Source organism: Phyllobacterium sp. LjRoot231, assembly GCF_964253365.1.
Taxonomy (GTDB): Bacteria; Pseudomonadota; Alphaproteobacteria; order Rhizobiales; family Rhizobiaceae; genus Phyllobacterium.
Genome location: NZ_CAXUQT020000001.1, coordinates 284,773 through 398,601, shown reverse-complemented (window position 1 = coordinate 398,601; position 113,829 = coordinate 284,773). Strand labels below are relative to the sequence as shown.

105 protein-coding genes, 1 tRNA gene and 1 pseudogene (2 of these 107 cut by a window edge) are annotated in these 113,829 nt (G+C 57.3%); 64 read left to right on the top strand and 43 right to left on the bottom strand.

The window, feature by feature from the left end; translation table 11 throughout:
• The 8 genes from ACSQ3H_RS01895 to ACSQ3H_RS01860 all read left to right on the top strand — a co-directional run.
• Positions 1-1,502: the 3' portion of an ABC transporter substrate-binding protein gene (locus ACSQ3H_RS01895; RefSeq protein ID WP_436115474.1), read on the top strand. Its footprint begins 103 nt before the window's first position; the window shows 1,502 of its 1,605 coding nt (coding positions 104-1,605); the start codon falls outside the window, past its left edge; it ends in the stop codon at positions 1,500-1,502.
• 25 nt (positions 1,503-1,527) lie between these two features.
• The gene (locus ACSQ3H_RS01890; protein WP_436115473.1) at positions 1,528-2,589 is read left to right on the top strand and encodes an ABC transporter permease; all 1,062 of its coding nucleotides are present in this window, start codon (positions 1,528-1,530) and stop codon (positions 2,587-2,589) included.
• Positions 2,586-3,494 (top strand): ABC transporter permease, encoded by a 909-nt coding sequence (locus ACSQ3H_RS01885; protein ID WP_436115472.1) that lies wholly within the window; start codon positions 2,586-2,588, stop codon positions 3,492-3,494. The genes ACSQ3H_RS01890 and ACSQ3H_RS01885 overlap by 4 nt, the downstream gene beginning before the upstream one ends.
• 5 nt (positions 3,495-3,499) lie before the next feature.
• On the top strand, positions 3,500-4,330 hold the full coding sequence (locus ACSQ3H_RS01880) for an ABC transporter ATP-binding protein (RefSeq protein WP_436115471.1): 831 nt from the start codon (positions 3,500-3,502) through the stop codon (positions 4,328-4,330).
• The gene (locus tag ACSQ3H_RS01875) at positions 4,324-5,139 is read left to right on the top strand and encodes an ABC transporter ATP-binding protein (protein ID WP_436115470.1); all 816 of its coding nucleotides are present in this window, start codon (positions 4,324-4,326) and stop codon (positions 5,137-5,139) included. The genes ACSQ3H_RS01880 and ACSQ3H_RS01875 overlap by 7 nt, the downstream gene beginning before the upstream one ends.
• Before the next feature lie 13 nt (positions 5,140-5,152).
• Positions 5,153-6,133 carry a mannonate dehydratase gene (locus tag ACSQ3H_RS01870; protein ID WP_436115469.1) on the top strand — a complete coding sequence of 327 codons (981 nt, stop codon included), beginning with the start codon at positions 5,153-5,155 and terminating at the stop codon, positions 6,131-6,133.
• A 2-nt stretch (positions 6,134-6,135) separates the two neighbouring features.
• A complete protein-coding gene (locus ACSQ3H_RS01865) occupies positions 6,136-6,969 on the top strand; it encodes a 5-deoxy-glucuronate isomerase (protein ID WP_436115468.1) in 834 nt (277 codons plus the stop codon).
• Between the two features lie 75 nt (positions 6,970-7,044).
• On the top strand, positions 7,045-7,386 hold the full coding sequence (locus ACSQ3H_RS01860; protein ID WP_436115467.1) for a cupin domain-containing protein: 342 nt from the start codon (positions 7,045-7,047) through the stop codon (positions 7,384-7,386).
• 21 nt (positions 7,387-7,407) lie between these two features.
• Here ACSQ3H_RS01860 and ACSQ3H_RS01855 read toward each other — a convergent pair whose 3' ends face one another.
• The gene (locus tag ACSQ3H_RS01855; protein WP_436115466.1) at positions 7,408-9,255 is read right to left on the bottom strand and encodes a putative bifunctional diguanylate cyclase/phosphodiesterase; all 1,848 of its coding nucleotides are present in this window, start codon (positions 9,253-9,255) and stop codon (positions 7,408-7,410) included.
• 333 nt (positions 9,256-9,588) lie between these two features.
• On the bottom strand, positions 9,589-10,026 hold the full coding sequence (locus ACSQ3H_RS01850) for an SRPBCC family protein (protein ID WP_436115465.1): 438 nt from the start codon (positions 10,024-10,026) through the stop codon (positions 9,589-9,591).
• 138 nt (positions 10,027-10,164) lie between these two features.
• Between ACSQ3H_RS01850 and ACSQ3H_RS01845 the strand changes: the two genes are divergently transcribed.
• Positions 10,165-11,235 (top strand): adenylate/guanylate cyclase domain-containing protein, encoded by a 1,071-nt coding sequence (locus ACSQ3H_RS01845; protein WP_436115464.1) that lies wholly within the window; start codon positions 10,165-10,167, stop codon positions 11,233-11,235.
• A gap of 37 nt (positions 11,236-11,272) precedes the next feature.
• Here the strand turns inward: ACSQ3H_RS01845 and ACSQ3H_RS01840 are convergent, their stop codons facing one another.
• Positions 11,273-11,566 carry a hypothetical protein gene (locus ACSQ3H_RS01840; RefSeq protein ID WP_436115463.1) on the bottom strand — a complete coding sequence of 98 codons (294 nt, stop codon included), beginning with the start codon at positions 11,564-11,566 and terminating at the stop codon, positions 11,273-11,275.
• Positions 11,567-11,700: 134 nt separating this feature from the next.
• On the bottom strand, positions 11,701-12,465 hold the full coding sequence (locus ACSQ3H_RS01835; RefSeq protein WP_436115462.1) for a DUF899 domain-containing protein: 765 nt from the start codon (positions 12,463-12,465) through the stop codon (positions 11,701-11,703).
• Positions 12,466-12,587: 122 nt separating this feature from the next.
• Between ACSQ3H_RS01835 and ACSQ3H_RS01830 the strand changes: the two genes are divergently transcribed.
• The 3 genes from ACSQ3H_RS01830 (at position 12,588) to ACSQ3H_RS01820 (ending at position 15,465) form a co-directional block, all read left to right on the top strand.
• A complete protein-coding gene (locus ACSQ3H_RS01830; protein WP_436115461.1) occupies positions 12,588-13,808 on the top strand; it encodes a helix-turn-helix domain-containing protein in 1,221 nt (406 codons plus the stop codon).
• Positions 13,809-13,817: 9 nt separating this feature from the next.
• Positions 13,818-14,471 carry a Vgb family protein gene (locus ACSQ3H_RS01825; RefSeq protein WP_436115460.1) on the top strand — a complete coding sequence of 218 codons (654 nt, stop codon included), beginning with the start codon at positions 13,818-13,820 and terminating at the stop codon, positions 14,469-14,471.
• A 193-nt stretch (positions 14,472-14,664) separates the two neighbouring features.
• Entirely contained in the window at positions 14,665-15,465 is an 801-nt protein-coding gene (locus ACSQ3H_RS01820; RefSeq protein WP_436115459.1) for a class I SAM-dependent methyltransferase, read from the top strand.
• 44 nt (positions 15,466-15,509) lie between these two features.
• Here ACSQ3H_RS01820 and ACSQ3H_RS01815 read toward each other — a convergent pair whose 3' ends face one another.
• On the bottom strand, positions 15,510-16,172 hold the full coding sequence (locus ACSQ3H_RS01815) for a dihydrofolate reductase family protein (protein WP_436115458.1): 663 nt from the start codon (positions 16,170-16,172) through the stop codon (positions 15,510-15,512).
• A 180-nt stretch (positions 16,173-16,352) separates the two neighbouring features.
• On the opposite strand from ACSQ3H_RS01815, the gene ACSQ3H_RS01810 reads away from it, so the two are divergent.
• On the top strand, positions 16,353-16,466 hold the full coding sequence (locus tag ACSQ3H_RS01810) for a recombinase family protein (protein WP_436119318.1): 114 nt from the start codon (positions 16,353-16,355) through the stop codon (positions 16,464-16,466).
• A gap of 44 nt (positions 16,467-16,510) precedes the next feature.
• On the opposite strand, the gene ACSQ3H_RS01805 is transcribed toward ACSQ3H_RS01810, so the two are convergent.
• Positions 16,511-16,601 (bottom strand) — tRNA-Ser (locus tag ACSQ3H_RS01805).
• Positions 16,602-16,975: 374 nt separating this feature from the next.
• Here ACSQ3H_RS01805 and ACSQ3H_RS01800 point away from each other — a divergent pair.
• From ACSQ3H_RS01800 to ACSQ3H_RS01785, 4 genes are all read left to right on the top strand, one after another.
• Complete coding sequence (locus ACSQ3H_RS01800) at positions 16,976-17,299, top strand: hypothetical protein (protein ID WP_436115457.1); 324 nt, start codon at positions 16,976-16,978, stop codon at positions 17,297-17,299.
• 44 nt (positions 17,300-17,343) lie between these two features.
• Complete coding sequence (msrA, locus tag ACSQ3H_RS01795) at positions 17,344-18,006, top strand: peptide-methionine (S)-S-oxide reductase MsrA (RefSeq protein WP_436115456.1); 663 nt, start codon at positions 17,344-17,346, stop codon at positions 18,004-18,006.
• A 177-nt stretch (positions 18,007-18,183) separates the two neighbouring features.
• Positions 18,184-19,176 carry a BMP family lipoprotein gene (locus ACSQ3H_RS01790; protein WP_436115455.1) on the top strand — a complete coding sequence of 331 codons (993 nt, stop codon included), beginning with the start codon at positions 18,184-18,186 and terminating at the stop codon, positions 19,174-19,176.
• A gap of 93 nt (positions 19,177-19,269) precedes the next feature.
• Positions 19,270-19,911 carry a LysE family translocator gene (locus ACSQ3H_RS01785; RefSeq protein ID WP_436115454.1) on the top strand — a complete coding sequence of 214 codons (642 nt, stop codon included), beginning with the start codon at positions 19,270-19,272 and terminating at the stop codon, positions 19,909-19,911.
• A 24-nt stretch (positions 19,912-19,935) separates the two neighbouring features.
• Here the strand turns inward: ACSQ3H_RS01785 and ACSQ3H_RS01780 are convergent, their stop codons facing one another.
• Positions 19,936-20,148: a SlyX family protein gene (locus tag ACSQ3H_RS01780; RefSeq protein WP_436115453.1), complete on the bottom strand. Its 213-nt coding sequence runs from the start codon at positions 20,146-20,148 to the stop codon at positions 19,936-19,938.
• Positions 20,149-20,325: 177 nt separating this feature from the next.
• Here ACSQ3H_RS01780 and ACSQ3H_RS01775 point away from each other — a divergent pair, with 177 nt between their 5' ends.
• Genes ACSQ3H_RS01775 through deoA form a run of 7 tightly spaced genes read left to right on the top strand, consistent with a single transcriptional unit; the run spans position 20,326 to position 27,039 of the window.
• On the top strand, positions 20,326-21,858 hold the full coding sequence (locus ACSQ3H_RS01775) for an ABC transporter ATP-binding protein (protein ID WP_436115452.1): 1,533 nt from the start codon (positions 20,326-20,328) through the stop codon (positions 21,856-21,858).
• A complete protein-coding gene (locus ACSQ3H_RS01770) occupies positions 21,855-22,406 on the top strand; it encodes a cysteine hydrolase family protein (protein ID WP_436115451.1) in 552 nt (183 codons plus the stop codon). The genes ACSQ3H_RS01775 and ACSQ3H_RS01770 overlap by 4 nt, the downstream gene beginning before the upstream one ends.
• Positions 22,403-23,548: an ABC transporter permease gene (locus tag ACSQ3H_RS01765; RefSeq protein ID WP_436115450.1), complete on the top strand. Its 1,146-nt coding sequence runs from the start codon at positions 22,403-22,405 to the stop codon at positions 23,546-23,548. The genes ACSQ3H_RS01770 and ACSQ3H_RS01765 overlap by 4 nt, the downstream gene beginning before the upstream one ends.
• A complete protein-coding gene (locus tag ACSQ3H_RS01760; protein ID WP_436115449.1) occupies positions 23,548-24,519 on the top strand; it encodes an ABC transporter permease in 972 nt (323 codons plus the stop codon). Before ACSQ3H_RS01765 ends, ACSQ3H_RS01760 begins: the two co-directional genes overlap by 1 nt.
• Before the next feature lies 1 nt (position 24,520).
• The gene (locus tag ACSQ3H_RS01755; protein ID WP_436115448.1) at positions 24,521-24,922 is read left to right on the top strand and encodes a cytidine deaminase; all 402 of its coding nucleotides are present in this window, start codon (positions 24,521-24,523) and stop codon (positions 24,920-24,922) included.
• Positions 24,919-25,719 (top strand): purine-nucleoside phosphorylase, encoded by an 801-nt coding sequence (locus ACSQ3H_RS01750; protein ID WP_436115447.1) that lies wholly within the window; start codon positions 24,919-24,921, stop codon positions 25,717-25,719. Before ACSQ3H_RS01755 ends, ACSQ3H_RS01750 begins: the two co-directional genes overlap by 4 nt.
• 6 nt (positions 25,720-25,725) lie before the next feature.
• Positions 25,726-27,039 (top strand): thymidine phosphorylase, encoded by a 1,314-nt coding sequence (deoA, locus tag ACSQ3H_RS01745; RefSeq protein WP_436119317.1) that lies wholly within the window; start codon positions 25,726-25,728, stop codon positions 27,037-27,039.
• Here the strand turns inward: deoA and upp are convergent, their stop codons facing one another.
• Both upp and ACSQ3H_RS01735 read right to left on the bottom strand, forming a co-directional pair.
• Positions 27,040-27,666, bottom strand: a complete 627-nt coding sequence (upp, locus tag ACSQ3H_RS01740) for a uracil phosphoribosyltransferase (protein ID WP_436115446.1) — start codon at positions 27,664-27,666, stop codon at positions 27,040-27,042.
• Positions 27,667-27,700: 34 nt separating this feature from the next.
• Positions 27,701-28,720, bottom strand: a complete 1,020-nt coding sequence (locus ACSQ3H_RS01735) for an adenosine deaminase (protein ID WP_436115445.1) — start codon at positions 28,718-28,720, stop codon at positions 27,701-27,703.
• 111 nt (positions 28,721-28,831) lie between these two features.
• On the opposite strand from ACSQ3H_RS01735, the gene ubiE reads away from it, so the two are divergent.
• From ubiE to ACSQ3H_RS01710, 5 genes are all read left to right on the top strand, one after another.
• On the top strand, positions 28,832-29,608 hold the full coding sequence (gene ubiE, locus ACSQ3H_RS01730; RefSeq protein WP_436115444.1) for a bifunctional demethylmenaquinone methyltransferase/2-methoxy-6-polyprenyl-1,4-benzoquinol methylase UbiE: 777 nt from the start codon (positions 28,832-28,834) through the stop codon (positions 29,606-29,608).
• Between the two features lie 7 nt (positions 29,609-29,615).
• The gene (ubiB, locus tag ACSQ3H_RS01725) at positions 29,616-31,193 is read left to right on the top strand and encodes a 2-polyprenylphenol 6-hydroxylase (RefSeq protein WP_436115443.1); all 1,578 of its coding nucleotides are present in this window, start codon (positions 29,616-29,618) and stop codon (positions 31,191-31,193) included.
• A 68-nt stretch (positions 31,194-31,261) separates the two neighbouring features.
• On the top strand, positions 31,262-32,650 hold the full coding sequence (gene coaBC, locus ACSQ3H_RS01720; protein ID WP_436115442.1) for a bifunctional phosphopantothenoylcysteine decarboxylase/phosphopantothenate--cysteine ligase CoaBC: 1,389 nt from the start codon (positions 31,262-31,264) through the stop codon (positions 32,648-32,650).
• Complete coding sequence (locus ACSQ3H_RS01715; protein WP_436115441.1) at positions 32,647-33,159, top strand: N-acetyltransferase family protein; 513 nt, start codon at positions 32,647-32,649, stop codon at positions 33,157-33,159. The genes coaBC and ACSQ3H_RS01715 overlap by 4 nt, the downstream gene beginning before the upstream one ends.
• Before the next feature lie 23 nt (positions 33,160-33,182).
• A complete protein-coding gene (locus ACSQ3H_RS01710) occupies positions 33,183-33,719 on the top strand; it encodes a GNAT family N-acetyltransferase (protein WP_436115440.1) in 537 nt (178 codons plus the stop codon).
• A gap of 31 nt (positions 33,720-33,750) precedes the next feature.
• On the opposite strand, the gene ACSQ3H_RS01705 is transcribed toward ACSQ3H_RS01710, so the two are convergent.
• From ACSQ3H_RS01705 to dut, 4 genes are read right to left on the bottom strand one after another with little or no spacing between them, the layout of a single operon-like run.
• Positions 33,751-34,755 carry a proline racemase family protein gene (locus tag ACSQ3H_RS01705; protein WP_436115439.1) on the bottom strand — a complete coding sequence of 335 codons (1,005 nt, stop codon included), beginning with the start codon at positions 34,753-34,755 and terminating at the stop codon, positions 33,751-33,753.
• A complete protein-coding gene (locus ACSQ3H_RS01700; protein WP_436115438.1) occupies positions 34,755-35,411 on the bottom strand; it encodes an HAD family hydrolase in 657 nt (218 codons plus the stop codon). Before ACSQ3H_RS01700 ends, ACSQ3H_RS01705 begins: the two co-directional genes overlap by 1 nt.
• 4 nt (positions 35,412-35,415) lie before the next feature.
• On the bottom strand, positions 35,416-36,234 hold the full coding sequence (locus ACSQ3H_RS01695) for an isocitrate lyase/PEP mutase family protein (protein WP_436115437.1): 819 nt from the start codon (positions 36,232-36,234) through the stop codon (positions 35,416-35,418).
• 30 nt (positions 36,235-36,264) lie between these two features.
• Entirely contained in the window at positions 36,265-36,750 is a 486-nt protein-coding gene (gene dut, locus ACSQ3H_RS01690) for a dUTP diphosphatase (RefSeq protein ID WP_436115436.1), read from the bottom strand.
• Positions 36,751-36,948: 198 nt separating this feature from the next.
• Here dut and ACSQ3H_RS01685 point away from each other — a divergent pair, with 198 nt between their 5' ends.
• The 3 genes from ACSQ3H_RS01685 to ACSQ3H_RS01675 all read left to right on the top strand — a co-directional run bounded on the left by ACSQ3H_RS01685 (position 36,949) and on the right by ACSQ3H_RS01675 (position 39,287).
• Positions 36,949-37,320 (top strand): type II toxin-antitoxin system RelE/ParE family toxin, encoded by a 372-nt coding sequence (locus ACSQ3H_RS01685; protein ID WP_436115435.1) that lies wholly within the window; start codon positions 36,949-36,951, stop codon positions 37,318-37,320.
• Positions 37,317-37,598 (top strand): Fis family transcriptional regulator, encoded by a 282-nt coding sequence (locus ACSQ3H_RS01680; RefSeq protein WP_436115434.1) that lies wholly within the window; start codon positions 37,317-37,319, stop codon positions 37,596-37,598. The genes ACSQ3H_RS01685 and ACSQ3H_RS01680 overlap by 4 nt, the downstream gene beginning before the upstream one ends.
• A 99-nt stretch (positions 37,599-37,697) precedes the next feature.
• Positions 37,698-39,287 carry a peptide chain release factor 3 gene (locus tag ACSQ3H_RS01675; protein WP_436115433.1) on the top strand — a complete coding sequence of 530 codons (1,590 nt, stop codon included), beginning with the start codon at positions 37,698-37,700 and terminating at the stop codon, positions 39,285-39,287.
• 6 nt (positions 39,288-39,293) lie between these two features.
• Here the strand turns inward: ACSQ3H_RS01675 and ACSQ3H_RS01670 are convergent, their stop codons facing one another.
• On the bottom strand, positions 39,294-41,306 hold the full coding sequence (locus tag ACSQ3H_RS01670; RefSeq protein ID WP_436119316.1) for a long-chain fatty acid--CoA ligase: 2,013 nt from the start codon (positions 41,304-41,306) through the stop codon (positions 39,294-39,296).
• Between the two features lie 225 nt (positions 41,307-41,531).
• On the opposite strand from ACSQ3H_RS01670, the gene ACSQ3H_RS01665 reads away from it, so the two are divergent.
• Positions 41,532-43,166, top strand: a complete 1,635-nt coding sequence (locus ACSQ3H_RS01665; protein ID WP_436115432.1) for a Na+/H+ antiporter — start codon at positions 41,532-41,534, stop codon at positions 43,164-43,166.
• A 175-nt stretch (positions 43,167-43,341) separates the two neighbouring features.
• On the opposite strand, the gene ACSQ3H_RS01660 is transcribed toward ACSQ3H_RS01665, so the two are convergent.
• Together ACSQ3H_RS01660 and ACSQ3H_RS01655 are read right to left on the bottom strand one after the other, a co-directional pair.
• Positions 43,342-44,955: a GMC family oxidoreductase gene (locus ACSQ3H_RS01660; RefSeq protein WP_436115431.1), complete on the bottom strand. Its 1,614-nt coding sequence runs from the start codon at positions 44,953-44,955 to the stop codon at positions 43,342-43,344.
• A 116-nt stretch (positions 44,956-45,071) separates the two neighbouring features.
• A complete protein-coding gene (locus ACSQ3H_RS01655) occupies positions 45,072-45,515 on the bottom strand; it encodes a CoxG family protein (protein ID WP_436115430.1) in 444 nt (147 codons plus the stop codon).
• A 149-nt stretch (positions 45,516-45,664) separates the two neighbouring features.
• Here ACSQ3H_RS01655 and pgi point away from each other — a divergent pair, with 149 nt between their 5' ends.
• The 7 genes from pgi (at position 45,665) to ACSQ3H_RS01620 (ending at position 53,488) form a co-directional block, all read left to right on the top strand.
• Entirely contained in the window at positions 45,665-47,317 is a 1,653-nt protein-coding gene (gene pgi, locus ACSQ3H_RS01650; protein WP_436115429.1) for a glucose-6-phosphate isomerase, read from the top strand.
• Positions 47,318-47,483: 166 nt separating this feature from the next.
• Entirely contained in the window at positions 47,484-48,536 is a 1,053-nt protein-coding gene (locus ACSQ3H_RS01645) for a peptidase M14 (RefSeq protein WP_436115428.1), read from the top strand.
• Complete coding sequence (locus tag ACSQ3H_RS01640; RefSeq protein WP_436115427.1) at positions 48,536-49,276, top strand: HAD family hydrolase; 741 nt, start codon at positions 48,536-48,538, stop codon at positions 49,274-49,276. Before ACSQ3H_RS01645 ends, ACSQ3H_RS01640 begins: the two co-directional genes overlap by 1 nt.
• Positions 49,277-49,375: 99 nt before the next feature.
• On the top strand, positions 49,376-50,365 hold the full coding sequence (locus tag ACSQ3H_RS01635; protein WP_436115426.1) for a threonine/serine dehydratase: 990 nt from the start codon (positions 49,376-49,378) through the stop codon (positions 50,363-50,365).
• A gap of 118 nt (positions 50,366-50,483) precedes the next feature.
• Positions 50,484-52,481, top strand: coding sequence for a PhoX family protein (locus ACSQ3H_RS01630; RefSeq protein ID WP_436115425.1), 1,998 nt, complete (start codon positions 50,484-50,486; stop codon positions 52,479-52,481).
• Positions 52,482-52,848: 367 nt separating this feature from the next.
• Entirely contained in the window at positions 52,849-53,079 is a 231-nt protein-coding gene (locus ACSQ3H_RS01625) for an AbrB/MazE/SpoVT family DNA-binding domain-containing protein (RefSeq protein ID WP_436115424.1), read from the top strand.
• Between the two features lies 1 nt (position 53,080).
• Positions 53,081-53,488 (top strand): type II toxin-antitoxin system VapC family toxin, encoded by a 408-nt coding sequence (locus tag ACSQ3H_RS01620; RefSeq protein WP_436115423.1) that lies wholly within the window; start codon positions 53,081-53,083, stop codon positions 53,486-53,488.
• A gap of 138 nt (positions 53,489-53,626) precedes the next feature.
• Here ACSQ3H_RS01620 and ACSQ3H_RS01615 read toward each other — a convergent pair whose 3' ends face one another.
• The 3 genes from ACSQ3H_RS01615 to ACSQ3H_RS01605 form a co-directional block, all read right to left on the bottom strand.
• Entirely contained in the window at positions 53,627-56,002 is a 2,376-nt protein-coding gene (locus tag ACSQ3H_RS01615; RefSeq protein WP_436115422.1) for a hypothetical protein, read from the bottom strand.
• A 145-nt stretch (positions 56,003-56,147) separates the two neighbouring features.
• Positions 56,148-56,717 (bottom strand): DUF2239 family protein, encoded by a 570-nt coding sequence (locus ACSQ3H_RS01610; protein ID WP_436115421.1) that lies wholly within the window; start codon positions 56,715-56,717, stop codon positions 56,148-56,150.
• Positions 56,718-56,802: 85 nt separating this feature from the next.
• Positions 56,803-58,560, bottom strand: coding sequence for a phospholipase D-like domain-containing protein (locus ACSQ3H_RS01605; protein ID WP_436115420.1), 1,758 nt, complete (start codon positions 58,558-58,560; stop codon positions 56,803-56,805).
• 127 nt (positions 58,561-58,687) lie between these two features.
• On the opposite strand from ACSQ3H_RS01605, the gene lepA reads away from it, so the two are divergent.
• The 4 genes from lepA (at position 58,688) to ACSQ3H_RS01585 (ending at position 63,087) form a co-directional block, all read left to right on the top strand.
• Positions 58,688-60,496 carry a translation elongation factor 4 gene (gene lepA / locus ACSQ3H_RS01600; protein WP_436119315.1) on the top strand — a complete coding sequence of 603 codons (1,809 nt, stop codon included), beginning with the start codon at positions 58,688-58,690 and terminating at the stop codon, positions 60,494-60,496.
• Positions 60,493-60,723 carry a hypothetical protein gene (locus tag ACSQ3H_RS01595; RefSeq protein ID WP_436115419.1) on the top strand — a complete coding sequence of 77 codons (231 nt, stop codon included), beginning with the start codon at positions 60,493-60,495 and terminating at the stop codon, positions 60,721-60,723. The genes lepA and ACSQ3H_RS01595 overlap by 4 nt, the downstream gene beginning before the upstream one ends.
• Before the next feature lie 176 nt (positions 60,724-60,899).
• The gene (locus ACSQ3H_RS01590; protein WP_436115418.1) at positions 60,900-62,810 is read left to right on the top strand and encodes a hypothetical protein; all 1,911 of its coding nucleotides are present in this window, start codon (positions 60,900-60,902) and stop codon (positions 62,808-62,810) included.
• 112 nt (positions 62,811-62,922) lie between these two features.
• Positions 62,923-63,087, top strand: a complete 165-nt coding sequence (locus tag ACSQ3H_RS01585) for a hypothetical protein (RefSeq protein ID WP_436115417.1) — start codon at positions 62,923-62,925, stop codon at positions 63,085-63,087.
• A 141-nt stretch (positions 63,088-63,228) separates the two neighbouring features.
• Here ACSQ3H_RS01585 and ACSQ3H_RS01580 read toward each other — a convergent pair whose 3' ends face one another.
• Complete coding sequence (locus ACSQ3H_RS01580) at positions 63,229-63,714, bottom strand: hypothetical protein (RefSeq protein WP_436115416.1); 486 nt, start codon at positions 63,712-63,714, stop codon at positions 63,229-63,231.
• 1,234 nt (positions 63,715-64,948) lie between these two features.
• Between ACSQ3H_RS01580 and ACSQ3H_RS01575 the strand changes: the two genes are divergently transcribed.
• Positions 64,949-65,212, top strand: coding sequence for a hypothetical protein (locus tag ACSQ3H_RS01575; RefSeq protein WP_436115415.1), 264 nt, complete (start codon positions 64,949-64,951; stop codon positions 65,210-65,212).
• A gap of 139 nt (positions 65,213-65,351) precedes the next feature.
• Here the strand turns inward: ACSQ3H_RS01575 and ACSQ3H_RS01570 are convergent, their stop codons facing one another.
• From ACSQ3H_RS01570 to ACSQ3H_RS01530, 9 genes are all read right to left on the bottom strand, one after another.
• Entirely contained in the window at positions 65,352-65,750 is a 399-nt protein-coding gene (locus tag ACSQ3H_RS01570; protein ID WP_436115414.1) for a hypothetical protein, read from the bottom strand.
• Between the two features lie 143 nt (positions 65,751-65,893).
• Positions 65,894-66,478: a hypothetical protein gene (locus ACSQ3H_RS01565; protein WP_436115413.1), complete on the bottom strand. Its 585-nt coding sequence runs from the start codon at positions 66,476-66,478 to the stop codon at positions 65,894-65,896.
• A 64-nt stretch (positions 66,479-66,542) separates the two neighbouring features.
• Positions 66,543-68,891: a hypothetical protein gene (locus ACSQ3H_RS01560; RefSeq protein ID WP_436115412.1), complete on the bottom strand. Its 2,349-nt coding sequence runs from the start codon at positions 68,889-68,891 to the stop codon at positions 66,543-66,545.
• Between the two features lie 179 nt (positions 68,892-69,070).
• Positions 69,071-69,460, bottom strand: a complete 390-nt coding sequence (locus ACSQ3H_RS01555) for a hypothetical protein (protein ID WP_436115411.1) — start codon at positions 69,458-69,460, stop codon at positions 69,071-69,073.
• Positions 69,457-69,735, bottom strand: a complete 279-nt coding sequence (locus ACSQ3H_RS01550; protein WP_436115410.1) for a hypothetical protein — start codon at positions 69,733-69,735, stop codon at positions 69,457-69,459. Before ACSQ3H_RS01550 ends, ACSQ3H_RS01555 begins: the two co-directional genes overlap by 4 nt.
• Positions 69,736-70,096: 361 nt before the next feature.
• Positions 70,097-70,918, bottom strand: a complete 822-nt coding sequence (locus tag ACSQ3H_RS01545; RefSeq protein ID WP_436115409.1) for a helix-turn-helix domain-containing protein — start codon at positions 70,916-70,918, stop codon at positions 70,097-70,099.
• A 243-nt stretch (positions 70,919-71,161) separates the two neighbouring features.
• Entirely contained in the window at positions 71,162-71,494 is a 333-nt protein-coding gene (locus ACSQ3H_RS01540) for a hypothetical protein (RefSeq protein ID WP_436115408.1), read from the bottom strand.
• Between the two features lie 71 nt (positions 71,495-71,565).
• Positions 71,566-71,823 carry a helix-turn-helix transcriptional regulator gene (locus ACSQ3H_RS01535; protein WP_436115407.1) on the bottom strand — a complete coding sequence of 86 codons (258 nt, stop codon included), beginning with the start codon at positions 71,821-71,823 and terminating at the stop codon, positions 71,566-71,568.
• Positions 71,824-72,094: 271 nt separating this feature from the next.
• Complete coding sequence (locus ACSQ3H_RS01530; protein WP_436115406.1) at positions 72,095-73,315, bottom strand: tyrosine-type recombinase/integrase; 1,221 nt, start codon at positions 73,313-73,315, stop codon at positions 72,095-72,097.
• A gap of 651 nt (positions 73,316-73,966) precedes the next feature.
• Here ACSQ3H_RS01530 and ACSQ3H_RS01525 point away from each other — a divergent pair.
• The 12 genes and pseudogenes from ACSQ3H_RS01525 (at position 73,967) to ACSQ3H_RS01470 (ending at position 84,894) form a co-directional block, all read left to right on the top strand.
• Positions 73,967-74,374 carry a hypothetical protein gene (locus ACSQ3H_RS01525; protein ID WP_436115405.1) on the top strand — a complete coding sequence of 136 codons (408 nt, stop codon included), beginning with the start codon at positions 73,967-73,969 and terminating at the stop codon, positions 74,372-74,374.
• Positions 74,371-74,643 (top strand): annotated as a pseudogene (locus tag ACSQ3H_RS01520) (SelT/SelW/SelH family protein); the annotation flags it as partial. The gene ACSQ3H_RS01525 and the pseudogene ACSQ3H_RS01520, both read left to right, overlap by 4 nt.
• Positions 74,644-74,812: 169 nt before the next feature.
• On the top strand, positions 74,813-75,772 hold the full coding sequence (locus ACSQ3H_RS01515; protein ID WP_436115404.1) for a sugar-binding transcriptional regulator: 960 nt from the start codon (positions 74,813-74,815) through the stop codon (positions 75,770-75,772).
• 112 nt (positions 75,773-75,884) lie between these two features.
• Complete coding sequence (locus tag ACSQ3H_RS01510; protein WP_436115403.1) at positions 75,885-77,195, top strand: ABC transporter substrate-binding protein; 1,311 nt, start codon at positions 75,885-75,887, stop codon at positions 77,193-77,195.
• A gap of 102 nt (positions 77,196-77,297) precedes the next feature.
• Entirely contained in the window at positions 77,298-78,170 is an 873-nt protein-coding gene (locus ACSQ3H_RS01505) for a carbohydrate ABC transporter permease (protein WP_436115402.1), read from the top strand.
• Between the two features lie 44 nt (positions 78,171-78,214).
• On the top strand, positions 78,215-78,442 hold the full coding sequence (locus ACSQ3H_RS01500) for a hypothetical protein (RefSeq protein WP_436115401.1): 228 nt from the start codon (positions 78,215-78,217) through the stop codon (positions 78,440-78,442).
• 3 nt (positions 78,443-78,445) lie between these two features.
• Entirely contained in the window at positions 78,446-79,276 is an 831-nt protein-coding gene (locus ACSQ3H_RS01495; RefSeq protein WP_436115400.1) for a carbohydrate ABC transporter permease, read from the top strand.
• Between the two features lie 13 nt (positions 79,277-79,289).
• Entirely contained in the window at positions 79,290-80,288 is a 999-nt protein-coding gene (locus ACSQ3H_RS01490; protein ID WP_436115399.1) for an ABC transporter ATP-binding protein, read from the top strand.
• 20 nt (positions 80,289-80,308) lie between these two features.
• Entirely contained in the window at positions 80,309-81,085 is a 777-nt protein-coding gene (locus ACSQ3H_RS01485) for an L-iditol 2-dehydrogenase (protein WP_436115398.1), read from the top strand.
• 62 nt (positions 81,086-81,147) lie between these two features.
• On the top strand, positions 81,148-82,626 hold the full coding sequence (locus ACSQ3H_RS01480) for a mannitol dehydrogenase family protein (protein ID WP_436115397.1): 1,479 nt from the start codon (positions 81,148-81,150) through the stop codon (positions 82,624-82,626).
• Position 82,627: 1 nt separating this feature from the next.
• Positions 82,628-83,314 (top strand): HAD family hydrolase, encoded by a 687-nt coding sequence (locus tag ACSQ3H_RS01475; protein ID WP_436115396.1) that lies wholly within the window; start codon positions 82,628-82,630, stop codon positions 83,312-83,314.
• Complete coding sequence (locus ACSQ3H_RS01470) at positions 83,314-84,894, top strand: FGGY-family carbohydrate kinase (protein ID WP_436115395.1); 1,581 nt, start codon at positions 83,314-83,316, stop codon at positions 84,892-84,894. Before ACSQ3H_RS01475 ends, ACSQ3H_RS01470 begins: the two co-directional genes overlap by 1 nt.
• 186 nt (positions 84,895-85,080) lie before the next feature.
• On the opposite strand, the gene polA is transcribed toward ACSQ3H_RS01470, so the two are convergent.
• Positions 85,081-88,032, bottom strand: coding sequence for a DNA polymerase I (gene polA, locus ACSQ3H_RS01465; protein ID WP_436115394.1), 2,952 nt, complete (start codon positions 88,030-88,032; stop codon positions 85,081-85,083).
• Positions 88,033-88,453: 421 nt separating this feature from the next.
• On the opposite strand from polA, the gene ACSQ3H_RS01460 reads away from it, so the two are divergent.
• Both ACSQ3H_RS01460 and ACSQ3H_RS01455 read left to right on the top strand, forming a co-directional pair.
• The gene (locus ACSQ3H_RS01460; RefSeq protein WP_436115393.1) at positions 88,454-89,842 is read left to right on the top strand and encodes a M20/M25/M40 family metallo-hydrolase; all 1,389 of its coding nucleotides are present in this window, start codon (positions 88,454-88,456) and stop codon (positions 89,840-89,842) included.
• A 12-nt stretch (positions 89,843-89,854) separates the two neighbouring features.
• Positions 89,855-90,472 (top strand): ribonuclease D, encoded by a 618-nt coding sequence (locus ACSQ3H_RS01455; RefSeq protein WP_436115392.1) that lies wholly within the window; start codon positions 89,855-89,857, stop codon positions 90,470-90,472.
• A 270-nt stretch (positions 90,473-90,742) separates the two neighbouring features.
• Here ACSQ3H_RS01455 and ACSQ3H_RS01450 read toward each other — a convergent pair whose 3' ends face one another.
• Entirely contained in the window at positions 90,743-91,864 is a 1,122-nt protein-coding gene (locus tag ACSQ3H_RS01450; protein ID WP_436115391.1) for an acyltransferase family protein, read from the bottom strand.
• A 289-nt stretch (positions 91,865-92,153) separates the two neighbouring features.
• Positions 92,154-92,339, bottom strand: coding sequence for a hypothetical protein (locus ACSQ3H_RS01445; RefSeq protein ID WP_436115390.1), 186 nt, complete (start codon positions 92,337-92,339; stop codon positions 92,154-92,156).
• A 180-nt stretch (positions 92,340-92,519) separates the two neighbouring features.
• Between ACSQ3H_RS01445 and ACSQ3H_RS01440 the strand changes: the two genes are divergently transcribed.
• On the top strand, positions 92,520-94,703 hold the full coding sequence (locus tag ACSQ3H_RS01440) for a transglycosylase domain-containing protein (RefSeq protein WP_436115389.1): 2,184 nt from the start codon (positions 92,520-92,522) through the stop codon (positions 94,701-94,703).
• 210 nt (positions 94,704-94,913) lie between these two features.
• On the opposite strand, the gene glpK is transcribed toward ACSQ3H_RS01440, so the two are convergent.
• A complete protein-coding gene (glpK, locus tag ACSQ3H_RS01435; protein WP_436115388.1) occupies positions 94,914-96,404 on the bottom strand; it encodes a glycerol kinase GlpK in 1,491 nt (496 codons plus the stop codon).
• A 120-nt stretch (positions 96,405-96,524) separates the two neighbouring features.
• Here glpK and ACSQ3H_RS01430 point away from each other — a divergent pair, with 120 nt between their 5' ends.
• A complete protein-coding gene (locus tag ACSQ3H_RS01430; protein ID WP_436115387.1) occupies positions 96,525-97,274 on the top strand; it encodes an SDR family NAD(P)-dependent oxidoreductase in 750 nt (249 codons plus the stop codon).
• Between the two features lie 238 nt (positions 97,275-97,512).
• On the opposite strand, the gene xylA is transcribed toward ACSQ3H_RS01430, so the two are convergent.
• The 3 genes from xylA to ACSQ3H_RS01415 are packed head-to-tail and all read right to left on the bottom strand — an operon-like array spanning position 97,513 to position 101,544.
• Positions 97,513-98,823, bottom strand: a complete 1,311-nt coding sequence (gene xylA / locus ACSQ3H_RS01425; protein WP_436115386.1) for a xylose isomerase — start codon at positions 98,821-98,823, stop codon at positions 97,513-97,515.
• Positions 98,820-100,274, bottom strand: a complete 1,455-nt coding sequence (xylB, locus tag ACSQ3H_RS01420) for a xylulokinase (RefSeq protein WP_436115385.1) — start codon at positions 100,272-100,274, stop codon at positions 98,820-98,822. The genes xylA and xylB overlap by 4 nt, the downstream gene beginning before the upstream one ends.
• Positions 100,275-100,296: 22 nt before the next feature.
• On the bottom strand, positions 100,297-101,544 hold the full coding sequence (locus ACSQ3H_RS01415) for an ROK family protein (RefSeq protein WP_436115384.1): 1,248 nt from the start codon (positions 101,542-101,544) through the stop codon (positions 100,297-100,299).
• Between the two features lie 205 nt (positions 101,545-101,749).
• Between ACSQ3H_RS01415 and xylF the strand changes: the two genes are divergently transcribed.
• From xylF to ACSQ3H_RS01400, 3 genes are all read left to right on the top strand, one after another.
• On the top strand, positions 101,750-102,793 hold the full coding sequence (gene xylF / locus ACSQ3H_RS01410; RefSeq protein ID WP_436115383.1) for a D-xylose ABC transporter substrate-binding protein: 1,044 nt from the start codon (positions 101,750-101,752) through the stop codon (positions 102,791-102,793).
• A gap of 85 nt (positions 102,794-102,878) precedes the next feature.
• Positions 102,879-104,186: a sugar ABC transporter permease gene (locus ACSQ3H_RS01405; protein ID WP_436115382.1), complete on the top strand. Its 1,308-nt coding sequence runs from the start codon at positions 102,879-102,881 to the stop codon at positions 104,184-104,186.
• 13 nt (positions 104,187-104,199) lie between these two features.
• Positions 104,200-104,979 carry an ATP-binding cassette domain-containing protein gene (locus tag ACSQ3H_RS01400; protein ID WP_436115381.1) on the top strand — a complete coding sequence of 260 codons (780 nt, stop codon included), beginning with the start codon at positions 104,200-104,202 and terminating at the stop codon, positions 104,977-104,979.
• 54 nt (positions 104,980-105,033) lie between these two features.
• Here ACSQ3H_RS01400 and ACSQ3H_RS01395 read toward each other — a convergent pair whose 3' ends face one another.
• The 7 genes from ACSQ3H_RS01395 to mutS form a co-directional block, all read right to left on the bottom strand.
• Entirely contained in the window at positions 105,034-105,612 is a 579-nt protein-coding gene (locus ACSQ3H_RS01395; protein ID WP_436115380.1) for a NifU family protein, read from the bottom strand.
• Positions 105,613-105,712: 100 nt separating this feature from the next.
• Positions 105,713-106,201 (bottom strand): universal stress protein, encoded by a 489-nt coding sequence (locus ACSQ3H_RS01390; protein WP_436115379.1) that lies wholly within the window; start codon positions 106,199-106,201, stop codon positions 105,713-105,715.
• 53 nt (positions 106,202-106,254) lie between these two features.
• Positions 106,255-107,334 carry a tryptophan--tRNA ligase gene (gene trpS, locus ACSQ3H_RS01385; protein WP_436115378.1) on the bottom strand — a complete coding sequence of 360 codons (1,080 nt, stop codon included), beginning with the start codon at positions 107,332-107,334 and terminating at the stop codon, positions 106,255-106,257.
• A gap of 108 nt (positions 107,335-107,442) precedes the next feature.
• Positions 107,443-107,829 (bottom strand): VOC family protein, encoded by a 387-nt coding sequence (locus ACSQ3H_RS01380; RefSeq protein ID WP_436115377.1) that lies wholly within the window; start codon positions 107,827-107,829, stop codon positions 107,443-107,445.
• Entirely contained in the window at positions 107,826-109,412 is a 1,587-nt protein-coding gene (murJ, locus tag ACSQ3H_RS01375; protein ID WP_436115376.1) for a murein biosynthesis integral membrane protein MurJ, read from the bottom strand. The genes ACSQ3H_RS01380 and murJ overlap by 4 nt, the downstream gene beginning before the upstream one ends.
• A gap of 1 nt (position 109,413) precedes the next feature.
• Positions 109,414-112,227, bottom strand: coding sequence for a [protein-PII] uridylyltransferase (locus tag ACSQ3H_RS01370; RefSeq protein WP_436115375.1), 2,814 nt, complete (start codon positions 112,225-112,227; stop codon positions 109,414-109,416).
• A gap of 92 nt (positions 112,228-112,319) precedes the next feature.
• Positions 112,320-113,829, bottom strand: partial view of a DNA mismatch repair protein MutS gene (gene mutS, locus ACSQ3H_RS01365; protein ID WP_436115374.1) — the 3' portion only. The gene runs 1,220 nt beyond the window's last position; only the last 1,510 of its 2,730 coding nucleotides appear in the window; its start codon lies off the right edge, out of view; it ends in the stop codon at positions 112,320-112,322.

Genomic DNA, 113,829 nt, shown 5'->3' with positions numbered 1-113,829 from the left:
GCATGAACATGGTCAACCTCACCAGCCTTGATCCGCACAATGTCAATTCCTACGAATCCTACCATGTTATCGCCAACCTCTATGATACGCTGGTTCGTACTGATCCGCAGACGCCGGGCAAGGTTCTGCCCATGCTGGCGAAATCCTGGAAGGTATTGCCGGACGGCACGATCGAGTTCACCCTCGACGACAAGGCGACTTTCCAGAGCGGCCGCAAAATCACGGCGTCCGATGTTGCTTACTCCTTGCAGCGCGCAGTCAAGCTTGGCCTCCTGGCCAAGGCCTACTATGCAAATTGGGGCTATACCGCGGACAATGTAGACCAGAAATTCCACGCGAAGGATGACAAGACCTTCGTGATGGACGTGGCGACACCGGTTGCGCCATCACTAAAGCTCAACGCGCTCACCCGCGCCTATGGCGCGGTTCTCGATAAGGAAGTCCTCGCCAAGCACGAGAAAGATGGCGATATGGGCAGAGGCTGGCTCGGATCGAATGCTGCAGGGTCCGGCCCGTTCACCCTCAATCGCTGGAACCCAAATGACATCGTCGTGCTCAATCGCTTCGACGATTATTGGGGCGGCGAACCGAAGATGAAACGCGTGCTGGTGCGCCACCTTCCGGAGTCGCAGACAGAGCGTCTGCAACTGGAGAAGGGCGATCTCGATGTCGGCTTCCAGCTCGTCTCCGCCGACATTGATGGTCTCGCCAAAAATCCCGATATCGTCATTGACCGACTCGTGGGTTCCGGTTTCTATTATCTGATCATGAGCACGAAAGATCCGGAATTTGCCAAGCCGGAAGTACGCGAGGCGCTGCGCTATTGCATCAATTACAGGGATATCAATGATGTCGTAATGAAGAATTACGGCAAGAGCGCAACCACATTTATTCCGGCCGACATTCCCGGCTACATCCCGGACATCGGCAACAAGTACGATCCGGAAAAGTGCAAACAGGATCTGGCCGCCGCCGGTTATCCCGAAGGCTTCAACAAACAGTTGCTCTCGCTCAACTCGACGCCCTATGCCGATCTTGCGACAGCCATTCAGCAAAATCTCGCTGTTGCCGGCGTCAAGGTCGACATCCAGACCGGCAATGGCGATCAGACCTATGGACCCATGCGTGACCGTAAGTTCGAGCTTGGTGTGGGCCGCACGGCTTCCTCGGCTCAGACCGACGCAGACGGCTGGATCCGTACCCATGCCTATAATCCCGACAACAATGACGGCGCCAACCTCGCCAATTTGCAGGCGTGGCGTGCCTCTTTCCAATTGCCTGAGGTCAACAAACTGATCGACGAAGCTGCGGCCATCACCGACAATGAAGAAAAGCGTGTCGAACTTTACAAGCAGGCGTTGAAACTGTTTGAAGAGTCCGGTCCACCGGTGATCCCGATTTCACAGCGTGTCGATCCCTATGCCAAGAGCGCTCGGCTTAAGAATTATGTGGGAGATATCGGCTGGATGACCCGCTGGGATGAGGTCGAGAAGCAGGACTAAGAAAGCAGAGTCAGGTCGCCGGCGCATGGTCAATCAGGTTGAAACAGCAATCCGGACGTCAAGGCGGCGTTCGGGTTTGCGAAAATATCGCCGTTTCGGCGGCTCGCTGCTCAGTGTCCTGACGACACTTTTCCTGCTGGTGCTCCTGACATTCGTGATCGGTCGGCTGATGCCGGTCGATCCCGTCATTGCTGTAGTCGGTCCCGATGCCGACCGCGCCACCTATCTCAAGGTCAAGCAGGAGCTCGGCCTTGATCTGCCTGTGCTGCAGCAGTTCTCGATATTCTTCAAGAATCTGTTGCATGGTGATTTTGGCACGACCTTGCTTACTGGCCGCCCGGTCATGGAAGACATCGCCCGCGTTCTGCCGGCGACAATCGAGCTCGCCACGGTGACGATCATTCTCGGCGCCGGCATCGGTATTCCCCTCGGTGTCTATGCGGCCGTGAATCGCGGGCGTTTCGCCGATCATGCGGTGCGGCTCATCGCGCTGCTCGGTCATTCAACGCCAATCTTCTGGATCGGCATGGTTGGGCTGATGCTGTTCTACGCAAAACTTGGCTGGGTTGGCGGCTCCGGACGAATCGATCTCTTCTACGAGGACATTGTCCCGAACGTCACGGGTTTCCTGCTGATCGATGCGCTGCTTGCTTGGGATATGGATGTTTTCTGGAGCGCGGTGTCGCACATCATCCTGCCGGCCTCTGTGCTCGCCTATGCGTCGATTGCCTATATTAGCCGTATCACGCGTAGCTTCATGCTGGAACAACTGAGCCAGGAATATGTGATCACGGCGCGCGCCAAGGGCGTGCCGCGCAACAGCGTCATCTGGCACCATGCCTTCAAGAATATTCGTGTTCAACTGGTGACCGTCGTCGCCCTTTCCTATGGCGGCATGCTGGAAGGCGCAGTGCTGATCGAGACTGTGTTCGGCTGGCCCGGCTTCGGCCAGTATCTGACCAACGCGCTGGTCATTGGCGACATGAACGTGGTGGTGGCCTGCACCCTGATCATCGGCTGTGTGTTCATTGCCCTCAACGTGATCTCCGACCTGCTCTACAAGTTTTTCGACCCGAGGATTCAATGAGTACCGATAGCAAGGGGCTGACGGCCTGGTTGACAACGCAAGAGCCGTCAAGCGCGACGCACGCAGCATTCCAGAATGTTAGGCATGTCTGGGGCCGGTTTGCTGCCAATCCCCTCGGCATCGCCGGTCTCGCCATCATACTGGTGCTGGTGCTCATCGCGATCTTCGTACCATGGCTTGCACCTTATTCGCCGTTCGAACAGAACCTGCGAGAAACGCTGCTGGCGCCCAATACCCAGCATCTGTTCGGCACCGACGAACTTGGCCGGGATATCTTGAGTCGTATCCTGTGGGGTAGTCGCATCACGCTCTCCATCGTCATGATCGTCAGTGTCATCGTTGCGCCCATTGGCCTCATCGTCGGCTGCCTTGCCGGTTATTTTGGCGGCTGGCTCGATACGATACTGATGCGTATCACCGAATTGTTCCTGTCCTTCCCGAGCCTCATTCTGGCGTTGGCTTTTGTGGCGGCGCTTGGCCCGAGCTTGAACAACGCCATCATCGCGATTGCCTTGACGCAGTGGCCGCCTATCGCCCGTCTCGCGCGCGCCGAATCGCTCAGCCTGCGTGGGCGGGATCATATTTCGGCAGTCCGGCTTATGGGCGCATCGAGCCTGCGTATCGTGTTCGGCCATATCGCACCCTTGTGCATTCCGTCGGTGATCGTGCGGATCACTCTCAACATGGCAGGCATCATTCTTACGGCGGCGGGTCTCGGCTTCCTCGGCCTGGGTGCGCAGCCGCCAAGCCCGGAATGGGGTGCGATGGTTTCCACCGGGCGGCGCTTCATGCTCGACAGCTGGTGGGTCGGCACTATGCCGGGCCTTTCCATTCTCGTCGTTAGCCTGGCTTTCAATCTGGTTGGTGACGCATTGCGCGATGCGCTCGATCCGAGGCAGGAGTGAGCGAGATGGATAATCCTCTTCTTTCTGTCCGCGATCTCCGGATCAGCTTTCACGGCGCTTCGGGCATTTTTGATGCGGTGCGTGGCGTGTCTTTCGACCTCGGGCGGGAGAAACTCGGTATCGTCGGCGAATCCGGTTCCGGCAAGAGTATGACCGGCCGCGCTATCATGCGTCTGACGCCGCCTGCGGCACAGGTGAAAGCCGAACGCATACAACTCGGCGAAATCGATCTTCTCCTTGCATCGGAGAAGACAATGAACAGTATCCGTGGTCGCCGTATTGGGCTGATCATGCAGGATCCGAAGTATTCGCTCAATCCCGTCGTCACCGTAGGCGAGCAGATCGCTGAAGCCTATCGCATCCACGCTCGCTCTTCATCATCGGAGGCGCGCCGGAAGGCTGTTGCAATGCTTGGTGCGGTGCAGATCCGCGATCCTGAGCGGGTCTACCGCATGTATCCGCATGAAATGTCCGGGGGCATGGGACAACGTATCATGATTGCCATGATGCTGGTTTCGGAACCGGAAATCCTTATCGCCGACGAAGCAACCTCGGCGTTGGATGTAACCGTTCGCCTGGAAATCCTAAACGTTCTCAATGATCTCGTACAAAAGCGCGGCCTCGGACTGATCTTCATTAGCCATGACCTCAATCTGGTGCGACGCTTCTGCGACCGCGTGCTGATTATGTACCAGGGAAGGGTGGTCGAAACCTTGAAGGCGAATCAACTCGACGAGGCCACCCATCCCTATACTCGAGGCTTGCTCGATGCGATGCCCCGCATCCACACACCGCGCAGGCGACTGCCGGTCCTCAAGCGTGATGCAGCATGGTAGACGACATGAACAGCGCCACGCCGATCATCGAGATCGAGAACCTTGTCGTTGCCTTCGGTGAGGGTGCCGACGAACGGCGCGCGGTCGACGGCGCCAGCTTTTCCGTCTATCGCGGCGAAACGTTTGGCCTCGTTGGTGAGTCCGGCTCAGGCAAATCGACAATCCTGCGGGCGATCACCGGGCTTGTGGCCAATGAAGCCGATGTCATGCGCGTTGCGGGCGAAGATGTCCGCAACAAGCGCGACAAGAAGTTTTACCGCAAGGTGCAGATGGTTTTTCAGGATCCCTATGGGGCCCTGCATCCGCGCCATACTGTCTGGCGACAGTTGATGGAACCTGCGCGCATCCAGAGTCTTCCGGGTGCCGAGGCCCGTGGTCACGCGGCGCTCGATTCCGTTGGCCTGAGCCGCGCACTGTTGTGGCGCTATCCGCACCAGCTTTCCGGTGGGCAGAGGCAACGCGTTGCCATTGCACGGGCGCTGATGTCAGAGCCAGACATATTGTTGCTCGATGAGCCCACGTCAGCACTTGACGTTTCGGTGCAGGCGGAAATTCTCAATCTTCTATCTGACCTGCAGGACGAGCGAGGCTTGACCTATGTCATGGTCAGCCATGATCTCGGAGTCGTCGCTCATATGTGCAAGCGCACCGCGGTTATGCAAGCCGGGATCATGGTCGAGACACTGGATGTCGATGCGCTCGTCAATGGCGGCGCGAGAGAAAATTACACGAAACAACTGATCGCAGCGAGCGAAGCCTACGGGGAACATCCGCTCGAGATTACTCAGGCGCAAGTTTCCAGCTTATAAACAGGAGGACGGCATGTTTCTTGGCACGCAATTTCGTGCACGCGACGATGATGATTACCGGGTCATGGCACAACTTGGTATTGAACATGTCTGCGCCGATCCCGAAGGCAATCCGCATGACTGGACGCTGAAAATTCTCGAACGGCATCGCGATCATCTGGCAGGGTTCGGACTGTCACTGGACATGATCCAACTGCCCTTGAGTTCCCGCGTTATCGAAAAACAGTACAGCCCGGATATTCTCTGTGCCGGTCCCGAACGCGATCGGCAGATCGATTCCATATGCCGTTTGATCGAGCGGACGGCAGAGGCCGGCATTCCAGCAGTCAAATACAATCTCAACATCATTGGCATTCCGCGCACAGAACTCGAAACGGGCCGGGGCGGATCGCGAAATGACGCGTTTCGCTGGGACAAGGCCGACCATAACGAACCGCCCACCATTGCCGGCATCGTTGATGAAGACGAGAACTGGGAGCGGATCGATTACTTTCTCGAGCGCGTGATCCCGATCGCGGAAGCGAACAAGGTAAGGCTCGCCTGTCATCCGCACGACCCCTATACGCCACCCGGCTATCGCGGTGTGACGCGTGTTCTTGGCACAGTCGAGGGGCTGAAGAAATTCGTGCTCCTGCGCGAAAATCCCTATCATGGCCTGAACTTCTGCCAAGGAACAGTCGGTGAAATGCTCGACAATCCAGCCGAGGAAATCTTCGATGTCATCCGCTGGTTTGGCGAGCGGGGCAAATTGTTCAACGTGCATTTCCGCAATATCCGCGGTGGCAAGCTTTCTTTCATGGAGACATTTCCGGAGGAGGGCGACATGGATATGTGGCGCTCGCTCAAGACCTATGCGGAGGTCGGCTATCAATACATGATTATGCCGGATCATGTGCCGCAAATCTCTGGACGCGATCCGCAGAACACCGCTTTCGCCTTCAGTTACGGTTACATTGCAGCGCTGTTGCAGGTTTTGAACAGCGAGGCGAACTAGCAATGTCAGCGAAGATGATCCGCAGGTTTGAAAACGGCAACACGCCCATTCTCGATGGTGGCGAGCCGACGACGCTCATTCATTTCAATCTGGTGAAACTTGCCGCGGGGGAGGCGTATAGCTACCGTCTGCCCGACTTTGAGACGGCAATCGTTCCGCTCTCCGGCAGCTGTCATGTTTCTATCGATGATATGGAATTCAACGAGGTCGGTGGACGTGCAAGCGTCTGGGCTGGACAAGCAGACTCCATCTACGCCGGTCCGGGCGCGGCCGTTACAATCACAGCACTCGCGAGTTGTGAGATCGCCATTGCCGGAGGCCACTGGAACGCGCCGATGGAGCCATTTCGCATCTCGCCCGAAGAGGTCGACCTGGTCGATGTCGGTTCCAACGAAACGAAATCACGCCGGCGTATCTTCCATATCCTTGGCAACAAGCAGGCGGATCGCGTCGGACGTCTGCTCGTCAGCGAACTCTATGCCGATGAAGGCTGCTGGTCCGGCTACCCGCCGCACAAGCACGATACGGATCAACAGGGCGAAACCGCACACGAGGAATTATATCATTGGCGCTTCGATCCGCCGACCGGCTTCGGCTCGCAATTATGGTATGAAGAGGGACAGGAGCCGCATGCCCATGCGACGCGTAATGGCGATACATTCGCGTTCTCGACCGGTTATCATCCCACCGCGACGTCGCCCGGCCATGCGTCCTATATTTTCACCATTCTTGTCGGCAAGACGCAGCGTTCGCTCGTACAGAATTTCGAGGAAGTTCATCGCCCGCTTATGGCGAAAATTCCTGGCATCGATGCCATGCGGGAGAAGTTTCGCTGACAATTACGGCTCGACAACGTTGATTGTAGGCTGTCGATACCTTGCCATGGATCGGCATTAACAGGATGGCTCAAAATGAGTGGAAGCGACTTGTTTGTTTCAGCGCAAAATGGGGAATGGACTAACCCGGAACCCGGTGTGAAGCGCCGTATCATGGTCTATCTCGATGAGATGATGATGGTGGAGGTGGTTTTTGAAAAAGGCGCAATCGGTGCCCAGCACTCTCACCCACATATTCAGGCGAGTTATGTCGCGGAGGGACGCTTTGGCGTCACAATTGATGGTGTTACGAAAATAATGGAACAGGGCGGGAGCTTTATTGTTCCACCCAATCGCATTCACGGCGTCAAGGCACTTGAGAAGGGCCGGCTCATTGATACATTCACTCCGCATCGCGCCGAATTCCTGGGACAATAAGCAGCACGATAAGTTCTGCGTCTAAAGCCAGAATGGGTAACTGCCGAATCGCGTATGCGACCTAAGATGCTGCTCCAGCAAAAGTTCCCTGATGTCTGTCGCCGAGACTGGTTTGCCGAAAAGATATCCTTGACCGAACTGGCAACCGAGCTCGCTTAATTGCCGCACCTGCTCAAGAGATTCGATACCCTCTGCAATCACCCGGATGTCCAATCGATTAGCCATGTCCATGATAGCCGCGACAATGACCGAACTTGTTTTTCCATAGGCTAAAGCCTCCACGAAGGACCGATCGATTTTGATGACATCGACCGGAAAGCTTATCAGATGGGTGAGGGAAGCGTATCCCGTACCAAAATCATCAAGTGCAACAAGCAGTCCTTTGTCGCGGAGCCGCTTTACCGCTTTTGCCACGAACTGGTCGCTGCCGCCCATAAACACGGACTCGTTTACCTCCAGCACAATGTGCTTGAGCGGGACATTGTGCTTCGCGAAGCATGCCTCGATCTTCTCTTGGAGATTTCCGTTTTGAAAGTCACCCGTCGTCACATTAATGCCGACGTGCTCTACCGGTATTCCAAGTTCCAACCATTCGCGAATGTCAGATGCAACTTGGTGCAGCATTTTCTCAGTGACACGTGAGGCTATCTTGGTATCGGAAAACGCAGCAGCAAAGTCGCCCGCAGGGGACACGCCGCCCTGTGGATCAGTCATGCGGACCAAAGCTTCCAAGCCCACAATTTCTGAAGAAGCCAGCTGCGCGATTGGTTGGTAATATGCCGTTATGCGGCCCTCGGCCAACGCAGCGTCCACATTGCGGATTGCTCGGATACGGTCGATAATCGACGTGCGAAGCTCAGGACGAAATTGAACGTAGCCTCCCCTGGCTGTCTCCTTGGCATGGTAAAGCGCAAAATCCGCATTCTGCCGCAATGTATTTGCCTCAATGCCATCGGTACCGAACAGCGCCCCGCCGATAGTGACACTGGGAAAAAGTGTGTCCAATCCAGAAGTTACGGAACTGCTGGTTCTGTCGAGAATGCCTTGAGCGGCGACAGTCAGATCGTCTGCGGTTGTTATACCATCAACGATGACTGCAAATTCGTCCCCGCCCAACCGGAACGCGGTCTCTCCCGGCCGGTCTTCGTCAATCATATCGGCCACACTTCGGATCAGGAAGTCTCCGACCAGGTGTCCCATGGTATCGTTGATAGATTTCAAGTGATCGATATCTACCAGCAGGAGCCCGAAATCGGCCTTGTCATGAACCCGTCCGCAGAGCATTTCGTCAAAACGACTTCGATTGGAGAGCCCGGTTAGCGTGTCAAAGTATGCCAGCTTATAATCGCGCGCCTGCACTTCTTCATGCTCAATGGCAATTGCGCACAGATGAACACAGGTCTGAACGATTCGCCTCTCCAGTTCATCAGGGGTCCGGACTGTTTTGTAATAGAAAGCAAAAGTGCCCACCACGCGTCCATCGCGCGACTTTATTGGAGTGGACCAGCAAGCCCGAAGTCCAAGTGGCAGGGCCAGAGCTTTGAATTCGGCCCAGAGCGGGTCGGATTTTATGTCTGAAACTATCACGGCTTCGCCTAGGTAGGCTGCCGTTCCGCACGACCCGACGGTGGGGCCGGCTTCGATGCCGTCGAGCGCCTCAGAGTAGGCGTCAGGCAGACTGGGCCCCGCCAGCGGATGAAGCTTCTGGTCCGGGTCTACTGTAAGCACTGAACATATGATGGTCGGGACCAGATTCTGGATCCTGCGACACAGCAAATCGGCAATGTCTCTCAGCGTATCACCAGAGGCAATGGCTTCCAGAATTTCATTCTGAATATGGAGCAGGAGATCACTGACACCAGGCTTCATACTGATTTCCACATCAAGGGATATTCGCACCGGTCGTGCGATAATACTTCTTATCCGTAAAGATAACATGAGCGGACGGTTGTTTCATTAAACTGCAGTTGTTCATTGAGTGTTGTGAGATCCGGTTGTGCCCCATAGCCGACCTCCGGCGTCGGTGGGGCGTCGGCCGATCAGGGATCAGCGTTTCTGCAAGGATGTGAGGAGCGAGGTGTTCCGCTTGTATCCTGGCACAGCCGTGGCATCGACGTGGTCAAGCACCCGCCATCCTCGACATGGTGCCCAAAGACCGCGACGAGGATGGTTTTGACCACGATCGCGATTGTCTCCGGGCCCTCACGCATCGAGAGGTGTATCCGGTCCCGGGTCGCCGCCAGCCGCGGCTACGGCCAGCCTGCGCAAATAGTGGTTCCAGCCCTTTTCGTGGTTGGCGCGTTCCTTCTCATCGGGCAGTCCGCCATGGGTGAAACGCACAAGCGTGCCGCCGTTCTTCTCGATGAGGTCGATCTCGACCAGGCCTGACCCCGGCGGCACATTCTCGTGCCCTTCCCAGCCGAAGCTGTAGGCCAGGCGGTGGACCGGGATCACCTCCGTGAACTCGCCGCGGGCAGTGTGTGTGTCGTTCATGCTGAGGAGATAGATGCCGCCCGGATATGGCTCGACCGTCGCCTTCGTACCCATCCAGCGCAGGATCTTGTCGGGATCGGTGAGGAAGGCGAAGACCGTTGCCTGCGGGGCTGCGATCTCGATTTCACTGTGAAGCGTCTCGGTCATCGGTGATCTCCTCCCAGCAGGACGCACTGTCATTTCCAGCATTGGTACCCAGCATCGGTGCAATGTAAGCCAATCGGGATCTCGCGCAAGAAACAAAAGCTCGTGACAGGTGTCTGACATCGCTGCATGATGGCAGCTATGCAGCTGCCGTCCGCTCTTTCCTTCCTGGTCGACAAGGCGATCGACGCGCCGGACGGCGACGCCTTCCTCACTGCGCTCGCAGAACGGCTCATCGCCGACGGCATGCCGCTGGCCGGTGGCGCGCTCACCCAAGCGGCACCGCACCCGGTCATCGAGCGGCGCACTTGGCTATGGCGCGCCGATACGGGAAGAGTGATAGAGGCACTGAACTTGGCCAGACCTGCCGATCCCGAGCATAACCATGTTGCTCGCAACTGGCTGGCCGGTCTCGGTACAGGTATTGTACAGGAGGATTTCGCCGGCCGCGTGTCTGATGGTGCCGTGCTTGCCTGGACTGCGAGCCGGCCGTTCAGCGGACCCGAATCGGAGCTGCTGCATGAGGTTGCGCGCTTTGCCGCTGCGCCGCTTGCCTTGCTGGCCGCACGCTCAACCATGGCCGCGCTGTTAACGACCTACCTCGGCCGGCGAAGCGCGGCGCAGGTGCTGGCCGGCCGTTTGCGGCGTGAGCCGGGTGAGACTATTCGGGCGGCCTTGCTTTTTGCCGACCTCCGCGGCTTCACCGAGTTGTCGGAGTCGACAGAGGCAAAGGAGGTGATTGCCGCACTCGATGCCTGGTTCGACCGCATCGCCGGTGCCGTCCACGCCTTCGGCGGCGAGGTACTAAAATTCATTGGCGACGGCGTACTGGCGATCTTCCCGATCGGAGAACGTGACGCTGCCGCCGCATGTGATGCGGCGCTGCGCGCGGTTGCCGCCGCACGCGCCGGGATGGATCACCTTCATCGCGCCCGCGCCGCGCAAGGCGAGCCGCCTCTGTCGTTCGGTATGGCGCTGCATCTTGGCGAGATGCTGTGGGGCAATATTGGCACTGCCGACCGGCTGGATTTCACCGCAATCGGCCCCGCGGTGAACCTGGTGAGCCGGCTGGAGGGCCTGTGTAGGCCGCTCGGCCACACGGTGTTGCTCTCCGGCACCTTTGCGGCGGAAACGACGCAGCTACGGATACCGCTCGGCGAGTACAGGCTGCGCGGCATTGCCGCGCCGTGCGCGGTGTTTGCCCTGCAGTAGTGAAATGCCGCCTCTCTCGTGCGCTCCTCGCCTGAATTCATTGATCGACACCGCTCCGTCGGCTTGAGACCAGCTTCAACCAGGGCGCCAAGTGGAATGCGCTCATGAGCAAGTACATCGTGACCATTCCGCTCAGCGGTGACGCATCTTGTGCGGCAGAGCAGAGCGCATCCAGCGGGCCACTACCAAGAACGCCGGTAAGCAGCGCCATGAGTGCAAAGGTCGGCGCGGCCGCTAGGGATAGCCAGTCGGCCGCGCCGAGGGCGGCCACGTTGCCGCGTTCAGAACGGATCGCGCCGCAGGCGCTTCCGCCGGTATCAACCTCACTCATGATTTTTCTCCTGCGATAGAGCTCGCTGGGAAGCTCTCACGGAAGCCATGCGTCGTGAGACCTCCTGTCCCCGGTTGAACCTGGGCAGGGCGAACGTCCGGGAGACGTCCGCCACGATCATAGCCACAACCGATTTAACTCTTGTCGTACTCATTGTGGCGGCGGAACCACGCGCCGGTCTCGTTGCGCCCGAGGGGCGCGCGGTCGAGCCACTGGTACATACCCCAGAGACCGTCCACGCCGCGCGCATAGGTCGAATAGGTGTGGTAGACGACGCCGTTCTCCAGGACGAAAGCGCTCAGACCCGGCCGATCACGCGAATAGGTCGGGGCATCGGTTCCGGACTTGGCCGCGAGGTGGGCGACCGGCTCCGGGACCGGCGTCATGTCCATCGCATGGCCGCCGCGCCGGTAGTTGTAGTCGATGTGCCCCTCGCGCTGCTGCTCCTCGGTAAACGAGACGTTGAAGTCGAAGTTGAAGTCTCCGTCGCGCGAGGATGCCCAGGGAAACGTCCACCCCATCCGTTGCTTGTACGCCTGCAGCTTCGCGAGGGGGGCTCGCGACACCGCCGAAAGCGTGACGTCGTGGTTCGCCAGATGGACGACAAAGCCGTTGAAGCCGTCGGCGATCGCCGAGCAGGAGACGCACCCCGCCGTGTAGTCGGGACCGAACATGAAATGGTAGACGAGGAGTTGCGAGCGCCCCTGGAAGAGATCCGCCAACGAGGCGCTCCCTTCATCGGTCTCGAAACGGTACTCCTTGTCGACCCGGACCCAGGGCAGTTCCTGCCGCCGCAACGCCAACTGATCGCTTCGGCGCGTCAAATCCTTTTCATCCTTGAGCAGATCGAGCCGTGCTGCGAGCCATTCTTCACGTGTCCCGGTCATATGTGTCGTCATCGTCTTCTCCTTCGTGTCCTGCGTCGCTCGCACCGTTTTCGTGCGGCGCACTGGTTGTTGGTCGTGAGATAGATTAGGACGGGATATCGAATGGTGAGAGTGACAAGTGTGACGGGATTCCGATGGACTCGCTGATGACGGCCGCGGCGCGTGCGCTCGCGACGGGTGATCCCCTCGGCGCCTTGAAGCGGGTCGCCCTGCGCGAAGACGCGCCTGCGCTCGCGCTCAGAGGCATTGCGATGGCGCAGCTAGGCGATCTCGTTCGAGCAAGGGCTCTCCTGCGAAGTGCGGCGCGCGCGTTCGGTCCGAAAGAGGCGGTGGCCCGCGCGAGGTGCGTCGTCGCCGAAGCCGAGATCGCACTCGCCTCGCGCGACCTGGGCTGGCCTGCGAAGGCACTCGACGCCGCGCGGGCGACGCTTGAAAAGCACGGCGACTACGTCAATGCCGCGCATGCGCGCAATCTCGAGGTTCGGCGCCTGCTCCTGATCGGCCGCCTCGACGAGGCCGAGCGCACGCTCGTCGAGCCCGACCCCACACCACTCCCGCCCGCGTTGAGGGTCGCCCACCAGTTGGCGGTCGCAGGAATCGCGATGCGCCGCCTCCAGACGAAGGCGGCACGCGCTGCGCTCGCCCGGGCCGAGCACGCCGCGCGTGAGGCGGACATCCCCACGCTGACGGCCGAGGTCGAAAGCGCATCCTTCGTGATGAACACGCCCGCGGCGCGCCTGATCACGCGTGGCGAGGAACGCCCCCTCCTGCTCGATGAGGTCGAAGCGCTCCCAGCGTCGGGGGCGCTTATCGTGGACGCGTGCCGCAATGTCGTGCGGGACGAAAGGCAGGTGGTCTCGCTCGCGATGCGCCCGGTATTGTTCGCGCTTGCACGCGCGCTGGCCGAAGCGTGGCCCCGAGACGTGTCGAGGAGCACGCTTGTCGCACGCGCCTTCAAGGCGAAGCACGCCGATGAATCGCATCGGGCACGGTTGCGCGTTGAAGCCGGGCGGCTGCGCGTGGAGCTTCGCGCGCTTGCAGATGTGAGTGCGACGAAGCAAGGCTTTGCGCTGGCGCCGCGCCGCGCCCCCGAGATCGTCGTGCTGGCGCCGCCCGTCGAGGATCAGCATGCGGCGGTGCTCGCCTTGCTTGCCGACGGCGAGGCGTGGTCGAGCTCGGCCCTGGCGATTGCGCTCGGCACCAGCCCGCGCACCGTGCAGCGGGCGCTTGTCCAGCTTGCCGCAGCCTGCAAGGTGCAGTCGTTCGGGCGCGGGCGAGCGCTGCGTTGGATGACTCCGCCTGTGCCGGGATTCCCGACAATCTTGTTACTCCCCGGTCCGCTGCCGAGTGACTAGGATGGTGGTATGAAAAAATCTGCTGCAGAAATCCTTCGTGAATATGGACCCTTCCCCGGTGCGGACAACGTGCATGGCGTCACCTTCGACGGTCAGCACGTCTGGTTCGCGTCCGGAGACGGATTGAACGCCTTCGATCCGGTGAGCGGAAAGACGGTGCGCTCGATCGATGTCGCAGCCCATGCAGGAACGGCCTTCGACGGTCAGCACCTTTTCCAGATCGCCGAGGATCGCATCCAGAAAATCGATCCCAAGACAGGACATGTGCTCGCCACTATCCCGGCGCCCGGCGGCGGCGGTGACTCGGGGCTCGCCTGGGCCGAGGGCACCCTCTGGGTGGGGCAGCATCGCGGCCGGAAGATCCACCAAGTCGATCCCCAGACAGGGGCGATTCTTCGCACCATCGAGTCCAACCGCTTCGTCACCGGGGTCACCTGGATCGACGGCGAGCTCTGGCACGGCACCTGGGAAGGTGACGAGAGCGATTTGAGGCGGGTCGATCCTGAAACGGGAGAGGTCCTGGAGAGGCTCGATATGCCGCCCGGAGCAGGCGTGTCTGGGCTCGAGTCCGATGGCGGTGATCAGTTTTTCTGCGGCGGCGGAAGCAGCGGCAAGGTGAGAACCGTCCGCCGACCCAAGCAAGGTTCCGCGGCCGGAACGTGACAGTAAACGCCTCAGATTATAAGGCTGTGTACGTTGAATAACCGCTACCGGCTCAAGGCGGACAATACACTTATCACTCGAGCCTCTAACGGCAGGATAGGTCGAGCTATCCGAACAACAGCGGTTGGTTGCTCCCGCGCCTTGGCAAGCTCCCCATCGAGGCCTAGCATACGCTCAGTGTTTGGAGACTTCGATGACCTCAAGCTTCAACGTCCACGATGCGGCCGGCTATGAGCAACTCATGGGCCGCTGGAGCCAAAAACTCGCACCCCTGTTCATCGACTTCGCTGGGCTGGCCAACGGCGAAAAAATTCTCGACATTGGCTGTGGCACCGGCAGCCTGACCTTTGCGCTCGCCAGGACCGCCGATCTCGGCGAGATCGCCGCGATCGATTATTCGCCCGTCTTCGTCGAGGAGGCCATCCGGCGCAACACCGACCCGCGCATAAATATCCGGCAGGCGGATGCCTGCGCCTTGCCCTTCGAGGACGGCACGTTCGACCGCGCCTTGGCGCTTCTCGTGCTTCACTTCGTGCCCGAGGCCGGCAAGGCAGTCGCCGAGATGCGCCGCGTCGTGCAGCCGGGCGGTGTGGTCGCGGCGGCCGTGTGGGATCATCTCGGCGGCATGCCCGGCATGCGCATGATGGTCGACACGGTGGCGGCACTCAGCGAAGGCGGGCGGCAGCTGCGTGGACGCTATTGCTTCCAACCGATGATGCAGTCCGGGGAAATGAAACGGACTTTTGTCGAGCAGGGTCTCGTGGACGTTACGGAAACCCAGCTCATGATCCGCATGGACTACCAAAGCTTCGACGATTACTGGGCGCCGATTGCGGCGGGCGAAGGGCCGCTCGGCAAATATATGACCACGCTCGACGCAGCGGAGCGGGCGCGCACCGACGCCGCCGTGCGCGACGCCTACGAGGCCGGCCGGCCTGACGGCCCGAGGTCTTTTGCAAACGTCGCCTGGGCCTGCAGGGGCATCGTTCCCTGATCCGACAGCGGACGTGGGCGTCCGGCTTCCCACCGTTCTGACAGCTAGCTCAAATTCTTTCGCCGCTCCAGTTCCGCCTCTGTCGGCTGTTCGAATCCAAATGATCCTGTCATGACTTCACCGCCGCGAACGTATTTGTTGATTGTGACGCCGGTGCCGGACACCTTCGAACTGAGGAGTTTTAGCGCAGTGGAAGAAGTACCTTCGCCGAACAGCTTCTTTCCGTTTCCGAGCACGACAGGAAAGATCAAGACATTGATTTCATCGACGAGATCATTTCTGAAGAGGGTCTGCAGAAAGTCGGTCGAGCCCTGGGTCAGCAGATCCGGTCCTGTCTCGCTTTTCAGCTTGCTAACCGTTGCGACCACGTCGGGGCCCAGGATTTGGCTGTTCTGCCAGTCGAGCTTCAAGTTTGGATTTCGGGTGGCAACATACTTGGTAATGCGGTCGAACAACGGACCAATCGGATCGTCGGCGCCAGCATACGGCCAATATGCCGCGAAAATGTCGTAAGTCTTTCGGCCGAGCAGGAGGTCAAACGGTTTGTCAAACAACATCTCACCCACTGCCTCTCTCATCTTCTCGTCGAAATATGGGGGGATCCAGCCGCCATACTTGAAGCCGCCAACAGGGTCTTCGTGCGGTCCGCCCGGGGCCTGCATGACTCCATCAAGACTTGTAAATGCACCAACGGTAATCTTTCTCATTTCCGCGCTCCTCGATCACCAAAGCCATATTTCTACATCAAGGACGCCCAACGGGGATCGATTCCGACAGCGATCAAGAAAAATTTCGAAGCCCCATCGCACCAGTTGGACTTCGCAAGTTGGAATCTGCGCAGAGGCCAAGCTCGGTTAAGCTAATGTATGCTCCCGGCGCTCTAGTATATCGAGGCAAGAACGCTTCGTTGGCTGGACCGCCTTGCCCGCTCAGTGTCGGACTTGGTGACCATCACAGAAACGCTGAAGAGGAAGGGAATGGGTCTGCAATCTGGCCGATGACCCAACGCGCTGAATTCATTATGTTTTATAGGTAAAAAAGTAACTGGCGGAGAGAGCGGGATTCGAACCCGCGTTACGCTTTTGACGTAAACACACTTTCCAGGCGTGCGCCTTCAACCACTCGGCCATCTCTCCGTATTACAGCCGGCATCTGGCCGGTCGGGTTGTTTTACTGCAGCCGGAAAAACCGGCTTCAAGAGCACCGTCAACCATCGGTCACTCAGTTCTGGATAAGCACGCAAGGCTTGTCGGTGGTTAGCCGGCAGCGACCCGTGCGGCGCGCACTATAGTCAGAACAGGCACTTGATCAACACCTATTTCAACATAATCGTGCTTTGCTGGAATTTCCCGGATTTCCTGCTGAAATTGCTGGGAATTTTCTCGAATAATTCATCTCATCCCGTCAAAATGCCGGTAAAAGTGAATTCATTCGGCCTTGGTCCGGCGCTACAATGCCATTCCATCAGCGCAGAGACCGTGCTGATATTGCCTTATCTTTGGAGACCGATGTGATCCGATCCATTTTCAGGCTTCTTGCCTATATCGCCCTGAGCCTGGCGATCATTGCTGCCGTTCTGGATGCTGCACGTTCAGTTGGGGCGTCGCAATTGGTCATGACATCCTTGCAGGACACATGGCAATCCATTTCCGCGCCTTCGCTCGCCCTTGCCGAAACAAGCATCAAAACCCATATCTACCCTATTATATGGGACCCCTTGATGCTTTGGGTGCTCGAAACGCCGACTTTCATTATTTTCGCCCTGCTCGCATTTCTGCTTTATGCGATCGGCTACAGACGCGAGAACAGGGTGGGACGCTTCGCCGCCCGTTGAGCATTTTTGAGCCGCGCTGAACCCTTTTCACTGGAGGTATATCGATGTTCATCATCGACATGTTCAACAAGAAGACCAAAATGCCGGCCGTCAACGAAGCGCTTCCAGGTCGCGACACGCCAATTCCCACCGCTGAAACCCACTTCGTCAATGGCCGCCCGCTGAAGGGACCCTGGCCGGATAATCTTCACACCGCCATGTTCGGCATGGGTTGTTTCTGGGGAGTCGAGCGCCTGTTCTGGCAGGTTCCCGGTGTCTATGTAACCGCGTCCGGTTACGCCGGCGGCATCACGCCGAACCCGACCTATCAGGAAACCTGCACCGGCCTGACAGGCCATAATGAAGTGGTGCTGATGGTCTTTGACCCGGCGATCATTTCCTATGAGGAACTGCTGACCTTGTTCTGGGAAGAGCATGATCCGACGCAAGGCATGCGTCAGGGCAATGATATCGGCACCACCTACCGCTCTGGCATCTATACGTTCAGCCCCGAGCAGAAGGAAGCAGCGGAAGCCAGCCGTGATGCCTATCAGCAAGCCCTCAACGCCAGCGGCCGCGGCAAGATCACGACCGAGATTCTGGAAGTGCCGGAATTCTACTACGCAGAGGACTACCACCAGCAGTATCTGGCCAAAAATCCCGCTGGCTATTGCAGCCTGCGTGGTACCGGCGTTTCGTGCCCTATTCCACGGGCCAGAGCGATCTAACAGACTGACTTGACTGGATTTTTAGAGGATCTTTGACCAAGAGGCAAAATTCCGCGTGAATTTTGCCTCTTGGCATGCAAGATTGCTTCCGGGGCGGCTGGGATTGACCATCCGCAACGGTTTTAAGGTTCAACAGAAGTTAACCTTGCTCAACAAAATCCAGAGGGTTGGTATCAAATGAAGCGTATTGTTCTTGGTCTCCTGGCTGCTACAGCAATGTCCGTCTCGGCCTTTGCTGCGGATGACAAGCCGGCCGTCATTTACGATCTTGGCGGAAAATTCGACAAATCCTTCAACGAAGCCGCGTTCAACGGCGCCGAGAAATACAAGGCCGATTCTGGCGTCAAATATCGCGAATTCGAAATCCAGAACGAGGCGCAGCGCGAACAGGCCCTGCGTAAGTTTGCATCCGACGGCAATTCGCCGATCGTCATTGCAGGTTTCTCCGCCGCCGCTGCGATCGAAAAGGTCGCTACGGAATTTCCGGACACCAAATTCGTCATTATCGATGCGGAAGTCGACAAGCCGAACGTGCGTTCGGTGGTTTTCAACGACAATGAGGGCTCCTACCTCGTTGGCGTGATAGCCGCCAAATCGTCGAAAACCGGTACGGTCAGCTTCATCGGCGGCATGGATGTCCCGCTCATCCGCAATTTTGGTTGCGGCTATGTCGGCGGCGTCAAGGCAACCAACCCGAACGCCAAGGTCATCCAGAACATGACTGGTGATACACCCTCTGCTTGGAACGACCCGGCCAAGGGCGGTGAAATCGCCAAATCACAGATCGATCAGGGCTCGGACGTAATCTTCGCGGCTGCCGGCGGTACGGGTATTGGCGTCCTGCAGACGGCCGCAGACGCTGACAAGCTGGCGATTGGCGTCGATTCCAACCAGAATGGCCTGCATCCAGGCAAGGTTTTGACGTCCATGCTCAAGCGCGTCGACGTTGCTACCTACAATGCGTTCAAAGACGCTGCGGATGGCAAGTTCACCGCCGGCGTCAATGTTCTCGGCGTCAAGGAAGGCGGCGTTGACTATGCCGTTGACGAAAACAACGCCAAGTTGATGACCGACGATGTCAAGAAAGCTGTTGAGGCTGCCAAGGCGGATATCATTTCCGGCAAGGTCAAGGTTCACAGCTACTTCTCGGACAATGCCTGCCCATATTGATAAGCGCTGATTATTCGGGACACCGCCGGTCGCAAGGTCGGCGGTTTTGTCTTGAAGACTGCAGCGAAGGTTCAATTCTTAGGGAGAATGCCCGTGACAGCATTTGCCGTTCTTCTTAGCATCCTCGCTACCATTTTCATTGGAGCGATGAGCCCCGGTCCGAGTTTTGTTCTTGTCTCGCGCATTGCCATTGCATCTTCGCGGGCGCATGGCCTTGCTTCCGCTTTGGGCATGGGCTTGGGCGGCGCAATATTCGCCGGCCTGGCCGTCCTTGGCCTTACTGCCCTGTTGATGCAGTTCGAGTGGCTATATCTTTTGCTCAAGCTGCTTGGCGGAGCTTACCTGATCTATATCGCCATCCGCATCTGGCGTGGCGCCACCGAGCCGTTGGCCTTGTCAGATACGGGCGGACCTGCGGAAAGGATATCCGTTTCCCGCGCTTTCCTCCTCGGGCTGGTCACACAGCTCAGTAATCCGAAAACGTCGATCGTTTATGCCAGTATTTTTGCCGCTCTCATGCCGCCGTCGCCACCGCTATGGCTTCTCTTTGCCTTGCCGCCGATGCTCTTCTGTGTAGAAGCAGGCTGGTATGCAGTGGTTGCCGTTGCATTTTCCGGTTCTCGCGCACGGTCAGTCTACATTCGTCTGAAACTGTGGATCGATCGCGGTGCCGGTGCTGTCATGGGTGCGCTGGGCCTGAAGCTGATGGTTGAAGCGTTGAAGGCCAAACCTTAGTTTTCACACGTCAGCAATCAGCTATTAATAATGCGGCGGTTTGGTTACGGGAATATCGGGCGCCGTCTGCTCCTCCAGAACCAGAAAGCGATCTGTCAGCGCATCGAGCTTGCGGCGCATGCCCTCGATGACCTTCCATTGCTCGGCGATCTGGCCGGAAAGTTCCTCGATTGTTTTCTCATGCTCGGTCACCAGAATTTCGAGACGGGTCAATCGCTCAGGTTGGTCGGCTGTCATTGCTCGGCTCCGTTTTAAGACACACTCTCTATTCCGGGTTGAGCCCTGGTTCAAGGTTTTGTCCCAATCGCTTTTGGACTGTTGAATCTTGTGTTTCTTGACTGGAAAGAAAAAAATCCCGTGTTAGGGTCGAAACATCGAAAAGACGAAAAAAGCTGAACAACAGCGGATGGGGATATGGCCGAACCGGCGATCGAACTTGTTGGAATTGATAAGCGTTTTGGTGCCGTTCATGCCAATCGCGACATTCATTTGCTTGTCGAAAAGGGCACGATTCACGGCATTATCGGTGAGAACGGCGCGGGTAAGTCCACATTGATGTCGATCCTCTACGGGTTCTATCAGGCTGATAGCGGTGAAATTCGCATCAATGGTGCTACCGCCAAAATTGCCGACCCGAACGCCGCCATCGCACTCGGTATCGGCATGGTGCATCAGCATTTCATGCTGGTGGAGAACTTCACCGTGCTTGAAAACGTCATGCTCGGTGTCGAAGGGGCGCCGCTGCTCAAGAACGGGATCTCGAAGGCTCGCGCTGAACTGAAACGCCTCGAACGGGAATACCAGCTCGATGTCGATCCGGATGCACTGATCGAAGAGTTGCCGGTCGGGCTGCAGCAGCGCGTGGAAATTCTCAAAGCGCTCTATCGTGGCGCGGAAATCCTGGTGCTGGACGAGCCGACCGGCGTGCTGACGCCGCCGGAGGCCGATCACCTTTTCCGTATCCTCGAACAACTCAAGGACCAGGGCAAGACGATTGTCCTCATCACGCACAAGCTGCGCGAGATCATGGCGGTGACGGACAATGTTTCCGTGATGCGTCAGGGTGCGGTCGTCGCAACGCGCAAGACTGAGGAAACCACGGTAGAAGAGCTTGCTGAACTGATGGTCGGCCGTCGCGTACTCCTGAGGGTACAGAAGGGCGAGGCAAAGCCAGGTAACGTCAAACTTTCCGTCGAAAACCTGACCGTGCGCGACGGCCGCGGTGTTGTGATGGTGGACGATGCGTCATTCACTGTGCGTGCCGGCGAGATCGTCGGCATTGCCGGTGTTGCCGGCAATGGCCAGTCGCAACTCATCGAAACCATCGCTGGTATCCGCGCTGCCGTTTCAGGGCGCGTGCTACTCGATGGCCAGATCATCGATATAACCGGCGCTGCAGACCCCGGCGAATTGCGCGACCGGGGTTTGGCGCATGTGCCGGAAGACCGCCATCATATGGGGCTGGTTCTCGCGTTTGAGGAATATGAAAACTCGATCCTCGGCTATCATGACGACCCGCTTTATCTGAATGGGCCGTTTCTCGATCTTGAAGCCATCCAGGCCGATGCGCGCAAGAAGATCGAAAAGTACGATATACGGCCCGGCGATCCGCGGTTGAAGACTGCCAATTTCTCCGGCGGCAATCAGCAGAAGATTGTGCTTGCGCGGGAAATGGAGCGCGATCCTGGCGTTCTCATCATAGGCCAACCGACGCGCGGTGTTGACGTCGGCGCGATCGAGTTCATCCACAAACGCATCATCGAAATGCGCGACGCTGGCAAAGCGGTTCTGCTCGTTTCGGTGGAGCTCGACGAAATCCGCTCGCTCTCCGATCGTATCCTTGTGATGTTTGCCGGACGCATCGTCGGCGAGCGTGATTCCGACGCTGACGAGGGTGAACTTGGCCTGCTGATGGCCGGTGTCGAACAGAAGGAAGCCGCGGAATGACGACGCAGGCGCTTATCGTCGTCGATGTGCAAAACGCCATCGATGATCCGAAGTGGGGCAGGCGCGGCCAGCCGGAAGCCGAGGCCATGATTGCGAAACTGCTTGCAGCCTGGCGCGAACGCCGCCTGCCGGTCATTCACATTCGTCATGATTCCACCGATCCAACCTCGCCCTACAGACCGGGCACGGAAGGCAATGAATTCAAACCGGAAGTCGCGCCACAAATGGGCGAACCAGTGATCGACAAGCGAACGAACAACGCCTTTATCGGCACCGACCTGATGGATGTGCTGGACGAATTGCAGGTGCATAGCCTTGTCGTCACCGGTGTGCTTCTTGAAAACTCTGTCGACGCAACAGTTCGCATGGCTGCCAATCTCGGGTTCGAGGTGACGGTGCCTGAAGATGCCGTTGCAAGCATCGACCGCAAGGATCATCGCGGCAAGCGGTGGACTGCTGAAGACGTGCACGCTTTGGCGTTGTCGGTGCTTGACGGCGAATATGCCCGTATCACCACGTCGGACGCGATCATCGAGACCCTGCCATGAGCCAGCCTTTTGCCAAACTTCCCGCTTGGGCTGACTATGGCCTCCTGCCGCTGATCAATCTGATCGTTGCTTTTTTCGTTGCGGGACTGGTCGTACTCCTTGTCGGCGAAAGCCCGATCGACGCGGCTGTGCTGATGATCAAGGGTGCGTTTGGTTCCGGCGATGGTGTCGGCTACACGCTTTATTATGCGACGAATTTCATCTTCACCGGGCTTTGCGTGGCCGTCGCGTTCCATTGCGGCCTGTTCAACATTGGCGGCGAAGGCCAAGCCTATATTGGCGGTCTCGGTGTTTCCCTCGTCGGCCTCTGGCTCGGCAATTTTCTCCCTTGGTGGCTGACTTTTCCACTAGCGATCGTCGCCTCGGCACTGGTTGGCGCCCTGTGGGCACTGATCCCGGCATGGCTGCAGGCAAAGCGCGGCTCGCATGTGGTGATCACCACCATCATGTTCAATTTCATTGCAGCGAGCCTCATGGTCTATCTGCTCGTCGGCGCTCTGAAACCTGCAGGCAGCCAGGCACCGGAGACGCGCGTCTTCGCTGAGGGCGGACAATTGCCGGGCCTTGGCTGGCTGCTAGACCTCGTTGGGCTTTCGATGCGCTCGGCTCCCTTGAATATCAGCTTCCTCCTGGCACTCCTGGCGGCTTTTCTTGTCTGGGTCCTGATCTGGCGCACCAAGCTCGGCTATGAAATCCGTACCATGGGCTTCAGCCCGAAAGCGGCCCGCTATGCTGGTATCAGCGAACTGCGGATCATCATCATCACCATGATGATTTCCGGCGCGCTGGCAGGAATGATGGCGCTGAACCCGATCATGGGCGCACAGCATCGCATGCAGCTGGATTTCGTCGCAGGCGCCGGTTTTGTCGGTATTGCTGTCGCCTTGATGGGCAGGTCGCATCCGGCAGGCATCGTCCTTGCGGCGATCCTCTTTGGCATGCTTTATCAAGGAGGCGCGGAAATCGCCTTCGACATGCCCAACATATCGCGTGATATGATCGTCATCATCCAAGGCCTGGTCATCCTTTTTGCCGGGGCGCTCGAGCATATGTTCCGGCCGACATTGCAACGGATTTTCTATCGTTTGGGGCGAGCAAAGAGCCGGTCCGCGCCAGCCATCGTCACCGGAGGGGGCCAATAATGGAATCCTTCACGACAGTCCTTCAGCTGTTCGATTCGACGATCCGGCTCTCGGCGCCTTTGCTGCTAGCCTGTCTTGCCGGGCTGTATTCCGAACGCGCCGGTATTTTCGACATTGGCCTTGAGGGCAAGATGCTTGCAGGGGCTTTTGCCGCCGGTGCAGTCGCGACATGGTTCGGTTCAGCATATCTTGCGTTGCTCGCGGCCATTTTCGTATCGGTCGCTCTCGGGCTCGTACATGGTTTCGCGTCCATCACCCACCGCGGCAATCAGATTGTTTCTGGCGTTGCGATCAATTTCATCGCTGCGGGAACGACCGTCATCCTCGGTCAGGCTTGGTTCAGCCAGGGCGGGCGTACGCCTTCCTTGCCGAATGCTGCGCGTTTCAATCCGATCAATCTGCCCGGTGCGGAAGCCATGCGCGGTGTGCCCGTCCTCGGCCCGCTCTACTACGAATTGATCTCGGGTCACTCGGTCTTGGTCTATCTTGCCTTCCTGCTTGTGCCGTTCACGTGGTGGGTGCTCTACCGCACGCGCTTTGGCCTGCGCCTGCGCGCAGTTGGAGAAAATCCGGCTGCGGTGGATACGGCCGGCATCTCGGTGCCATGGCTACGCTACCGCGCGGTGATCTGCTGCGGCGTGCTTTGCGGTATCGCGGGCGCCTATCTGGCGACAGCTCAGGGCGCGGGTTTCGTCAAGGACATGACGGCAGGCAAGGGCTATATCGCGCTGGCGGCGCTGATCTTCGCCAAATGGCGACCGGTACAGGCCATGTTTGCATGCCTGCTGTTTGGTTTTCTCGATGCGGTAGCGATCCGCATGCAGGGGCATCCGCTGCCTCTGATCGGCGAGGTGCCGGTGCAATTCATGCAGGCCTTGCCCTATATACTGACCGTGGTGCTTCTAGCCGGCTTTATCGGCAAGGCGATCCCTCCAAAGGCCGGCGGCGTTGCTTATGTGAAAGAGAGATAGAATGAAGGACCTGTTCGACGCGGCCTTCGCCGCCATGCAGAAAACGCACTCGCCCTATTCGCAATTTCCGGTAGGAGCGGCCATTCGTACCAGCGACGGGCGCATCTATTCCGGCTGCAATATCGAGGTCATCTCCTATCCCGAAGGCTGGTGCGCCGAAACGACCGCGCTGGCGCATTTCGTCATGGGCGGCGGCGGTACGATCACGGATATCGCCGTCGTTGCCGAAAAGAAGGCGAAATGCACGCCTTGCGGCGGCTGCCGTCAGCGTTTGGCTGAATTTGCCGGACCAGACGCCCGCCTGCATCTTTGCGATAGCAATGGCATTGTCGAAACGCTCACCATGAAGGAGTTGTTGCCTTACGGTTTCGAGGCTGACGTTTTGGGCAAAGGTGCTGTATGATCGCACCTGCGACCGGCGCACTTATTCAAAAGCTTAACGGTTTGGCGCCGCGTGTTGCGCTTGTCCTCGGTTCTGGCCTCGGCTCGCTGGTCGATGCTGTGGAAAACGCCATCCGCATCCCCTATGCCGATCTACCCGGTTTTCCGCATAGTGGCGTTTCCGGCCATGCAGGGGAGGTTGTTGCGGGTTACCTCTCGGGCAAGCCGGTCCTGATGCTGGCAGGCCGTGCTCACTATTATGAAAAGGGCGACGCTTCCGTCATGCGCCCCGTTATCGCTGCGCTTGCCGATCTCGGCGTCGAGATGCTGATCCTCACCAATGCGGCAGGCTCAGTCCGTCGCGATCTTGCGCCGGGTAGTGTGATGCTGATCGATGATCACATCAATTATTCCGGCCTCAATCCCCTTATTGGTGAACCGTCCGACCGGCGCTTCGTCGGCATGACGACGGCCTACGACAAAAAGCTGAAAGATGCGTTTGTTGCTGCTGCTGGCGAGGTCAACGAAAGGCTGGCGACCGGCGTTTACATGTGGTTCTCCGGCCCGTCCTTCGAAACGCCGGCGGAAATTCGCATGGCGCGCACGCTCGGCGCCGATGCGGTTGGCATGTCCACGGTTCCTGAAGTCATTCTTGCGCGGTTCTTTGGATTGCGTGTTGCTGCCTGCTCGGTCATCACCAATTACGGTGCAGGCATGACGGGTGCGGAACTTTCCCATGAGGAAACCAAGGACGTTGCGCCGAAGGGCGGTGCACGCTTACAGAAGATCATTCAGGCGCTGATCCGGGAGATAGACTAAGCAATGTTGTTGCCGCAGGAAATTATCCGGCGAAAGCGCGATGGCCAAACCCTCGACGCTGCCGACATCACGGCATTCATCAATGCGATGAGTTCAGGGTCGATCACCGAGGGACAGGTTGCCGCCTTTGCCATGGCCATATTTTTCAATGGCATGAAGCGCGATGAGGCGGTGGCACTCACCATTGCCATGCGCGATTCAGGCGATATTCTCGATTGGTCCGATCTTCCCGGGCCCGCCGTGGACAAGCATTCGACTGGCGGCGTTGGTGACAATGTTTCATTGATACTCGCGCCCGTCGTAGCAGCCTGCGGTGCTTACGTGCCGATGATTTCGGGCCGGGGGCTCGGCCATACGGGCGGGACTCTCGACAAGATGGATTCGATCCCCGGCTATCGCAGCCAGCCCGACAACGCTTTATTTCGCAAGGTCGTCCACGAGGTGGGTTGTGCTATTATTGGCCAGACGGCCAACCTTGCTCCTGCCGACAAACGTTTCTATTCGATCCGCGATGTGACAGCGACAGTGGAATCCATCCCGCTCATCACCGCTTCGATCCTGTCCAAGAAGCTTTCCGCCGGGCTCAATGCGCTGGTGCTGGATGTGAAATCGGGCAATGGCGCCTTTATGACCAGAAACCGCGATGCGGTGTCATTGGCAGAAAGTATCGTGGCTGTGGCGGCGGGTGCAGGTCTGACAACGACCGCAGTTCTTACCGATATGAACGAACCTCTGGCTCTTGCCGCTGGCAATGCGGTCGAGGTCAGGAATGCGGTCGATTTCCTGACTGGAGATAGGCGCGATAGCCGTTTGGAAGCTGTCACACTGGCGCTAGCCGCAGAGATGCTGGTTTCAGCAAAACTCGCCACTAACCACAAAGCCGCGACCGAAAAAGCACGCGAGGCCTTGAGCAGTGGCAAGGCGGCGGAAATTTTTGGCCGTATGGTGGCGGGGCTGGGCGGACCAACGGATTTCATCTCCCGCGCGCGTTATCATCTGCCAGTTGCGCCCGTAACACATGAAGTAAAAGCCGCGCAGGCAGGTTATGTGGCGTCCGTCGATACGCGCGCTATAGGTGTCGGTGTCGTAACGTTGGGCGGTGGACGCATTCGCCCGCAGGACCCCATCGATCATGCGGTCGGCATTACGGCGCTGCAGCCAATCGGGGCTAAAATGGAAGAGGGCGAACCCATTGCTCTCGTCCATGCCCGCAGTGACGCGGACGCTGCTGCAGCAGTAAAAGTGATCCAGGCAGCCTATGATTTCTCCGAGCGCAAGCCACGCACGGTCAACCCTGTGCTTCGCCGGATAGGGGCCTGACTACTTCGTTCCGTACATGCGGTCGCCGGCGTCGCCAAGACCGGGAACGATATAGCCCTTTTCATTCAAATGACTGTCGATTGCCGCGGTGAAAACCGGCACATCAGGATGTGCAGTGGTAAAGCGCTCTATGCCCTCCGGTGCAGCGAGGAGGCAGAGAAAACGGATGTTGCTGGCGCCGCGATCTTTAAGCTTTTGGATAGCGGCGATGGCGGAATTAGCGGTCGCCAGCATCGGGTCGACAACGATAATAAGCCGGTTGACGATATCTTCGGGTGCCTTGAAGTAATATTCGACCGGCAGCAGCGTTTCATGATCGCGATAGAGCCCGATATGCGCGACGCGAGCCGCCGGGACGAGGTCGAGCATGCCTTCGAGCAGCCCATTGCCGGCGCGCAGGATCGAGGCGAAGACGAGCTTCTTGCCCTCGATCACCGGCGCATCCATTTCCGTCAAAGGTGTCTGGATTTTGATTGTCGTCAGTTGCAGATCGCGGGTCACCTCATAACACAGCAACAGCGAGATTTCCTTGAGCAGCCGCCGGAAGCCTGCAGTCGAGGTATCCTTGTCGCGCATGATGGTAAGCTTGTGCTGGACAAGCGGGTGAGAAATGATCGTCACGCCCATTGAAAAACCCCTTTTACTCGAAATTACGGAGACTTTAGCTGCTCGAGACCGATCCCGCAAAGAGCTCATCCGTAACGCGCACAGTTTTGTCCGGATAAAGACGTGCAAGCAGTGCGATTCTTGTGTCTTCGTCGACAAAAGCGGCCTTGAGCGCGGTTGCGGTCACTTCCGTTGACATCTCGTCGTCGTAACCGAAATATGTAGCTGCGATCTCATATTCACGCGCAAGATCTGTATGGAAATAGGGTGGATCGTCGGAATTGAGCGTCACCGGCACACCAGCCTTGGCAAGCGCGGCAAAAGGATGCGACGGAAAATCCCCGTAGACGCCCAGCGAAATATTCGATCCGGGGCAGCATTCGAGCAGGATTTGTTCATCCGCCAGCCTTTTGACGAGATCGGCATTTTCGATAGCGCGAACGCCGTGGCCGATGCGCGCGGGTTTTAGCGCGTCCAGCGCATTCGCCACGCTTTCCCATCCTGCCAGTTCGCCCGCGTGCACGGTAATGCCCAGCCCCGCATCGCGTGCCAGATCGAATGCACCTGTGAAATCGCTGGGGTGATACATGCGCTCATCGCCCGCCATGCCGAAGCCGGTGATTAAAGGATGCGGATTAGCCGCGATATATTGTGCGGCTGCGAGGACAGCTTCCGGGCCCTTGTGGCGCAGGCCCGTTGCGATCATGCGGCATTCTATTCCCGTCGCGGCTTTGGCACGGCGCATTCCTTCCGCCAGGCCCTCGATATAGGCGTGCGGGTCGAGTCCGGCGCTGACGGCGTGATCCGTCGAGATGAAGAACTCCGAATAGATGGCGTCCTGCCGGCTCAACGACAGAAGATGGTCTTCAGCGAGGTCCGCATAATCCTCCTCAGTCCGAAAAAGCAGCGACGCCTGATCGAAGGCACGCAGGAACGACGTGAAATCGTGCCAGACGAACTTGCCATTCTGGATAAATCCGGAAACGTCGGCGCCGTATTTGGCCGCCTTCAGTTCGACGAGACTGGTGGAGGCGGCGCCTTCAATATGGCAGTGCAGTTCGGCTTTCAGAACCATCTCAAATCACCCCAACAAAACAATCAACGCGGCGCTTCACCGCGCAAGAGACAATAGCCTTATGCGTTTCAATCTTCTATGGTTCTGGCGATTTGAAAAACGGGTAGCACAATGAGCCAGCAACGAACCGGCGCCCACGGCGGCATGGAAACCTCCTTCGGTTTTCAGGATGTCAGCGATGGGGAAAAGCAGACACGCGTCAATGACGTCTTCCACCGCGTCGCCAAGCGCTATGATGTGATGAACGATTTGATGTCCGGCGGCCTGCATCGTGTCTGGAAAGATTCGATGATCGCTTGGCTGGCGCCTTCAAAAACGGCCAACTGGAAAGTTCTCGATGTAGCCGGCGGAACCGGCGATGTTGCCTTTCGCATTGTCGAGGCTTCCAACCGCAATGCCCATGCGACAGTGCTCGATATCAACGGCTCCATGCTTGGCGTTGGGCGCGATCGCGCTGAAAAGAAGGGGCTTGCCGACAATACCGAATTTGTCGAGGCGAATGCCGAAGAGCTTCCTTTCGAGAATGCCAGTTTCGACGCTTATACGATCGCCTTTGGTATCCGCAATGTGCCTCATATCGATCGCGCTCTGTCGGAAGCTTTCCGTGTGCTGAAGCCGGGCGGACGCTTCCTTTGCCTCGAGTTCTCGGAGGTCGAGTTGCCGGTTCTCGACAAGATTTATGATGCGTGGTCGTTCAATGCCATTCCAAAGATCGGCAAGGCCGTGACCGGCGATGCCGATAGCTATCAGTATCTGGTCGAGTCTATCCGCAAGTTTCCGCGTCAGCCGGATTTTGCCGAGATGATCCGCAAGGCCGGCTTCGAGCGGGTCAGCTGGCGCAATTTTACCGGCGGTATTGCCGCGCTGCATTCCGGCTGGAAGCTGTGATCGCTGCATGAGTAGTCCTGCAGCAATATTTCGCCTGATGTGGGCCGGATGGATCATGACGCGCGAGGGCGTTATCTCCGCGCTTCCCGCCGAAGGCCTGAGTGGACTTCCTGCGTTTGGTCACCGGGTGGCTGGCCTTTTGGCACGCCGGCGCGCCATGACCGCTCAACGCTCCGAGCGGATGTCGCGCGCCATCAACAAGCTTGGCCCATCCTATGTCAAGCTCGGGCAGTTCCTGGCGACACGGCCTGACGTGGTCGGAAACGACGTGGCCGACGATTTGGCGCTCCTGCAGGATCAGCTCGATTTCTTCCCGATGGAAGCCTCGGTCAAGGCTATCGAAGGCTCGCTGGGAAGGCCCGTTTCGGATCTTTTTGTAAGTCTTGACGAACCAATTGCTGCAGCGTCGATTGCGCAGGTGCATCCGGCTTTCGTCGCAAGCAACGGTGAGATCAAGAAGGTTGCGGTCAAGGTCGTGCGACCTGGCGTGCGCCAGCGTTTCAACAATGATCTTGAGAGCTTTTTTCTGGTCGCGCGATGGCAGGAGCGCTATGTACCCGCCACCCGTCGCCTGCGCCCCATCGAGGTCACGCGCACTCTTGCGCAGACGACCCGTATCGAGATGGACCTGCGGCTTGAGGCGGCGGCTCTGTCTGAAATCGGCGAGAACACCAAGGATGATCCGGGCTTTCGTGTTCCGACAGTCGATTGGGAACGGACGGGACGTGATGTCTTGACGCTCGAGTGGATCGACGGCGTCAAAATGTCGGACATCGAAGGCCTGCGCGCCGCGGGGCACAACCTCATCAAGCTTGCGGAAACGCTGATCCAGTCTTTCCTGCGCCATACATTGCGTGATGGCTTCTTCCATGCCGACATGCATCCGGGCAACCTCTTCGTCGATGATGAAGGTCATATTGTTGCGGTGGATTTCGGCATTACCGGCCGGCTCGGCAAGAAGGAGCGCCGGTTCCTCGCCGAAATCCTCTATGGCTTCATCACGCGTGACTATGTCCGTGTCGCCGAAGTGCATTTCGAGGCGGGTTACGTGCCGCATCGCCATGACGTGGCGAGCTTTGCCCAGGCAATCCGCGCCATCGGCGAGCCGATCCATGGCCAGCCTGCCGAAACCATTTCCATGGCAAAGCTACTCACGCTGCTTTTCGAGGTCACAGAACTCTTCGATATGGAAACGCGGCCCGAGCTTGTCATGCTGCAGAAGACCATGGTTGTCGTCGAGGGCGTCTCGCGCACGCTTGATCCGCATTTCAACATGTGGAAAGCCTCGGAGCCGGTCGTTGGCGGATGGATTCGCCGCAATCTTGGACCTCAGGGCATTCTCATCGACGCGCGTGAAGGTGCTCAGGCGGTCTTGCATCTGGCCCGCCAGGTGCCCGAATTGGTCGGGCGCGCCGACCGTCTGTCGAAGGAACTCGACCTGATGGCGGAAAATGGCCTGCGGTTTGACGAACAGACGGCCAAAGCCATCGGCAAGGCCGAAGCACGCCACACGCGCTCAGGGCGCATAGCGCTCTGGGTGATTGCACTGTGTCTCGTTGTCATCACATATAAGCTTTTAGCGTAGGAAAATGTGCGCTAGAGTGATTGCAATGATTGCATATTTAGCGATCAGATTCATACAGGTGCAATCATATGGCGAGTATCACAATCCGTAATCTCGATGATGCGACCAAGGAGAAACTACGCCTGCGCGCAGCGGCACACGGCCGGTCGATGGAAGAAGAGGTGCGACTTATCCTTGGCGAACTGGAGAACGTTATTCCGGCAGCAACCACTGCAGCGCCAACAAGTATATATTCTTCCGGCACTCTGTCCGGACGCCACATTCTCCTGATCATCGGCGGCGGAATCGCTGCTTATAAATGCCTCGACCTTATCCGGCGTTTGCGCGAACGCGGCGCGCAGGTGCGCCCGGTGCTGACCAGGGCGGCGGAGGAATTCGTAACGCCATTGGCCGTGGGAGCGCTCGCAGCGGACAAGGTTTTCACTGAACTCTTCTCGCGCGAAGATGAACATGATGTAGGCCATATCCGCCTGTCACGTGAAGCTGATTTGATCGTCGTCGCTCCTGCGACGGCCGATCTGATGGCAAAGATGGCGAATGGCCTTGCCAATGATTTGGCCTCGGCGGTTCTCCTGGCGACAGACAAGCGCGTGCTGGTAGCGCCAGCGATGAACCCGAGAATGTGGGATCATCCAGCGACGAAACGCAACCGCACGACGCTGGAAAAGGACGGCATTCGTTTTGTCGGCCCGAACAAGGGCGAGATGGCGGAAAGTGGCGAAAGCGGCGCAGGCCGTATGGCGGAACCGCTTGAAATCGTCGCCGCGATTGAAAAGCAGCTGGACCGCAGTCCGAAACCGCTAGCGGGCAAAACCATCATCATGACCTCGGGTCCAACGCATGAGCCCATTGATCCGGTGCGCTATATCGCCAATCGCTCGTCCGGTAAGCAAGGTCACGCTATTGCCGCCGCGCTTGCAAGGCTCGGCGCAACGGTACGTTTGGTCTCTGGTCCTGTTGCCATCCCGGATCCGGAGGATGTTGCGGTGATCCACGTGGAGTCAGCGCGCGAGATGCGCGACGCGGTGGAGCAGCTTTTGCCTGCCGATGCCGCCATCATGGTCGCGGCGGTCGCGGATTGGCGCACCGCAAACGAAGCGGGTGAGAAGATCAAGAAACAGCCTGGCGAAAAGGCTCCAGCGCTGCAAATGGTCGAGAATCCCGACATCCTCGCCGGGGTGGGGCATAGCAGATCGCGTCCACGTTTGGTCATCGGTTTCGCTGCTGAAACCCAGGATCTGCTTGCCAATGCGCGCAAGAAGCTCGACAAGAAGGGCGCAGACTGGATCGTCGCCAATGATGTCAGCCACGCGACCGGTGTCATGGGCGGCGACCGCAATGCCGTGCGCATCGTCACCCGTTCGGGCGTCGAGGAATGGCCCGACATGAGCAAGGAAGAGGTGGCAGAACGTCTGGCGGCGAAGATCGCAGCTGCATTGCGGACGGTGGACGTATGAGCTTCGACATTCGTCCCGCCAAGCCGTCCGACGCGTTGAACCTCGCCGCATTGTCCATACAGGTGTGGCTGCACACTTACGCCAAGGCCGGTGTACGAGACGTTTTATCGCGTTATGCAATGGCAGAATTCACAGAGGCGCGACTGTTCAACGAGATAGCTGACGAGACAAAGCGCATTGTTGTATGTGAAATAGATGGTTGTCTGGCCGGGTACGTAAAAATCGCCTTCAATGCCCGTTGCCCCATAAGGAACGTCAGTCAGCCAGAGGTAGAAACGCTTTACGTACAGGAACACTTCCACCGTCGCGGAATTGGCAGCGCCTTGCTCGAGGCCGCGATAGAGGCCTGTCGGTCATATGGCCATTCCGGTATGTGGTTATTGGTTAACCATGAAAATGTGCGTGCTCGCAAATTCTACGAAGACAAGTCTTTTGAAAAAATTGGCTCTTCCGATTTTCAATTGGAAAACGAGCGACACCCCAACGACCTGCTGGTCAAAGCATTCTGAGGATTTGAATGGAATTGTCTGCAATGAGTCCTGGGTCAATCCCCATCCTCGAAACCGCCCGCCTCATCCTGCGTCCTCATCGGCGCGAGGACTTTGAGGCACTTCATGCAATGTGGACCCATCCCACGGTCTACAAGCATATTTCAGGTCAGCCCTCCACCCGGGAGCAATCCTGGGCGCGGCTTTTGCGCTATGCCGGTATGTGGCATCTGATCGGCTACGGTTTCTGGGCGATGGAAGAGAAGGCAAGCGGGCGTTTCGTCGGCGAGTTGGGCTTTGGCAATTTCGAGCGTGAAATAGAACCGCGCTTTGGAGAGACACCGGAGATGGGCTGGGTCCTCGCGCCGGAAATCCACGGCAAGGGATATGGCAGCGAGGCTTTATCCAGGGCTGTCGAATGGGGAGATCGCTTCTTCACGGTTGACACTGCCCGCTGCATCATATCGCCGAATAATGCCGCATCGCTGCGCCTCGCAGAAAAGACTGGGTTCGAAAAGCTCATGCAGACCAATTATACCGGTGAACCAGTCTGGCTTCTCGAAAGGCGATTTCAACGTTGAATGATGGCGGCGAGATGACTACGCCAAAGTGCTAGAGAACCAGGAAACCTTGGCCCAGCGGGTCATCATCCTCAACGATGAATTCTGCCTTGCCGCTGTAATAGGCGTGGCCGGAAACACGGGCGGTGATAGCATCGAAATCACCCGCCTTGGTCTGTGAAGCGACGAAGCCGGCAAAACGCGAGCCGACAATGCTTTCGAAAATCCGTGCATTGCCTTCGCGTATCTGCCCCTTGGCGTGCATGGCTGCAAGACGCGCAGTCACGCCCGAACCTGTGGGCGAGCGGTCGAGCTGCGCATCGGCGAAAATGCAGACGTTCTTCGTCGGGCCTTCATTCCAGTCGTCCGCGCCATCCGTCAAGATCGATCCGTAAAGAAACGCCAGATCCTTGTGGTCGGGATGGTCGAGCGGCACTGCCTCTTTCACGGCCTCGGTGAGGGCAGTCGCAGCGTCGATGAATTTTCTTGCCGGATCGCGGCCGAACTCGAGGCCAAACTGGTGGCAATCTGCCAAGGCATAGAACGCCCCGCCATAGGCCACATCGAAATTGATCTTGCCGAAACCCGGCAGCTCGATTGTCTGGTCGCCTGCAAACAGGAAGGCAGGCACGCTTTCGAACGAAACGCCACCGGATTTACCGTCGCGTACTTCGACCGACGCGACGACCATGCCACACGGGCATTCGATGTGGACCGTCGTTACAGGCTCGGCTTTGGGCACAATACCATAGTCCACTGCGTAGCGGCCGAGAGCCATGATGGCGTGGCCGCACATGGTGGAATAACCCTCATTATGCATGAACAGCACTGCAAGATCGGCGCCGGGCAGGTTCGGCTCTACCAGAACCGCGCCATACATATCGAAATGCCCGCGCGGCTCGAATATCAGGATCTTGCGCAGATGATCCAGCCTGTCGCGGACATGGGCGCGTTTTTCGAGGATCGTGCTCTTGGGCAATTCCGGATAGCCGCCCGTGACAATGCGCAAGGGTTCGCCGCCCGTGTGCATATCGATAACTGTCAAGGGCTCGCCCATCAGGCGACGCCCAGCAACGCGGGCAATTTGCGCATGTCGTCGAAGAGAATGCCGCCAGCAGCGGCCAGGCCTTCGCGGTCTGCATGCTCATCACCGCAATAGGAAAAGACGCGCATACCGGCTGCCGTGCCGGCTTTGGTTCCCGCAACGCTGTCCTCGATGACGACAGACTGAGACGGCTCATAACCCATTTCCCTGGCCGCATGCAGGAACAGGTCGGGGAAAGGTTTGCCGCGCGCCACCATCGAGGCGCTGTAGAGTACATCCTGGAAATGCTCGATCAGACCGGTTTTGCCGAGCGTGATGTGCATTTTCTCGACATTGGCCGATGAAGCAACACAGTAGGGAAGCTCAGCCTTTTTAACTGCAGCGATGACCTCTTCGATATGCGGAATGGCTTCCACCCCATCTTCGAAGATAATTGGAATTGCCCGATACCAGCGGTCAACGAAATCGTCGCCAAGGGAATAGCCTTCGGCCTCGATCTTTTCCTTCACCGCACGCATCGGCATGCCGCAGAAATCTTTGCGGACAGCTTCGAAAGTGGTTGTATAGCCGGAAGCGCCAAGCATCTTGACGAGATGGTGATTGCCCAGTGTTTCCGTATCGACCAGGACGCCGTCACAGTCGAAAATCACCAGCTCCGGTTTTGTCATTATTTCAGATGTCCTTGTCTGTGCCCTGCGAGAAGAGCTGCTGCAATTCACTGAAGGGCATCGCCTGATGGCTGAATTCGAAAGTGCCTTTGTCCAGTATCTCGCGCGCTGCATCACGGACCGCCGCAAAGGCGATGGTCGTCAAGCGCGGACCAATCGATACACGCTTGACGCCCGCCTCGGCAAGCTGCGCAACCGTGAAGGAGGGCAGGGCTATCACATTGACCGGCTTGGAAACCGAGGAGCAGACTTGCCGGATGAGATTGATATCGCTGATGCCCGGCGCATAAAGTACGTCGGCACCAGCTGCTTCGAAGGCCTGCAGCCGTTTGATCGTGTCATTGATGTCAGGTCTGCCATGCAGGAAGTTTTCGGCGCGGGCGGTGAAGACAAAGTCTCCCTTCAGAGCCTTGGCTGCTTCGCTTGCAGCCGCAACCCGCTCGACAGCAAGCGAGAAATCATAGATAGGATTATCGTCATCGCCGGAATAGTCTTCGATCGAACAGCCCGCCAAACCCGCCGCCTCGGCCGCGAAAATCGTTTCGCCCGCGCTGTCGGGACTGTCACCCTTGCCCTTTTCGAGATCGGCATTCATGGGAAGGCTTGTCGCCGCCACGAGGTCGCGGCAGTGCTGCATCATCACATCAAAGGGTACGGCCCCATCCGGCAGGCCGCGCGAAAATGCAAAGCCGGCACTGCTTGTCGCTAGCGCTTTGAACCCCAGCGAAGCGAGAAATTTGGTTGTCCCGGGGTCCCATGGATTGGGCATGAGAAAAATCTCGTGGCCTTCATGCAGCTGACGGAAAACCCTGCCCTTGTCCATGACGACCTCCCAATGCGGACGTCCTTTGTGCTAGGACGTACCTGTTGAACCAAACCCACCGGCACCCCGGGCCGTCTCGCTGGCATGCTGCCGTTCTTCGACATCAAGCTGCACGACCGGGGCCAAGACGACCTGTGCAATACGCATGCCGCGTGTCACATAGAAATCGTCATCGCCGAGATTGATCAACAATACTTTTACCTCACCACGATAGTCCGAATCAATCGTTCCCGGCGTGTTGAGGCAAGTAATTCCATTCTTCAGCGCGAGGCCCGAACGCGGCCGGATCTGCGCTTCGAAGCCTAGCGGAATTTCGAAGATCAAACCGCTTGGCACCAGCGCCCTGCGACCGGGCAAAAGCAGCAATGGCCGGTCTTCCGGTACGGCCGCTCGCAGGTCCATGCCAGCGGAACCTGACGTTTCGTAAGAGGGCAATTCAAGATCCTGCCCATGCGGCAACCGGACGATACCGAGAGCGGGATTCTTGTGGTGAGCGGAATCGGATGTTTTGGACATGAAAAGACCTTTTTCACCAGACGGCGGTCATGGTCAACTCACAAGATATGATGCGTGCATTCTTTGCACACAAACTGCACCGACTCCCAGTTGCAACCGCCCTGAAATCAAATGATCAACTAAAGACCAATTGCGCGTTCGCCGGCTTGACCGCCATATTCCCGTTTCGGCCGGCTGCGCAGAATATTGCTTGATTGAATGTACCGTTTGCGGTACATGAAGCGGGGTGAATTGAAGAGAATAGCGGCGGTCTTCTATGAATCGGAAAGCGGTGTTGAACCGGTCAGGGACTGGTTGAAATCCCTTGGTATGGCGGATCGGCGTGTTGTAGGTTTTAATATTGCCGTGCTTGAATTTGGTTGGCCAATTGGAATGCCTTTGTGCCGATCACTTGGCGGTGGCCTATGGGAAATACGCAGCAATCTTGCCCACGGACGGATTGCGAGGGTTATCTTGTGCACGGCCCAGAGTCGCATGGTCTTGCTTCATGCTTTTGTGAAGAAGACCCGGAAGACACCGGCACCGGATTTGGAAATTGCACGCAAACGGCAAAGAGATGTCGGACCATGACTGGTAAACACATCGGCTCAACTTTCGAGGAATTCTTGAAGGAGGAAGGTATTCACGAGAAGGCAACGGCCCATGCAATCAAACGCGTGCTGGCATGGCAGATCGAGCAGGCGATGTTGGAAGAGGGCATCACCAAGAGCGAAATGGCCAAGCGGATGAAAACCAGCCGTACCCAACTCGACCGTTTGCTCGACCCGGAAAATGATAAGGTGCAACTCGATACGGTGCAGCGTGCTGCTGTCGCGGTCGGGCGCACGCTGCATCTCGAACTCATATGAACCCCCACAGCGCCTGCCATACAGAATCAACCATCGACTGCAAAGGCTGCGGCTGCTAGAAGGCGCGCAACCTTTTCCTTCACCGAGTTTGAGCCTTCCATGTCTTCTGCCGACCACCCCGTTTCCAAGCGCCGTACTTTTGCGATCATCGCGCACCCTGATGCTGGTAAAACCACGCTGACCGAAAAGCTGCTGCTGTTCGGCGGAGCGATCCAGCTCGCGGGTGAGGTCAAGGCAAAGAAAGACCGTATCCAGACGCGCTCCGACTGGATGAATATCGAGCGCGATCGCGGTATCTCGGTGGTCACCTCGGTGATGACCTTCGAGTACAGGGATTGCATCTTCAATCTGCTCGACACGCCCGGCCACGAGGATTTCGCCGATGACACCTACCGCACGCTAACCGCAGTCGACAGCGCGGTTATGGTCATCGATGCCGCCAAGGGTATCGAGGCGAGGACGCTGAAGCTCTTCGAAGTCTGCCGTATGCGCGATATTCCGATCGTCACCTTCATCAACAAGATGGACCGCGAAAGCCGCGATCCCTACGAAATTCTTGACGAGATCGAACAGAAACTCGCGCTGGATACCGCCCCGATCACCTGGCCGATCGGGCGCGCCAAGAGCTTTGCCGGAACCTATAATCTGCAGAACAACACGGTGCGCCGCCGCGACGAGGATGAGGTGCCGACGTCGGTCAACGGTCCAGAATCTTCGGCTGCGTCCGGCCTTCTGCCGGAAAATGAGCGTCAGGCCTGGATCGACGAGGTGACGCTGGCGCGCGATGCCTGCAATCCGTTCGATCTGCAGGCTTTCCGCGAAGGCCACCTGACCCCGGTTTATTTCGGGTCGGCGCTGCGCAACTACGGCGTGCGCGATCTGATCGAAGCTTTCTGCGATTACGGGCCGAGCCCGCGTGCGCAGGATGCCGATACGCGCAAGGTCGAGGCGACTGAAAACAAGATGACCGGATTCGTTTTCAAGATTCAGGCGAACATGGACCCCAACCATCGCGACCGCATCGCCTTCCTGCGCGTCTGCTCGGGGAAACTGTCGCGCGGTATGAAAGCCAAGCTGGTGCGCACCGGCAAGCCGATGAGCCTGTCTGCGCCGCAGTTCTTCTTCGCGCGCAGCCGCCAGATCGCCGACGAGGCCTGGGCCGGCGATGTGGTTGGCATTCCCAATCACGGGACGCTGCGCATCGGCGATACGTTGACCGAGGGCGAAGACCTCTTGTTCCGCGGCGTCCCGAACTTCGCGCCGGAAATCCTCCGCCGTGTGCGTCTCGACGACGCCATGAAGGCAAAGAAGCTGCGTGAAGCGCTACAGCAGATGGCGGAAGAGGGCGTGGTCCAGCTCTTCCTGCCCGATGACGGCTCGCCCGCAATCGTCGGCGTTGTCGGCGCACTGCAGATCGACGTTCTGACCGAGCGGCTGAAGGTGGAATATACGCTCCCGGTCGGCTTCGAGCCGGCCCGCTTCACCGTTGCCCGCTGGATTTCCGCCGATGACCCCTTGGAATTGCAGCGTTTCATCAATGCGCATCGTGCCGATATCGCCCACGATCTCGACAATGATCCGGTGTTCCTGGCGCAGAATACTTTTTCGCTGTCTTACGAAGCGGAGCGCTGGAAGGCGATCCGCTTTGCTGCGATCAAGGATTATCAGGTTCGCGATAAGGCTGCCTGATCTGTTCTAATCGCGCAGCTCGCGCCGCAGGATCTTGCCGACATTGCTCTTCGGCAGTTCATTGCGGAACTCGACCACGCGCGGACGCTTGTAGTTGGTCAGCCGTTCGGCGCAGAAGGCTTTTACAGCCTCTTCAGTCAACGCCGGATCCTTGCGGACGATAAAGAGTTTGACGATTTCACCGGAATGCTCGTTCGGCACACCGATGGCGGCCGCCTCGCGGATGCCTGGATGTTCCATCGCCACTTCCTCGATCTCGTTCGGGTAGACGTTGAAGCCTGAAACCAGGATCATGTCCTTCTTGCGATCGACGATCTTGGTGTATCCACGCTCATCCATATAGCCCATATCGCCGGAACGGAAAAAGCCGTCGGAGGTCATGACTTTCTCGGTTTCGTCCGGACGGTTCCAGTAGCCAGCCATGACCTGCGGGCCGCGGATGCAGATTTCGCCGACTTCCGTCAACGGAAGCTCCTTGCCTTCATCGTCGCGGATGGAGAAATCCGTTGAGGGGAGCGGCAGTCCTATCGTACCGGAGAATTCAGTTGCATCGAGCCGGTTCGCGGATGCCACAGGCGATGTCTCCGACAGGCCATAACCTTCGGTGATCAGGCAACCCGTTACTTCCTTCCAGCGATCGGCCACCGGCTTCTGAACGGCCATGCCGCCGCCAAGCGACAGGATCAGTTCCTTGAAGTCGAGCTTGCGGAATTCGTCATTGTTTAGCAGACCGTTAAACAGCGTGTTCAGGCCCGGAAAAATATGCATCTTGTGCTTCTGCAGCTCTTTGACAAAGCCGGGTATGTCGCGGGGATTTGGAATGAGCACATTGAGCGCGCCCTGTTCCATGCCCATCATCGCGTTCACCGTCAGTGCAAAGATATGATACAGCGGCAATGCACAGATATAAATTATGTCCTTCGGGCGCCCTTTAACGCGAAACCCGACATCGCACCACAGCCGCATCTGCGCGACATTGGCGACGATGTTGCTGTGGGTCAGGATTGCGCCCTTGGAAACGCCGGTCGTACCGCCCGTATATTGTAGGAAAGCAATATCCGCGCCTTTCACCTCGACGCTCTTGAGACTTTGCGCGGCACCCTTGATCAGGGCCGTTTTGAACTGCGTATGGCCTGGAAGCGACCAGGCGGGAACCATTTTTTTGACCCGCCGCACGACGAGGTTCACCAGATGGCCTTTGAGACCCATCATATCGCCCATGGCTGCCACAACCACATGTTGCACCGGGGTCTTGGTGATGACCTTCTCCAGGGTCGCAGCAAAATTTTCCAGGATGACGATGGCTTTCGCGCCACTGTCCTTCAACTGATGTTCGAGCTCGCGCGGCGTATAAAGCGGGTTGATGTTGACGACGGTCAGACCGGCCCGAAGGATGGCTGCGATGGTGGTTGGATATTGCAGCACATTGGGCATCATCACCGCGACGCGGTCGCCCTTGACAAGCCCGCGCGACTGGAACCAAGCGCCGATGGATCGCGAATGACGATCGAGCTCGGCATAGGTAATACTCTTGCCCATGCACATGAAGGCGGGCCGGTCGCTATAGTCCTTGAAGGCTCGTGCGAAGAAGTCGCCAAGCGATTCATATTGCACTGCCGGCATCTCGGCAGGCACGCCATCGGGATAGGAATTCACCCAGAATCGCGGCGCTGTCGTGCTGGCTTTCGGTGGAGTTTTCTTAGGCGCGGCCTTGGCTTTAGCAGCGGTCTTCGGCGCAGCCTTCTCGACCACCTTAGCGGCGGGAGCAGTTTTTGCCATCGAACCTGCCTTCGAAACCGCTTTTGCGGCATCTGACGCCTTTGGTTTCGCAGGGGCCTTCACCAAGTTGTCCGTTGCGGCTTTCCTGACGTTCCCGGTTGGCTTTTTCGAAGCTGGCGCTTCAGTTTTCACCGCTTTGTCGGCTGGCGCTTTAGCAGGCGCGCGCTTGGTCGTTTTTACCGGTGTCGTCTCTTTTGCCACATTAACCTCCCAGTTGATTTTCTTGACGCCTGCGCGCAGTTCCCAGACCCGCGCGCATGCTACTTAACAATCCTATCTATTGCGAGAGGCTGTGCGCTTGCAAGTATTTACATTGACGTAAACGTAAAATGATTTTGCGTCCTCCTTTAGCGAAATCGTGCAATTCATCTCTTCGGCACCATCTGGGCACAAAGTTGCCAAGGTTCGCCTCGACAAAGCACCCGCACTTCCTTCATCCTGTTCCCGATCGAAACTGGATTCTCCGTGGAAACAATAACCATTGTCCTCCTGATGCTCCTGGCCGTTGTGGTCAGCGATTCCATCATCCGGGTCCTTCCCCTTCCGGTACCGCTGCCGCTGGTGCAGATCGGCCTCGGCGCGGCGATCGCCTCGGTGACGAGTATCCGCGTCGAGCTTGATCCGGACATCTTCTTCCTGTTGTTCCTGCCACCACTCCTGTTTCTCGATGGCTGGCGTATTCCCAAGGAAGGTCTTTTCCGCGACAAGGGCATCATCCTCGATATGGCGCTTGGGCTTGTTATTTTTACCGTCGTCGGCGTTGGTTTCTTCGTTCACTGGATGATCCCGTCGGTGCCGCTGCCGGTCGCCTTTGCGCTTGCTGCGATCCTTTCGCCGACGGATCCCATCGCTGTTTCCGCCATTGCCGCACGCGTGCCAATTCCCTCGCGCATGATGCATATCCTCGAAGGCGAATCGTTGCTGAACGATGCGTCCGGCCTTGTCTGTATGCGCTTTGCCGTCGCTGCCATGCTGACAGGCGCGTTTTCGCTGCCCGAAGCGTTTTTAACGTTCCTCTGGCTTGCCTTTGCTGGCATTGTCATCGGCGTTGGTGTCACCCTCGGCGTCACGAGGGGCAAGGCGTTCCTGACCCGGCATCTTGGTGAAGAGAGCGGCTCGCAAATCCTTATCAGCCTGCTCATCCCGTTCGGCGCCTATCTTTTGGCGGAACATGTGCATGCCTCAGGCATTCTTGCGGCCGTCGCGGCCGGCATCACCATGAGCTACGCCGAAAACACCGGCCAGTCCCTAGCCTTGACAAGGGTACGGCGCACTGCCGTCTGGGACACTGCACAATTTGCTGCCAATGGCGCCATTTTCGTGCTTTTGGGCGAGCAGCTTCCGGGCATATTTTGGGGTGCGGTCGACAACGTCCATCACGTGGGAAGGGCGAGTTACTGGTGGTTGCCGGTCTACGTCGTGATTATTTATGCGTCGCTGGCCGCGCTTCGCTTTGCATGGGTGTGGGTCTCGTGGCGCTTCGCCTTTCGGCGGTCTTCCAAAAGCGGGCAGCCTGTCGTAAGGCCAAATTGGCAGCTCGTCGCCGCCATATCCTTTGCCGGAGTTCGCGGTGCCATCACCCTGGCTGGTATCCTGACGCTACCGCTTTTCCTCAATGATGGAAGCCTGTTTCCCGCCCGCGATCTGGTGATATTCCTGGCGGCCGGCGTCATCATCCTGTCCCTCATTATGGCAAGCATCTGCCTTCCGCGCTTGCTTAAGAATATCGACCTGCCGGTCGAGGATTCGCACCAGCGGGAAGAGGATTACGCTCGTATCTCCGCTGCGGAAGCCGCTATCATGGCCATCGAAAAGGCCCAGCATGACCTCGCGTCCGGCCGCGCCGACGCCGATGCTTTCACCGATGTGGCCACGCAGATCATGGAGCTTTACCGCAAGCGCATCGATGGGCGCATGCACCTCGGCGAGGAACGCGAACAGACGGCACGAAGCGAGGAAATCGGAAAGCTGCTGCATATTACTGCGCTGAAGGCAGAGCGGCAGGAAATCTACCGTCTGGTGCGGGCGAGACGGCTTGAAAGCACCACCGCCAGTAAAATGGTGCGTGATATCGATCTGCTCGAAGCAAGATACAGCTAGGCTCCTTACCCTCCCCCTTGTGGGGAGGGAGGCTGCGCAGCAGCGGGAGGGGCTTTCTTGCAGTGCGCTTTCCTATGCGCCATAGCTGTCTAAACAGCAAAAGAGACCCCACCCCGGACCTGCGGTCCGACCCTCCCCACAAGGGGGAGGGCAGGAGCGATGGTGCTCCTCCAGATTATTGTCGATCTTCCAGCACGAGTTCCGCTCCCTTCGCACCGACCATCATGGCAGCGGCGTTTGTATTGCCGGAAATGATGTTCGGAAACACCGAGCAGTCGATGATGCGCAGGCCATGTACACCGTGGACCCGCAGGCGCGGATCGACCACCGATTGCGCCGGGTCCGGCCCCATGCGGCAGGTGGAAACAGGATGGTAGACCGTGCCGCTGCGCCGCCGGAAATCCGTCATCAATTCATCGTCGCTCCGACAGGCGGGCCCGGGCAGCAATTCCTCGACGATCAGTTTCGACATGGTTGGTGTTCCGGCGATGCTGCGCAGGAATTTTACCGCGTCGAGCATCTCGGCCACGTCATGTTCGGTCGAAAACGCGTTCGGCACGATGCGCGGCTGCTCCAGTGGATTGCTCGACTGAACATGGATCGAACCGCTGCTCGTCGGACGGCAATTTGATAGGCCGATGGAAAAGCCCGGCCACGGATCCGGCGTCAGGATCGGCCGCTCGCCGTTCTTGGGGACCAACGTTGAAAAAGCCTGGAAATAGAGCTGCATATTGGCTCGGTTACGTGATGGATCACTGCGAAAAAAGCCGCCGCCCTGGTTCATGCTGATCGAGAGCGGCCCGGTCCGTAGCAGCAGGTATTCCACGCCCGCAAGCGCCTTGCCCCACCACGGCCGCAACACCTGGTTGAGCGATGGAACATTGGCCCGGTAGGTGTAGTTGATGCCGAGATGGTCCTGCAGATTTTCGCCCACCTGGGCGTTGTCATGCACCGCAGGAATGCCAAGATCGCGCAAACGCGTGGCGTCGCCGATGCCCGACAGCTCCAGGAGTTGCGGTGTATTGATCGAGCCACCGCAGAGGATGACCTCGCGGCCAGCCTTGACGACTTCGCTCTTGCCATGGCGGGTGAATTCGACGCCTGCCGCCCGCTTACCTTCGAAGACGATGCGCGTCACCATCGCCTGCGTGATGACGGTGACATTCGGACGTTTCATGGCAGGCCGCAAGAACGCCCGTGCCGCGGACATGCGCCGCCCGCCTTTCGTCGTCAGTTGAAAGGGCCCGACGCCTTCCTGCGTCTTGCCATTGAAATCGGGGTTGTAGGCAAGTCCGGCTTCCTGTGCGGCCTTGATCAGCTCATTGGCAAGCGGATGAAAGAGTTTTGAGCAATCGGTAATGTGAAGCGGCCCACCGCGTCCGAGGCTGGTCGCTGGCCCGTCATGATCCTCAAGCGAGCGGAAAATCGGCAAGAGATCGGCATAACCCCAGCCCGGATTGCCCCTGTCGCGCCACTCGTCAAAGTCCTCAGGCGCACCACGAACATAGACCATGGCATTGATCGAACTCGAACCGCCCAGCACCTTGCCGCGCGGCCAGTAGTCGGCATTGCCGTCAAGGCCGGGATCAGGCTCGGCGCGGTACATCCAGTTGACGGACTTGTCGTAAAACGTCTTGCCATAGCCGAGCGGCATGGACACGAAGAAGCGCCGGTCCGAGCCGCCAGCTTCCAGCACCAGCACGGAATGTCGTCCACTTGCTGAAAGTCGCTCCGCGATGACAGATCCGGCCGATCCTGATCCGACAATGATAAAATCAAAGGAGCGCATGCATGCCATTTCCAAATGCGTTATTGCATGCGATCAGGATATCCGGCTTCGACTCCGTAAACCCAAACGGCTTTCCGCCATGGCTTATGGAAATTGCGACAGAGGCGTAAATTGGCCTATGTCCCGCTCACCGCTGCGTTGAAGTTCTCGAAAAACTGCGTGGCGAGTTTCTTGGAAGTCGAGGCAATCAACCGGCTGCCGAGTTGGGCGATCTTGCCGCCGACATCCGCATTGACTTTATAGGCCAGCACGGTCTCGGCGCCTTCCTCGACCAGAGTGACGTCGGCTCCGCCCTTGGCAAAACCGGCAACGCCGCCCTTGCCTTCGCCGGAGATCGTATAGGAAGAGGGTGGATTGAGATTTGTCAGCTCAACCTTGCCATTGAAACGCGCCTTGACCGGACCAATTTTGACGCCCACGGTGGCTTCGAGCTCCGTATCCGAGATTTTCTCAAGACTCTCGCAGCCGGGAATACATGCCTTCAATATTTCCGGATCGTTCAAGGCTTTCCAGACAGTGTCGCGCGATGCGGCAATTCGTTCTTCCCCGATCAAGTCCATGCTCAAAACCCTCCCTGAGTTTTGGAAAGCTAGGGCACGCGAATGCTCCTGTCCATGTTTCTGTCAACGATTCCATTTGGACATGCGTTGCTTTAAAACCGTTCCGGTGGCAGTTTGCCCACCATCCAGCGTGATCTCAGGAGACAGATATGGCGTCAGAACAAGCGAACGACCTCAAACGGTCGGTTCAGGCATTGAAGGCCCATTGGAAAAGCGGCGCACCGAAAAACATGCGCGGGGCTTTCGCAGAAGATCCAAAACGCTTTACGCGATACTCGCTCGGGCTTGACGACCTGCTGCTCGATTGGTCGAAATGCCTTGTCAATGACGAGACCCTTTCCTTGCTTGGCGATCTGGCAAAGGCAGCCGATGTCGAAGCGTGGCGTGACGCCATGTTTGCCGGCAAACCAATCAACAATACGGAAGGCCGCGCGGTGCTGCACATTGCGTTGCGCAACCGTTCCGGCAAGCCGATCAAGGTCGATGGCGAAGATGTCATGCCGGGGGTCAAGGACGTGCTCGATCGCATGGCCGCATTCTCCAACGGTCTGCGTTCCGGCGAAATCAAAGGTGCGAAGAACAAGCCGATTACCGACATCGTCAATATTGGCATCGGCGGTTCCGACCTCGGCCCTGCCATGGCCACACTTGCCATGTCGCCTTATCATGACGGGCCCAGGGCGCATTTCGTCTCCAACATCGATGGCGCGCATATCACCGACACGCTCGCCGGCCTCGATCCGGCGACAACGCTGATAATCATCGCGTCGAAGACGTTCACTACCATCGAGACCATGACCAATGCCAAGGCGGCGCGCAAATGGATCGCCGATGCGCTGGGCGAGAAGGCCGTCGGCAAACATTTTGCGGCTGTTTCCACGGCGCTCGACAAGGTCGACGCTTTTGGCATTCCAGCAGACCGTATTTTCGGTTTCTGGGACTGGGTTGGCGGCCGCTATTCCATTTGGTCGGCGATCGGCCTGCCGCTGATGATCGCCATCGGTCCGGAAAACTTCGGCCGCTTCCTCGATGGCGCCCATGCGATGGACGAGCACTTCCGCAAAACCCCGCTCAAGAAGAACCTGCCGATGATGCTCGGCCTTGTCGGCTATTGGCACCGCGCCATTTCCGGCTATACCAGCCGCGCCGTGATCCCTTACGATCAGCGCCTCGCCCGTCTGCCGGCTTATCTGCAGCAGCTCGATATGGAATCGAACGGCAAGGGCGTTACCGTCGATGGCAAACCCGTTTCCGGGCCGACCGGCCCCGTCGTCTGGGGCGAGCCGGGAACAAACGGCCAGCATGCGTTCTTCCAGCTCCTGCATCAGGGTACCGATACAATTCCCGTCGAGTTCATTGTTGGGGCCAAGGGCCATGAGCCGCATCTCGACAACCAGCATGAAATGCTGCTCGCAAACTGCCTCGCCCAATCCGAAGCGCTCATGCGCGGTCGCACTCTGGACGAAGCCAAGGCGCAACTCGCGGCAAAGAACCTGCCCAAATCTGAGGTGGACCGCATCGCGCCGCACCGGGTTTTCACCGGCAACCGGCCCTCGATTACCATCATCCACGACATTCTTGATCCCTATACCCTCGGCCGCCTCATCGCGCTTTACGAGCACCGCGTCTTCGTCGAAGCGCAGCTCTACGGCATCAATGCCTTCGATCAGTGGGGTGTCGAACTCGGCAAGGAACTGGCAACGGAACTCCTGCCCGTGGTATCCGGTGAGGTGAAGCCCAAGGACAAGGACGCTTCCACGCAAGGTCTTGTCGCGCACCTGCGCAAGCGCCGAGGCAAATAGAGCTAAGAAGAAACTATCTTGTTTAAAAGTTCAGCCTGACGAGTCAGCTGGTGTGGTTTTTGGGGTCGCCAGAGGCGACGAGCGCAGCGGACTAGTTGGTCTGCGAGCACCGGAAGCACAGAAAACTGCATCAGATGTCCATCAGGGTGGGGTATGGGAGAATGGAATGAAGACGGAAATGATCAAGCTGCCCGGCGACGTGCCGGGCAACAGCATTGAACTACGCGTTCTGCGCTTTGAGGGCAGGGACAACAAAGCCGTTGGCGCTTATCTGCAATCTTCGTTGCACGGTTCGGAACTGCCGGGCCAGGCCGCACTGCATTTCCTCATCCCGATGCTGGAAAAAGCCGAGAAGGAAGGCCGCGTCGCCGGTACTATCACCGTCGTACCGCAGGCGAATCCGATCGGCTCGGCGCAGTGGCAGGCACACCAGCACCTCGGCCGTTTCGACTACTTCTCTGGTGTCAATTTCAACCGTTCGTTCCCCTTGCTCGAGACGTTCGATACCGCCGCTCTCCCACCCATCGATGCACCGAAATCGCTGGTCGAACGGCTGAAAGCACAGCTTCTGCGTTTGGCGCTGCCGCACGAAATCGTGCTCGATCTGCACTGCGACGACGAGAGCGAGAACTACCTTTACATCCATCAGGCCTTCCTGCCGGAAATGTATGACCTCGCTTCGGCCCTGGGTTCGACCGCCATTCTTTCATGGGACAGCACCGCCGATGCCGCCTTCGAGGAGGCCTGCGCGCATCCGGCATTGCAATTGTCCGAGACGGAGCGAAAGGCCCGTGCCGTGACAACCGTGGAATTCCGCGGCCTGAACGATGTCGATTTCGAAACCGGTAGAGCCGACGCCGAAGGCCTGTACAAATTCCTGGTCCATCGCGGTGTCGTCATCGACGACAGCGTCAAGCTGAAGGTCGATTTCAACGGTCCGGTCACTCCGCTCGAAAATGTCGAGATGATCCGTGCGCCACAGGGTGGCATGATCCTCTTCCACGTCGATATCGGCGCTGAAGTCGAAGCCGGCGCCAAGCTGGTGACGGTCGTGACCATTCCCGGCGATCCGAACGGCGATATCACCCTGACTGCACCGCAGGCGGGACGGATTCTCACCCGCCGCGGCCATCGTTATACAAGGCGTGGCGATGACCTGTTGAAACTGCTCGGCAGCAAGCGTTCAGAAAACGCACGGCCTGGCTCCCTGGAGGCCTGATGGCAACCGCCGGTTCCTCCCATATCCGGGGCATCCTCTTCGACAAGGATGGCACCTTGGTCGATTTCAACCGCACCTGGTTCGGCATCACCATGGAACTGGCGCACAAGGCAGCCGATGGCGATGAGGCACGGGCGCGGGCGCTCGTCGAAGCAGGCGGCTATGACTGGGAAATGGAGAAATTCCGCGGCGGTTCGGTCATTGCCGCAGGAACCGTCAACGACATCGTCGATCTCTGGCATCCCGAACTGACGCTCGAAGAAAAGCGGGCGCGCATCAGGGATTATAACGCCTATGCCGTGCAAGAGGGTTCGCGTCGTGCCGTCGGCATCGAAGGCTTGCGTGTGACGCTGGAAGCATTGGTGGCGCAAGGGTTCGTTCTCGGCATCGCCACCAATGATTCGGAGGCGGGTGCGCGCGCAACGGCGGAAGCGCTGGGCTTGACTCCATTGTTCACCGTCATCATCGGCTATGATTCCGTGACGCGTGCCAAACCGCATGCGGACCAGCTTCACCTTTTCGCGGCAAAGACCGGGCTTGAGCCTCGCGCTATTGCCATGGTCGGCGACAATGCCCACGATCTGGAGATGGCCCATGCAGCTGGTGCGGGGCTGGCCATCGGCGTCCTGTCAGGCAACAGCACGCTGGACGATCTTGCGCATCTCAGCGATGCCATCCTGGGTTCTATCGCCGAATTGCCGCAGTTCCTCAAGACGCGCGCCGAGACTCTTTCTGCCTGATTGGCATCGTTCATTGCTATGATGACAATGATTTGAGTGCCTGTTGCAGATCGCGGTGCTATCAATCCTCCGTCATTAAAGCACTGGAGCGAGGACAGCATGGACAGTCAGGGTTTGGCCATTGGTATAGGTGACGTTGAGGCTGCGGCGGCGAGGCTCAAGGGCCAGATCGTGTCGACGCGGCTGCTGGAATCCGAGGCCCTGAACGCCAAGTACAAAGCGCGCATCCTGTTCAAGCCGGAGTGCCTGCAACGAACCGGCTCTTTCAAGTTTCGCGGCGCTTATAACCGTATCAGCCAGTTCACCCAGGACGAACGCGAGCGCGGCATCATCGCCTACTCCTCGGGCAATCACGCGCAGGGTGTTGCCAGTTCCGCCAAGCTTTTCGGCATTCATGCCACCATCATCATGCCGCTTGATGCCCCGCAGACGAAGGTCGCCAACACGCGTTCCTACGGCGCGGAAGTCGTGTTTTACGACCGCTACAACCAAACCCGCGATGCGGTCGCCGCACCTTATATCGAAGAGCGCGGCATGATCCTGGTGCCGCCCTATGACGATCCTTCCATCATGGCAGGGCAGGGAACGATCGGGCTTGAGCTTGTAGCCGATGCCAATGAGCGCGGGCTGATGCTCGACGAATTGTTTGTACCGAGCGGCGGCGGCGGCCTTATCAGCGGCATTTCCGTGGCGGTGAAGGCGGGTTCGCCGCAGACACGCATCTGGGGTGTCGAGCCGGAAAACTTCGATGATTTGCGCCGTTCGCTGATCGCGGGTGAGCCGGTTGCCAATGAGCCCGGCCATCGTTCGATCTGCGATGCGATCCTGACACCGCAACCGGGCAATCTCACCTTCCCTGTCAACAAGCGCAATCTCGCCGGCGCTATCGCGGTCACGGATGACGCCGTGAAGGCCGCCATGCGCGACGCAGCGAATTTCCTGAAATTGATTGTCGAACCCGGCGGCTGTGTCGGGCTTGCGGCCTTGGCAAGCGGCGAAGTGGATATCGAGGGCAAGATTGTCGCCGTCGTGCTTTCCGGCGGCAATGTCGATCTCGACCTCTATGGCGAGTTCATCGCAGCGGCTTAGACCTTCGTCTGAGCAATGCGAAACAAGCGCGTTTGTCATCATACTGTTACTCTGGCGTCATAGCGGGGCGGTACGGTTTAAATCCGTTCCCCAAGCCAGATAGCCAGAGGTAAGCGCCATGAACGACCAGTCTCAGACATTCCGCACCAGCCAGCTCGAGGAAAATGATGGCCCGGGTCACAACCCGACCGACAATGCGACCATGGGCGAACTCATTGCCGCGCGCTTTTCGCGCCGCGGCTTCCTCAAGGGTTCGCTCGCTGTTTCCGCCATTGCCGCAACTGTCAGTCCGATGGCGCTGATGCTTGCCGACGATGCCCGCGCCGAAAGCAAATCAGCCTTCGCGTTCGAGGAAGTCGAGGTCGGGATCGATCAAACGCACCATGTTGCTTCTGGCTATGACGCTGACGTCCTCCTGCGTTGGGGCGACGGCCTGTTTCCGGATTCCCCCGAATTCGATCCTCTGAACCAGACGCCGGAATCCCAGTCAAAACAGTTCGGCTACAACAATGACTATGTCGGCTATATTCCGATCGACGGTTCGTCCGAGCACGGCCTGCTCGTCGTCAATCACGAATACACCAATGAACATCTGATGTTCCCGGGTATCGTCAAAGTCGTCAAGGATGACAAGGGCGTTGCCAAGATCGAGATCTCGCCCGCTGACCAGAAGCGCGTCGACATCGAGATGGCTGCCCATGGCGGCACTGTTGTCGAGATCAAAAAGACCGAAGGCAAGTGGCAGGTCGTCAAGGATGGCAAGCTCAACCGCCGCATCACCGCCAATACCGAGATGCAACTTTCCGGCCCCGTTGCAGAGCATGATCGCGTCAAGACCAATGCCGATTCTTCCGGCAAAAAAGTTTTCGGGACGATCAACAATTGTTCAGGCGGCGTCACACCTTGGGGCACCTATGTCTCGGGCGAAGAGAACGTCCATGGTTATTTCCTCGGCGAACTGCCGGCGGACAGCAAGGAAGCCGCCAACTACAAGCGCATGGGCATTCCGGAAGGCGTCTACGACTGGGGCAAGTTCCACGACCGCTTCGACCTGTCGAAGGAACCGAATGAGGCCAACCGTTTCGGCTGGGTGGTCGAGATCGATGTGAATGATCCCAATTCCATTCCCAAGAAGCGCACTGCCATGGGCCGTTTCAAGCATGAGGGCGCCGATTCCATCGTTGCCAAGGATGGCCGTGTCGTCTTCTACCTCGGCGACGACGAGCGTTTCGATTATGTTTATAAATTCGTCACCGCCGGCAAATTCAATCCAGATGACCGCGCTGCCAATCTTGATCTTCTCGATGACGGCACGCTCTACGTCGCCAAATTCGATGTCGACGGCACTATCAACTGGCTGCCGGTCGTCTTTGGCCAAGGTCCGCTGACGGAAGCCAATGGCTTTGCCAGTCAGGCGGATGTTTTGATCGAAACCCGCCGCGCTGGCGATCTGCTCGGCGCGACCAAGATGGATCGTCCCGAAGACATTGGCCCGAACGGCGTCAATGGCAAAGTCTATGTCATGCTGACCAACAACACCAAGCGCAAGGACGACCAGGTTGATGCCGTCAATCCGCGCGCCAAAAACGCTTTCGGTCACATTGTCGAGATTGCCGAGGAAGATGGCAATTTCGCTGCCACCAAGGGCAAGTGGGAAATCTTGCTGAAATGCGGCGACCCTTCCGTGGCCGATGTAGGTGCGTCATTCTCCACCGATACCACCAGGAATGGCTGGTTCGGCATGCCGGACAATTGCGCAGTTGATGCCGATGGCCGCCTCTGGGTGTCCACCGACGGCAACTCGCCGAAGGAAACTGGCCGCACCGATGGCATCTGGGCGGTGGACACCGAAGGCGGTGCTCGCGCTACGTCGAAACTGTTCTTCCGTGTACCGGTCGGCGCCGAAATGTGCGGCCCGCTCATGCTGCCGGATATGGCAACCATGATGGTTGCGGTCCAGCATCCGGGCGATGGCGGCGAGGATTGGAAAGAGTTTGGCCGTCCTTCCTATTACGAGGACCTGTCGACCCGCTGGCCGGACTTCAAGGACAACATGCCGGTCCGCCCCTCGGTCCTCGCCATAACCAAAAAGGGCGGCGGCAAGATCGCGGTTTGATCGTAACAGCCCGGCTTTAGGCATCTTGGTCTAGGGTGCGGACCCATTAATATGATTGAAATGGCGCCTGAAACGGCAAGAAGATGCGAGGAGAGACGTGACGGGCGGGGCCTTCCCCCCGGCCGAGCGGCTCGACACTGCAGATTGCAGCCGTTTCGGCGTCCGCAGGATATGGTCTTTTCGTCCGGCTACTTTGTCGCAAAGGCTCGACAATGGATAGACATTGCCATCGCCTTTGCTCCTCGTACCCAAACGAAAAGCCTCATACCATTTCGACCATATTAATGGGTCCGCACCCTAAAGTCGGGCTTGAATTCCCGGAACCGAAGTAATACATTTTTGTCAGAAAAGTATTACCGAGGTTGCCATGACAAGAGTCACCACAAAAGGTCAGGTTACGATTCCGAAGCCGGTTCGCGATCTCCTGGGGATTGTTCCCGGGAGTAAGGTGGATTTCCAGCGCACGACTGATGGCAAGGTAGTTCTGGTTCATCTTGATGAAAAGCGTGCGGAAAGCCGATTCGAAAAGTGGAGGGGCTTTCTCGCCGACGGTATGAGCACCGATGAAATCATGGCCATGACCCGCGGCGAAGATTGATTTGCTGCTCATCGATACAAACGTCCTGCTCGACCTGGTTACAAACGACACGCAATGGTCGGATTGGTCCCTCGCCAGATTGAAGGAGGCTGCGGTGCGCAGCCCGCTCCTGATCAATGACGTCGTTTACGCCGAACTCTCCGTGAGCTTCAATCATATTGAGGATTTGGATCGATTCCTCGATGATACGCAGATAGGTATTGTATCAACTCCCCGCCCGGCATTGTTTCAGGCCGCCAAGGTCTTTAGCCAATACCGTAAGAATGGCGGCAGTAAAACCGGGGTGCTGCCGGACTTTTTCATAGGCGCCCATGCAGCAGTGGAAAAATTACCACTCCTCACGCGTGATCCGAAACGCTATCGAACATATTTCCCGGCACTGGATCTGATCGCGCCTCAGCTGCCTTGAGTAGGATAGCAAGTTGGCCAATGTCAGGGCTCTTAACCTGAAATAGGGTTTTGAATATCGAAGGAATATTTTTCGAATTGCAGTAGAGGCAACATGACACCACTGCGCCCCTCAACCAATGAGGGGCGCAGTGTGATGTCACTGACGCGCTGCCAGCTTCTGCTCAGGCCTTTCCCGACCCAGATTCTGCAGCTCGATATCGGTGATGGCGACCTTGCCGCTTTCCTTGGGGAAGGCGAGCTTCAACTCTTTCAGGTTGGTCATGTCTACTTCTTCGAAAGCTTTCAGCGGGATCGCGACCATGTTCATAAGCATTTTTACTTGACCATCAGTGTAGGGCTTGTCCGCTGGATCGTCAGTCATCGGCAAGTCCTTTTCCTTAGGCCAATCGCCCCCCTTCTTCGGTGTCGGGGCATTGTAAAGCGCATCGGTGAAGTCGCTCGCTGTGACAGTCGCCGTCTTGCCCGCGCTGTCGGTCAGCGTCACCAGCACCTCCTGGCCCATGGGCCGCACCACTGCGATGCGGAATGTCAGCGAATCAGTGCCCGCAGCGGAAAGGCCGGTGATATCCTCGACGATCGCCGCATTTGGTTTCGACCAGACCAGTTCGGCATGATCGGCAATCGAAAGCAGGCCATTATTGTCCCAGCCTCCATACTCGAAGTCTTTTAGCTGCTTGGGCGTGCATACGCTGGCCGAGAACTTCCAAGTTTTCGCGTTCATTGCCGCAAGCGTCATGTCACAACGCGCAACGTTATGCGTATCGAATCCGGGAATCTTGTCGAAACCGGAAAACGTGATCGCTTCGCCGAGCGCATTGCGCGAAAGACCATCAGCCTGATCGAAGCGCTGGATCAGCTTGCTGTGGCTGGCATCCTTTTGCACGGTCAGCACCATGCGTTCATCGCAAGGTCCCGCTCCGGATGGGCAGGCCGTATCGGGCAATTTTGCCGTTCCGTTCCAGTAAGCGGCAAATTTCATTTCGCCGCCAACATGATAGCGCATGAAAGAATTGATGATAAAACGCCCGTTGCGACGCTGATCCTCCGCGTTCAGGCGGATACTCTTGGTATCGTCTGAACGCTTGTATCTGCAATAGGGGGTGGCGTCGGGGATAGACCACTTGGTGCTAACGTCCGGGGTATCATCGCCATCCTGTGTCCAGACTGTGTTGTAGAAATTGTGATTGGCGCCATGAACCATGATCTGGTAGCGCGGCGCCGTGTCATTCGTGGGGCCGAAGCGATTGTGGTCATAGACCCTGGCGCCTTCGAGATCGCGCATGTCGCCGTCGCAGGTGGGGAGCAGATTTGCGAGCGGAATGTCGTTCAGAGCCGTATTACCGCCGAAATCCGTCGGCGCCAGCATGAAGGCCGCCTTGAAATTATAATAGGGCTCCTTCTTTCCGCTGTCTTTGCTGCCGGCGGCATAGAAGATGTTGTACTCCTTGAGAACGGCTTCATCGATACCGGCCGCTTTGGCCTCAATTGCCGGCGTGATCACCGTACCATCCGTTGCCAAGATCTCCGGGACGGCAACTTCGGGCGGTGTGATCGCTCCGACGAGCTTGGGAAAAGCCGTTGAGAATGAGCCCGGACTTTTCTGCAAGGCGGTGATCAAATCCGCTTCCGTGACGCCCCGCCGGATTTTGTTGAACAGAATTGTGTTCGAAATTCCCTGCCCGCCACGCGAGTGGCCCATAATACCGATCCGGGAAAAATCGAGCTTTTCACGCAATACGTTGAGCGCTCCCGGGTTACTCTTATCATCTATCTGACCGTTCTCGTTGATCTGGCGCAAACGATCCAGCGTGCCCAGCACCAGCTGCGCGCGCGATTGGCTTGAGAAATCTCCGTCGGCATTTATCGCTTTTGCATCGATCGAAACCACGACATAGCCCTTTGTGGCAAGATCCTCAGCAAGATAGTCGTAACCCTGATAGCTGGGGGCACTGGCATTATGCTGCCCATGCAGGAAGATGATGATCGGCCAAGGATCTGTCGTAACCGACTGCTTCAGCAATTTTTCCGGGAAACGGACCCGACCTTTGATAGGGGTGATGAACGGAGTGCCACTGGTAAAGGAGACCGCGTCCGTGCTTGCCATTGCGACGAGATTGCCCAATTCATATTCATATTGAGCGAATGATTTGAACGTCGCGCCGCCGGTCGTATCGGGCGCGATTTCGGTGAAGCGCATCGCCTTGGCGACGACTGGCTTGATACCCTCATTCAGCAGCGTCGCTCCGCCGTCGGGCTTGACATCCAGCGGCGTCGCCTCGCCACCTTTCGTCTCCGGTTTCTTCGGTTCGGTATCAGGAACCTCGGTGACAGTTCCCACGACCGGCTCTTTCGGCACTTGTGTCTCGTCGATTACCGGCGCCGCTGTGACGGTGTCAAAGGTCGACTCCGTTGGCGTTTGCTCATTGCCCCCTTCATTGCAGCCCATTAAAGCGGCAAGCAGCGCGCCAAACATGCACGCGCGGCGTGCGCTGGGATTAATCCATTGCGTCATTGAAAACTCCTGTCGGGCAATCGACCCTTAAAAAGACAAAAAATACAAAGCGAGAGAAATAACGATGTTTGTTGTAAGCCCGTACGGGCTCATGTCGATCAATGAAGCAAGGGGTGTGCCAGATAGGGCTGTATTAGGCTAAGGTCTAATTGGCTGCATCCGGCCAGTCGAAAGCCGGTTCGGCGAGGCGGCGCACATGGTCGCGGATACCCTGCGGCCAGCCTTCGATCAGATCGATGAACCGCTGGACATTGCCGGCATAAAGCGCGCGCCCAACCTCTTCGTAGTGCGGCTGGTTCCCGGCCATCGCCAGCATGAAGCGGTCCGCGGCTTCTTGCGCCTGCCATTTGCGTTCACGCCCGCCATTGGCGTTACGTGCCGCATCCACGAGCTTGCGTAACGTAACCGAAGCGCCGCCCGGTTGGCCGTTCAGCCAATCCCATTGGCGTGGCAGCAGCGTTACCTCACGTGCCGTAACGCCAAGCTTCGGCCGGCCCGGCTTGCGCGGTTCGGCCGGGTCCAGCCGCGCCAGGATTTCCGCATCGCTGCCGCGCAGGTCGAACTCGACCTGTTTGCCCGTCATGTCATCGAAAATCAGGACTGCCTCGCCAGTATCGCCCGCCCGCTTCGCCGCCAGCGCGACCTCTGCCCGCGCCCCGCTGGCAATCTTCCGCACGCCCTGGAAGGCCGTACACCTGTTTTCCGTTGTTTGCATAATCTCATCCATCTGTTTGATGGCGAGTTTTTACCCGGGTAAAATACTCTCGTCAATATACCCGGGTAAAATTATCCGACATTCTTCATGCACGTGAAAAGGTTTGCCTGTCGCGCTCGCGCTGGCTTCCGGCCACATAGAATTTGTCGAACCAAGATGTCTGTTTGCCGGAAATCGCCTTCGGCTTCTGCAACAGCAGCGCTTCGGGTTGCGCTGCGATTTCCGTTTCCATGCGATTGCGGAAGTTGAGGTGATCGAACATCCGCAGCGCCTCGATGGCGAAGGCAGTTGCGACGCGCTGGTCCTCGATGATCACGAGGTGGTCGCCATTGCCCTTTTCGCCCGATGGCGAAAAATTGCTCGATCCGGTGAAGACCTTGGCGGTCGGCTTGTCGAAATCGACCACGGCGAACTTGTGGTGGATATTGATCCCGGCACCGCCCGACCACTCGGTCTTGAACGGTTCCGGTGCCTTTTCCGCGAGATAGGCGAAATCGACGAGACCGACATCGCCGCTCGGTTTCTTGATTTCCATGGCGCCCTTCTTGTCGACCACGCCGTAGCTGAACAGCGGCTTCGTCATCAGCCGGTCCAGCGCTTCGCGCACCGCGCCGGATCGGGTCTGGCTCATGAAGGCGAACGAATAGAACACCGACGACGTCGCCTGGTCGATGGCCCCGCCGACCGGCTCCAGCGAAAGCGTTGCAGCGGTATGCGGCGAGAAACAGATATGTACCGCAGGCTTGCCTTCGGGTTTGACTGCATGCCAGACCTTGGCGAACGGGTTTTTCTGGAAATTCGCCATATCGGTGAATGCGAGCGTGAACATCTGCTCGAACAGGCCGGCGATTTCCTCGTTGTCGAAGACGAAGAGATTGTTGGCCTGGATGTAAAAGCCGCGGAACGAGAAATTCGTCGATCCGCCGAGAACCCGCACCGGCACGCCGTTGCGCTTGGCGACCAGTACCTTGTTGTGCTGCAGTCCGCGGAAATGCCCGCGCTTTATCCTGGCCGGACCGGCGCTCGCGCTGAGCCGTTCTGCCGCCTGCGTCTCCGCGCTATGCGCCGCTCCGTGTCCGGTGACCCCGTTCGTGTGCTCGTCCGCCTCGGTGGAATCGTCGATGATGGCGCGCAGTCGCGGCCCCAACGCCTCGAGTCGCGCCAGAAAATCCGGCTCGCTCAGATCATAGGCGAGAGCGTCGATCTCGATCGCCGGATCGGCTATCGCCCAATCGAGGAACTCGAACAACAACCGGTGTGCCTCGAAGCCGAGCCAGTCATAGATGCCCGTCCCGGCGATCTGCGCTTTCTTCGCGGCGAAGGCGAGACCGTCATCGGCCAGCGCGGGAATGATGTCATTGCCGATGCCGAGTTGCTGCTTCTTCGCCTCGAAGGCCTGCGAGGACGCGAAGTTGCGGGTGAAACCCACGTCGAGATAGCCGTCCAGCGTCACTGTATCCAGCCGGATCGACTGTTCGATCGCGGTGCCGCGCGTCAAAACGCCATCCTGCGGCATGTGCATCTTGGTGATGCGGTAGGTGTAGATCCCGTCTTGCGGATCCCACGGAAAATGCACCCAGCGGAATGTCTGCAGCGGCGCCTCGGTCGTCCGGAATGTCCGCTGCCCCGTGACTGCCTCGGCCACCGGCGCTTCATACTTGAACGCGATGCGGTTGTGCAGTCGCTTGAATGCCGCAGCGCCGGGCTCCTTGTATTCGACGGCAAAACCGACGAAATCGGCCTCCGGCGCATCCACGTCGAAGCCGAGCAGGCACATGGATTCGCCCCGCCACAGCTTGACGCGAAAGCCGTCCTTCTCCTTGAAACTGAAAAACGCGTCCATGATCGCTCCCCCGCTGCCTGACGTGTCCACATCATTATACCACGTGCGCTATGCAATCATGTGACGGCACTGCGATACGCCTGACACAACCCTTCCAAATCCGCCCGAAATGCTCTATGTGGCGCGCATGAGCACTCCACTAGATCACATTCGTAATTTCTCCATCGTCGCCCATATCGACCATGGCAAATCCACCCTTGCCGACCGGCTGATCCAATCGACCGGCGGGCTGGAGCTGCGCGACATGAAGGAGCAGGTGCTCGACTCGATGGATATCGAGCGCGAGCGCGGCATCACCATCAAGGCGCAGACGGTCCGGCTGACCTACAAGGCTAACAATGGCGAGACCTATATCCTCAACCTGATCGACACGCCCGGCCACGTCGATTTCGCCTATGAGGTGTCGCGCTCCCTCGCTGCCTGTGAAGGTTCGCTGCTCGTCGTCGATGCCTCGCAGGGCGTCGAGGCGCAGACGCTCGCCAATGTCTATCAGGCCATCGACAACAACCACGAAATCGTCGTGGTGCTCAACAAGGTCGATCTGCCGGCAGCCGAGCCTGAGCGTATCCGCGAGCAGGTCGAGGAAGTCATCGGCATCGACGCCAGCAACGCGGTGCTGATCTCCGCCAAGACCGGCCTCGGCATTCCGGATGTGCTGGAAGCCATCGTCAACCAGCTGCCGCCGCCGCGCGAAGGCGATCGCACCAAGCCGCTGAAAGCCATGCTGGTCGATAGCTGGTACGACGCCTATCTCGGCGTCATCGTTCTCGTGCGCATCATCGATGGCGTGCTGAAAAAGGGCCAGACCATCCGCATGATGGGCACCGGCGCCAAATATCCGGTGGAGCGCACCGGCGTATTCACGCCGAAGATGCTCGCCGTCGACGAGCTCGGACCCGGCGAGTTTGGCTTCATCACCGCCTCGATCAAGGAAGTCGCCGACACCCGCGTCGGCGATACCATCACCGAGGACAAGCGCCCGACCACGTCGATCCTGCCCGGCTTCAAACCGGCGCAGCCTGTCGTCTTCTGCGGCCTCTTCCCCGTCGATGCGGCGGATTTCGAGGATCTGCGTGCAGCCATGGGCCGCCTGCGCCTCAACGACGCCTCGTTCTCGTTCGAGATGGAAAGCTCCGCCGCGCTCGGTTTCGGCTTCCGCTGCGGCTTCCTCGGGCTCCTGCATCTCGAGATCATCCAGGAACGGCTGGAGCGCGAGTTCAACCTCGATCTCATCGCCACCGCGCCGAGCGTCGTCTACAAGCTCAACATGACCGACGGCACCCAGCGCGAATTGCACAATCCCGCCGACATGCCGGAGGTGATGAAGATCGCCTCCATCGAGGAGCCGTGGATCCGCGCGACGATCCTCACCCCCGATGATTATCTCGGCTCGATCCTCAAGCTCTGCCAGGACCGCCGCGGCATCCAGATCGATCTGAACTATGTCGGCAAGCGCGCCATGGTCACCTATGATCTGCCGCTCAACGAGGTGGTGTTCGATTTCTACGACCGGCTGAAGTCGATCAGCCAGGGCTATGCCTCCTTCGACTATCATCTGTCGGATTACCGCGAGGGCAATCTGGTCAAGATGTCGGTGCTGGTGAATGGCGAGCCGGTGGACGCATTGTCGATGATGGTGCACCGCGCCGCCGCCGAAAAGCGCGGCCGTGACCTTTGCGAAAAGCTGAAGGACCTGATCCCCAAGCACATGTTCAAGATCCCGATCCAGGCGGCCATTGGCGGCACGGTGATCGCGCGCGAAACCATCTCGGCCCTGCGCAAGGACGTGACGGCGAAATGCTATGGCGGCGACGTCTCGCGCAAGCGCAAGCTTCTGGAAAAGCAGAAGGAAGGCAAGAAGCGCATGCGGCAGTTCGGCAAGGTCGAAATCCCGCAGGAAGCGTTTATCCAGGCGCTGAAGATGAGCGATAATTGAAGGCTGCGGTCCTCAACTTTCCTGTCCTTGTGACCCCCATGCGCCCCGCCTACTATCTTCTGATCAGCATCCTGATCCTGTGCAGCGCGGCGCTTGCCGGCTGCACCACAACCGCACCGCGCACCCCGCCTGCGGCCATGCCCGCCGCGCAAGGCGACCAGCCCGAACCGCCAACGCCCGGCATCAAGCCGCTGACAGTGGAACAGGAAGAGCAGTTTGGTGGGTAAGTAACCTTTTTGTATGGTTTTCCTATTTGGCCACGGGGGGGGGAATTATATTTGCGCTACTTGTATTGACGATTGCTCCTCATACTGTATGCGAATAGTTATAGGTTAACACCTGAATGATTCTCGACTTGCAGAGCCAAGATTAAATCAGATACGGATCTTCCGAAGGGTATGTCTTGGTTAAGATCAATGACGAAAACGATCTCGAGCAATGGCTGAAAGACAAGCCTGATAAATGGGCAGTACGCTTGGCGACAAGGGCTGTCCTACGATCGGTCCCTGCACTCTCTTTTCAAATAGATCCGAAATCGAATACCATTTCAGACTTCAGTGCTCAGCGAACACTCGCGGCCTTTCGCGCTATACATGCGGCGTGGTTTATTTCGGAGGTCGGATCCGCGACCATCCCGGATGCGGTTGATCTAGCTGCTTCCGAGTGTGAGAGGTTTGCTAAGGGCATAGCGGAAGACACACGGCGGGTTCTGTTCTGTATGGCGTATGCAGCATATGCGGCATCAGGAAATAATCCGGCTTATACGGCAGCATCGTCTATCCTTGACGCTATTCGGTCCCCTGGCTCAGCCATACGAGTGACAACTCGTTCGTTGGGCCAACCTCAATTAATCGAACGTGTCACTCGCCACACGTGGGATGCTTTCCAACAAGAAATCAACAGCTTAGAACGGGGTCTAAGCGTCGACGCATTTGACGGGGCTCCACTATGGCCGACCAAGCAACTAACTTGGGTGAGTAGTAGCTGGCGGAAATTAAAGACATCGCTGTTCGCAAGAAACGAGAATTGGTCTGTATGGACTGATTGGTATGAAAGCATAATTAGAGGCGATAAATCTAACCTCTATGGGACGCGTCCGATAACAATAGATCTTGAGTTGTTATCGCAGGAGCAATACTTTTGGGAAAGAAGTGTAGAGCGCATAAATTCTGATATTAAGCGCATTATCGCTAGAGAAAGTAAAAATTGGGATCCACCAGAAAAAACAGCAAATAGATTAAGTATTGCCAATTTTATTGTCGCTTATCTCGAGGAGAGAGGATCGGCGGCGTTCATTGCCGAGATTATGAACGCTTTCGAGCGAGACAATCGAGACGTTCTACCACATACGCTCCGAAGCCAGCTTAGCCGTTTGACCGCTGGGGGACGAATTAGAAGAGTCGCGCACGGGGCATATGAGGCTGCGAACAGTAAACAAGAAACCGGATTCACAGATCTGTTAGTTGAACCACAGACTCCAGGCGCAATCCAGTTCGAAAGCCCACCGGATCGACCTATAGAAGTAAAACACAAGGCAAGTGCCGGAGAACTGAGCTGCGACGAAAAAGCAAGGAAGCGTCATCGAGAGGTGAGGCGACGTGTTGATCAGCTTCTTGCAACTTACGCACGAGATCAGAGAGGGGGCAATGCTTCCGCTGCGATCATTGATGAGATATCGTTGTTCAGCGAATCTCTGGGTGAATCGATAGAACAATTAGATCCAGATTTATTGATTCCACGCGGAGATGGATTGCGTCGAGATTTGACGGCTTATTCAGATAAAAGCGATTTTTCGAACCTTACGCCTGTAGCTGACGATCTGTTGCTGGCACTAGGGAAGTTGATTGCAGATTATAACAATTATGTTTCTTTCGATTCCGAATTGGCTAGGCGTGACGAAGCACTGCTTGGCCCCGATGCTCGCAAGAAGATGGTTCCCCCCTCAGAGGGACAAAGAGTAATAAAAGATGCCGTTGATCGTGACGCAGCTGCGCCTAATGTAGAAGCGGTGCTTGGTGAGGAAGCAAAGGTTGCGCCAGCCGTACCCGACCAAGAGAGCAGACAATCCCGCCGCTATTCTGAGGGCGCAAAGAATTTTGCTAGAAAAGCAATTGAGCGTGCATCCGATTACGCAAAGTTAGCTTGGCAACATAAGGGGAAGACGGCAATTGCCAGCGGGACTTCAGATCTGGCTGCTGCTAAATGGGTAGTCGCCAATCAAGAGTGGCTGTTGACCTATTTTGCTGAGAATCCAACTATGATTGATATCATTCACAAATTGCTGACAGTTCTTAAGACGCTGCCTTTAGCATAACGCCGTTCCCCTTTTTCGACCAACATACCTCCCATGCGCATATTGCACTGCACAATATCCGCACCTATGCCTATCCTGCGCCTGTTGAACCAGATTTCACAGGGAACAGGCCATGAGCTTTCTGATTGATTTTGCCACGCGCGGCCGCCGCCACAATGACAGTGCTTATCGTGAGGCGCTTGCCATGCTGCAGGGCATGAGCGCCGCCGACCGTGCCGATATCGGCATCAAGCAGGGTGATTTCACCCGCATTGCGCGCGAGATGTCGCGCCGCTGAATTTTGCGCCCCGCCGGGCCCTGATGGAAGGGCAGGCTTGGGAGGATGCTGCCCGCTTCCATGAGGCCCGGCATGAGGCGCGCGGCGCTAGAGGAATTCCAGGAAAAGTGGGAACCGGTTTTCCGTCCGGAATTGCGTAAACTACGCTTTAGCACGCCGGGTAAACTCCATCACCCAGTTGGTTTCCCAGGTTTCGCCGCCATCCTTGGAAAACGCCTGCGCCCAGAGCGGTGCGTCGGGCGAGGGTGTCCACAGGAAGCGCACGCGCACCGGCGTGCCATCATCCGTATCCTCGCCGTAGAAAACCCCCTTGCCATTGTCGAAATGGCCGATCACCGGCGGAAACAGCACGTTGCTGCGGCTGTCGGCCCAATGCAGCGACCATGACCCGTCGCGCGGATTGAACAGGCGCAGCGTTACCCCGGTAAAGCCCTGCGAGGGCATAACCATCTCTTCGATATTCGCCGTGCCTTCGAGGAGCTTGCGCACGCTCGACGTGGCGTGAAACTCATCCCAGTTATCGGAGCCGGCAAAACGCGCCTTCAGGCGCAGATTGCGTATGTTCCAGTCGCCGACGAGAAAATCAAAATCCGCCGCGCTGCCAAGGGTGTGTATCGCTCCGTCCATGATGCCGTCCTCCCGTTATTTCATCCCGTTTCGTGGATAAATATAGCGCAGGGCTCCTGACAACCTACTGTCAGGAGGATGTCAGGAGGAGAGGATTTTTTTGGGCGCGTTGATTTGCCGGATGGCAATGCTGCTGTGCGTGGTTCGACAGGGCTCACCATGAGGGAGGTTGGGGACTGCATGGATAGTCGCCAACCTTGCAGACCTTGACTCTTTGCAATCAACCCACTTCCCTCATGGTGAGCTTGTCGAACCACGCACAGCAGCATTGCGATCCGGACAAGACGGATAGCCGCCAACCTTGCAGACCTTGGCTCCCTGCCATCATCCCACCTCCCTCATGGTGAACATGCCCCTGTGGTAACGTGTTGATATCGTTTGCGAATTAATTATCAGTTAAGTGCTTCCCGGCAGCATTCCTAGTTGCACCTTTTAGGCAATGCTTCCCCTTTTGGAACCGATGAACGCGGCCAACGTTCCATGTCTCTGGCGAGCTTTTCAACTCCGTTGCAGAACAGAGGATAATCCGCCAAATGGTCGCGCTTCTGACGATCTTCGGGATGACACTTGTGTTTGGCGTCTATCCTGTCGCGCTTGCCGTCGAGGTTTGGAAAGCCCTTCGCTCATACCGTTGGAAATCTTAAGAGGTGATGCTGTCGCGTTCATCGCCAATTGCAGAGACCGACTTCTTCTTGCTTTCCACTATCGTTCCGGCGATATAATTAAAACTCGTGGGGAGTTATGCCAAGAAAATGCCAACGACCGAATCTACTGCAATCTACTCGACTGAGAGCTCTAGAATAAGAACCTCTCTTACCGTGTTTTTGATCTCTGTCATTTACTTTGTCGTATTCTTTCTACTTGTGGGCCAAATAGCCAATTTTGCGGCTATCGTTGACTTAAGCGAATTTATTTCTGCATTGAAGATCATATTATTTGTTACACCACAAGTTTATATTCTCATCCCGCTCACAATTGTTATGTATTGCTTCACTCGATATAGGCGCGAATTTACACAATTGTTCTTTATGTGGCTGGCAATTTTAATTTTTGGAAGCATGTATACATTTGGTCTTTTGTATATTCTTAATCTACCCTGATGTCTGCTTTGTGGCTCTATCTGCAAGCGAGCGGCGGCCTCTAGCACTTCCTCCGATCCCAGACTGCGGCAATTCCTAAAACCTTACCGAAGATTTTGACGCTGGTTTAAATCCGGGCTGGTAGTGCTTCCGGTATGGACAGGACACGAAACCTTATCGATACGCTGAAAGCCGCTTCGCCCGTCTTGGGGCTTACTATGGGGCATCTTGTCGGCCCTGCGGTCGCGACAACAAAAGGCGGGGTGGCAATCATTGCCCTGCTCCTCACGTTGGCCATGACGCCGCTTCTATATCAGGTTGTCATGGCCCGGCCCTTGTTCGCCAAGGTGGTGTTCATGGCGACACCCTTCGTGCTGTTTCCTATCGTGGCTCTGGTCTATTACCTCCTCGGATACTAGCGCCGGGCTCTAGCACTGGCCCCGATCCCACCGCTAATCGATCAGCAGTGAGGAAATTCCCCTAGTTCCGCGCAAGTTGCGCCAGACCGCGCCATGGGCCACGGTCCTCTTTAGATGACGCCACCACGGCTCGCGTGAGCTACCACTTTTGCCCTTTCCAATTGGGATCCGCGTGGAACGTAAAATGAGTATTCTTCCAATATTTGTACTTATTCGCCGGAAGTTTGTATGGGGCTCCTCGACGAACAGCCCGCTGAGCACCGTCCATTGCCCTCTTCAGAGCATCCCGATTTTCACCGGAGCCGCCCACCTTTAGCGGACCCGTGATCCTGCCGTTTCGATCTAAATTCAAATCAACGGTGACGACGATGTCGGGATTCGCGAGTGCATCCTCCTGAGAAATCCACGTTTCCTGTCCGGTCGGCATCGCTTTTGTCGGCTCCGCTGCCAGCGAAGCCATCCAAGCGATAGAAAAAACCGTTGTTAAAGCAAGAGCATACCAAAACTTGTGCATAAAACCCCCGGTGAAGATCGTCATGCCACAGGCCTCAAGGCGAGCTATTAACGAGTGGAATTGTTCGGCCTCCGATGGCATGGTTTCATGGATACACCCGAAGGCGCGCGGGCGGCAAGAAAGAGCGACGATGGCGCTCGTGTTGACGGGCGTTAATTCACCTCAACCTACTTTGCTTGCCCCAATTCTGACGGGAGGAGCGGTAGCACATATGCTTTGTACTCTTCTAGGGGTGGTGGCGGCCCACGGTCATAGGTGTATCTGTCAACTAAAGATTGTCCGAGCAAGCCAGAAAAAAAACTATTCTCGTCAAGCGCCGTAAAGAACCGTTCTGTTTGCGCTAACTTTCCCGTTTCTGTCGAAAACCACAATTTGGTTACGGCCTTGTCGCCATAGCGCTGCCAATCGGTTTGGAAGACCGTCGTATCATTTCCGTCCATGGTCTCAGTGCCATGCTTAGTGCAATTTTGAAAGACCGGCCGTCCATCATCGGTATGATCGACCGTTCCACGCCTGTATGCGAGCCAAGGAGAGTCTGGCTTGCGGACGTAGATGGTCTGGTCGTAATAAAAGGTCCAGAGCCATAGCTTCCCGCTATCCTGACCCGTTCCTGTAACGGTTGAAACCGTTTGGTAGCGACCCGTGTTTGCTGCGTGTTGGTACGCCGCGTTGAGCTCAGCACATGTATTATCGTCTGCCTGTGCGCTTGCAACTCCTGCAAAAATGCAAAGCCATACCCAAATCAATTTCATTAACTACCCCCGCCCTATCTTTTTTACTCTGAGTCAGCGCCGCGACGAATTCTGCGCGTCCGGATCAACGATCACTCCGCGCACGCCGCTTTTGCCACTTTTGTTCAAGGTAGCTACTATAGGACTCCATACCGAGATAGAGTTGTTGGGTGTAGTCCGCCAGTTCCCGCAAATTATCCAGTCTCGCCCAACCATGAGCGGCAATCGCAGCGTGTGCGCCTCCCTTCGCCTCCCATTCAGACTTCAGACTGTACGCAGTGAACAACTCCGTACCTGTTAGCATGATGACGGGTGCTCGGGTGCGACGCTCCCGGGGAAGGTATTCGCGCCCCCAAGCGGCCAGCTTCCTTATTCGCGCTATTTCTTGTTGGGAAAGTTCGCTCGCTTCCTTCATCGTCGCGAAGACAATTGTCGAACCTTGAAACCGCTCCGCGAGGACCTTCATTCGATTAACATCGTCTTGTGTGAACGCTTCCCGGCCAAAGCTCTTGGCCTCACCGAACACCGCTTCGGTAGCATGGTCGTTGCCAAACATCTCCTTGCGTTGATACCAGAGGATAAAATCAGCTTCGACTTTGTGCTTCGGTCCAAGTTCCAATTCCCGCCCAGCCGACCAAGTCATTCGGGCGAGGTCCATGTGGCCAATAACATCGGAAAAAAATCGGAGCGTTAGCGCGGCGGCATAACCTCCGCGCGAATAGTCCGGGAGCGCGAATGGCCCAACTAGGCGGTAGGACCACCGGGTATGCTGACCAGAAGTCGGCTCAATGATTGGGAAAGCGAAGGGTTGAAGACACAAGCCACACTTCACAGTGTAGCCAAGGTCCGCTAACGGGTGCCAGCTCCAGCTCGAACATTTATCGCATTTGATTTCAAGTCCGAGTTCTAACGCATTTTGCTTCACGAGAATCTCAAAATTGTTTTGTCGCCAAATATCACCTTTGGTAGCGTTGTGAATGCGGTTTCGAAACTCTTGATGCTGAATGCTTCGCGATCCTGGTCTCCGCGATATTTCATTCAGAAGCTCAACTATTGCCCGGTGAGCGATGCTTTTAACGCCCCAAAAGCCGCCAAGCGTTTGCACAATCTGCTGAGTGGCGCTCCCGGCATCAGAGGCAGAAGATTTCACGTTGTGCGTTTCGAGCCATTTCCTGATAGCTGTTCCGCCATCCGACAATCGCCAGAACTGCGATCTGCTTCGAAATTCTTGGAAAGTCACGAATCCTTCGGTCGTAGAGAGCAGATTTTCCGATGCAACGTTGAGGCGGGTGAAAAGGCCATGCTGATGGCTGGTCGGATAGACTACAGCAATTTGATCACTTAAGCTCCAATCTCTCAACTTGATGACGTTGGCCCACCGACTTTGGCCACCATACTCAGAGGCAAACGTCGGATGCAGTCCTTCAAACCGCAGCTCGGGCGTTTGCAGATCAATGGGAACATCAATCGTTTTCTGATCGGCTGACAGCGTTGTTTGCTTTTTTCGCTGAGTGGATCCCGAAGAAGATCGCCAAAGCGCTGGGTACCAGTCCTGACGAGTATTCGCTCCGTTGGTTTCGACCCTGAAATAGTCGTAATAGATGCGGTCGAGATCGCTCGTTGGAATGGAACGTGCAAACATCACGTGCGGGTGGATCATCACTCCATTGTCATTGCCCGGAAGAGGCCGATAGTTCAGCTCTATAAATTCCTTTGAGTACGCTGATAGTTCCTTCGCCCATTGGAGGGGAATTGGCACAACGTCGCGGCGTGTAGCACGAAGATTCCAGAAGTCGAGGAGGTCTTGTGGCTTGGTCGCGTCCAGTACAAAAAGCGCAGGATCGGCGCGATCATGATAATCGACGTTGAGCTTCGAGTGTCCGATTCGGAGTGCCGTTCTTCCGCCCGATTGGAAGAGCTTGGCAAGCGTTTCACCGTCCAGTGAAATCCTTTCTGGGTCGAAGGCATCAATGAAAGCTTCCTCGAAATAGGCAAGGTCTTCGGTCTGCGGGAAACTACCTGCCAAACAGGCACACAACGCTTGAAACCTCTTTTCTCGCGCGACGACATGCACAATTCCGTGTTCATGCCGTCGTGTGAATTGGAATTCCTTTTTGTAAAGTTCCCGATAGAGGTCCAATACACTGAGACCATGACCACGCTCGTCACGATTGCCGTCGCGGGGCAAGATGTCAGCCAACTGAAGCACTCGGTCGCTCTCAAAGCCTAAACCTTCGGCCAAACCTGTGGACGTCTCCACGAGAAAATCTGGCTCAAAAAAACTAAGGTAGCCATTGACCACCTGCGGAGCGGTTTCAACAACGTGATGGCGATCCCACCAAGGAGGTATTTGCTTTATAATGGGGATGATCGGATTGTATTTTCCACCCCACAAGCAAGTGTTGATGCGGAAGATTTCTATCAGAGCGTCCATGTCCGTGGGGCGAACCAAGAACGCGAATCGTATTGGCCGCAGACGGACAGTTACGCTTACGTGTGACAATTGCTCCCCCAAGGGCCTGCTCGGCACCTCAAATCTATACCGCAAGTAATTGCGAATCGCGTCTACTGATACTGCCCGATCAGTTACTAAAGCGTGCACCAAGTGACGGCTCAACCACGGCTCTTGCCCTTTCCTTTCAGCGCGTCGAGTGCCGCGCTCATGCGACTGACGGTGCGCTTCAGTTCTTGAACATCGTCAATCCAATCGACTTCGCGGCTTCGCTGCACGTCGCGCAAATGATCGATCTGATCCTGCAAATCACGACGCACCTGCTCGGACTGATCGAGCTTTCTTTCCAGCTCACCCAATTCGCTGCCGACGGCCTTGATCACCTCTGCGGCGCTGAAGGCTTTCTTGCTCTCGTCGATCTGCTTTTGCAGGTGGGCGCGCACTTCTTCAAGCGCATCGCCGATGCCGTTCAGGATGGCCGTCAGGTCGACGAAGTCGCCGCCCCGCGTTTTGACGTAGGCCTTCTCGGAAACCTTTACCGGCGCGTTCATTGCAGCAGAGCCTCCTGTTGCTGTTTGAGATCATGCAATTTGAGCAAATCGTTCATCTGCTCACGCAACACGGCGTCCTGCCTTTGACGAACGGCCTTCTCGATTTCGATCAGTTCGACCAACTCCTTTGCCGTGGCCTTGAGGTTGCGCGTGTGGCTGTCCGCCACGCGTTGCAGCGCCGCCGCGTAGGCCTCGAAACCAACGCGCATCTGTTCGGCGATCAACCGCGCCAGTTCGCTGGAGAGTTGCTCTTGCGGAGTTTTGCTCTTGCCCATGACGCCACCTCACGCCTGATTGGTATAGGCGACGCGATCCGGCGCGACCGCCCATCCGGCATCGAGGATGCCGATGGCAGCGAGAAGCCGGTCTCGCGCCTCAACCAGTTTGCGGAACATTTCGGCTGTGCCGCCGAGATCACCCTGCGCAACAGCCGATGCGTGGCGCGAGTCGCTGATAGACGCTGCTCGCGACTCGGCTTTTGGCCATGAAGCTCATAAGTGTTATCAGTGATGTCATCGATCGACAGTGCGCGATCACGTGTTGCGGCGAACAAGTCCGCAATCCGCTGTTCGATCTTTCCTGCGCCTTTACTCATCGTGATAACACTTATCCTCCCCTAATTTTCTGGTGCTCGGATCAAGGCGCGCTCCTTTCAGCCACCGCGATCTCGCGGTAGCGCTTCAGGCCGTCACCCGGCTTACGAAGTTCGGCGACAATCAGTTCACTTTCGTCGATTGCTCCGGGACACCGTTCGTCAGCTGGCAGGTTCTCTATATCGGCATGGACGCGCGCTTTGGCTTGCTGCCAATCTCGATGGAACTTCGCTCGCTGCTCCTCGCGCCGTTTTTCGCGCTGCGCTATTTTCCTCGCCTTTTGCTCTGCCCAGCGCTGCTCGGCTTCGCGTTCCCTTTTCTCTTCTTCTTCCTCAGCACTGAGCGAAGCGGATTTTTTCTCCAAAGGAAAATCCGTCTTCGCGCGCATGCGCAAAGAATCTCTATCGAGTTCTCTATCGAGTTCGGGTGCAGTTGCTGCACCCCTTTTTTGCGAAAACTGCACCCCCTTATCGGGGGTAATTGCACCCCCGCTATCGTTGAGGGGGTGCACTGGGTGCACCCCTTGTCTTTGCAACTTCGTGGCCCAACGGGTAGGGTTTGGATTGACGTTCGCAAGCCGGAACACGTTTGCACCGAGTTCGGTCTTTTTGCCGGTCGGCACGAGATAGCCGGTCGATATGAGCAGGTCGCGGCACTTGATGGCGGTGTGCTTCGCCACATTGGCTCGCTCGACGATGGTGTCGATACCGGCAAAGGCGCGCTGCTGGTTATCGTCGCTGGCATAGTGCAAGAACACAATCATGACTGCTTTGGCCGCGTGGCTGAGACGCTTGTCGTCGTTGACGGCGTCGAGAAGTTCAAATTTCCAGTTTGCGGATCCGTTGTTTTGCTTTCGCGTGTTCATTGGAAACAGAGCCCCTGGGTGGCCCGGTAAATCTTGTGCTGGAACGGTCTGGAGGGTATTGTGGTGAAGGCAAGTAACCATCTCCCTCCCCAAACCCGTTTCGGAGACACTCCGGGCGGGTTTTTTCATTGCGGGCCAGAATGGCGGCAATTTTTCCCGTTTCAGTGGCCTTTATACTCCCTTCGCTCGCCTGTTCTGGTCAGGCGAAACCCGGTTCTTCCTGCCTGCTGGCCTCTAGAAACGTTAGTTGCCGAGCGGAAATCCGTCGTCAGTCAGCACATCTTTCCGCATCGTGGCTTTTGGCATGTTCGCCAGCGCGCGCCGCGTTTTAGCGAGCCATAGCCACTCGTTGTCGTAGTCCGGCTTTGTCTCGATGTAGGCGCACCGGACATCGCAGAGCTGCCGAGTCATCTCGCCACGCGGCAATCTGTAACGCGGATTGAGATATACGTAGCGGGTATGGTCGAACAAGCCGTCTTTGGCTTCCTGCTCCGCACGCGCACGTTGGTCTTTCAAATGCTGGTCAAGCAACGCATCGGCTCTTTCATCTTCTTCGGTGGTCATGACTATTGGCATCGCTCTATCCTCCTTGGTTGATTTGACTCCTGTCGTAGCAGCGGTTCTGCGCTGCCCGACTGCCGTAAACTTCAATTCTCAATAACCTCTTGCACTGGTGCTACCTTCGGCGGACGGCCTCGGCGTGGCGCACCGTGACGCTGCGCCGCCACCTTCTTGCGCCGATACGCCTCATGTTCCTTGCGTATGATCTTCGGTCGGTTGCCGTGATATACGGGCAGCGGGAAATCCGGATCGTGATCCATCAGCCAGTAGATATAGCCGCGCGAGCAGCGAAGGTCGGCGGCTACCTCTTTGAGTGTCATGAAATAGGAAAGTATCTCGTTCATAGCTGTCATCCACGTTTGAATGACAAGTAAAATTGTTAAAAGTTGGCGTGACAAGCCTTTTTTTCTTGCCGTTTCTTTGAGCAATGCCCGTTTCGCAAGCAAACTTAAGTGTATCTTTAACCTCGGTACGATTTCGGCTTGTTTTGTCCGGGGATAATCTAGCCGCCGTACAGTCTTTGTAAGTCTCGTTATAGGTCGTCACCAAAAAGTGAACAATTCCTGCAAAAAAATTCGTTTTGTGAACAATCAAAGCCTGCGGAAAATTCCGCACTCACGCCCGCTTCAGCGCCGTCACATTGTTATTCCCTGTGACGTAAGCGCCCCATGCATCGAGCAGCTTTCTGCGCTTGGCGACGGCGATGCTGCGCCGATAAGCATTTTCTGTATCGTTGCCAATCCGGTGGCCTAAAATTTCCTCGGCGGTCTCGCGGGCAAAGCCGGTTTCATCGCCAGCCCAATCGCGGAAGGATGAGCGGAAACCATGCGGAACCGCAATTTTGGCCGATACAAGCCTGCTGAGCGCATCGCGCATGTCGCCTTCCTCAAGGGCCGGGAACACCCGGCTTTCGCTTGTGCGGCGCTCCTGTGCGGCCAAAATCGCCAAGGCCGGTTTGCTCAGGGGAACGATATGGTCGCGCTCGCCGGTCTTGGTCCTCGCCTTCGGCACTGTCCACAGCGCCTTGTCCATGTCGAACTCGGACCACTCGGCCAGCCGCGTCTCGCCGGAACGGACGGCGGTGAGGATGGTGAGCAACAGCGGCGGCAGCGCCGGGTCGCTGGCCGTATCCAGACCGGCGACAAAGTCCGGGACATCGGCGTAGGGCAGCGCCGGGTGATGACCCTTTTGCAGCTTCGGACGCTTCGGCAGCAAATGGTCCAAATTGCCGCGCCACGCTGCCGGGTTGTCGCCTGAGCGATAGCCCTTGGCCTTGGCGAAATCCAAGACCCGCTCGACGCGCCCGCGCAACTGCTTGGCGGTCTCCGCTTTCTCCAGCCAGACGGGTTTGAGGATGCCGAGGATATCCTCAACGCCGATGGCGTTCACCGGCATGTCGGCAATGGCGGCGGCGTGCAGGGTGAGCGAGCGGTTCCAGCCATCCTCCGTCTTCTTGTTGCGGAACGTCGGCTTGAGGCTGTCGAGCAGCGCCGTGCCGCATTTCGCAAATGTCATGGCATTGCGCTTTTTCTCCGCCATCGGGTTCTTGCCCTCGGCGATCTGTTCGTGGATGGCCAGCGCCTTCTTGCGCGCCAGCGGGATGCTCGTCCGCCCGGCCTTGCCCGCGCCGGTCCAGCTGCCGAGGCCCGGCTCCCACACTTTCTTGCCGCGCTGCCACATGAAAACCCAGCTCTTCGAGATTGTGAATTTTGTTTTTGTGGTGCTAACCTTCATGTACAGGTTCGGTACCGTGCCTTCCGCGTAGCGTCCGGGTTCGGTCAGACTGTCGATGATTTCCTTGGTGAGTGGCGGGATGTGTTTGCGGGTTCTGGGCATTGGCTTTCCTTGGCGTTTTCCTAGTTAGGTATATGACACCACCTAACACTTACGGACGGCCATGGCAAATCAACACATTGAAAACACTGGCTTTTTTACAATTATGGACACCCACGAACACCCACGACAGCTTGCCCCGCTCCCTCATGGTGAGCCTGTCGAACCACGCACAGCAGCATTGCCATCCGGCAAATCAGCACCCTTGAAAGCGACCAGATCAAAAATAATCGTGGCTGTTTATCCACACCCTCCAAACCTCGCTTATTCTAACGGCGTCCTTTCCATGGGGAACTGCTTCCGGAGCCGTTCGAAGTGGGGAGAGGATCGGCGCCTCCGATGGCGGGTAACGGACCCGTCGTCCGGGGAAGTTCTGTCCAAGGGTTCCCCTGCCGGTACTAAGGCCGGTGCGTGCTGGACGAGCACTGTGAGGGCGGCAGATTGGCTGGGCGCAGTCCTGGCCGCTGGCGTTTCCGACGCGGAACGGACGGGATCAAAAAACGCCGGACGGGCGGTCTTCGGATCGCATTTTTATTCTACCAAGACGCGCTTCGACGACCGCCCGTCTTTCCCACCACCAAGCAATGGCCAGACGCGAAAGCGGGCGTGGCAAAGGGAGCCTCTATGTTGAGCCGAGCAGAGAAGGAACGGTCGATGAAGCAGGTCAATTGCATGAAAGAATTTCGGTTGTCACCCCGGGTGAAAGTCGGGGTGCGGCAGGATCCGTATGGCGATCCTATGCCCGCGTCAGAACTGCGCGCTCTCGAAGAACGAAGCAGCCTGCTGCTTGCCATCGGGCAAAGCGTGGCAACTGTTTTTGGATACTACAAGACATGTCATCGCAAGACCTGCCAGAGGCACCGCTGCTGCAAGGAACGCGAGTCCGAATTGCGAAACTATCCCGACAGCGCATTGCCTCCTTGCATTCCCTGGAAAGACTCCAGCATTTTCTTCGTGGTGACCATTCAGATCATGCGGTGGGTAAACGGGGGCCAGTCGGTCACCTATACCGAAGACGGCAGCTTCCAATGCGATGGGAAAGTGATATCTAGAAAGACATGACAACGAAACCGCGCATCACCATTACCTATTGCACGCAATGCAGCTGGCTCCTGCGCTCCGCCTGGATGGCGCAGGAGCTGCTCTCGACCTTTGGCGCCGATCTCGGCGAGGTGGCACTGATCCCCGGAACAGGCGGGATTTTCGAAATCCATGTCAACGGCGATCTCATCTGGGAGCGCAAGCGCGATGGCGGGTTTCCCGAGGCCAAGGTGCTGAAGCAGAAGGTGCGCGATATCGTCTGGCCCGAGCGCGATCTCGGCCATTCCGACGGGCATAAGGCTGCCGGTGCGTCCTTCGACAAGCTCAGGATGAGACAGGAGGAGCCCTGCACCAACGCCCCCAATGAGCCAAGCTCCAATACTACTCAGGGTGGGTCAAGCGCCAACGCCCCTCATGGTGAGCCTCGTGAGCTGTCGAACGGCGAACCACGGGGTGAAGATGAGTAAGAGTAAGCCGGAGATTACCACAACCAGGCTCGACGACGCGGCGCGCGCTGGCTGGTTGTATTATGTCGCCGGCAACACCCAGGACGAGATTGCCGCCAAGCTCGGCATTTCGCGCCAGTCGGCGCAGCGCATGGTGTCGCTGGCCGTGTCGGAAGGGCTGGTCAAGGTAAGGCTCGACCATCCAATCGCCCATTGCCTAGATCTCGCCGCGCAACTGAGGCAGCGCTTTGATCTCAAGATGGCGGAGGTGGTGCCGACCGATCCGGGCTCCACCTCGACGACGCTCGGCATTGCCGATGCGGCGGCGGCGGAGATGACGCGCTGGCTGAAATCGGAAGCGCCGATCATTCTTGGCATTGGCACCGGGCGTACGTTGAAGGCGGCGATCGAACAGCTGTCGCCGATCGAATGCCCGCAGCACAAGGTGGTGTCGCTGACCGGCAATATCTCGCCGGATGGTTCGGCGGCTTTCTACAACGTCATTTTCAACATTGCCGACAAGATCAAGGCGCGGAGTTTTCCGATGCCGCTGCCGGTCATCGCCTCCTCGCCGGAGGAGCGCGAGCTTCTGCACAGCCAGGCGATGATCCGTCCGGTGCTGGAATTGTCGGCGCGGGCGAATGTTGCGTTTCTTGGCATTGGCGATCTCGGGGAAGACGCGCCGCTCTTCATCGACGGCTTCATTTCGCGCGAAGAACTGAACGCCTTGCGCCAGGCCGGTGCGGTCTGCGAAATCATCGGCCGTGCCTTCGACCGCAACGGCGTGCCCATCGAGGGCCTGACCAATGACCGCGTCGCCAGCGCGCAGATCCCGTCGCGCGACACCGCGACGGTCATCGCCACCGCCAAAGGTGCGAAAAAGCTGCCGGGCATTGTGGCGGCGATAAAGGGCAACCTTATCAACGGCTTGATCACCGACGAACAGACCGCGGAAGCACTCCTCCGCAGCTAGCTCCCACCGTATTGTTGCAATGCAGCGACGAATTGCTCTTGACTTGTTTCGCCATTGTGTGAGTATTTGCCCATAAGACAAGCAATTGCTCATAACATTCGGGAGGAATGAGATGTTATCAAGAACGCTTCTGCTCGCCGCGGCGTCGGTACTCGCCATGTCGAGTTTTGCGCATGCGGAAACGCTGACCATCGCCACGGTCAACAATGGCGACATGGTCCGCATGCAGAAACTGACCGATGATTTCACCAAGAAAAATCCGGACATCAAGCTCGAGTGGGTGACGCTCGAAGAAAACGTATTGCGTCAGCGCGTCACCACCGACATCGCCACCAAGGGCGGCCAGTACGACGTGCTGACCATCGGCACCTATGAAGTGCCGATCTGGGCCAAGCAGGGCTGGCTCCTGCCGCTCGATGGTCTTGGCAAGGACTATGACAAATCGGACCTTTTGCCGGCTATCGATGCCGCCGTTTCCTTTGACGGCAAACTCTACGCCTCGCCCTTCTATGGCGAAAGCGCCATGGTGATGTATCGCACGGACCTTGCCGAAAAGGCGGGCGTGAAGATCCCTGAGAAGCCGACCTGGGATGAGATCGCCAACGCGGCCAAGAAAATGACTGACAAGTCGACCGAGACCTACGGCATCTGCCTGCGCGGCAAGGCCGGCTGGGGCGAGAACATGGCGCTCCTGACGGCGACCGCCAATTCATTCGGCGCCCGCTGGTTCGATGAAAAGTGGCAACCGCAATTCGATCAGCCGGAATGGAAGAAGGCGCTGACCTTCTACGTCGACCTGATGAAGGAAGCAGGACCTCCCGGTGCATCGTCGAACGGCTTCAACGAGAACCTGGCTCTGTTCCAGACCGGCAAATGCGGTATCTGGATCGATGCGACCGTTGCTGCGTCCTTCGTGACCAACCCGAAGGACTCGAAGGTTGCCGACAAGGTGGGCTATGCGCTCTTCCCGACAGGCGGCGTGGAAAATCATGGCAACTGGCTGTGGGCTTGGAACCTCGGCATTCCTGCCAGCACCAAGAAAGCGGAAGCTGCGCAGAAGTTCGTCTCCTGGGCGACAGACAAGGCCTATACGGAGCTCGTCGCCAGCAAGGAAGGCTGGGCCAACGTTCCTCCAGGCACGCGCAAGTCGCTTTACGCCAATCCGGAATATCAGAAGGCAGCTCCCTTCGCCAAGATCACGCTCGACGCGATGAATGCGGCGAATACCACCAAGCCGACTGTCAAGCCGGTGCCTTATACGGGTGGCCAGTTCGTCGCCATTCCTGAGTTCCAGGGTATTGGTACGGCGGTTGGACAGCAGTTTTCGGCGGCGCTTGCCGGTTCGATGAAGGTCGATCAGGCATTGCAGAGTGCACAAGCGCTGACGACACGTGAGATGACGAAGGGCGGCTACATCAAGTAGGATCCTCCTGGCTCCGGACGGTTTCCTGACGCGAATGTCAGGGGCAGCCCGGGCCTCCTTTTGCATTCTCACTTTTAATGATTACTGCATTGGAACCCGACCATGGCTACGCTTCAGACACGTGCAACTGCCCGTCTCATGATGTCGCCCGCCGTCATCCTCCTGTTTCTGTGGATGATCGTGCCGCTTGTCATGACGCTGTACTTCTCGTTCCTGCGCTACAATTTGTTGATGCCGGGAACCGAGGAATTTGCTGGCTTTCTCAACTACCAGTATTTTCTGACCGACCCCGCCTTTTTCACCGCGCTCGGCAATACGCTGATGCTGGTCGGCGGTACACTGCTTATCACCGTGATTGGCGGCATCCTGCTGGCGATCGTGCTTGACCAGCCATTCTTCGGGCAGGGCATCGTCCGCCTTCTGGTAATCGCGCCGTTCTTCGTCATGCCGACCGTTTCGGCACTTGTCTGGAAGAACATGCTGATGCATCCGGTCAACGGGTTGTTCGCGTGGATCGCCCGCTCGTTCGGGTTCCAGCCTGTCGACTGGTTCGCGGAACTGCCGCTGTTTTCGATCATTCTCATCGTCGCCTGGCAGTGGCTGCCTTTCGCCACGTTGATCCTGCTCACCGCCCTGCAATCGCTTGACGGCGAACAGATCGAGGCCGCGGAAATGGATGGCGCAGGGGCTCTCTCTCGCTTTTTCTACCTGGTGCTGCCGCACATGTCGCGCGCGATTACCGTCGTCATCCTCATCCAGACCATTTTCCTGCTCAGCGTGTTCGCCGAAATTCTGGTGACGACCAATGGCGGACCTGGCCTGCAGACGACGAACATCACCTATCTCATTTACGCTCAGGCGCTTCTGCAGTTCGATGTGGGCGGCGCTTCGGCCGGTGGTATCGTCGCGGTGATCCTCGCCAATATCGTCGCCTTCTTCCTCATTCGCCTCATCGGCAAGAACCTTGAGAGGTAAGAGCCCTTTCTGGCCATATTGACCTATTCTGACGGAGGTGTGTTGTGACAAGATCAAGTAAAGACAGGAAGACCCGCACTCTGCGTGCGGGCGAGTGGCTTTGCGCCGGGATTGGCGCAACAAACCCTGTCCCTTCGGGTTTCCGGCTGGCGGACACCCACTTTGTCAGGCGGCTTCGTCCGATGAACCACATCGACCTTGCCGCCTTCCGCGTGGATTGTCTCGCCAGTCGAGAAACAGAATACGGCCAATATGGCCAGAAAGGGCTCTAGGCCATGGCCCGCGCAGTCACAACACGGCGAAAGCTGACCTTCACCATCCTCGGCTGGGCTATCGGTCTCCTGATCTTCTTTCCGATCCTGTGGACTTTCCTCACCAGCTTCAAGACGGAAGGAACGGCGGTCGCCACGCCGCCGCAGTTCCTGTTCTTCGACTGGACACTCGAGAACTACCGCGAGGTGCAAAGTCGCTCAGACTATATGAAACATGTCACTAATTCGGTGGTGATTTCTGTTGGGTCGACGCTCATCGGCTTGGCTCTCGCCATCCCGGCAGCTTGGGCAATGGCGTTCTCGCCGACCAAGCGCACCAAAGACGTGCTGATGTGGATGCTTTCCACCAAGATGATGCCGCCGGTCGGCGTTCTGGTGCCGCTGTATCTGATCTTCCGCGACTGGAGTCTCCTGGATACGCGTCTTGGTCTCGTAGCGGTCCTCACCATGATCAACCTGCCGATCATCGTCTGGATGCTCTACACATATTTCAAGGAAATACCGGGCGAAATTCTCGAAGCGGCGCGCATGGACGGCGCATCGTTGATGAAGGAGATCGTCTATGTACTGACGCCCATGGCCGTACCGGGTATTGCATCAACCATGCTGCTCAATATCATTCTTGCATGGAACGAGGCGTTCTGGACGCTGAACCTTACAGCGGCCAACGCCGCGCCGCTCACCGCCTTCATTGCCTCCTACTCTAGTCCTGAAGGCTTGTTCTGGGCCAAACTGTCGGCCGCATCCACCATGGCGATTGCACCGATTCTGATCATGGGATGGTTCAGCCAAAAGCAGCTGGTTCGCGGTCTGACCTTCGGCGCCGTCAAATAATCAGGGGGATATCATGGGAAGAATTACACTCGAAAAAGTATCAAAGTCATTTGGAACCACCTCGGTCATTCCAGAAATCGACCTTGAAATCGTCGATGGCGAATTCGTTGTCTTCGTCGGCCCTTCCGGCTGCGGAAAGTCGACCTTGCTGCGCATGATCGCCGGTCTGGAAGACTTAAGCGGCGGCCGTATCATCATCGATGGCAAGGACATGTCGAGCGAGGCACCGGCCAAGCGTGGTTTGTCCATGGTTTTCCAGTCCTACGCGCTCTATCCGCATATGAGCGTCTACGGCAACATCGCCTTTCCGCTCAAAATGGATGGTCAGGACAAGGCTGCGATCGACAAGAAGGTGAAGGACGCGGCGCATATCCTCAATCTCACCAACTATCTTGATCGGCGGCCAGGACAACTATCCGGCGGACAGCGCCAGCGCGTTGCCATCGGGCGGGCAATCGTACGGCAGCCGAAGGCGTTTCTCTTTGACGAGCCGCTATCCAATCTCGATGCGGCCTTGCGCGGCAACATGCGGCTCGAGATCAGTGATCTGCATCACCAACTGAAGACCACCATGATCTACGTGACCCATGATCAGGTTGAAGCCATGACTATGGCCGACAAGATCGTCGTACTGAATGCCGGGCGTATCGAGCAGGTCGGATCGCCACTCGACCTCTACCGCAGCCCGAGAAACGTCTTCGTGGCAGGGTTCATCGGCTCGCCGCGCATGAACCTGATCGAGGGACAGGAAGCTGCCAAGCAAAATGCGACTACGCTGGGCGTGCGGCCAGAACATGTGCGTATCTCCAAAACCGAAGGCGCCTGGAAAGGCACTGTGGGAGTGACCGAACATCTCGGCTCCGACACCTTCATCCACATACAAGTCGATGGGGTCGGCAAGATCACCGTGCGGACCGATGGCGATTTCACCACCGATTTCGGCCAGCAGGTTTACCTTACGCCAGAGGCCGACCGGCTGCATCGCTTCGATGCGAACGGCCAGGCAATTTGAATGACAAACAGGTAATTGAAATGAACAGACTTGCAGGCAAGACGGCATTCATAACGGGTTCGGCGCGCGGCATCGGTCGCTCGTTCGCGGAGGCTTACATACGCGAAGGCGCCGCTCACGTTGTGATCGCTGACATCAATCTGGAACGTGCGCAGGAGACTGCCAAGGAACTTGGCAGCCAGGCGCATGCGGTCCGGCTTGATGTTACAAACCAAGCCTCGATTGACGCCGCCGTCAATGAAACCGTCGACAAATTTGGCGGTATCGATGTGCTCATCAACAATGCGGCGCTGTTTGATCTGGCACCGATCGTTGAGATCACCCGCGAGAGCTATAACAAGCTCTTCGCGGTCAATTTCTCCGGCACGCTGTTCACGCTGCAGGCAGTCGCCAAGGTGATGATTGCACGTGGCAAGGGCGGCAAGATCATCAATATGGCCAGCCAGGCCGGGCGTCGCGGTGAGCCGCTCGTGGCGATTTATTGCGCCACCAAGGCCGCGGTGATCAGCCTGACCCAATCAGCCGGCCTCAACCTGATCGAGCACGGTATCAACGTGAATGCCATCGCGCCGGGCGTGGTTGATGGCGAGCATTGGGAAAGCGTCGATGCCCTTTTCGCCAAGTATGAAAACAGGCCGCGCGGCGAGAAAAAACGTCTCGTCGGGGAAGCCGTTCCCTATGGCCGCATGGGGACCGCGGAAGATCTGACCGGCATGGCGATTTTCCTGGCGAGCAGCGAAAGCGATTATATCGTCGCCCAGACCTATAATGTCGATGGCGGCAACTGGATGAGCTGACGTTTCCGCGCGGCTCAGTGGTGCCGCCGACGCAGCATATTTGAATAGAAGGGTTAGGCCCGATGACTGTAAAACTCTCGAAAGCTGCGTTGCAGAACCTGCCGAAGAATGTCGGCGTTCCCGGCTATAGCCAGTCCGACCTGAAGGCCGGGATAATCCATTTCGGCATCGGCAATTTCCACCGCGCGCATCAGGCTGTTTATCTCGATGCGTTGTTCAACGCCGGGACGGATCATGAATGGGGTCTGGTCGGTGCAGGTGTTCTCGCCTCCGATGAGGTCATGCGGCAGAAACTGCAGGCGCAGGATTGGCTGACCACAGTCGTTGAACAGGACAGTGGACACAGGGTTGCCCACGTCACCTCGTCGATGATCGACTATCTGCAGCCGGGCGATAGCGCCAACACCATCGCCCGTCTTGCCGATCCCGAAATTCGCATCGTCTCGATGACCATTACCGAGGGAGGCTATTTCATCGATCCGGCTTCCGGTGTGTTCAATCCGCAGCATCCTGCAATCGTTGCCGATGCGGCCGATATGAAAGACCCGAAAACAGTTTTCGGGCTGATCCTTGCCGGCTTGATCCGCCGCCGCAATGAAGGCACCGCGCCGTTTACCGTCATGTCGTGCGACAACATTCCCGGCAATGGTCATGTGACGAGCGATGCCGTCAGCGGTCTCGCTGCTCTTATCGATGCGAACCTTGCCGAATGGATCAAGCAAAACGTTGCATTTCCCAACAGCATGGTCGATCGCATCACGCCGGCCACGACGGATCGCGAGCGAAATCTTTTGGCCACGGACTTCGGCATCGAGGATAATTGGCCGGTTTTCTGCGAGCCCTTCAAGCAATGGGTGCTCGAAGATCATTTTCCCACGGGACGCCCCGCGCTTGAAAAAGTCGGTGTGACCTTCGTCAAGGACGTCGCTCCTTATGAGTTGATGAAAATCCGCATCCTCAATGGTGGTCATGCGGCGATAGCCTACCCGGCATCGTTGATGGATATCCACTTCGTGCACGAAGCCATGGAAGAACCGTTGATCCGCGACTTCCTGACCAAGCTCGAGCGCGAGGAAATCATCCCGGTCCTGCCGCCGGTGCCTGATATGCCCTTCGATGACTATTTCGACCTCATTGTACGACGCTTTTCCAATCCGAAGATTGGCGATACGATTCAGCGCCTGTGCCAGGACGGATCCAATCGCCAGCCGAAATTTATCCTGCCGACCACAGCGGACAGGCTGAAGGCGGGCAGGAGCATCACCGGGCTGTCGCTGGTTTCAGCGCTGTGGTGCCGGTTCTGCGCCGGGACGACGGACTCCGGCAAGCCGACGAATTATCTCGACGCCAGCGCCGAACGATTAAAGGTCGAAGCCTTGAAAGCCAAGGATGATCCAAAAGCGTTCCTAGCGATGACCGATATATTCGGTGAGGTCGGAACCTCGCCGATTTTTGTTGAATCGTTCTCGCGAATCCTCCGGGCGCTCTGGGATAAGGGCGCGCGCGAAACCTTGAAGCTCTATCTCGACGATAAGCTCTAATATGGCGAAACCTGCTCTCGTCATATTCGATTGTGATGGTGTCCTCGTTGACAGCGAACCAATTTCAATCGCTGTCCTGCTCGATATGATCGCCAAGAGCGGGACAAGGATGTCCGAGGATGACGCCTATGACCGATTCCTCGGGCGTAGCATGACGACGATCAGTAAAATATTGCACGAGGACTATGGTTTTGCGGCGAGCGAGGCAGATCTTGATGAAATGCGGGCCAATCTCTTCGCTCGCTTCGAGCTTGACCTGAAGCCCATACCGGGTATTGCCGAGACCCTGCCAAGGCTGGACGTGCCGCGCTGCGTGGCCTCATCGAGTCAGCCCGATCGCATTCGCCTGTCGTTGAGACTTACAGGATTGCTTGACCTGCTCGATCCGCATATTTTCAGCGCCACAATGGTGAAACATGGCAAGCCGGCACCGGATCTGTTTCTGCTGGCAGCAAAAACCATGAAGGTTGAGCCACAGGATTGCGTCGTGATCGAGGATAGCCCGGCCGGAATAGAGGCAGCCAAAAATGCAGGCATGCGTGTTTTCGCTTTTACCGGGGGCACTCATTCCCGCGGCGGGCGGCTTGAGGCTGTACTTGCTTCCCTCAAGCCAGACCGTATATTCGACGACATGTTGGAGTTGCCGGGCTTGCTCACAGCGCAGGAAGCCACACCGAAAGTTCGTTGATGCCGGAATTCGTCTGTGCGGTAGATGTCGGGACAGGAAGCGCCCGTGCGGGCATTCTCGATGCCAAGGGAAACCTGCTTGGTCGCGTCGAGCACCCAATTTTGATGAACCGGCCGCTTGCCGATCACGCAGAACATGATTCGGAAGACATCTGGAAATCCGTCTGCATCGCCGTGCAGGGCGCCATCGCGGCGTCCAAAGTCGATCCGGCTCATGTCGTTGGCATCAGCTTCGATGCCACTTGTTCCCTGGTCGTTCGTGATAGGGAAGGCAGACCCTTGACCGTCTCGACCTCGGGCGAGAAACGTTGGGATACCATCGTCTGGCTCGACCACCGTGCGCTGGATGAGGCAGATGAATGCACGGCGACAGGCCACAAAGTCTTGAGTTATCTCGGCGGCGTCATGTCGCCGGAAATGCAGACACCAAAGCTGATGTGGCTGAAGCGGCATCTGCCGGATACGTGGAACAAAGCCGGCTATTTCTTCGACCTTGCCGATTATCTGAGCTGGAGAGCATCGGGCTCGCTGGCCCGCTCGCAATGTACGCTGACCTGTAAATGGACCTACCTTGCGCATGAACTACAAGGCTGGCAGCCTGACTATCTTGAGACCATTGGCCTTCAAGACATGGTTAAGCGCGGCAATCTGCCCGAGCGTGCCAGCCCGGTGGGCGCTGACGTTGGAAGGCTGACGACCGAAGCAGCCAAGGCGCTGGGACTTACCACCGCATGCCACGTCGGCGCAGGGCTGATCGATGCCTATGCCGGCGCGCTGGGAGTTCTCGGCGGTTTTGCCGGAGACCTCTCGCAAATCGATCGACACCTTGCTCTGATCGCGGGGACGTCAAGTTGCCTTATGGCGCTGTCGCAGGAGCCTATTTCATTCAGCGGCGGCTGGGGACCGTATTATGGCGTTGCTCTGCCGGATTGCTGGTTGAGCGAAGGCGGACAGTCGGTAACCGGCGCACTGCTCGATCATGTCACCCGCTGGCATGGCGCTGTCGGTGAACCCAACACGGCGCTGCACAAGAAGATCACCGAGCGGATCATGGAACTGCGCGACAAAGAGGGGCCTGACCTCGCTAGCCGTCTCCATGTTCTTCCGGATTTCCATGGCAACCGGTCGCCGCTCGCCGACCCGCACGCCGTGGGTGTGATCAGCGGTCTGACACTGGATGCGTCATTCGACAGCCTCTGCCGGCTGTACTGGCGCACCTGCGTCGGGATCGCGCTGGGTGTCCGGCACATTCTGGATGCGCTCAACGACAAGGGCTATGCCATCGACACCATGCACGTGACGGGCGGTCACACGAAAAGCCCCTTGCTGATGGAGCTTTATGCCGATGCAACTGGCTGCACCGTGATCACTTCGGCTGCCGAAGATGCCGTGCTGCTTGGCACGGCCATGGTGGCAGCGACGGCAGCCGGGATTTATCCCGATCTGCCTTCCGCCTGCATCGCAATGAAACAGGGTGGCCGGCCGCGCCAACCGGACCCGACCGCGCGCAAACGTCTCGACAGGGATTACCGCATTTTTCTGGAAATGCATGCCCAGCGGAAGGTTCTGGACACGCTATAATAACTACTGAGGAAGATTGCAGTTTCGTTGTGCGCGGTTCGACGGGGCTCACCATGAGGGAGATGGGTTGATTGCAGGGAGCCAAGAATCCCAACGTATGCGACTACCGTTGCAGCCCACTCACTCCCTCATGGTGAGCCCCGTCGAACCACGCACAATGGCAATGCAGTTCCCGTTGTCGTAATGCTAATGCGCTTCGTCCCAATTATGCGCCGCACGCGCATCGACATGCAGGGGCACGGACAGGGAGATCGCGGGCATGGCGGCATTCTCCATGACATGGCGAATGATAGGAATAGTTGCTTCGACTTCCTCTTCGGAGGTCTCGAAGATCAATTCGTCGTGCACTTGCAGGAGCATGCGCGCCGAGAGCTTTGCTTCGTTCAAGGCTGGCTCCATGCGCACCATGGCGCGGCGGATGATATCGGCCGCAGAACCCTGGATCGGCGCATTGATCGCGGCACGTTCGTTAAATGCCCTGTGTGTCGGATTGGATGAACGTATCTCCGGATAGTGTGCGCGCCTTCCGAAAATCGTCTCGACATAGCCATGCTGCCGGGCGAACGCTTTCGTCGCTTCCATGTAATCCTTGATGCCAGGGAAACGTTCGAAATAGGTACGGATATATTGGCCCGCTTCCTCGCGGGGAATGGACAGCTGGTTGGCGAGGCCGAAGGCGGAAATGCCATAGATGATGCCGAAGTTGATCGCCTTGGCGCGGCGGCGAACCTCCGAGGGCATGTCCTTGACCGGGACGCCGAACATTTCCGACGCCGTCATAGCATGAATGTCGATGCCGTCGGCAAAAGCCTGTGTCAGTTGCGGAATTTCGGCGACATGCGCCAGCACCCGCAATTCGATCTGGCTGTAATCGGCAGAAATAAGCTTGTTGCCGGGTTCAGCGATAAAGGCGGTGCGAATCTTGCGGCCTTCGCTGGTACGCACCGGAATGTTCTGCAGGTTGGGCTCGGATGAGGAGAGGCGGCCTGTCGAGGTCGCCGCCATGGCGTATGATGTGTGAACACGTTTTGTCTGCGGATTGATGTAGCCGGGCAGGGCGTCGGTATAAGTTGATTTGAGCTTGGTCAGCTGGCGCCAATCGACGATCTTGCGCGGCAGTTCATGTCCCTCTGCCGCGAGGTCTTCAAGAAGTTGGGCCGAGGTTGACCATTGGCCGGTCTTGGTCTTGGAACCACCGGGCAGGCCCATTTTTCCGAACAGGATATCGCCCATCTGCTTCGGGGAGCCAATATTGATTTTTTCGCCAGCGAGCCGGTAGATATCTTCCTCTATCGCTGCCGCTGACTGAGCGAGATCACCCGACAGGCGCGAGAGAATCTGGCGATCGACGGAAATGCCGCGCTCTTCCATGCGCGCGAGCACGGGAATAAGCGGCCGCTCCAGCCGTTCATACACCGACATCAGTCCGTCGGCGACGAGACGGGGTTTCAACAGACGCCACAGCCGCAATGTGACATCGGCATCTTCCGCTGCATATTCCGTGGCCCGCTCGATCGCGACCTTGTCAAAGGTGACCGATGACTTACCCGACCCGATCAAATCCTTGTAGGCGAGGGGCTTGTGGCCAAGCCAGCGATCGCAAAGACTGTCCATGCTGTGACTGCCTTCACCGGCATCCAGCACGTAGGAGATGAGCATCGTATCATCGAGTGGATGAAGGTCGATACCGTAGCGGTGCATGACCAGCCACTCATATTTCATACTGTGCGCAATCTTGAGGACCGACGCGTCCTCTAGAAGCGGCTTCAGCATGCGGAACACATCGCGCTCGGGTATCTGGCGCTCCACCAGCCCGCCGCCAAGAAGATCGCCATCGCCGGATATGTGATTGATCGGGATATAGGCGGCGCGTCCAGGCCTTGTAGCAAGCGACAGACCGACCACTTCGGTCTGCATCGGGTCGGCAGACGTGGTTTCCGTATCGAATGCGATGACGCCGGATGCCATCGCCTCGTCAATCCAGACTTGCAGCGCCGCGACGTCGCGAATGGTTGCATAACCACTGCGATCGATCTTGGCCGAAAGCACTTGATCCGTACGTGATTTCACCAGGTCGGCAGGTGTCGCCACGGCGTTTCCCGTGGCTGACTTGGTGGTGGGCGCGGCCGTTGCCGCCGGTTTTGGCGGGCTGGGGAGATCGTCTTCGGATGAAATATCCAGATCCGGTCCATGCGCCTCTGCGACTGCCTGGATGCGGACATTTGCCGGTTCGATCTCGCTTGCATCGACATTGGTTGCTTCCGCAGCCCGACGCGTCAGCGCGTTGAACTCCATGGCCTTGAGAAAGGCGACGAGCTTCGGTCCATTCTGGGGTTCGAGGCCAAACTCCTCGATACCGACATCAACAGGCGTGTCTGTCTTCAGCGTTACGAGTTGACGCGAGATACGCGCCTGGTCTGCATATTGGAGAATGTTCTCGCGGCGCTTCTGTTGCTTGATCTCGCCAGCGCGCGCCAGCAGCGTGTCGAGATCGCCGAATTCCTCCAGCAACTGCGCGGCGGTCTTCGGCCCGATGCCGGGAATGCCGGGCACATTATCGGTCGAATCGCCGGTCATCGCCTGCAGGTCGATCATCTTCTCCGGCGGCACGCCCCATTTCTCGATGACATCGGGAATGCCGATCTGCTTGTCCTTCATGCTGTCATACATCGACACCAGCGGTGTGACGAGCTGCATCAGATCCTTGTCGGAGGAGATGATGGTGACCTCCGCGCCAACCGCCTCTGCCATGCGGGCGTAAGTCGCGATCAGATCGTCGGCTTCATACCCTTCCTTTTCGATGCAGGGCAGATTGAAAGCCTTTGTGGCTTGGCGAATCAAACCGAACTGCGGAATCAGGTCTTCCGGCGGTGCCGAGCGGTTTGCCTTGTATTCCGGATAGATTTCCTTGCGGAACGTATGCGCCGAATAGTCGAAGATCACGGCAAAGTGCGTGGGCGTATCGCGCACGGATGTGTCGCGCGCTTCCCTCAGCAGTTTCCACAACATGTTGCAGAATCCGGAGACAGCGCCCACTGGCAAACCGTCTGATTTGCGGGTCAATGGGGGGAGTGCGTGATAAGCCCTGAAGATATAACCGGAGCCGTCGACGAGGAAGAGATGATCACCTTTTTTCATGGCGCCTACGATTAAATGATCATCTGCAAAAAGGGAATGATCTGTCTTTTTCTTTCAACGAAAGATCGCTTGGACACGCGTCTATCCTGACAAATGAGCATCACGCGTTTGTTACAAAGATGTAATCTGCGATGCCCTTGAATTGCCACGGTTTGACCCCCAAATCCAAGGTGTCGACGTTAGATCGATGTCCGGTTTATGAGGCTCGTCCCCCGCCTAACACCGGACTTGCGGTTAGCCTCATCCCCCTCTCCAGGGTTGGCCGCAAATTGAGTGTAGTGATCTGGTCGCCTGTGGTCCCCCCGCCACGGCGACCATTTCTTTTGGGTCCAGGTCAACCACTTTTTTGTGCCGCCAGCCTTGAAATGCGCTAAGAAGAACTCCCTTCACGAATTCCGGTCCACAGAAATCAGGAAATAGCATGTCAGCTCTCGAACCTGTCTTGAACGCGCTCGATAATAATTTGGACAAAAGTCTGGGGCGGCTTTTCGACCTCCTGAGAATCAAGTCCATCTCGACCGATCCCGCCTTCAAATCGGAATGCCGCAAAGCGGCCGAATGGCTGGTTGCTGATCTGAAATCGATCGGGTTTGAAGCCAGCGTGCGCGATACACCAGGCCACCCGATGGTTGTCGGCCATCACGAGGGCCCGAGCGCTGATGCGCCGCATGTGCTGTTCTATGGCCATTACGACGTGCAGCCCGTCGATCCGCTCAATCTTTGGGATCAGGATCCGTTCGCTCCGGCGATCAAGGATATTGGTAATGGCCGCAAGATACTCACCGGTCGCGGCACGTCGGATGACAAGGGCCAACTGATGACGTTTGTCGAAGCTTGCCGCGCCTATAAGGAAGTGCATGGCAAGTTGCCGGTCAAGATTTCCATTCTCTTCGAAGGCGAAGAGGAATCAGGTTCGCCTTCGCTGAAGCCGTTCCTTGATGCTCACCGGGACGAACTGAAGGCGGATTTTGCTCTCGTCTGCGATACGGGCATGTGGGATGGCGATACGCCGGCTATATCCGTCGGGTTGCGTGGTCTCGTTGGCGAAGAGGTCGTGATCAAGGCCGCTGACCGCGATCTTCACTCCGGAATGTTTGGCGGGGCTGCCGCCAACCCGATTCGTATCCTCACAAAGATTCTTGCCGACATTCACGACGAAAATGGCGCCGTGACCATTCCGGGCTTCTATGATGGCGTCGAAGAAACGCCGACACAAATCTTGCAGATGTGGGATGGATTGGGTTCGACGCCGGAGAATTTCTTGGGGCCAGTCGGGCTTTCGATCCCTTCCGGTGAGAAAGGCCGTTCCATCCTCGAACTGACCTGGGCGCGCCCGACAGCCGAATTCAACGGTATCACCGGTGGCTATACGGGGCAGGGGTTCAAGACCGTTATCGCGGCCGAAGCCTCGGCGAAGGTGTCGTTTCGCCTCGTCCACAAGCAGGACCCGGCGAAAATCCGTGAAGCTTTCCGGGCCTTCGTCCGGACCCGCATCCCCGCCGATTGCTCGGCCGAGTTTCACGAACATGGGGCTTCGCCTGCAATCCAGCTTTCCTATGAATCACCGCTATTGACCAAGGCCAAGAATGCCTTGAGCGATGAGTGGCCAAAGCCTGCTGTGCTCATCGCCATGGGCGGATCCATCCCCATCGTTGGTGATTTCCAGCGGATGCTCGGTATGGAATCGCTGCTTGTCGGCTTCGGTCTCGAGGATGACCGCATTCACTCTCCCAACGAAAAGTATGAGCTGAACTCTTTCCACAAGGGTCAGCGCTCCTGGGCGCGTATTCTCGACGCCTTGGCAAAGTGACAGGAAACGACGATGACCATCCGCTTTCACCGCAATGATTTGCCTGACCTCAAGCATTATGAGGTCGATGCTGTCGCCATCGACACGGAAACGCTCGGGCTTGATCCGCATCGCGACCGGCTCTGCGTCGTACAGATATCCCCTGGCGACGGTTCGGCGGATATTATCCAGATCGACAAGGGTCAGGCGGCGGCGCCAAATCTGGTCAAATTGCTTGGCGATGACGCCATCACCAAGATTTTCCATTTTGGCCGGTTTGATATTGCGGTCCTTTTCCACGCCTTTGGTGTCGTGGCAAAGCCGGTCTTCTGTACCAAGATCGCCTCGCGTCTGGTGCGGACATATACGGATCGGCACGGGTTGAAGGAAATCTGCAGCGAGCTTCTGGAGGTCAATCTCTCCAAGCAGCAGCAATCGTCAGATTGGGGAGCACCAGATCTGTCGCAGGCGCAACTCGAATATGCAGCGTCCGACGTGCTTTATCTGCATCGTCTGCGGACGATCCTGCAGCAAAGGCTCGTCCGCGATGGGCGTTCAGAGGAGGCCGCTGCCTGCTTTGAATTCCTGCCGACCCGCTCCAAACTCGATTTGATGGGTTGGGACGAGCAGGACATTTTCGCCCATAGCTGAGAGATTATTCAGCTGAAGTTAGAGCCTTTTATGCTTAAATAGAAACAGTTCTGTTTCTCGGATGGCGAGACAATCCACGCGGAAGGTGGCGAGGTCGATGCCTTTCCATCGTCCGACGCCGCCTGACAAAGTGGGTGGCCGCCAGCCAGAAACCCGAAGGGCCGGGTGAATTCGGGCCAAATCCATCGGGCTTCGGCATCGTCCGACGGAAGGCATCGGCCTCGCCAAACCCCTTGACCTTGTCCACGAATTCCCTCCGGCAGAACGATTCTATTTAGGCATGAAAGGCTCTGGCGCGCCCCTTGGAGCCGGGGCGCGATCGAGATGAGCCCACTGCGGCCGCCTGAACAGAAACTGGCCATAGCCGCTCCACTGGATCAACCAATAAAGAATAACCGGACCGATGACGCCGCTGATGACTGTCAGAAGCGAAATCGTGCCGATATCGGTGATAATGCCGCTTTTCAACAGAACCGTACGAGCCAGCGCCATCGGCAGAAAGAAGGCGAGATAGACGACGATCGAATGCGCTCCGAGCCAGCGCAGCGGTTTTATAACGCGGTCCCAAGATGAAGACATAGCGGCGATCAACGCGGAAACAGACACGATTGCCAGCGCTCCGGCAAACCCGGCTGCGAGTGAGATCAGCGGCACGTTGGCCCAGCCGCCAAGCCCGCCCGATGTATAGGCCTCCGCAGGTATCCAAGCGGCGAAAGGTTCGGATGCGGGGTGGAATACCAGCCAGCCATTGATCGATGCCCAGACGCCGAGAATGGCCAAGGCCGTCGACGGACGCTGCCGCAGCCACTCGGCAAGGCGGAAAATCGCGGGGGCAAAAGCATAGCCCGCGAAGAAATACACGAAACGGCTGCAGAACTCGTCGACCACGAGCCAGCCCGTATGGATTGGCAATGTTTCGAGCGCGGCAGCGATCAGCAGGATCAGCCAGACATTGACGCCTTTGACGAGGCGCGTGATGACAAAGAAAATCGGCAGCAGATAGATGAACCACAACGTGCCGAATGGCTGGATAAAGGCCAGCAGATAAGCGGAGAACGCGCCGCCCGTACCGCTTTCCGCGACGATGCCGGGTGCTTTGAACAGGAACTGGATCGTCAGCCAGAGCACGTAGAAATAGGCGAAGTGTACGATCTTGCGATCAGAATAACGCAACCAGGAACGGTCGATGACAAGGCCGAGAAACAAACCCGAGATCATGAAGAAATCCGGCATGCGAAAAGGCTGAGCGAAAGCAACGACAGGATGCATCCAGCCGCGTACACCTGCTTCGTTCTCGACGCCGAGCACGGAATGCATCATCACGACGAAGATGATGCAGATACCTTTGGCAATATCGACCCAATCGACGCGTGTCTTTTCACCCGTGCTCATAACTCTTAGTTCCCCAAACCGATTTTCCTTTGATACGCGAAAATTGAGAAGGGGAAGTAAAAATCAGGTGATGAACACTAAGAAATCGGTAGTACCCCTTAAAACAAAAAAGCCGGGCAAAAGCCCGGCGAGTTGTGAACGCTAAAGCGTCCAGAGGGGAACACGCAACGAGTGAAAATGGGAGGAGAACCACTCGTTACGCAAGGATTAAAGTAGAACTGCCGAGGAAAGTTTTCAAGGGCTGCAAAATAATATTTTACGCGCGCGATGATTCTGTCGGGACATCTGGTTATGGGTTTTGTTGGCCTGGGCCTGAAAACTCCTGCAGATCTTTGCAGACGCCATGCCCGCGCAATTGGCATCCGCCAAGGCGATACTGCGCTTCCGCATCAGGATTGGGATTGAGTCGCTCAAACGCGGCGCCGCCACAACCGCTTAAAATCGCCATCAAACATGCAAGAACGACAAAACGCATTTGGTCAACTCCGTGAGATTGCTTTGTTCAGACTAGCGTCGGTTGGCAGGTTTCTCAATCGCGGGATAGTCCCTGATCCAAATCAGAAATCCGGTCTTAACCGCACCTTAAATCGCCGCATTTACCCTGCAACGGGTCGCGTAACATTCTTGCGGCTCATCGGGGCGGGACTTCTTATCAATGGCATCACGCGGCAGGGGTAAACAGCGCATTGAGCCGGGGTTCGGTACGGACCGCCGTTCGGGCGATGATTTGCGCGCAGATCCGGAGGACAGGCCTGTGGCAAAACGCAAGACTGCACGCAAACCGGCCAAATCAAAACGCAGCAGATCGCGCCGCGGTAGTGGCGGCGGCGGATTTTTCGGCGCGCTGCGGCGTGTGGTCTATTGGTCCTTCGTTCTGTGCATCTGGGGCGGGATAGCCTTGGCGGGTACCGTCATTTATTTCGCCGCGAAGATGCCGCAGACAACCACATGGGCAATTCCCGACCGGCCGCCCAACGTCAAGATTGTTTCGGTCGAGGGTGATCTGGTCGCCAATCGAGGCGCCTCTGGCGGCGAGGCGATCAGCCTGCATGACATGTCGCCCTATCTGCCGGAAGCCGTCGTCGCCATCGAGGACCGCCGGTTCTATTCGCATTTCGGCGTCGATCCGATTGGCTTCACCCGTGCCATGGTCGCCAATGTCATCTCCCGGCGCTTGGTCCAGGGTGGCTCTACCATCACCCAGCAGCTGGCCAAGAACCTTTTCCTGACGCCGGACCGCACCATCGAACGCAAGGTGCAGGAAGTCATGCTCGCCCTCTGGCTCGAGCATAAATACACCAAGGACCAAATTCTTGAGATGTATCTGAACCGGGTCTATCTCGGCTCCGGTTCCTATGGTGTTGCCGCTGCGTCCCGGCGCTATTTCAACAAATCGGCCAAGGAAGTGACATTGCCGGAAGCGGCGTTGATTGCCGGCCTTTTGAAGGCACCGTCGCGCCTGTCGCCAGCGCGCGATCCGAAGGCCGCCAGTGAACGGTCGCAGCTTGTGCTTGCGGCCATGCGCGAACAGGGCATGATCGGCGACAAGGAACTCAACTTCGCCATGAAACAACCGGCAACCCGCGCCGCCTCCTATTGGAGCGGTTCGGAGCAATATGTTGCAGACCGGGTCATGGAAGAACTACCGGATCTGATCGGCGATGTACGCAGTGATGTGATCGTCGATACGACCGTCGATCTTGGCTTGCAGAAGCTCGGCGAGGCCTCGATCCGCGATCTGATCAGCAAGAATGGCGAGAAACTCAATGTCTCGCAGGGCGCGCTGGTTTCGGTGGACGGTACCGGTGCGGTACGGGCGCTGGTGGGCGGCTACGATTATGCCAACAGCCAGTTCGATCGTGCCAGCGAGGCCAAGCGTCAACCGGGCTCGGCGTTCAAGCCTTTCGTCTATCTCTCGGCGCTGGAGCAGGGATTCACACCGGAATCCGTGCGCAACGACGCGCCAATCCGCATTGGCAACTGGACGCCCGGTAATTTCAACGGCAAGTATTTCGGCAAGGTCACGCTGGCTGAAGCGCTGGCGCGCTCGCTCAACTCGGTTTCGGCGCAGCTTGTGATGGAAGTAGGTCCGAATACCGTCGTATCGACGGCCCACCGCCTCGGCATCGAATCGAACCTCACCGCAAATGCGTCACTTGCACTCGGGACATCGGAAGTCACCCTCCTCGAACTGACCGATTCCTTCGTCCCCTTTGCCAATGGCGGTTACAAGGCGCCGCCCTATATCATCAGGCGCGTGACGACCAATGAAGGCAAAGTTCTCTACCAGCACAAGAACTCTGCTACCGACCGGGTCATCGATCCGCGCAATGTCGGCATGATGAATGCGATGCTGCGGCAGACAGTTGATACGGGCACGGCGACGAAAGCCAAGTTTGGCTGGCCGGCAGCCGGCAAGACCGGTACCAGCCAGAATTTCCGTGACGCCTGGTTCATTGGTTACACATCAAACCTGACGACCGGCGTCTGGTTCGGCAACGATGACGGCAAGCCGACGAAGAAGATCACGGGCGGCTCCCTGCCAGCCATCGCGTGGAAAGATTTCATGGTCGCTGCACACAAGGGTGTGCCTGTGACGCAGTTGCCAGGCGATTATCAGTTGCATCAGCAGGTAAACGACGGCAACGATATTCTACCGGGTGGCGATCCGTCGGTGCCGGCCGCCGAGGGCGTGCCTTCCGCGCAACTCGATCCGGTCGGTCCCGTTCCTCCCGCGGATCTCGGCGATCAGACTGGCTCAACCCGGCCGGTACCCCCCGGCGAGGTTGGCCACAAGGGCCGCAAGACGACACTGTTTGATCTGATCATGGGAAATTGAGCGCAGACGCCTCTTATCTCCCCCTTGGTGGGGGAGAAAGGATTTTCTTGGATTTAGCCCCTTCGCTAAATTCTTAGAAAATCCAAGAGAGGGGGTAGTATCATGATTGCAAATCCCCTCTCTGGCGATTTCTAGCACTTGGCCCAAGAAGCTAAGATGCTGAAATCGCTTTCTCTCCCGCAAAGGGAGAGATAATCGGCATCAGCTGCCTCAATTACTTAAAGTCCGTTTCACTGCGACCCTCCACCCGGCAATCTTGGTCTTGCGAGTCTTGTCGTCCATCTTCGGCACAAAACGCGTGTCGCGTTCCCAGGTTTTGGAAAATTCGCGCCGGTTCGGCCAGATGCCGGCTTTTGACCCTGCAAGCCATGCGGCGCCTAACGCTGTCGTCTCGAGAATGGTCGGGCGATCCACCGGCGCATCGAGAATGTCGGCGAGACGCTGCATGGTCCAGTCGGAAGCGACCATGCCGCCATCAACACGTAAAACGGTTTTTGTGTTGGATGACTTCCAGTCCTTGCGCATCGCGTCAAGCAGATCGCGCGTCTGATAGGCGACCGATTCAAGCGCCGCTCTAGCAAATTCCGCCGGGCCGGAGTTGCGGGTGAGGCCATAGATCGCACCGCGTGCCTCCGCGTCCCAATGCGGTGCGCCGAGGCCAACGAAGGCGGGGACAAGATAGACATTCTGGCGAGGGTCTGCCTGATCGGCCAGTTTACCGGTCTCAGGCGCGGAGCCTATGATCTTCAGCCCGTCGCGCAGCCATTGCACCGCGGCACCCGCAATGAAGATCGAACCTTCCAGCGCATAAGTCGTCTTGCCATTGAGACGGTAGGCTATCGTCGTCAACAGGCGGTTTTTCGACAAGACCATATCGCTGCCGGTGTTGAGAAGCGCGAAGCAACCGGTTCCATAAGTGGATTTGAACATGCCGGGTTCGAAACAGGCCTGTCCGATGGTCGCTGCGTGCTGGTCACCGGCAACCCCGAGGATAGGCATCGCAGCCCCAAACAAGGAAGCCTCGGCCGAGCCGTAGTTTGCAGCGCAGTCCTTGACCTCGGGCAGCATGGCGCGAGGAATGCGGAGAATCTCCAGAAGTTCGTCATCCCATTCATTTGTCGCTATGTTGAAGATCAAGGTACGCGAAGCGTTGGTGGCGTCAGTTGCATGCACCTTGCCACCCGTGAGTCGCCAGATAAGAAAACTGTCGACTGTTCCAAACAGCAGTTCGCCATTGGCTGCGCGCTTGCGCGCTCCGGGCACCTTGTCGAGAATCCACGAAAGCTTGGTACCGGAGAAATAGGGATCGAGCAAAAGCCCCGTTTTCCTGGTGAATTTCTTTTCGAGGCCTTGCTTCTTCAGTTTCTGGCAAAGTGAAGCCGTACGCCTGTCCTGCCAGACAATGGCATTGTGGATAGGCTTGCCCGTTGCCTTGTCCCAGACGATGACGGTCTCGCGCTGGTTGGTGATACCGATTGCCGCAACGTCACCCGCCTGTATCTTGGCGTTCTCGATCGCCACGTCGCAGGTGCTGAGCACTGATTGCCAGATTTCTTCTGGATCGTGCTCAACCCAGCCCGATTGCGGATAGATCTGCGTGAATTCCTGCTGGTTCTTGCCGACAACCTTGCGGTTCTTGTCAAAAATAATGGCGCGGCTCGACGTGGTGCCTTGGTCGATGGCCAGGATATATCCGTTCATGCTCTCCCCCTCATTTCGCGCCAAGATATTGGCTTCGTTCTAACGGATCAATCGTTGCGACATGATATGCCTCGAATTTCACAGTGCGATGGGCTATTGCTCATGCAACGGAGTATTCCTATGTCAAACGATGAACCACGCAAGGTACTTGTCCTGACGGGCGCGAGCCGCGGTATCGGCCACGCGACAGTCAAACGTTTTTCGCGCGCAGGCTGGCGCGTCATCACCTGCTCGCGCCAAAGTTTCGACGATAATTGTCCTTGGCCAGCCGGCCCCGACGATCACATCAAGGTCGATCTCGCCGATCCTGCCGACGTCGATCATGCCGTTTCGGAGATAAGACGGAGGCTTGCGGCGGAAGGCGGCAAGCTCAACGCATTGGTCAACAATGCGGGTATTTCGCCGAAAAACAGTTCCGGTGACCGGCTCGATTCAATCGAGACGCCCATGCAAACGTGGATGAGTGTGTTTCAGGTCAATTTCTTCGCCCCGATCATGCTGGCGCGTGGCCTGTTCGCGGAGCTTGAGGCGGCACAGGGCTCCGTGGTTAATGTGACCTCGATTGCTGGCAGCCGCGTTCATCCGTTTGCAGGTACAGCCTACGCCACATCCAAGGCGGCACTGGCTTCCCTGACCCGTGAAATGGCCTCGGATTTTGGTCCGCACGGTATTCGCGTCAATGCAATCGCGCCGGGTGAAATCGACACTGCGATCCTGTCGCCCGGCACCGACAAGCTGGTTGAGCACCTGCCGCTACGCCGTCTCGGCAAAACGGCGGAAGTCGCCGAAACCATTTATTTCCTGTGCACCGAATCCTCATCCTACGTGACGGGTTCGGAGATCCATATCAATGGCGGTCAGCACGTTTAGGACGCCTGTACGGGGCAAATAATTGTGGCGCGAAATCGCGAAAAAGCCGTGATTCCGCCACAAATTTTGGCGCAAGAATTCCCGAAAATGAGATGAAAATGGGTCGTACAGCGGTCAAAATGGTTGATACCCACGCACCATCTAGAGGTCGTTTTTGCGAGTTTTGGATGAATATGGTGTCAAAGGAATAAGTTCTCAGCTGAGAACTTATTCCTTTTCTATGTGTGCGCAAATAGCGTTAAACGTAACGGTTTACCACATTTTCCAGATATTCCTGGCGTCCGGAGCGCGGCTGCGGCTGCAGGTTTTTGTCTCCGACTTGCTTTGCGATATCTTCGAGCGAGAGCTTGCCCGAAAGCATGGCCTGCGCCTCCGGCTTCGACCACCCGGCATAGCGATCATCGACAAAGCCGGTCAAAACCTTGTCTTCGATAATCTTTGCAGCTGCCTTGAGGCCGCGTGCGCAGGTGTCCATACCGCCAATATGCGCGATCAGCAAATCCTGTGGATCAAGTGACTGACGGCGCAGCTTGGCATCGAAGTTCGTGCCTCCACTCGTAAAGCCCCCGGCCTTGAGAATTTCGTAATAGGCTACAGCGACTTCGGGAACGTTGTTCGGGAACTGATCCGTATCCCAGCCGGACTGATAATCATTGCGGTTCATGTCAATCGAGCCGAAAATGCCAAGCGCTGCTGCGGTTGCGATTTCGTGCTCGAAGGAATGGCCGGCAAGGATCGCATGGCCCTGCTCGAGATTGACCTTCACCTCATTCTCAAGACCGAAACGCTTGAGGAAACCATAAACGGTTGCTGCATCGTAATCATACTGATGCTTGGTCGGCTCCTGTGGCTTCGGTTCGATCAGGATCGCCCCTTTGAAACCGATCTTGTGCTTGTAGTCGACGACGAGGCTGAGGAACCGGCCCATCTGGTCGAGTTCGCGCTTCATGTCTGTGTTGAGCAGCGTCTCGTAGCCTTCACGTCCGCCCCAGAGAACGTAGTTCTCGCCCTTCAGCTTTTGCGTGACATCGATACAGGTTTTCACCGTTGCGGCGGCATAGGCGAAGACATCCGGGTCAGGATTGGTTGCTGCGCCGGACATATAGCGGCGGTTGGAGAAGAGGTTGGCCGTGCCCCACAGGAGCTTGGTGCCGGTCTTTTCCATCTTGGCGGCGAAATAGTCGGCGATTTCGTGCAGGCGCTTGTTGCTTTCTGCAATGCTGTCGCCTTCCGGGCGCACATCCGCATCGTGGAAGCAGAAATACGGCGCGCCGAGGATCGAGAACATTTCAAAGGCTACATCGGCCTTGAGCTTTGCACCATCCATCGTGTCGTTGAACCAGGGACGCTCGAAGGTCTGCCCACCGAATGGATCGCTGCCAGGCCAGACGAAGGAATGCCAATAGGCGATTGCAAAGCGCAGGTGGTCTTCAAGCCGTTTTCCCAGCACGATTTCGTCGGCGTTGTAAAAACGATAGGCAAGCGGATTGATGCTGTCCGGCCCCTCAAATTTGACTGGTTTTGTATCACCAAAAAATCCACTGCTCATGACTGAACTCCTTTTAATGCTGGGTAGAGGTTATGATAACGATGGTACGCCGCATCGAAATCGGCGGTGAGTCTTGTTTCGGGTTCGATCGTGTAATCGGTTGCAGGCGCGGCGCAAACAGTGCGCGGGTCGGCTTTCTCCGCGGCAATCAATCCGAGGCGTGCGGCACCGAAAGCAGCTCCAAAATCGCCGTCAGCAGGTACATCAATGGGAATGTTGAGAGCAGTAGCGATGGCCTTGAGCCAATAGGTAGAGCGCGACCCGCCGCCAACAGCAGTGACACGATCGAGCTTGGTACCCGCTGCAGCAAGCGCGTTCAGGCAATCGCGGAAGGCGAACGCGACGCCTTCAAGCACTGCCTGCGTAAGCGCTGCGCGGTCGCTGGCATGTTCAAGGCCCTGAAACGACCCGCGGATAGCGGAATCGTTCAGCGGCGTACGCTCACCGGAAAGATAGGGCAGGAAGGTCACGCCAGACGGCGAGCGCAGTTGATCGCCCAATTCTCCGGTGAGTTCGGCAGGCTTGCGCGAGGTGATACCTGCGTACCAGTTCAAGGCGTCCGTCGCGGATAAAATAACGCCCATTTGGTGCCATGTATCGGGAAGAGCGTGGCAGAACGTGTGAACTGCGCTCTCGGGATTTGGCAGATAGGCGCTACTCGCCGCGAAAAGCACGCCGGATGTGCCGAGCGAGACAAAGGCATGGCCTTCGCCCACCGTTCCCATGCCGCAGGCCGAGGCTGCGTTATCGCCTGCACCACCCGCAACGACGACATTGCTGCCCATGCCCCAGCGCGCAGCGAGGTCGGTCTTCAATGTGCCGGACACGTCGGTTCCCTCGACCAGCGAAGGCATATGCCCGGTGTCCAGGCCTGTTGCCGCGAGAAGCTCTGACGACCATGCGCGCTTGCCGACATCGAGCCAGGAGGTGCCCGCTGCATCCGACATCTCCGACACATGTTCGCCGGTCAGCCACAGTCGCAGATAATCCTTGGGCAACAACACGCGGCGCAGTCGTGCGAAAATCTCGGGTTCGTTGTTCTTGACCCAAACAACCTTTGGAGCGGTAAACCCTGGAAAAACAATGTTGCCGCTCAGCGCCCGAAATCTAGGATCGCCGTCGAGTTCGGCGGCTTCCTTGTGGCTGCGGGTATCGTTCCAGAGGATGCAGGGACGGAGCACTTTATCGCCAGCATCGAGCAGCGTTGCACCGTGCATCTGGCCGGAGAGGCCGATACCCTTGACAGCTGCAAGCTCTTTTCCGTGCGTGGCCTTGAGGTCCTGAACCGCGTCCTCCGTCGCCTTGATCCAATGCGATGGGTCCTGCTCCGACCAGCCGGAATGCGGCCGCGAAATATCGAGTGTCCCGGTGCCGGACCCGATGACCGATTGATCTTCGTCGATCAGTAGCGCCTTGACGCCGGACGTGCCCAAATCGAGACCGAGATACATGGATTCTCCTCCTGAATTACGTTCAAACTGCCCGCTTGAGTGGCGTGTCACCTGCGTCGCCCGGGGCAAAAACCTGTGTATCGAGGTGAAGCAAAGATGTCATCATGCAGCCTTGCAGGATGAGCGGATGTTCGTCCGGATAACAGCGTATACTCAACTCCTGGGCTGCGCCCCAACCGGAGGGACCGGATACGACCTCGCGCAATTCATCCTCGATGAGATCGAAAACACCGGCGCCCGGTCCGACCAACGCGACGGGAACCGGATCGATCAGGGAAAACAGGCTGCGCAAACCCGAACCGATCGCTTGCCCTGCCTTGCGGAACGCTGCACGCTCTGCTCCATCACCAGCCCGGGCACTGTCTGCAACCTTGTCAAACGCTGCTGCATTTACGTCCTGTGCGGGTTGGGCTTTTTCACTCTCCCCTGAAGTGCGCCGCAAAATTGCATAGTCACTGGCATAGGCTTCGATGCAACCATGCCGGCCGCAGCGGCAGAGTGCGCCGTTCGGCACGTGCAGCATATGACCGAACTCGGCGGCGGAGGAATGGGCGCCAAGAAAGGGTTTCCCCTTGAGATAGAGGCCCATGCCGATACCGTGTGAGAGGAGGATTGCTGCGAAGTCCTCGGCGTAATATTCCGGATCGATCCAGCGCAGCGCCTCGGCAATCATGTTGCAATCATTGGCAACGGCTACCGCTACATTGTACCGCTCCGAAAGCGCTTCTCCGAAAGCAATATTGCTGTCTGGCGTGATCGGCGACCACAGCATGGTGGCGCTTGCAGCGTCGGTTACGCCCTGCACGCCCATAGAAATATGCGTAAGCCGGCCCGCCCCTGGCGGTCGATTGTCGAGCAAATTGTCCAGCATCAGACATATGGTATTGATCAGGTCGTCCGACTTTGCATCGAGTGTGGCGACGCGCCTGAACTCCTCGGCGATCAACTGGCCTTTGTAATCGAACAGAACGGCATGGACGAGATTGAGCGCCAGCTCGACCGTTGCAACCGTCGCTATCTCCGGGTTCAAGGTGAGCGCAACCTGGGGCCGCCCGCGCCGGTTCGCTGCCACATCGCCATCGCGGCTTTCGGCTATAATTCCCTCTGAAATAAGCGCGGTCGTGATGGCCGAAACGGTCGACGGGCTTAGACCGGTTTGGGCTACAATGTCAGTCCTCGACAGCAGTCCGTGACGCCGCAATGTTGCTAGCACGAGCCTTCGGTTTTGGCGCCTGACATCGTCCGGTCGCGCGATCTCATCGATCAGCAAAATGATTTCCTCCCGAAATCTTTTTTGTGCGTCGCAAAAATATTGTTGCGTTGCAATAGGTTATCCTACGCAAAACCAAGTTGACATGGAAATGGTTTTAAGTCACTATTTTTTTCGAGCCTCGAAATAAAGAGGTTTAGGTGCTGGCCGGAGGTGAAAGGCCGCATCGATCAGTCAACGTGCTGTATGCACTGGGAGGGTTACCATGAAAAAATATGCAACCGCATTGGCGGGCGCTGCTGTTCTTGCTGTGTCGTTTGCCGGACCCGTTCTGGCGAAAGACAAGATCGTTGGTGTGTCTTGGTCGAACTTCCAGGAAGAGCGTTGGAAGACCGACGAAGCCGCAATCAAGAAGGCGCTCGAAGCCAATGGCGACAAGTACATTTCTGCTGACGCGCAGTCTTCTGCTTCCAAGCAATTGACCGACGTTGAAAGCCTTATTTCGCAAGGTGCGAACGCCCTGATCATCCTCGCGCAGGATTCGAGCGCCATCGGACCAGCCGTCGAGAAGGCGGTTGCTGAGGGCATTCCCGTCGTTGGTTATGACCGCCTGATTGAAAACAAGGATGCGTTCTACATCACCTTCGACAACAAGGAAGTGGGCCGCATGCAGGCACGTGGTGTTTTCGCCGTGAAGCCCGAAGGCAACTACGTCTTCATCAAGGGCAGTTCGGCTGATCCGAATGCTGATTTCCTCTTTTCGGGTGCTCAGGAGGTCCTGAAAGAGGCAATCGACTCCGGCAAGATCAAGAATGTCGGTGAAGCCTATACGGATGGCTGGCTGCCTGCCAACGCCCAGAAGAACATGGAGCAGTTCCTGACTGCCAATGACAACAAGGTCGATGCGGTTGTTGCGGCAAACGATGGTACAGCAGGTGGTGCCATAGCAGCACTGCAGGCTCAGGGCCTTGCTGGCACGGTTCCTGTCTCCGGCCAGGATGCGGATTTCGCAGCGCTGAACCGCGTAGCACTGGGCACGCAGACCGTGACGATCTGGAAGGACTCCCGTGAACTCGGCAAGCAGGCTGCAGGTATCGCCTCGGCCCTCGCAGATGGCAAGAAGATGGAAGAAATTCCAAACGTTCAGAAGTTTGCCGGCGGCGTCAACAAAGTTGAAGTCAATGCTGTGTTCCTTACACCGGTTCCGGTCACCAAGGACAATCTTGATGTCGTCGTGGATGCTGGCTGGGTGAAGAAGGATGTTGTTTGCCAAGGCGTAAAGGCAGGTTCGGTACCTGCCTGCAAATAATATCGCTAGAATCTGCTAAGATCGAGCGCCGCTGGTCCGTTGGGTCAGCGGCGTTTTAAAAAGACAATAGAACTGGGAGAATAAAATGAGTGATCCGGCCATCAGCCTTGACCGGGCCCGTTCTTCGGAGCTCGGCATTGTCGCCAGATTCTTCAAGGCGACGGAGCTCGACACCCGTCTTCTCGGCATGATCGGAGCGCTGGTCATAATCTGGCTTGCTTTCCAGTTTCTCTCTGGTGGACAGTTCCTGACGCCGCGCAACCTTTGGAACCTGTCTGTTCAGACATCGTCGGTTGCTGTCATGGCGACGGGAATGGTGCTGATTATCGTTACCCGCAACATCGATCTTTCCGTCGGCTCCATCCTCGGATTTGTGGGTATGATCATGGGCGTGACGCAGGCTGAGTTCCTGCCAAAGCTTATTGGTTTCGAGCATCCGGCCACGTGGATAATTGCGCTTGGTATTGGCGTCATTACCGGTGCGCTCATCGGCGGCTTTCAGGGCTTCATCATTGCCTTTCTCGGCGTTCCCGCCTTCATAGTCACGCTTGGCGGTCTTCTGGTCTGGCGCGGTGCTGCCTGGTGGGTTACGTCAGGCCGTACAGTTGCGCCGATGGACTCGACCTTCCGCCTCATGGGTGGTGGACCTGAGGGTTCGATAGGCGCGTTCTGGAGCTGGGTCGTCGGCATCATTGCTTGCGTCGCCATCATCGCCATGGTCATCAATAGTCGCCGCCAGCGCAAACGGTTCAACTTTCCGCGTCGTCCGATATGGGCCGAGGCCTTCATGGCGGCCATTGGCTGCATTCTGGCGCTTGGTGGCGTCGCCATTGCCAACGCATACTACTGGCCGATTGGTATTGTCCGCAAATATGCCGAAGCCAACAACATCACAATTCCCGATGGAGGTCTGTTCATTTCGCACGGAATTGCCATTCCGGTGCTGATCGCGGTTGCAGCAGGTCTGATCATGACATTCGTGGCGACACGCACTCGCTTTGGCCGCTATGTCTTTGCCATGGGCGGCAATCCGGAAGCAGCTGATCTTGCCGGTATCAACACGCGCTGGGTGACGATGAAGATTTTCATCATTATGGGAATTCTATGTGCCATCGCTGGTGCCATTTCCACCGCCCGTCTGAACGCTGCGACCAATGCACAAGGCACGCTCGATGAGCTCCTGACCATCGCCGCCGCAGTCATTGGTGGAACGTCACTGGCTGGTGGTGTCGGCACGATCGCCGGTGCCATGATCGGTGCCTTGTTGATGCAATCGCTGAGTTCCGGCATGGTTCTGCTTGGTCTCGATACGCCATTGCAGAACATCGTTGTCGGTCTGGTTCTTGTCGTCGCCGTCTGGCTCGACACGATCTATCGCCGCCGTACCGCGTAAGGGAGGAACAACCATGACCAACACACAAACGCCTCTCATCGATATGGAAAATATCTCGATCGCCTTCGGTGGTATTCGCGCGGTCGATGGGGCTTCGATCGATCTTTTTCCCGGTGAAGTCGTTGCGCTTCTCGGCCACAATGGTGCCGGCAAATCGACCCTGATCAAGATCCTGTCGGGTGCCTACAAGCGCGACCATGGTACGATCAAGGTCAACGGGGAAGAAGCGGCAATCAACAATCCGCGCGATGCCAAGGCGTATGGCATCGAAACGATATATCAAACCCTGGCGCTTGCGGACAATGTCGACACGGCCGCCAATCTCTATCTCGGCCGTGAATTGATGACGCCTTGGGGCACCCTGGACGATGTAGCGATGGAGCACAGCGCCCGCGAAGTCATGGGCAGGCTCAATCCCCGGTTCCAGCGCTTCAAGGACCCGGTCAAGGCCTTGTCTGGCGGTCAGCGGCAGTCCGTGGCGATTGCACGCGCGATCTTGTTCAACGCCCGGATCCTGATCATGGACGAGCCGACGGCGGCGCTTGGACCGCAAGAAACGGCACAGGTCGGCGAACTGATCAAGCAATTGAAGAGTGAAGGCATCGGTATCTTTCTCATCAGCCATGATATCCATGACGTCTTCCACCTCGCCGATCGCGTGGCGGTGATGAAAAATGGTCAGGTTGTTGGCACCGCCAAGGTGGGCGATGTCAACGAGGACGAAGTGCTCGGCATGATCATCCTCGGCAAGTGCCCGCCCGGTGCGATACCAGGACCTGGCGCGGTGAACTAAACCAATAAAAAGGCCGCTTGAAGCGGCCTTTTTATTGAACGAAGCTGGGGAAGGTCAGATCGACTCGACTTGCTGAACTTCCGGAACGAAATGCTTCAAGAGGTTTTGAATGCCGTGCTTAAGGGTCGCAGTCGACGATGGGCAGCCCGAGCAAGCGCCCTTCATGTGCAGGAACACGGTACCGTTTTCATAACCGCGGAATGTGATGTCTCCGCCGTCCTGAGCCACAGCGGGACGGACGCGAGTTTCAAGAAGTTCCTTGATCGTTTCAACGATTTCGGTATCGGCGCTGTCAAAGAACTCGCCATCGGTCTCCCGCTGGGCCGTATCGGCAATTTGGGTGACATTGGCCATCACCGGTGCGCCCGACATGAAATGCTCCATGATCGCGCCTAGAATGGCAGGCTTGAGGTGTTGCCACTCCGGGCCTTCGCTCTTGGTCACGGTGACAAAATCATAACCGAAGAATACGCCGGTGACGCCCGGGACGCCAAAGATCTTGCCAGCAAGCAGTGAGGATTCGCCAGCACTCGCCGCATCGCGGAAATCGGCGGTTCCTTCTTCAAGCACCACCTTTCCAGGCAGGAACTTCAAGGTCGCTGGATTGGGCGTCGCTTCGGTCTGGATGAACATGGCGGATCTCGCGTATCTAGTTTAGAACTATTCAAAGAGGCATATAGGCCTTTAAACCATTCTCTTCAAGTCAGGATTATATCACGTTTGGTCGACGTAATCAGGTAATAGCGTCGATGTCCTCATCCGAGAGATTATAAGGTACGACCGTGACTGGAATGGAAAAGGATTCCCGCCCTGCCAGCGACTGGACAAGCGGACCAGGACCGTCCTTCCCGGAACCAGCTGCCAGGACAAGGATGGCGATATCCTGATCTTCTTCGATAAGCTTCTGAATCTCTTCGGATGTAATGCCTTCGCGGACAACAAGTTCCGACTCGATCCCTATTGTTTCCCGAACGCTGGCGGCAAACTTGCTGAGCGTCGAATTGGCCCGCTCCTGGGCTTCCGCACGCATGATCTGTTCGACTCCAAGAAACTGCTGAAAGTCTGCCGAATCGATAACGAACAGCAGCAAGAGTACGCCGCCGGTCGTCTTGGCTCGGCGTGAGGCATAGGCAACGGCCCGCTCGCATTCCGGCGTTTCGTCAATGACGGCCAGAAATTTGCGGCGGTGGCCGGCTTCGCGGCTAAGTCGTCTTGATACCATGTGCTCAACCTGCCTTAAGCATTGATCGTCCGCAAGGCCTTCTCTGGCGCGGTCTAGTTCTGCAGAAATCCGACAATATCACGGACATTGCGCATCGTCTTCTCTGCAAGAACGCTCGCACGCTCACCACCATCTTTGAGGACGGCATCGACAAAGCCGGGGTCAGCAGAAATTCGCCGCATTTCCGCAGCGATCGGTGCCAGCTTCTCAACAGCAAGATCGGCAAGCGCCGGCTTGAACACAGAGAATTGTTGCCCGCCAAAATCGCGGATCACGCTTTCCTTGTCACTATCGATCAGTGCGGCATAGATACCAACGAGGTTGTCAGCTTCAGGGCGATCCTTCAAACCATCGACATCTGACGGCAGGGGTTCAGAATCTGTCTTTGCCTTGCGGATTTTTTTCGAGATCGTATCCACGTCGTCGGTCAGATTGATGCGAGAGAGATCGGACGGATCGGATTTCGACATCTTTTTGGTGCCGTCGCGCAGACTCATGACACGCGCTGCAGGCCCCCCGATGACCGGTTCTGTCAGCGGGAAGAAGCTGGAAATAGTCTCGTCACCGGATTGCGTGTCGACACCGAGGCCGAGTTCAGCGATGCGATCCGAAAAATCGGTGTTGAATTTCTGAGCGATGTCGCGCGTCAGCTCCAGATGCTGCTTCTGGTCTTCACCGACGGGTACATGTGTCGCACGGTAGACAAGAATATCGGCAGCCATCAGGTTGGGATAGGCGAATAGACCGACGGAGGCATTTTCACGGTCCTTACCGGCCTTGTCCTTGAACTGGGTCATGCGGTTGAGCCAGCCCATTCGGGCAACGCAGTTGAAAACCCATGCCAGCTCGGCATGCTGGTGCACGCGGCTCTGGTTGAAAACGATGTTCCTTTTTGCGTCGATACCCGAAGCGAGGAAGGCTGCGGTAACCTCACGCGTGTTGCGCTGCAACTCGGCCGGCCCGCCCCAGACGGAGATGGGAGGGGTAATCGCGTGCTGGTCCACAACGCAGTACATGCATTTGCTGCTTTCCTGCAAAGCAACCCAGCGACGGATCGCGCCGAGATAATTGCCAAGATGCAGGTTGCCGGTTGGCTGGACACCGGAAAAGACGAGCGGTTCAAACGTGCTCATAAAATCGTCCTTGATCGTTCGGGGATCGGGCTTGCAGGCTCCGACAGCAATGAAGTCGAGCTTTTGGCAGAGGGAGACGCTCTATTCAAGCCCTATCGATGCCAACCTTCATTTGAGCTCCAGGAGATCCCATTTGTTGCCATAGAGATCTTCAAACACCGCGACGCTGCCATAGGCTTCGTGACGCGGTTCTTCAAGAAAATGTACACCAGCCTCAACCATCTTTGCGTGGTCTACCGGGAAATCATCGGTACGCAGAAAAAGCGCAACCCGGCCGCCGGTCTGGTTACCAATGCTGGCTTTCTGTGTGTCGTCATCCGCTTTAGCCAGTAATAGCCGGGCGCCATCATTTTCAGGCGCGACGACAACCCAGCGTTTGGTTTCGGAAAGCGGCGTATCGTGGACAAGGGAAAAGCCGAGCACCTTCGTGTACCAGGCAATCGCCTCGTCATAGTCACGCACAACGAGGGTGATCAAGTGGATGTGTCGACTCACGGCGCGGCGTCCTCGGGCGCTTTAGTTCCGCGCTTCACATTTCGCCGGATCATGCCGAAGCTGGCGCCGCCTGTCCCGAAAGCGAGCGCGAAATAGAGGATCATCGACAACCCAACCAGCGATACGACAGCAATGGCTTGTGTGTGCAGAGGCGCATGCGGTTCGAGCGCCGGGCCCATCCAGCGAATTGCGTAATAAAGTGTAAGGCCCATGAGACCAGCGGAAATAATCAGCCGTGGAATACGGGTAAGCAGCGGAATGTCCCGGCCCCAATGTCCTCGCCAGACAAGCGTTATGAAAAGCAAAATTGCATTCGTCCACCCGGCGACAATCTCGGCAGTTGCGATGCCGGTCTCTGCCATGATTGGAAATAGCGTCAGCGCGAGACTGACATTCACGATAACGGCGATGGCCGCAAAGATCATCGGTGTTCGCGTATCCTCGCGCGCGAAGAACCCCGGCAAAAACGCCTTGATCAAGACGAAGGCTGGAAGACCGAGCCCATAAATCGCCAGGATATTGCCGACCGTATGCGTAGATGCGGTGGAGAAATTGCCACGTTCGTACAACATCCGAACGATCGGTTCGGACATTACAAGCAGCGCCGCGGCAGCAGGAAGCGTAAGAAACAGCGTGAATTCCACGGAGCGGTTCTGCAGGCTGCCGGCCTCCTTCAGATTTCCCGAGCGCAGCGCACGCGCCAATTCCGGCAGGAGGACCGTCGCAACCGCGATTCCGACGACACCGAGCGGCAATTGATAGATACGGTCGGCATAGGCCAGGGACGAGATGGCACCCGATTTAGCCGAGGCGATGTTCGTGTTAATCAGGAGATTGATCTGGGTGATGCCGCCGGTTACGGCAGCCGGGAAGGCCAGTATCAGCAGGCGTTTGACGTTGGCGGTTATATGAGGCAACCGGAATCCGATGGAAATGCCGGCATTGCGTACGGCAAACCAGACAATGGCAAGTTGCACCACACCGGAAACCATCACGCCCCAAGACAGGGCATAGCCCACGGCGTGGCCGTCCTGGCCTTTCAGCCATGCATAGCCGAGCACGCCGATCAGAATGACATTCAGGAAAACCGGAGCGATGGCCGCGGCAAAATAGCGATGCAGGGAATTCAGCATTCCGCTCATCATGGCGGCGAGGGACATACAGGCGAGATATGGGAACATGATGATCGCCATCGACACCGTGTTGTCGAACTTCATCGCGTCCGTCACAAAGCCCGGAGCTATGACGAAGCGCACGATCAGCGGCATCGACAGCTCCATCAGGATCGTCAGACCGAGCAGTACCGTGAAGAGGACACCGAACACCTCTTCGGAAAAACGGCGCGCTCCATCAAGCCCATTGGCTTCGATTTCCTTGGCAAACAGGGGTACGAAAGCAGAGTTGAATGCGCCTTCCGCGAAGAGCCGCCGGAACGTATTGGGAAAACGGAAGGCAGCGTTGAACGCATCGGCGACCGGTCCGGTGCCCAGCGCAGAAGCCATCAACATCTCGCGTGTAAAGCCGAAGACGCGGCTCATCAGCGTGCCGGACGCCACTGTCGCAAATTTCTTGACCAAACTCATTCTATTCAGCCGTCATGAGGATGTTTTGCCGTTGCGGCTGCGCTGTCGTGATATCGCCTTCACCGAAGAGCGCAAGCAGCTTCTTGCGAATACGGCTCTGTCTCGTCGTATTGGTGATCTGGTGACCGACGAGATCTGTGACATAGAACACGTCGATGACCTTTTCACCGAAGGTCGTCACATGCGCAGAAGCGATATCGAGTGAGAGATCGGAAATGATACCGGTTATTTCCGATAGCAGACCCGGACGATCCAGCCCTTCCACTTCGATGACGGTAAATTTGTTCGAAAGCGTAATGTTGATTTCGACACGCGGGGTGATCCGGAATGCCTTGACCGCGCGCTTCGGCTTGGTGCGGCTTGCCAGCATTTCTGGCAGATAGGCTTTTCCTGAAAGCACGTCTTCGATCAGGCGTCCGATCCGCATGGCGCGGCGCCGCTCGTCATCATCCGTTGGAAATTCACGGCTGATAAGGATCGTATCGAGCGCGCGCCCGTCGCTGGTGGTGAAAATCTGGGCGTCGACAATGTTGGCGCCGGCCCCGGCACACGCGCCTGCAATGATCGAGAGCAGTCGCGGATGATCGGGTGACAGAACGGTAATCTCTGTCACGCCCTCGAAATCATGCGTTTTCACCATGGTAGCAAGGGCTTTACCGCTGGCGTCAGTCTCGCGGATGAAATTGGCGTGGCGAATTTGATCGTCGAGGCTGACAGTCAACAGGTAGTTTTGATAGTGCAGCGCAAGGTAAGATTGACGTTCGATCTGCGGCCATGACGACAATGCATGGTCGAGTTGCGCACGTGCATGGTCGGTGCGCTCCTTGCGCGAGACTTCCGAGAAGCCGCCCGTCAACATCAATTCCGTTTCGTAGAAGAGGTTACGCAGCAACTGGCCTTTCCAGCCGTTCCAGACGCCGGGTCCTACCGCCTTGATATCACAAATGGTAAGAACCAGCAGCAATTTCATCCGATCGAGGGTCTGCACGATCTCGGCGAAGTCCTCGATGGTCTTGCGGTCATTGAGATCGCGCGACTGTGCCACCCTGCTCATGGTCAGATGCTGTTCGACGAGCCAGGCAACGGTTTCAGTATCGGCTTTCGAAAGGCCAAGACGCGGGCAAATGCGCCTTGCAATACGTGCCCCCGCAATAGAGTGGTCCTCTGGGCGGCCCTTGGCAATGTCATGCAAGAGCAGGGCGACGTACAGCAGTTTACGGTCTTTCTTCAGACCCGGCATAATCTGGTTGGCGAGAGGGTGTTCCTGGACAAGATCGCCATGCTCGATTTCAGACATGACTGCGATACAACGCAACAGATGCTCATCGACAGTGTAGTGATGATACATATTGAATTGCATCATCGCGACGACCTTGCCGAAATCTGGAATGAACCGGCCAAGAACTCCGGATTCGTTCATGCGCCGCAGGATGAGCTCGGGATTACGCTCCGAGGTGAGAACTTGCAGAAAAAGCCGGTTCGCCTCAGGATTTTCCCGCAGATCGGTTTTTATCAGGGACAGCGACCGCGTCACCAACTGCATCGCATCCGGGTGAAATTCGAGCCCATGCTCGTCCGCTAGATGAAACAGGCGTATCAGATTAACCGAGTCTTTCTGGAAGACACCGTCATTGGCAATAGTGATACGGTGATTGTCGACGACAAAATCTGCTGTACCGGAAAGTTTACGCTTACGGCGCGAAAAGGTGAGGAAAATTCGATTGAACCCTGGAACGTGCTTGGCCTGTTCCTCTTCCAACGCCGCGCAGATGATGCGCGTGAGATCACCGACTTCCTTGGCGACAAGGAAGTAGTGTTTCATGAAACGCTCGACATCACGCTGGCCAGGGTGGGCTGTGTAGCCGAGCCGCCGGGCAATCTCGCTCTGGATATCGAAGGAAAGGCGTTCTTCTGCCTTGCCGGTGAGGAAGTGCATGTGGCAGCGGACCGCCCATAGCAGATCCTCGGCCTTGCGAAAGATATTATGTTCCGCGCGGGAGAGAACCCCGAGTTTGACCAGTTCGTCGCTGGTCTTCACCCGGTAATAATATTTGGCGATCCAGAACAGCGTATGCAGGTCGCGCTGACCCCCCTTGCCTTCCTTGACGTTCGGTTCAACCAGATAGCGTGTCGCTCCGGACTTGCGATTGCGTGCGTCACGCTCGGCTAGTTTGGCCTCAATGAACGCAGGACCCGTTCCCTTGACGACCTCTTCATCAAAGCGTTGCACCAGTTTGGCGAAAAGGTCTTCATTGCCACAGAGGTAACGAGCCTCCAGAATGCTGGTGCGGATGGTCATGTCAGCCAGCGATTGGCGAATGGACTCATCCAGATTACGCGTTGCGTGGCCGACTTTGAGACCCGCATCCCAGAGCATGTAGAGAATATATTCGACGACCTGCTCGCCCCAAGGGGTCTGCTTGTAAGGCAGGAGGAATAAAAGATCGATATCCGAACCAGGCGCCAGACCGCCGCGGCCATAACCACCAACCGCCACCACCGTCATCCGTTCCGCCGTGGACGGATTTACTGCCGGATAGACATGGGTAACGGCGAATTCATAGAGTGCCGATATGATCTGGTCCATCAGATAGGAAAGGCGGATCGAGCAGCGCGTTCCGCCCGCATCCTTCATCAGCATCTCTTCAGCAGACTTGCGACCCGCGCTCAGTGTCTGCTTCACAAGCTGCAAAACGTCGTTACGATCGACGGACGCGGCGCCTTGTTTGTTCGCTGACTTGACCAGATCTTCAAATTGACGATGAAGGTTGGCCGGGTTGACGATTTGGTCCAGTTTCAGGTCTGAGGCGCTCATGAACACGTCTTTATTGATATTGGCCGCACGCTATAGCGCGAATTTACTTCAAACGAAACGATTACATTTGAAGCATTCGATCCTCGCAGCATTCAAGATGTCGTGTTCGTGGCGAGGCCTTTCAACCGGTAGAGCGCTTCTAACGCTTCCCGCGGTGTCATCTCGTCCGGATTGACGCTGGAGATTGCGGCAAGCAGCGCGCTATCCTTACCGTGAATCGGTTTGGGCGGTTGGCGCCTCACTTCGACCGAGAAGAGCGGCAAGTCGTCGATCAGCTTATCGGCCTTGCCAGAGGTCTCTCCGGCTTCGAGCTGGTGCAGCACATCGCGGGCGCGGTTGACAACGGCTTCTGGCAGACCAGCCAGACGGGCCACCTGCACGCCGTATGAGCGGTCAGCAGCGCCCCTGGCGACCTCATGCAGGAACACGACATCGCCGTCCCATTCCTTCACGCGCATGGTCACATTGCTGAGTCGCTCGAGTTTCTCCGAAAGTGCCGTCATCTCGTGGAAGTGCGTGGCAAAAATTGCCCGGCACTGGTTCTTTTCGTGCAGATATTCAACCGCCGCCCATGCGATCGAAAGACCATCAAAGGTGGCGGTGCCGCGACCGATTTCGTCGAGAATTACCAACGAATGGTCGCTGGCTTGATTGAGGATTGCCGCCGTCTCGACCATTTCTACCATGAAAGTGGAACGCCCGCGTGCAAGATCATCCGAAGCGCCGACGCGTGAGAACAAACGATCCACAATGCCGATATGGGCAGAGCCAGCGGGAACGAACGAACCCATCTGTGCGAGGATAGCAATCAATGCGTTCTGGCGCAGAAAGGTTGATTTACCGCCCATGTTAGGGCCTGTCAGAAGCCAGATCGCACCCTTACCCACGCCCTCAGGGGAAAGATTGCAATCATTGGCAACAAAGGGATCGGCCGCTTGCCGGCGCAGCGATTGCTCGACGACCGGGTGGCGTCCGGCCACAACCTCAAACGCAAGGCTGTCATCGACGAGCGGCCGGCAGTAGCCTTGTTCTTCAGCGAGCGTCGCCAACGATATGGAGACATCGAGCGCCGCCAGCGCCGCAGCACCTGCGCGAATAGCGTCGGCGTTGGCCACGGTCTCATTAGTCAAGGCGTCGAAAACGCCAAGCTCGATCGAAAGCGCGCGTTCGGCGGCATTTGCTATCTTGGTTTCAAGCTCTGCTAGCTCCGTCGTCGTGAACCGCATCGCATTGGCAATGGTCTGACGATGAATGAATTTGCTCTTGGCTTCATCGGTATCGGTCATGACGGAGGCATTGTTGGCGGTAACTTCGATAAAATAACCAAGCACATTATTATGCTTGATTTTCAGCGATCTGACGCCAGTGGTTTCCATGTAGTCAGCTTGCAGGCCGGCGATGATGCGGCGCGAATGATCCCGCAGTGCCCGCATTTCGTCCAGATCGGCACGATATCCCGGCCGAACGAACCCGCCGTCGCGCTTGAGAAGCGGCAGTTCATCGGCGAGCGCCTGGTCAAGGTGCGTGGCAAAATCCAGCGGCAATTCAACGAGACACTCCCTGACCCGCGCGAACTCTGCTGGCAATTCCTCGCTTCCGAAT

Excerpts from the sequence above, each read along its gene's own strand:
- ACSQ3H_RS01750 (WP_436115447.1), top strand. The coding sequence starts at position 24,919 with ATGATCGCACCTGCGACCGGCGCACTTATTCAAAAGCTTAACGGTTTG.
- xylB (WP_436115385.1), bottom strand. The coding sequence starts at position 100,274 with ATGTATCTCGGTCTCGATTTGGGCACGTCCGGCGTCAAGGCGCTACTG.
- trpS (WP_436115378.1), bottom strand. The coding sequence starts at position 107,334 with ATGAGCACGTTTGAACCGCTCGTCTTTTCCGGTGTCCAGCCAACCGGC.
- ACSQ3H_RS01875 (WP_436115470.1), top strand. The coding sequence starts at position 4,324 with ATGGTAGACGACATGAACAGCGCCACGCCGATCATCGAGATCGAGAAC.
- ACSQ3H_RS01885 (WP_436115472.1), top strand. The coding sequence starts at position 2,586 with ATGAGTACCGATAGCAAGGGGCTGACGGCCTGGTTGACAACGCAAGAG.
- ACSQ3H_RS01845 (WP_436115464.1), top strand. The coding sequence starts at position 10,165 with ATGCAGCTGCCGTCCGCTCTTTCCTTCCTGGTCGACAAGGCGATCGAC.
- ACSQ3H_RS01505 (WP_436115402.1), top strand. The coding sequence starts at position 77,298 with ATGGCTACGCTTCAGACACGTGCAACTGCCCGTCTCATGATGTCGCCC.
- xylF (WP_436115383.1), top strand. The coding sequence starts at position 101,750 with ATGAAAAAATATGCAACCGCATTGGCGGGCGCTGCTGTTCTTGCTGTG.
- ACSQ3H_RS01575 (WP_436115415.1), top strand. The coding sequence starts at position 64,949 with ATGGACAGGACACGAAACCTTATCGATACGCTGAAAGCCGCTTCGCCC.
- ACSQ3H_RS01580 (WP_436115416.1), bottom strand. The coding sequence starts at position 63,714 with ATGGACGGAGCGATACACACCCTTGGCAGCGCGGCGGATTTTGATTTT.
- lepA (WP_436119315.1), top strand. The coding sequence starts at position 58,688 with ATGAGCACTCCACTAGATCACATTCGTAATTTCTCCATCGTCGCCCAT.
- ACSQ3H_RS01395 (WP_436115380.1), bottom strand. The coding sequence starts at position 105,612 with ATGTTCATCCAGACCGAAGCGACGCCCAATCCAGCGACCTTGAAGTTC.
- ACSQ3H_RS01735 (WP_436115445.1), bottom strand. The coding sequence starts at position 28,720 with ATGGTTCTGAAAGCCGAACTGCACTGCCATATTGAAGGCGCCGCCTCC.
- ACSQ3H_RS01370 (WP_436115375.1), bottom strand. The coding sequence starts at position 112,227 with ATGAGCGCCTCAGACCTGAAACTGGACCAAATCGTCAACCCGGCCAAC.
- ACSQ3H_RS01700 (WP_436115438.1), bottom strand. The coding sequence starts at position 35,411 with ATGACAAAACCGGAGCTGGTGATTTTCGACTGTGACGGCGTCCTGGTC.
- ACSQ3H_RS01405 (WP_436115382.1), top strand. The coding sequence starts at position 102,879 with ATGAGTGATCCGGCCATCAGCCTTGACCGGGCCCGTTCTTCGGAGCTC.
- ACSQ3H_RS01715 (WP_436115441.1), top strand. The coding sequence starts at position 32,647 with ATGAGCTTCGACATTCGTCCCGCCAAGCCGTCCGACGCGTTGAACCTC.
- ACSQ3H_RS01585 (WP_436115417.1), top strand. The coding sequence starts at position 62,923 with ATGAGCTTTCTGATTGATTTTGCCACGCGCGGCCGCCGCCACAATGAC.
- ACSQ3H_RS01635 (WP_436115426.1), top strand. The coding sequence starts at position 49,376 with ATGGACAGTCAGGGTTTGGCCATTGGTATAGGTGACGTTGAGGCTGCG.
- ACSQ3H_RS01695 (WP_436115437.1), bottom strand. The coding sequence starts at position 36,234 with ATGGACAAGGGCAGGGTTTTCCGTCAGCTGCATGAAGGCCACGAGATT.
- ACSQ3H_RS01390 (WP_436115379.1), bottom strand. The coding sequence starts at position 106,201 with ATGGTATCAAGACGACTTAGCCGCGAAGCCGGCCACCGCCGCAAATTT.
- ACSQ3H_RS01655 (WP_436115430.1), bottom strand. The coding sequence starts at position 45,515 with ATGGACTTGATCGGGGAAGAACGAATTGCCGCATCGCGCGACACTGTC.
- ACSQ3H_RS01760 (WP_436115449.1), top strand. The coding sequence starts at position 23,548 with ATGGAATCCTTCACGACAGTCCTTCAGCTGTTCGATTCGACGATCCGG.
- ACSQ3H_RS01790 (WP_436115455.1), top strand. The coding sequence starts at position 18,184 with ATGAAGCGTATTGTTCTTGGTCTCCTGGCTGCTACAGCAATGTCCGTC.
- ubiB (WP_436115443.1), top strand. The coding sequence starts at position 29,616 with ATGAGTAGTCCTGCAGCAATATTTCGCCTGATGTGGGCCGGATGGATC.
- ACSQ3H_RS01820 (WP_436115459.1), top strand. The coding sequence starts at position 14,665 with ATGACCTCAAGCTTCAACGTCCACGATGCGGCCGGCTATGAGCAACTC.
- dut (WP_436115436.1), bottom strand. The coding sequence starts at position 36,750 with ATGTCCAAAACATCCGATTCCGCTCACCACAAGAATCCCGCTCTCGGT.
- ACSQ3H_RS01625 (WP_436115424.1), top strand. The coding sequence starts at position 52,849 with ATGACAAGAGTCACCACAAAAGGTCAGGTTACGATTCCGAAGCCGGTT.
- ACSQ3H_RS01555 (WP_436115411.1), bottom strand. The coding sequence starts at position 69,460 with ATGAACGCGCCGGTAAAGGTTTCCGAGAAGGCCTACGTCAAAACGCGG.
- ACSQ3H_RS01815 (WP_436115458.1), bottom strand. The coding sequence starts at position 16,172 with ATGAGAAAGATTACCGTTGGTGCATTTACAAGTCTTGATGGAGTCATG.
- murJ (WP_436115376.1), bottom strand. The coding sequence starts at position 109,412 with ATGAGTTTGGTCAAGAAATTTGCGACAGTGGCGTCCGGCACGCTGATG.
- ACSQ3H_RS01860 (WP_436115467.1), top strand. The coding sequence starts at position 7,045 with ATGAGTGGAAGCGACTTGTTTGTTTCAGCGCAAAATGGGGAATGGACT.
- ACSQ3H_RS01705 (WP_436115439.1), bottom strand. The coding sequence starts at position 34,755 with ATGGGCGAGCCCTTGACAGTTATCGATATGCACACGGGCGGCGAACCC.
- ACSQ3H_RS01855 (WP_436115466.1), bottom strand. The coding sequence starts at position 9,255 with ATGAAGCCTGGTGTCAGTGATCTCCTGCTCCATATTCAGAATGAAATT.
- ACSQ3H_RS01475 (WP_436115396.1), top strand. The coding sequence starts at position 82,628 with ATGGCGAAACCTGCTCTCGTCATATTCGATTGTGATGGTGTCCTCGTT.
- ACSQ3H_RS01680 (WP_436115434.1), top strand. The coding sequence starts at position 37,317 with ATGACTGGTAAACACATCGGCTCAACTTTCGAGGAATTCTTGAAGGAG.
- ACSQ3H_RS01440 (WP_436115389.1), top strand. The coding sequence starts at position 92,520 with ATGGCATCACGCGGCAGGGGTAAACAGCGCATTGAGCCGGGGTTCGGT.
- ACSQ3H_RS01870 (WP_436115469.1), top strand. The coding sequence starts at position 5,153 with ATGTTTCTTGGCACGCAATTTCGTGCACGCGACGATGATGATTACCGG.
- ACSQ3H_RS01525 (WP_436115405.1), top strand. The coding sequence starts at position 73,967 with ATGAAGCAGGTCAATTGCATGAAAGAATTTCGGTTGTCACCCCGGGTG.
- ACSQ3H_RS01470 (WP_436115395.1), top strand. The coding sequence starts at position 83,314 with ATGCCGGAATTCGTCTGTGCGGTAGATGTCGGGACAGGAAGCGCCCGT.
- ACSQ3H_RS01570 (WP_436115414.1), bottom strand. The coding sequence starts at position 65,750 with ATGACGATCTTCACCGGGGGTTTTATGCACAAGTTTTGGTATGCTCTT.
- ACSQ3H_RS01460 (WP_436115393.1), top strand. The coding sequence starts at position 88,454 with ATGTCAGCTCTCGAACCTGTCTTGAACGCGCTCGATAATAATTTGGAC.
- ACSQ3H_RS01530 (WP_436115406.1), bottom strand. The coding sequence starts at position 73,315 with ATGCCCAGAACCCGCAAACACATCCCGCCACTCACCAAGGAAATCATC.
- ACSQ3H_RS01765 (WP_436115450.1), top strand. The coding sequence starts at position 22,403 with ATGAGCCAGCCTTTTGCCAAACTTCCCGCTTGGGCTGACTATGGCCTC.
- msrA (WP_436115456.1), top strand. The coding sequence starts at position 17,344 with ATGTTCATCATCGACATGTTCAACAAGAAGACCAAAATGCCGGCCGTC.
- glpK (WP_436115388.1), bottom strand. The coding sequence starts at position 96,404 with ATGAACGGATATATCCTGGCCATCGACCAAGGCACCACGTCGAGCCGC.
- polA (WP_436115394.1), bottom strand. The coding sequence starts at position 88,032 with ATGAAAAAAGGTGATCATCTCTTCCTCGTCGACGGCTCCGGTTATATC.
- ACSQ3H_RS01850 (WP_436115465.1), bottom strand. The coding sequence starts at position 10,026 with ATGACCGAGACGCTTCACAGTGAAATCGAGATCGCAGCCCCGCAGGCA.
- ACSQ3H_RS01640 (WP_436115427.1), top strand. The coding sequence starts at position 48,536 with ATGGCAACCGCCGGTTCCTCCCATATCCGGGGCATCCTCTTCGACAAG.
- ACSQ3H_RS01490 (WP_436115399.1), top strand. The coding sequence starts at position 79,290 with ATGGGAAGAATTACACTCGAAAAAGTATCAAAGTCATTTGGAACCACC.
- ACSQ3H_RS01660 (WP_436115431.1), bottom strand. The coding sequence starts at position 44,955 with ATGCGCTCCTTTGATTTTATCATTGTCGGATCAGGATCGGCCGGATCT.
- ubiE (WP_436115444.1), top strand. The coding sequence starts at position 28,832 with ATGAGCCAGCAACGAACCGGCGCCCACGGCGGCATGGAAACCTCCTTC.
- ACSQ3H_RS01835 (WP_436115462.1), bottom strand. The coding sequence starts at position 12,465 with ATGACGACACATATGACCGGGACACGTGAAGAATGGCTCGCAGCACGG.
- ACSQ3H_RS01630 (WP_436115425.1), top strand. The coding sequence starts at position 50,484 with ATGAACGACCAGTCTCAGACATTCCGCACCAGCCAGCTCGAGGAAAAT.
- ACSQ3H_RS01865 (WP_436115468.1), top strand. The coding sequence starts at position 6,136 with ATGTCAGCGAAGATGATCCGCAGGTTTGAAAACGGCAACACGCCCATT.
- ACSQ3H_RS01615 (WP_436115422.1), bottom strand. The coding sequence starts at position 56,002 with ATGACGCAATGGATTAATCCCAGCGCACGCCGCGCGTGCATGTTTGGC.
- ACSQ3H_RS01825 (WP_436115460.1), top strand. The coding sequence starts at position 13,818 with ATGAAAAAATCTGCTGCAGAAATCCTTCGTGAATATGGACCCTTCCCC.
- xylA (WP_436115386.1), bottom strand. The coding sequence starts at position 98,823 with ATGAGCAGTGGATTTTTTGGTGATACAAAACCAGTCAAATTTGAGGGG.
- upp (WP_436115446.1), bottom strand. The coding sequence starts at position 27,666 with ATGGGCGTGACGATCATTTCTCACCCGCTTGTCCAGCACAAGCTTACC.
- ACSQ3H_RS01880 (WP_436115471.1), top strand. The coding sequence starts at position 3,500 with ATGGATAATCCTCTTCTTTCTGTCCGCGATCTCCGGATCAGCTTTCAC.
- ACSQ3H_RS01565 (WP_436115413.1), bottom strand. The coding sequence starts at position 66,478 with ATGAAATTGATTTGGGTATGGCTTTGCATTTTTGCAGGAGTTGCAAGC.
- ACSQ3H_RS01830 (WP_436115461.1), top strand. The coding sequence starts at position 12,588 with ATGGACTCGCTGATGACGGCCGCGGCGCGTGCGCTCGCGACGGGTGAT.
- ACSQ3H_RS01430 (WP_436115387.1), top strand. The coding sequence starts at position 96,525 with ATGTCAAACGATGAACCACGCAAGGTACTTGTCCTGACGGGCGCGAGC.
- ACSQ3H_RS01775 (WP_436115452.1), top strand. The coding sequence starts at position 20,326 with ATGGCCGAACCGGCGATCGAACTTGTTGGAATTGATAAGCGTTTTGGT.
- ACSQ3H_RS01535 (WP_436115407.1), bottom strand. The coding sequence starts at position 71,823 with ATGAACGAGATACTTTCCTATTTCATGACACTCAAAGAGGTAGCCGCC.
- ACSQ3H_RS01510 (WP_436115403.1), top strand. The coding sequence starts at position 75,885 with ATGTTATCAAGAACGCTTCTGCTCGCCGCGGCGTCGGTACTCGCCATG.
- coaBC (WP_436115442.1), top strand. The coding sequence starts at position 31,262 with ATGGCGAGTATCACAATCCGTAATCTCGATGATGCGACCAAGGAGAAA.
- ACSQ3H_RS01780 (WP_436115453.1), bottom strand. The coding sequence starts at position 20,148 with ATGACAGCCGACCAACCTGAGCGATTGACCCGTCTCGAAATTCTGGTG.
- ACSQ3H_RS01400 (WP_436115381.1), top strand. The coding sequence starts at position 104,200 with ATGACCAACACACAAACGCCTCTCATCGATATGGAAAATATCTCGATC.
- ACSQ3H_RS01495 (WP_436115400.1), top strand. The coding sequence starts at position 78,446 with ATGGCCCGCGCAGTCACAACACGGCGAAAGCTGACCTTCACCATCCTC.
- ACSQ3H_RS01840 (WP_436115463.1), bottom strand. The coding sequence starts at position 11,566 with ATGAGTGAGGTTGATACCGGCGGAAGCGCCTGCGGCGCGATCCGTTCT.
- ACSQ3H_RS01755 (WP_436115448.1), top strand. The coding sequence starts at position 24,521 with ATGAAGGACCTGTTCGACGCGGCCTTCGCCGCCATGCAGAAAACGCAC.
- ACSQ3H_RS01605 (WP_436115420.1), bottom strand. The coding sequence starts at position 58,560 with ATGGACGCGTTTTTCAGTTTCAAGGAGAAGGACGGCTTTCGCGTCAAG.
- ACSQ3H_RS01645 (WP_436115428.1), top strand. The coding sequence starts at position 47,484 with ATGAAGACGGAAATGATCAAGCTGCCCGGCGACGTGCCGGGCAACAGC.
- ACSQ3H_RS01560 (WP_436115412.1), bottom strand. The coding sequence starts at position 68,891 with ATGGACGCTCTGATAGAAATCTTCCGCATCAACACTTGCTTGTGGGGT.
- ACSQ3H_RS01550 (WP_436115410.1), bottom strand. The coding sequence starts at position 69,735 with ATGGGCAAGAGCAAAACTCCGCAAGAGCAACTCTCCAGCGAACTGGCG.
- ACSQ3H_RS01515 (WP_436115404.1), top strand. The coding sequence starts at position 74,813 with ATGAGTAAGAGTAAGCCGGAGATTACCACAACCAGGCTCGACGACGCG.
- ACSQ3H_RS01540 (WP_436115408.1), bottom strand. The coding sequence starts at position 71,494 with ATGCCAATAGTCATGACCACCGAAGAAGATGAAAGAGCCGATGCGTTG.
- ACSQ3H_RS01485 (WP_436115398.1), top strand. The coding sequence starts at position 80,309 with ATGAACAGACTTGCAGGCAAGACGGCATTCATAACGGGTTCGGCGCGC.
- pgi (WP_436115429.1), top strand. The coding sequence starts at position 45,665 with ATGGCGTCAGAACAAGCGAACGACCTCAAACGGTCGGTTCAGGCATTG.
- ACSQ3H_RS01675 (WP_436115433.1), top strand. The coding sequence starts at position 37,698 with ATGTCTTCTGCCGACCACCCCGTTTCCAAGCGCCGTACTTTTGCGATC.
- ACSQ3H_RS01770 (WP_436115451.1), top strand. The coding sequence starts at position 21,855 with ATGACGACGCAGGCGCTTATCGTCGTCGATGTGCAAAACGCCATCGAT.
- ACSQ3H_RS01445 (WP_436115390.1), bottom strand. The coding sequence starts at position 92,339 with ATGCGTTTTGTCGTTCTTGCATGTTTGATGGCGATTTTAAGCGGTTGT.
- ACSQ3H_RS01610 (WP_436115421.1), bottom strand. The coding sequence starts at position 56,717 with ATGCAAACAACGGAAAACAGGTGTACGGCCTTCCAGGGCGTGCGGAAG.
- ACSQ3H_RS01685 (WP_436115435.1), top strand. The coding sequence starts at position 36,949 with ATGTACCGTTTGCGGTACATGAAGCGGGGTGAATTGAAGAGAATAGCG.
- ACSQ3H_RS01480 (WP_436115397.1), top strand. The coding sequence starts at position 81,148 with ATGACTGTAAAACTCTCGAAAGCTGCGTTGCAGAACCTGCCGAAGAAT.
- ACSQ3H_RS01545 (WP_436115409.1), bottom strand. The coding sequence starts at position 70,918 with ATGAACACGCGAAAGCAAAACAACGGATCCGCAAACTGGAAATTTGAA.
- ACSQ3H_RS01890 (WP_436115473.1), top strand. The coding sequence starts at position 1,528 with ATGGTCAATCAGGTTGAAACAGCAATCCGGACGTCAAGGCGGCGTTCG.
- ACSQ3H_RS01450 (WP_436115391.1), bottom strand. The coding sequence starts at position 91,864 with ATGAGCACGGGTGAAAAGACACGCGTCGATTGGGTCGATATTGCCAAA.
- ACSQ3H_RS01710 (WP_436115440.1), top strand. The coding sequence starts at position 33,183 with ATGAGTCCTGGGTCAATCCCCATCCTCGAAACCGCCCGCCTCATCCTG.
- ACSQ3H_RS01455 (WP_436115392.1), top strand. The coding sequence starts at position 89,855 with ATGACCATCCGCTTTCACCGCAATGATTTGCCTGACCTCAAGCATTAT.